92 protein-coding genes are annotated in these 91,551 nt (G+C 59.0%); 51 read left to right on the top strand and 41 right to left on the bottom strand.

Going from position 1 to position 91,551, the window contains the following annotated elements:
- Window positions 1-252: 252 nt before the first annotated feature.
- A complete protein-coding gene (locus tag KGB21_RS20220; protein ID WP_034149503.1) occupies window positions 253-1,473 on the bottom strand; it encodes a CaiB/BaiF CoA transferase family protein in 1,221 nt (406 codons plus the stop codon).
- 13 nt (window positions 1,474-1,486) lie between these two features.
- The gene (locus tag KGB21_RS20225; RefSeq protein WP_034149502.1) at window positions 1,487-2,668 is read right to left on the bottom strand and encodes an acyl-CoA dehydrogenase; all 1,182 of its coding nucleotides are present in this window, start codon (window positions 2,666-2,668) and stop codon (window positions 1,487-1,489) included.
- A 157-nt stretch (window positions 2,669-2,825) separates the two neighbouring features.
- On the opposite strand from KGB21_RS20225, the gene KGB21_RS20230 reads away from it, so the two are divergent.
- The 10 genes from KGB21_RS20230 to KGB21_RS20275 all read left to right on the top strand — a co-directional run bounded on the left by KGB21_RS20230 (window position 2,826) and on the right by KGB21_RS20275 (window position 12,709).
- Window positions 2,826-3,725, top strand: coding sequence for a LysR family transcriptional regulator (locus KGB21_RS20230; RefSeq protein WP_223506518.1), 900 nt, complete (start codon window positions 2,826-2,828; stop codon window positions 3,723-3,725).
- 435 nt (window positions 3,726-4,160) lie between these two features.
- Entirely contained in the window at window positions 4,161-5,282 is a 1,122-nt protein-coding gene (locus KGB21_RS20235) for a Re/Si-specific NAD(P)(+) transhydrogenase subunit alpha (RefSeq protein WP_223506519.1), read from the top strand.
- 11 nt (window positions 5,283-5,293) lie between these two features.
- Window positions 5,294-5,650 carry an NAD(P) transhydrogenase subunit alpha gene (locus tag KGB21_RS20240; RefSeq protein ID WP_034149499.1) on the top strand — a complete coding sequence of 119 codons (357 nt, stop codon included), beginning with the start codon at window positions 5,294-5,296 and terminating at the stop codon, window positions 5,648-5,650.
- Window positions 5,647-7,080, top strand: coding sequence for an NAD(P)(+) transhydrogenase (Re/Si-specific) subunit beta (locus tag KGB21_RS20245; RefSeq protein WP_034149498.1), 1,434 nt, complete (start codon window positions 5,647-5,649; stop codon window positions 7,078-7,080). Before KGB21_RS20240 ends, KGB21_RS20245 begins: the two co-directional genes overlap by 4 nt.
- A 213-nt stretch (window positions 7,081-7,293) precedes the next feature.
- Window positions 7,294-8,787 carry an acetyl-CoA hydrolase/transferase family protein gene (locus KGB21_RS20250; protein ID WP_034149497.1) on the top strand — a complete coding sequence of 498 codons (1,494 nt, stop codon included), beginning with the start codon at window positions 7,294-7,296 and terminating at the stop codon, window positions 8,785-8,787.
- Between the two features lie 319 nt (window positions 8,788-9,106).
- The gene (locus KGB21_RS20255; RefSeq protein WP_007947887.1) at window positions 9,107-9,322 is read left to right on the top strand and encodes a DUF1127 domain-containing protein; all 216 of its coding nucleotides are present in this window, start codon (window positions 9,107-9,109) and stop codon (window positions 9,320-9,322) included.
- A gap of 337 nt (window positions 9,323-9,659) precedes the next feature.
- Entirely contained in the window at window positions 9,660-9,977 is a 318-nt protein-coding gene (locus KGB21_RS20260) for a DUF2388 domain-containing protein (RefSeq protein WP_034149496.1), read from the top strand.
- Window positions 9,978-10,084: 107 nt separating this feature from the next.
- A complete protein-coding gene (locus tag KGB21_RS20265; RefSeq protein WP_034149495.1) occupies window positions 10,085-10,402 on the top strand; it encodes a DUF2388 domain-containing protein in 318 nt (105 codons plus the stop codon).
- Window positions 10,403-10,430: 28 nt separating this feature from the next.
- On the top strand, window positions 10,431-10,751 hold the full coding sequence (locus KGB21_RS20270) for a DUF2388 domain-containing protein (protein WP_034149494.1): 321 nt from the start codon (window positions 10,431-10,433) through the stop codon (window positions 10,749-10,751).
- Window positions 10,748-12,709: a DUF4105 domain-containing protein gene (locus KGB21_RS20275; protein ID WP_223506520.1), complete on the top strand. Its 1,962-nt coding sequence runs from the start codon at window positions 10,748-10,750 to the stop codon at window positions 12,707-12,709. Before KGB21_RS20270 ends, KGB21_RS20275 begins: the two co-directional genes overlap by 4 nt.
- 92 nt (window positions 12,710-12,801) lie before the next feature.
- Here KGB21_RS20275 and KGB21_RS20280 read toward each other — a convergent pair whose 3' ends face one another.
- The 3 genes from KGB21_RS20280 to trpB all read right to left on the bottom strand — a co-directional run bounded on the left by KGB21_RS20280 (window position 12,802) and on the right by trpB (window position 15,397).
- Window positions 12,802-13,245, bottom strand: a complete 444-nt coding sequence (locus tag KGB21_RS20280) for an anti-virulence regulator CigR family protein (RefSeq protein WP_223506521.1) — start codon at window positions 13,243-13,245, stop codon at window positions 12,802-12,804.
- A gap of 119 nt (window positions 13,246-13,364) precedes the next feature.
- On the bottom strand, window positions 13,365-14,177 hold the full coding sequence (gene trpA / locus KGB21_RS20285) for a tryptophan synthase subunit alpha (protein ID WP_034149491.1): 813 nt from the start codon (window positions 14,175-14,177) through the stop codon (window positions 13,365-13,367).
- Entirely contained in the window at window positions 14,177-15,397 is a 1,221-nt protein-coding gene (gene trpB, locus KGB21_RS20290) for a tryptophan synthase subunit beta (protein WP_223506522.1), read from the bottom strand. Before trpB ends, trpA begins: the two co-directional genes overlap by 1 nt.
- A 112-nt stretch (window positions 15,398-15,509) precedes the next feature.
- On the opposite strand from trpB, the gene KGB21_RS20295 reads away from it, so the two are divergent.
- Window positions 15,510-16,403 carry a LysR family transcriptional regulator gene (locus tag KGB21_RS20295; RefSeq protein ID WP_034149489.1) on the top strand — a complete coding sequence of 298 codons (894 nt, stop codon included), beginning with the start codon at window positions 15,510-15,512 and terminating at the stop codon, window positions 16,401-16,403.
- Here the strand turns inward: KGB21_RS20295 and KGB21_RS20300 are convergent.
- Window positions 16,400-16,726: a YqjD family protein gene (locus KGB21_RS20300; RefSeq protein ID WP_034149488.1), complete on the bottom strand. Its 327-nt coding sequence runs from the start codon at window positions 16,724-16,726 to the stop codon at window positions 16,400-16,402. The two genes, KGB21_RS20295 and KGB21_RS20300, sit on opposite strands and share 4 nt — an antisense overlap.
- A gap of 156 nt (window positions 16,727-16,882) precedes the next feature.
- On the opposite strand from KGB21_RS20300, the gene KGB21_RS20305 reads away from it, so the two are divergent.
- Together KGB21_RS20305 and KGB21_RS20310 are read left to right on the top strand one after the other, a co-directional pair.
- Window positions 16,883-17,098, top strand: coding sequence for a dodecin (locus tag KGB21_RS20305; protein WP_008027736.1), 216 nt, complete (start codon window positions 16,883-16,885; stop codon window positions 17,096-17,098).
- Window positions 17,099-17,223: 125 nt separating this feature from the next.
- Window positions 17,224-17,445, top strand: a complete 222-nt coding sequence (locus tag KGB21_RS20310) for a DUF1161 domain-containing protein (protein ID WP_034149487.1) — start codon at window positions 17,224-17,226, stop codon at window positions 17,443-17,445.
- Window positions 17,446-17,511: 66 nt separating this feature from the next.
- Here KGB21_RS20310 and KGB21_RS20315 read toward each other — a convergent pair whose 3' ends face one another.
- Entirely contained in the window at window positions 17,512-18,513 is a 1,002-nt protein-coding gene (locus KGB21_RS20315) for an LLM class flavin-dependent oxidoreductase (RefSeq protein WP_034149486.1), read from the bottom strand.
- A gap of 239 nt (window positions 18,514-18,752) precedes the next feature.
- Between KGB21_RS20315 and KGB21_RS20320 the strand changes: the two genes are divergently transcribed.
- Both KGB21_RS20320 and KGB21_RS20325 read left to right on the top strand, forming a co-directional pair.
- On the top strand, window positions 18,753-19,139 hold the full coding sequence (locus KGB21_RS20320; protein WP_223506523.1) for an OsmC family protein: 387 nt from the start codon (window positions 18,753-18,755) through the stop codon (window positions 19,137-19,139).
- 93 nt (window positions 19,140-19,232) lie between these two features.
- Window positions 19,233-19,466, top strand: coding sequence for a DUF1161 domain-containing protein (locus KGB21_RS20325; RefSeq protein WP_034149484.1), 234 nt, complete (start codon window positions 19,233-19,235; stop codon window positions 19,464-19,466).
- Window positions 19,467-19,472: 6 nt separating this feature from the next.
- Here the strand turns inward: KGB21_RS20325 and KGB21_RS20330 are convergent, their stop codons facing one another.
- Window positions 19,473-19,892: a lipoprotein gene (locus tag KGB21_RS20330; RefSeq protein ID WP_034149483.1), complete on the bottom strand. Its 420-nt coding sequence runs from the start codon at window positions 19,890-19,892 to the stop codon at window positions 19,473-19,475.
- A gap of 40 nt (window positions 19,893-19,932) precedes the next feature.
- A complete protein-coding gene (locus KGB21_RS20335) occupies window positions 19,933-20,355 on the bottom strand; it encodes a hypothetical protein (protein ID WP_223506524.1) in 423 nt (140 codons plus the stop codon).
- 59 nt (window positions 20,356-20,414) lie between these two features.
- Here KGB21_RS20335 and KGB21_RS20340 point away from each other — a divergent pair, with 59 nt between their 5' ends.
- Complete coding sequence (locus KGB21_RS20340; protein ID WP_034149481.1) at window positions 20,415-21,506, top strand: aminopeptidase; 1,092 nt, start codon at window positions 20,415-20,417, stop codon at window positions 21,504-21,506.
- 110 nt (window positions 21,507-21,616) lie between these two features.
- On the opposite strand, the gene KGB21_RS20345 is transcribed toward KGB21_RS20340, so the two are convergent.
- Both KGB21_RS20345 and KGB21_RS20350 read right to left on the bottom strand, forming a co-directional pair.
- A complete protein-coding gene (locus KGB21_RS20345; RefSeq protein WP_034149480.1) occupies window positions 21,617-22,267 on the bottom strand; it encodes an HAD family hydrolase in 651 nt (216 codons plus the stop codon).
- 28 nt (window positions 22,268-22,295) lie between these two features.
- Window positions 22,296-22,841, bottom strand: coding sequence for a gamma carbonic anhydrase family protein (locus KGB21_RS20350; protein WP_223506525.1), 546 nt, complete (start codon window positions 22,839-22,841; stop codon window positions 22,296-22,298).
- A gap of 62 nt (window positions 22,842-22,903) precedes the next feature.
- On the opposite strand from KGB21_RS20350, the gene prlC reads away from it, so the two are divergent.
- Together prlC and KGB21_RS20360 are read left to right on the top strand one after the other, a co-directional pair.
- A complete protein-coding gene (gene prlC, locus KGB21_RS20355; protein ID WP_223506526.1) occupies window positions 22,904-24,982 on the top strand; it encodes an oligopeptidase A in 2,079 nt (692 codons plus the stop codon).
- Window positions 24,979-25,266 carry a YheV family putative zinc ribbon protein gene (locus tag KGB21_RS20360; protein ID WP_034149478.1) on the top strand — a complete coding sequence of 96 codons (288 nt, stop codon included), beginning with the start codon at window positions 24,979-24,981 and terminating at the stop codon, window positions 25,264-25,266. The genes prlC and KGB21_RS20360 overlap by 4 nt, the downstream gene beginning before the upstream one ends.
- A 45-nt stretch (window positions 25,267-25,311) precedes the next feature.
- Here the strand turns inward: KGB21_RS20360 and KGB21_RS20365 are convergent, their stop codons facing one another.
- The 3 genes from KGB21_RS20365 to KGB21_RS20375 all read right to left on the bottom strand — a co-directional run bounded on the left by KGB21_RS20365 (window position 25,312) and on the right by KGB21_RS20375 (window position 27,038).
- Entirely contained in the window at window positions 25,312-25,956 is a 645-nt protein-coding gene (locus KGB21_RS20365; protein WP_034149477.1) for a tyrosine-protein phosphatase, read from the bottom strand.
- Window positions 25,957-26,113: 157 nt separating this feature from the next.
- Window positions 26,114-26,701: a hypothetical protein gene (locus KGB21_RS20370; protein WP_223506527.1), complete on the bottom strand. Its 588-nt coding sequence runs from the start codon at window positions 26,699-26,701 to the stop codon at window positions 26,114-26,116.
- A 49-nt stretch (window positions 26,702-26,750) separates the two neighbouring features.
- Window positions 26,751-27,038, bottom strand: coding sequence for a hypothetical protein (locus tag KGB21_RS20375; RefSeq protein WP_034149476.1), 288 nt, complete (start codon window positions 27,036-27,038; stop codon window positions 26,751-26,753).
- A 198-nt stretch (window positions 27,039-27,236) separates the two neighbouring features.
- Here KGB21_RS20375 and KGB21_RS20380 point away from each other — a divergent pair, with 198 nt between their 5' ends.
- The 3 genes from KGB21_RS20380 (at window position 27,237) to KGB21_RS20390 (ending at window position 30,888) form a co-directional block, all read left to right on the top strand.
- A complete protein-coding gene (locus tag KGB21_RS20380) occupies window positions 27,237-28,295 on the top strand; it encodes a PA0069 family radical SAM protein (protein WP_034149475.1) in 1,059 nt (352 codons plus the stop codon).
- 242 nt (window positions 28,296-28,537) lie between these two features.
- The gene (locus tag KGB21_RS20385) at window positions 28,538-29,269 is read left to right on the top strand and encodes a carbonic anhydrase (protein WP_034149474.1); all 732 of its coding nucleotides are present in this window, start codon (window positions 28,538-28,540) and stop codon (window positions 29,267-29,269) included.
- A gap of 92 nt (window positions 29,270-29,361) precedes the next feature.
- Window positions 29,362-30,888, top strand: coding sequence for a SulP family inorganic anion transporter (locus KGB21_RS20390; RefSeq protein ID WP_034149473.1), 1,527 nt, complete (start codon window positions 29,362-29,364; stop codon window positions 30,886-30,888).
- Window positions 30,889-30,993: 105 nt separating this feature from the next.
- Here the strand turns inward: KGB21_RS20390 and KGB21_RS20395 are convergent, their stop codons facing one another.
- Complete coding sequence (locus KGB21_RS20395) at window positions 30,994-31,644, bottom strand: hypothetical protein (RefSeq protein WP_034149472.1); 651 nt, start codon at window positions 31,642-31,644, stop codon at window positions 30,994-30,996.
- A 370-nt stretch (window positions 31,645-32,014) separates the two neighbouring features.
- Between KGB21_RS20395 and coxB the strand changes: the two genes are divergently transcribed.
- The 4 genes from coxB (at window position 32,015) to KGB21_RS20415 (ending at window position 36,441) form a co-directional block, all read left to right on the top strand.
- On the top strand, window positions 32,015-33,142 hold the full coding sequence (gene coxB, locus KGB21_RS20400; RefSeq protein WP_223506528.1) for a cytochrome c oxidase subunit II: 1,128 nt from the start codon (window positions 32,015-32,017) through the stop codon (window positions 33,140-33,142).
- Between the two features lie 82 nt (window positions 33,143-33,224).
- Complete coding sequence (gene ctaD, locus KGB21_RS20405) at window positions 33,225-34,811, top strand: cytochrome c oxidase subunit I (RefSeq protein ID WP_034149470.1); 1,587 nt, start codon at window positions 33,225-33,227, stop codon at window positions 34,809-34,811.
- Between the two features lie 165 nt (window positions 34,812-34,976).
- Window positions 34,977-35,528 carry a cytochrome c oxidase assembly protein gene (locus tag KGB21_RS20410; RefSeq protein WP_034149469.1) on the top strand — a complete coding sequence of 184 codons (552 nt, stop codon included), beginning with the start codon at window positions 34,977-34,979 and terminating at the stop codon, window positions 35,526-35,528.
- A 25-nt stretch (window positions 35,529-35,553) separates the two neighbouring features.
- The gene (locus KGB21_RS20415; RefSeq protein ID WP_034149468.1) at window positions 35,554-36,441 is read left to right on the top strand and encodes a cytochrome c oxidase subunit 3; all 888 of its coding nucleotides are present in this window, start codon (window positions 35,554-35,556) and stop codon (window positions 36,439-36,441) included.
- Window positions 36,442-36,444: 3 nt separating this feature from the next.
- On the opposite strand, the gene KGB21_RS20420 is transcribed toward KGB21_RS20415, so the two are convergent.
- Window positions 36,445-36,648 carry a twin transmembrane helix small protein gene (locus tag KGB21_RS20420; protein WP_008064738.1) on the bottom strand — a complete coding sequence of 68 codons (204 nt, stop codon included), beginning with the start codon at window positions 36,646-36,648 and terminating at the stop codon, window positions 36,445-36,447.
- A gap of 70 nt (window positions 36,649-36,718) precedes the next feature.
- Here KGB21_RS20420 and KGB21_RS20425 point away from each other — a divergent pair, with 70 nt between their 5' ends.
- The 5 genes from KGB21_RS20425 to KGB21_RS20445 are packed head-to-tail and all read left to right on the top strand — an operon-like array spanning window position 36,719 to window position 40,618.
- Window positions 36,719-37,459, top strand: coding sequence for an SURF1 family protein (locus tag KGB21_RS20425; protein WP_223506529.1), 741 nt, complete (start codon window positions 36,719-36,721; stop codon window positions 37,457-37,459).
- Window positions 37,425-38,015, top strand: a complete 591-nt coding sequence (locus KGB21_RS20430) for a hypothetical protein (protein ID WP_223506530.1) — start codon at window positions 37,425-37,427, stop codon at window positions 38,013-38,015. Before KGB21_RS20425 ends, KGB21_RS20430 begins: the two co-directional genes overlap by 35 nt.
- 10 nt (window positions 38,016-38,025) lie before the next feature.
- The gene (locus KGB21_RS20435) at window positions 38,026-39,099 is read left to right on the top strand and encodes a COX15/CtaA family protein (RefSeq protein ID WP_223506531.1); all 1,074 of its coding nucleotides are present in this window, start codon (window positions 38,026-38,028) and stop codon (window positions 39,097-39,099) included.
- Window positions 39,087-39,986: a heme o synthase gene (cyoE, locus tag KGB21_RS20440; protein ID WP_223506532.1), complete on the top strand. Its 900-nt coding sequence runs from the start codon at window positions 39,087-39,089 to the stop codon at window positions 39,984-39,986. Before KGB21_RS20435 ends, cyoE begins: the two co-directional genes overlap by 13 nt.
- Window positions 39,983-40,618, top strand: coding sequence for an SCO family protein (locus KGB21_RS20445; protein ID WP_223506533.1), 636 nt, complete (start codon window positions 39,983-39,985; stop codon window positions 40,616-40,618). The genes cyoE and KGB21_RS20445 overlap by 4 nt, the downstream gene beginning before the upstream one ends.
- A gap of 204 nt (window positions 40,619-40,822) precedes the next feature.
- On the opposite strand, the gene KGB21_RS20450 is transcribed toward KGB21_RS20445, so the two are convergent.
- The 3 genes from KGB21_RS20450 to KGB21_RS20460 form a co-directional block, all read right to left on the bottom strand.
- A complete protein-coding gene (locus KGB21_RS20450; RefSeq protein ID WP_223506534.1) occupies window positions 40,823-41,593 on the bottom strand; it encodes a MetQ/NlpA family ABC transporter substrate-binding protein in 771 nt (256 codons plus the stop codon).
- Between the two features lie 72 nt (window positions 41,594-41,665).
- Window positions 41,666-42,340 carry a methionine ABC transporter permease gene (locus tag KGB21_RS20455; protein ID WP_034149461.1) on the bottom strand — a complete coding sequence of 225 codons (675 nt, stop codon included), beginning with the start codon at window positions 42,338-42,340 and terminating at the stop codon, window positions 41,666-41,668.
- On the bottom strand, window positions 42,340-43,347 hold the full coding sequence (locus tag KGB21_RS20460) for a methionine ABC transporter ATP-binding protein (RefSeq protein WP_034149460.1): 1,008 nt from the start codon (window positions 43,345-43,347) through the stop codon (window positions 42,340-42,342). The genes KGB21_RS20455 and KGB21_RS20460 overlap by 1 nt, the downstream gene beginning before the upstream one ends.
- 209 nt (window positions 43,348-43,556) lie before the next feature.
- Here KGB21_RS20460 and katE point away from each other — a divergent pair, with 209 nt between their 5' ends.
- A complete protein-coding gene (katE, locus tag KGB21_RS20465; RefSeq protein ID WP_223506535.1) occupies window positions 43,557-45,695 on the top strand; it encodes a catalase HPII in 2,139 nt (712 codons plus the stop codon).
- 86 nt (window positions 45,696-45,781) lie between these two features.
- Here katE and KGB21_RS20470 read toward each other — a convergent pair whose 3' ends face one another.
- Genes KGB21_RS20470 through zur form a run of 4 tightly spaced genes read right to left on the bottom strand, consistent with a single transcriptional unit; the run spans window position 45,782 to window position 48,581 of the window.
- The gene (locus KGB21_RS20470; RefSeq protein WP_034149458.1) at window positions 45,782-46,495 is read right to left on the bottom strand and encodes a PA5502 family lipoprotein; all 714 of its coding nucleotides are present in this window, start codon (window positions 46,493-46,495) and stop codon (window positions 45,782-45,784) included.
- A 37-nt stretch (window positions 46,496-46,532) separates the two neighbouring features.
- On the bottom strand, window positions 46,533-47,321 hold the full coding sequence (gene znuB / locus KGB21_RS20475; RefSeq protein WP_223506536.1) for a zinc ABC transporter permease subunit ZnuB: 789 nt from the start codon (window positions 47,319-47,321) through the stop codon (window positions 46,533-46,535).
- Complete coding sequence (gene znuC, locus KGB21_RS20480) at window positions 47,314-48,099, bottom strand: zinc ABC transporter ATP-binding protein ZnuC (RefSeq protein WP_034149456.1); 786 nt, start codon at window positions 48,097-48,099, stop codon at window positions 47,314-47,316. The genes znuB and znuC overlap by 8 nt, the downstream gene beginning before the upstream one ends.
- Entirely contained in the window at window positions 48,099-48,581 is a 483-nt protein-coding gene (gene zur, locus KGB21_RS20485) for a zinc uptake transcriptional repressor Zur (RefSeq protein ID WP_034149455.1), read from the bottom strand. The genes znuC and zur overlap by 1 nt, the downstream gene beginning before the upstream one ends.
- Window positions 48,582-48,647: 66 nt before the next feature.
- On the opposite strand from zur, the gene KGB21_RS20490 reads away from it, so the two are divergent.
- Window positions 48,648-49,568, top strand: coding sequence for a zinc ABC transporter substrate-binding protein (locus KGB21_RS20490; RefSeq protein ID WP_223506537.1), 921 nt, complete (start codon window positions 48,648-48,650; stop codon window positions 49,566-49,568).
- A gap of 174 nt (window positions 49,569-49,742) precedes the next feature.
- Here KGB21_RS20490 and KGB21_RS20495 read toward each other — a convergent pair whose 3' ends face one another.
- On the bottom strand, window positions 49,743-50,696 hold the full coding sequence (locus tag KGB21_RS20495; protein WP_223506538.1) for a homoserine kinase: 954 nt from the start codon (window positions 50,694-50,696) through the stop codon (window positions 49,743-49,745).
- A gap of 57 nt (window positions 50,697-50,753) precedes the next feature.
- Window positions 50,754-51,044, bottom strand: a complete 291-nt coding sequence (locus KGB21_RS20500) for a DUF2782 domain-containing protein (RefSeq protein ID WP_034149452.1) — start codon at window positions 51,042-51,044, stop codon at window positions 50,754-50,756.
- A gap of 74 nt (window positions 51,045-51,118) precedes the next feature.
- On the opposite strand from KGB21_RS20500, the gene polA reads away from it, so the two are divergent.
- Window positions 51,119-53,923, top strand: coding sequence for a DNA polymerase I (gene polA / locus KGB21_RS20505; protein ID WP_223506539.1), 2,805 nt, complete (start codon window positions 51,119-51,121; stop codon window positions 53,921-53,923).
- 288 nt (window positions 53,924-54,211) lie between these two features.
- Here the strand turns inward: polA and yihA are convergent, their stop codons facing one another.
- Window positions 54,212-54,853 (bottom strand): ribosome biogenesis GTP-binding protein YihA/YsxC, encoded by a 642-nt coding sequence (gene yihA, locus KGB21_RS20510; RefSeq protein WP_034149450.1) that lies wholly within the window; start codon window positions 54,851-54,853, stop codon window positions 54,212-54,214.
- A 191-nt stretch (window positions 54,854-55,044) separates the two neighbouring features.
- Between yihA and KGB21_RS20515 the strand changes: the two genes are divergently transcribed.
- The 7 genes from KGB21_RS20515 (at window position 55,045) to KGB21_RS20545 (ending at window position 62,328) form a co-directional block, all read left to right on the top strand.
- Window positions 55,045-55,335 carry a c-type cytochrome gene (locus KGB21_RS20515; RefSeq protein WP_034149449.1) on the top strand — a complete coding sequence of 97 codons (291 nt, stop codon included), beginning with the start codon at window positions 55,045-55,047 and terminating at the stop codon, window positions 55,333-55,335.
- Between the two features lie 46 nt (window positions 55,336-55,381).
- Entirely contained in the window at window positions 55,382-56,011 is a 630-nt protein-coding gene (locus KGB21_RS20520) for a c-type cytochrome (protein WP_020798036.1), read from the top strand.
- Window positions 56,012-56,211: 200 nt separating this feature from the next.
- Entirely contained in the window at window positions 56,212-56,853 is a 642-nt protein-coding gene (locus KGB21_RS20525) for a thiol:disulfide interchange protein DsbA/DsbL (protein ID WP_034149448.1), read from the top strand.
- 14 nt (window positions 56,854-56,867) lie between these two features.
- Window positions 56,868-57,743 (top strand): endonuclease/exonuclease/phosphatase family protein, encoded by an 876-nt coding sequence (locus KGB21_RS20530; protein WP_223506540.1) that lies wholly within the window; start codon window positions 56,868-56,870, stop codon window positions 57,741-57,743.
- On the top strand, window positions 57,744-59,756 hold the full coding sequence (locus tag KGB21_RS20535) for a GGDEF domain-containing protein (RefSeq protein WP_223506541.1): 2,013 nt from the start codon (window positions 57,744-57,746) through the stop codon (window positions 59,754-59,756).
- A gap of 103 nt (window positions 59,757-59,859) precedes the next feature.
- Window positions 59,860-60,639, top strand: a complete 780-nt coding sequence (locus tag KGB21_RS20540) for an N-acetylmuramoyl-L-alanine amidase (protein WP_034149445.1) — start codon at window positions 59,860-59,862, stop codon at window positions 60,637-60,639.
- Between the two features lie 75 nt (window positions 60,640-60,714).
- Window positions 60,715-62,328: an EAL domain-containing protein gene (locus KGB21_RS20545; protein WP_223506542.1), complete on the top strand. Its 1,614-nt coding sequence runs from the start codon at window positions 60,715-60,717 to the stop codon at window positions 62,326-62,328.
- Window positions 62,329-62,335: 7 nt separating this feature from the next.
- Here KGB21_RS20545 and KGB21_RS20550 read toward each other — a convergent pair whose 3' ends face one another.
- Together KGB21_RS20550 and algB are read right to left on the bottom strand one after the other, a co-directional pair.
- On the bottom strand, window positions 62,336-64,126 hold the full coding sequence (locus KGB21_RS20550) for a KinB sensor domain-containing domain (protein WP_034149443.1): 1,791 nt from the start codon (window positions 64,124-64,126) through the stop codon (window positions 62,336-62,338).
- A gap of 10 nt (window positions 64,127-64,136) precedes the next feature.
- Entirely contained in the window at window positions 64,137-65,483 is a 1,347-nt protein-coding gene (algB, locus tag KGB21_RS20555; RefSeq protein WP_034149442.1) for a sigma-54-dependent response regulator transcription factor AlgB, read from the bottom strand.
- A gap of 429 nt (window positions 65,484-65,912) precedes the next feature.
- Here algB and KGB21_RS20560 point away from each other — a divergent pair, with 429 nt between their 5' ends.
- From KGB21_RS20560 to KGB21_RS20580, 5 genes are all read left to right on the top strand, one after another.
- Entirely contained in the window at window positions 65,913-66,203 is a 291-nt protein-coding gene (locus KGB21_RS20560) for a hypothetical protein (protein ID WP_223506543.1), read from the top strand.
- A 72-nt stretch (window positions 66,204-66,275) separates the two neighbouring features.
- Complete coding sequence (locus tag KGB21_RS20565; protein WP_003170804.1) at window positions 66,276-66,440, top strand: DUF1328 domain-containing protein; 165 nt, start codon at window positions 66,276-66,278, stop codon at window positions 66,438-66,440.
- A 2-nt stretch (window positions 66,441-66,442) separates the two neighbouring features.
- Window positions 66,443-66,907, top strand: coding sequence for an inhibitor of vertebrate lysozyme family protein (locus tag KGB21_RS20570; RefSeq protein WP_223506544.1), 465 nt, complete (start codon window positions 66,443-66,445; stop codon window positions 66,905-66,907).
- Window positions 66,908-67,595: 688 nt separating this feature from the next.
- Window positions 67,596-68,927: a glutamate/aspartate:proton symporter GltP gene (gene gltP, locus KGB21_RS20575; protein ID WP_034149439.1), complete on the top strand. Its 1,332-nt coding sequence runs from the start codon at window positions 67,596-67,598 to the stop codon at window positions 68,925-68,927.
- Between the two features lie 189 nt (window positions 68,928-69,116).
- Entirely contained in the window at window positions 69,117-70,346 is a 1,230-nt protein-coding gene (locus KGB21_RS20580; protein ID WP_034149438.1) for a nucleoside recognition domain-containing protein, read from the top strand.
- Window positions 70,347-70,437: 91 nt separating this feature from the next.
- Here the strand turns inward: KGB21_RS20580 and KGB21_RS20585 are convergent, their stop codons facing one another.
- The 9 genes from KGB21_RS20585 to KGB21_RS20625 form a co-directional block, all read right to left on the bottom strand.
- Entirely contained in the window at window positions 70,438-71,064 is a 627-nt protein-coding gene (locus KGB21_RS20585) for an ABC-type transport auxiliary lipoprotein family protein (protein WP_034149437.1), read from the bottom strand.
- On the bottom strand, window positions 71,061-71,999 hold the full coding sequence (locus tag KGB21_RS20590; protein WP_223506545.1) for an MlaD family protein: 939 nt from the start codon (window positions 71,997-71,999) through the stop codon (window positions 71,061-71,063). The genes KGB21_RS20585 and KGB21_RS20590 overlap by 4 nt, the downstream gene beginning before the upstream one ends.
- Before the next feature lies 1 nt (window position 72,000).
- Window positions 72,001-72,804 (bottom strand): ABC transporter ATP-binding protein, encoded by an 804-nt coding sequence (locus KGB21_RS20595; RefSeq protein ID WP_034149435.1) that lies wholly within the window; start codon window positions 72,802-72,804, stop codon window positions 72,001-72,003.
- Complete coding sequence (locus KGB21_RS20600; protein ID WP_034149434.1) at window positions 72,801-73,949, bottom strand: ABC transporter permease; 1,149 nt, start codon at window positions 73,947-73,949, stop codon at window positions 72,801-72,803. The genes KGB21_RS20595 and KGB21_RS20600 overlap by 4 nt, the downstream gene beginning before the upstream one ends.
- 54 nt (window positions 73,950-74,003) lie before the next feature.
- A complete protein-coding gene (locus KGB21_RS20605; RefSeq protein ID WP_034149433.1) occupies window positions 74,004-75,032 on the bottom strand; it encodes a DUF5924 family protein in 1,029 nt (342 codons plus the stop codon).
- 247 nt (window positions 75,033-75,279) lie between these two features.
- Window positions 75,280-76,656, bottom strand: coding sequence for a M16 family metallopeptidase (locus KGB21_RS20610; RefSeq protein WP_223506546.1), 1,377 nt, complete (start codon window positions 76,654-76,656; stop codon window positions 75,280-75,282).
- A 190-nt stretch (window positions 76,657-76,846) separates the two neighbouring features.
- Window positions 76,847-78,505, bottom strand: coding sequence for a Na/Pi cotransporter family protein (locus KGB21_RS20615; RefSeq protein ID WP_223506547.1), 1,659 nt, complete (start codon window positions 78,503-78,505; stop codon window positions 76,847-76,849).
- 288 nt (window positions 78,506-78,793) lie between these two features.
- Window positions 78,794-79,561 carry a TerC family protein gene (locus tag KGB21_RS20620; RefSeq protein WP_223506548.1) on the bottom strand — a complete coding sequence of 256 codons (768 nt, stop codon included), beginning with the start codon at window positions 79,559-79,561 and terminating at the stop codon, window positions 78,794-78,796.
- An 85-nt stretch (window positions 79,562-79,646) separates the two neighbouring features.
- On the bottom strand, window positions 79,647-80,954 hold the full coding sequence (locus tag KGB21_RS20625) for a CitMHS family transporter (protein ID WP_223506549.1): 1,308 nt from the start codon (window positions 80,952-80,954) through the stop codon (window positions 79,647-79,649).
- 455 nt (window positions 80,955-81,409) lie between these two features.
- Here KGB21_RS20625 and KGB21_RS20630 point away from each other — a divergent pair, with 455 nt between their 5' ends.
- Entirely contained in the window at window positions 81,410-81,811 is a 402-nt protein-coding gene (locus tag KGB21_RS20630; protein WP_223506550.1) for a GFA family protein, read from the top strand.
- Here the strand turns inward: KGB21_RS20630 and KGB21_RS20635 are convergent, their stop codons facing one another.
- A complete protein-coding gene (locus KGB21_RS20635) occupies window positions 81,812-82,138 on the bottom strand; it encodes a DOPA 4,5-dioxygenase family protein (RefSeq protein ID WP_223506551.1) in 327 nt (108 codons plus the stop codon).
- Window positions 82,139-82,223: 85 nt separating this feature from the next.
- Between KGB21_RS20635 and KGB21_RS20640 the strand changes: the two genes are divergently transcribed.
- Window positions 82,224-82,883, top strand: a complete 660-nt coding sequence (locus KGB21_RS20640) for an NAD(P)-dependent oxidoreductase (RefSeq protein ID WP_034149428.1) — start codon at window positions 82,224-82,226, stop codon at window positions 82,881-82,883.
- A 70-nt stretch (window positions 82,884-82,953) separates the two neighbouring features.
- Here the strand turns inward: KGB21_RS20640 and KGB21_RS20645 are convergent, their stop codons facing one another.
- Window positions 82,954-83,904, bottom strand: a complete 951-nt coding sequence (locus KGB21_RS20645; protein WP_223506552.1) for a choline sulfate utilization transcriptional regulator — start codon at window positions 83,902-83,904, stop codon at window positions 82,954-82,956.
- A gap of 114 nt (window positions 83,905-84,018) precedes the next feature.
- Here KGB21_RS20645 and betC point away from each other — a divergent pair, with 114 nt between their 5' ends.
- The 3 genes from betC to KGB21_RS20660 all read left to right on the top strand — a co-directional run bounded on the left by betC (window position 84,019) and on the right by KGB21_RS20660 (window position 88,306).
- On the top strand, window positions 84,019-85,533 hold the full coding sequence (gene betC, locus KGB21_RS20650; RefSeq protein ID WP_223506553.1) for a choline-sulfatase: 1,515 nt from the start codon (window positions 84,019-84,021) through the stop codon (window positions 85,531-85,533).
- A gap of 16 nt (window positions 85,534-85,549) precedes the next feature.
- Window positions 85,550-86,470: a choline ABC transporter substrate-binding protein gene (gene choX / locus KGB21_RS20655; protein ID WP_223506554.1), complete on the top strand. Its 921-nt coding sequence runs from the start codon at window positions 85,550-85,552 to the stop codon at window positions 86,468-86,470.
- 267 nt (window positions 86,471-86,737) lie between these two features.
- Complete coding sequence (locus KGB21_RS20660; RefSeq protein ID WP_223506555.1) at window positions 86,738-88,306, top strand: SulP family inorganic anion transporter; 1,569 nt, start codon at window positions 86,738-86,740, stop codon at window positions 88,304-88,306.
- A gap of 128 nt (window positions 88,307-88,434) precedes the next feature.
- Here KGB21_RS20660 and aroE read toward each other — a convergent pair whose 3' ends face one another.
- The gene (aroE, locus tag KGB21_RS20665) at window positions 88,435-89,256 is read right to left on the bottom strand and encodes a shikimate dehydrogenase (RefSeq protein ID WP_034149423.1); all 822 of its coding nucleotides are present in this window, start codon (window positions 89,254-89,256) and stop codon (window positions 88,435-88,437) included.
- Window positions 89,257-89,321: 65 nt separating this feature from the next.
- Window positions 89,322-90,236, bottom strand: coding sequence for an oxygen-dependent coproporphyrinogen oxidase (hemF, locus tag KGB21_RS20670; RefSeq protein WP_034149506.1), 915 nt, complete (start codon window positions 90,234-90,236; stop codon window positions 89,322-89,324).
- A gap of 164 nt (window positions 90,237-90,400) precedes the next feature.
- On the opposite strand from hemF, the gene KGB21_RS20675 reads away from it, so the two are divergent.
- Window positions 90,401-91,378 (top strand): NADPH:quinone reductase, encoded by a 978-nt coding sequence (locus tag KGB21_RS20675; RefSeq protein ID WP_223506556.1) that lies wholly within the window; start codon window positions 90,401-90,403, stop codon window positions 91,376-91,378.
- Window positions 91,379-91,551 lie beyond the last annotated feature (173 nt).

Consider the following 91,551-nt stretch of genomic DNA (forward strand, 5'->3'; position numbering starts at 1 on the left):
AACACCTCTTTTTCAACTTCCTTTTGGCTTCGATGACCTGAAGCAACCTGCTGCCGAAAACTGCGTAACTCGTTGTTTACCAAGGAGTTTTCCGTTTCGACTGCGCCGGAAGTGGGGCGAATTATAGGCCTCCAGAATCTGCCGTCAAGCACTGATTTTGGTTTTCTATCAATTACTTACGAAACGCTGGAAAACAGCCCGCTCCCCCCTTAAAAGGAGGAACAAAACCATCTATCTATATAGAAGGATCCCTTAGAGCACTCCAGACTCTTTAAAGGCCGCCACCACACCAGCATTCAGACCCAACACCCGCTGGAGAACCTCCAACGTATGCTCACCCAGGAGCGGAGGCGCATAACGATACTCCACCGGAGTCTCGGACAGTCGAATCGGGCTCGCCACCTGCGGCACCATACCGGCCAGCGCATGCGGCAGCTCAATCGCCAATCCTCGCGCCTTGACCTGAGGATCGTTAAACATCTGGGCAAGATCATTGATAGGCCCGCAAGGCACTCCCGCCTGCTCCAGCAGTGCCACCCACTCAGCGGTGGTCTTGAACACTGTTGCCTGACGAATCAGCGGAATGAGTACCGCCCGGTTAGCCACCCGCAGCTTGTTGGTCACGAAGCGCGGATCATCTGCCCACTGCGGCTGCCCAGCCACTTCCGCAAACTTACGGAACTGTCCGTCATTACCCACAGTAAGGATGAAGTCGCCATCAGCCGTAGGAAAATCCTGATACGGCACGATGTTCGGATGAGCATTCCCCAAGCGCTTGGGCGCATTGCCTGTAGTCAGGTAGTTCATGGCCTGGTTGGCCAGGCACGCCACCTGAACATCCAGCAACGCCATATCGATATGCTGACCACCACCGTCATGATCCCTATGCGCAAGTGCCGCCAGAATCGCCACCGTCGAATAGAGTCCGGTCAAAATGTCCGTCAGCGCCACGCCAACCTTCACTGGTCCCGCACCCTCTTCGCCTTCAGGTCGCCCCGTCAGACTCATGAGACCGCCCAAGCCCTGGATCATGAAGTCATAACCCGCGCGCTTGGCATACGGACCGGTCTGGCCAAACCCGGTGATCGAGCAATAAATCAGATCGGGATTGATCGCCTTCAGCGATTCGTAGTCCAGCCCATAAGCGGCCAGACCACCGACCTTGAAGTTTTCGATCAAGATGTCCGACTTGGCCGCCAGCTCACGCACCAGCTTCTGCCCCTCCGGGCGCGTGAAGTCGATGGTCACCGATTGCTTGTTGCGATTGGCCGACAAGTAATAGGCGGCTTCGCTGGTGTTCTCGCCATAGGCGTCTTTAAGGAACGGCGGGCCCCAGGCGCGCGTGTCATCGCCATTGCCCGGGCGCTCGACCTTGATCACTTCAGCGCCAAGGTCGGCGAGGATCTGCCCGGCCCAAGGCCCGGCAAGCACCCGCGATAAATCCAGTACCCGTAGATGCGATAGCGCGCCCATGGCCGTTCTCCTATTAATAGAACGCCTGGATGCCGGTCTGCGCCCGACCGAGGATCAGCGCGTGGACGTCATGCGTACCTTCATAGGTATTCACCACTTCCAGATTGACCAAGTGACGAGCAACACCGAATTCATCGGAGATACCGTTGCCACCCAGCATGTCGCGGGCCATGCGCGCGATGTCCAGAGACTTGCCGCATGAATTGCGCTTCATCATCGAAGTAATTTCTACCGCCGCTGTACCTTCATCTTTCATACGACCCAGACGTAGGCAGCCTTGCAGCGCCATGGTGATTTCGGTCTGCATGTCAGCCAGTTTCTTCTGGATCAGTTGGGTGGCGGCCAATGGGCGACCGAACTGTTGACGATCCAGGGTGTACTGGCGAGCGGTGTGCCAGCAGAACTCGGCAGCACCCAGCGCACCCCAGGAAATGCCGTAGCGAGCGGAATTGAGGCAGGTGAAAGGACCTTTCAGGCCACGGACATCCGGGAAGATGTTCTCTTCCGGCACAAATACGCTGTCCATGACGATCTCGCCGGTGATCGAAGCACGCAGGCCGACCTTGCCGTGAATCGCCGGAGTACTCAGGCCTTTCCAGCCCTTCTCCAGGACGAAGCCACGAATGTCGCCGGCATCGTCCTTGGCCCAGACCACGAACACATCAGCGATCGGGCTGTTGGTGATCCACATCTTGTTGCCGGTCAGGCTGTAGCCGCCTTCGACTTTGCGCGCACGAGTAATCATCGCACCCGGGTCAGAACCGTGGTTTGGCTCGGTCAGACCGAAGCAACCGATCCACTCGCCCGAGGCCAGTTTCGGCAGATATTTCTGCTTCTGCGCTTCGGTACCGAATTCATTGATCGGCACCATCACCAGCGAGGACTGCACGCTCATCATCGAGCGATAGCCCGAATCAACACGCTCCACTTCACGAGCAATCAGGCCGTAGCTGACATAGTTCAGGCCGCTGCCACCGTACTGCTCCGGAATGGTCGCACCCAACAGACCCACTTCGCCCATCTCGCGGAAGATCGCCGGGTCGGTCTTTTCATGGCGGAAAGCTTCGAGAACGCGCGGCGCAAGCTTCTGTTGAGCGAATTGCGCAGCGGTGTCGCGGATCATGCGCTCTTCTTCAGTGAGCTGTTGATCCAGCAGCAGGGGATCGATCCAGTTGAAGCTAGCTTTACCGGCCATGAGTGTGTCCTCTCGAAACGGGTCAAATAACGTGGACTGATCCTAGGCCGGGTTGGGCGGCTCGGCAAACGAGGATTTCGCATACTGTTGTGCTAATTTCTCACTCCGAAACGTCGCAAAACGCTTTTAATGCGATGTATTAGTGAGGTTGACGTACATGCGCAGAAAGATACCCAGCACAACCGCCCTCATCAGCTTCGAGGCGGCGGCACGCCACGAGAGCTTTACCAAGGCAGCGCAGGAGCTGTCGCTGACTCAAGGAGCAATTTGCCGACAGATCGCCAGCCTTGAAGAGTTCCTGAGCGTGGAACTTTTCCGACGCTCGCGACGCGGGGTCAAGTTGACGGAAGCGGGTCTTTCCTACAGTCGACGTGTAGCGACGCAACTTGACGCAGTCGAACGGGACACCTTGTCCGTAATGGGCCAACAGGGCGCCAATGTGATTGAACTGGCCGTGGTTCCGACCTTCGGCACCCAGTGGCTCCTGCCTCGACTCAAGGACTTCCAGCAAAAACACCCGGAAGTGACGGTCAACCTGACTAACCGCACGCGCCCGTTTCTTTTTGCCGATACGGACTTCGATGCCGCGATCTACTTCGGCGACGCGGACTGGTCGGGTACAGAATCCCACCGACTGATGGGCGAACATCCGCTGCCCGTATGCAGCCCTAACCTACTCGGAATGAAGACCATTCTGACACCCGGTGAGATTGCTGATTTGCCGCTTTTGCAACAGACCACCCGCCCCTACGCCTGGCGACAGTGGTTCGACTCACAACATCTGAATGTCCCACGCGACATGACAGGGCCACGCTACGAGCTATTCTCAATGCTGGCCCAGGCGGCGATGCATGACATGGGTATCGCCTTGATTCCGCCATTCCTGATCCAGCGTGAATTGGCCGAGAAACGCCTGGTCATCGCCAATCCTCAGGCACTCTCCAGCATCAAGGCCTATTACCTGATGATTCCTGAGCGAAAGGTCGAATCTGCGTCTTTAAGGGCTTTTCGAGACTGGCTGGTAAATCAGGCACACAGCTACAGCCTAGAAGGATAAAGGCTACGAGCCATTAGCTGACCTCGTAGTCAATATATTAGAAACCCTACAGATATAAGTATTTGTCGCATTTTCACAGACTGTACCCCGAAGGAGTACAAACGTCCCACAAGCGCCTGAAGACGTGGCTTTGAGCCTCTATTTCAGAGCAATGCCGCATCATTCATATGGCCGATGTGTAAAAACTTGAATTTCAGCCAGAATCGTTGAAAGGCACGGCCTAGAAGGGATTGACCCAGCTGGTTGCGACATTCGGTCACGGGGTGACTTGTAGTTAATTTTCCGTCACCCGTCATAATCCCTTGAAGGGCACAAAGTTCGCCTGCAAAATGCCGCGCCCCGCCTGATTTTGGCGGGGTCGTGCTGATCGGCCGCCCCAGCCGCACCATCCGTAGTGCATGGGTTTACTCAATAAGATCACGCAGGAGATTTGACGTGCACATTGGTGTTCCTCTCGAAACCCAGACCGGTGAAACACGGGTTGCTGCAACCCCCGAAACCATCAAGAAGCTAATCGGCCAGGGTCATAAGGTCACTGTACAAAGCGGCGCCGGCGTCAATGCCAGCGTTGTCGACAGTGCCTATGAAGCCGCAGGTGCAGCCATCGGCAGCGCCAGTGAGGCGTTTGGTGCAGAGCTGATTTTGAAGGTCGTCGCCCCCAGCGACAGCGAGCTTGCGCTGATTAAGAGCGGCACCGTTGTGGTGGGTATGCTCAATCCGTTCAACAACGAAACCATCGCCAAGATGGCCGAGTGCGGCATTACTGCCTTTGCCTTGGAGGCCGCGCCACGCACCTCCCGCGCCCAGAGCCTGGACGTGCTGTCGTCGCAAGCCAACATTGCCGGCTATAAAGCCGTGCTGCTGGCCGCTCATTACTATCCGCGCTTCATGCCGATGCTGATGACCGCTGCGGGCACCGTGAAAGCGGCGCGCGTACTGATTCTCGGCGCTGGCGTGGCCGGTTTGCAGGCGATTGCTACGGCCAAGCGCCTGGGTGCCGTGATCGAAGCGTCTGATGTGCGCCCTGCGGTAAAGGAGCAGATCGAGTCCCTCGGCGCCAAGTTCGTCGACGTGCCTTACGAGACCGATGAAGAGCGTGAATGCGCCGTCGGTGTCGGTGGTTATGCGCGCCCTATGCCAGCGAGCTGGATGCAGCGTCAGGCCGTGGCCGTGCACGAACGCGCCAAGCAGGCTGACATCGTCATCACCACGGCACTGATTCCGGGTCGCAAGGCGCCGACGCTGCTCAGCGCGGAAACCGTGGCACAGATGAAACCTGGCTCAGTGGTCATCGACCTGGCGGCTGCCCAAGGCGGCAACTGCCCGCTGACCGTGGCCGATCAAGTGGTCGTCGAAAACGGCGTGACCATCGTTGGCCCGACCAACCCGGCCGCCGCGGTTGGCGCCGATGCCTCGGCACTGTATGCCCGCAACCTGCTGGACTTCATGAAACTGTTGTTCGATAAAGAAGGACAACTGGTGATCAACCTTGAAGACGATATCGTCGCCGCGTGCCTGATGTGCCGCGATGGCCAGATCGTGCGCAAGAACGGCTGAGGATAAAAACAATGGAAGACATGCTGATCTCTCACGGTATCTACAACCTGATCATCTTCGTGCTGGCTATCTATGTCGGCTACCACGTGGTCTGGAACGTGACACCTGCACTGCACACACCGCTGATGGCCGTGACCAACGCCATCTCAGCCATCGTCATCGTCGGCGCCATGCTCGCTGCCGCCCTCACCGTAACCCCGCTGGGCAAGACCATGGGCACCCTGGCCGTGGCACTGGCCGCGGTCAACGTGTTTGGTGGTTTCCTGGTCACCCGTCGCATGCTGGAAATGTTCAAGAAGAAAGCGGCTTCAGCAAAAGCTCCGGCAGCCAAGGCCGAAGCAGTCAAGGCTGAGGTGCAGCAAGCATGAGCATGAATCTGGTTACTTCCCTGTATTTGATCGCTTCGGTCTGCTTCATCCAGGCGCTCAAGGGACTCTCGCACCCAACCACGTCGCGTCGCGGCAACCTGTTCGGCATGCTCGGCATGGGCCTGGCAATCCTCACCACCGTCGGCCTGATCTACAAGCTCGGCTCCGAGCTGGCCCATGATGGGATCGTCTACGTGATCGTCGGCCTGCTGATCGGCGGCACCGCCGGTTCGATCATGGCCAAACGCGTTGAAATGACCAAGATGCCCGAGCTGGTGGCCTTCATGCACAGCATGATCGGCCTGGCAGCGGTGTTCATCGCCGTGGCCGCTGTGGTCGAGCCGCAGTCCCTGGGCATCGTTGCGCAACTCGGCGACGCAATCCCGGCCGGTAACCGCCTGGAACTGTTCCTCGGTGCAGCCATCGGTGCAATTACGTTCTCCGGTTCGGTCATTGCCTTCGGCAAACTGGCTGGCAAGTACAAGTTCCGCCTGTTCCAGGGTGCACCAGTACAGTTTGGCGGTCAGCACAAGCTGAACCTGCTGCTGGGCCTGGCCACACTGGCCTTGGGCGTGACCTTCATGCTCACCGGCGACTACACCGCGTTCGGCGTGATGCTGGCCTTGGCTTTCGTACTTGGCGTGCTGATCATCATCCCGATTGGCGGCGCGGACATGCCGGTTGTGGTGTCGATGCTCAACAGCTACTCCGGCTGGGCGGCAGCGGGTATCGGCTTCTCGCTGAACAACTCGATGCTGATCATTGCCGGTTCGCTGGTAGGTTCGTCCGGTGCGATCCTCTCGTATATCATGTGCAAGGCGATGAACCGTTCCTTCTTTAATGTACTGCTCGGCGGTTTCGGCAATACAGCCGAAGCAGGTCCGGCGGGTGCCAAAGAAGCTCGTCCGGTGAAATCCGGTTCGGCTGACGACGCGACCTTCCTGCTGACCAACGCCGACACCGTGATCATCGTTCCGGGCTACGGCCTGGCGGTAGCACGGGCACAGCATGCGCTGAAGGAACTGACCGAGAAGCTGACCCATCGCGGCGTGACCGTGAAGTATGCGATCCACCCGGTTGCCGGTCGCATGCCTGGGCACATGAACGTCCTGCTGGCCGAGGCCGAAGTGCCTTACGACCAGGTGTTCGAGATGGATGACATCAACTCCGAGTTCGGTCAGGCCGACGTGGTGCTGGTGTTGGGCGCCAACGACGTGGTCAACCCGGCCGCCAAGAACGATCCGAAATCGCCGATTGCCGGCATGCCGATCCTCGAAGCGTTCAAGGCCAAGACCATCATCGTCAACAAGCGCTCCATGGCCAGCGGTTATGCCGGCCTGGACAACGAACTGTTCTACCTGGACAAAACCATGATGGTGTTCGGCGACGCTAAAAAGGTCATCGAAGACATGGTCAAAGCGGTCGACTAACCCTCGCCTGCAACGCAAACGCCCCGACTTGTCGGGGCGTTTTTGTTTGCGCAAATCGTCGGAGAAACTATTCTTTTGTTACCGATCCGGTAACGGTGTTTTGCTTTAAAGGCCCGGAATAGACGCCTCTATTGCGACCTTGGTAGCGGGACAGAAGTCGGCGCAATTCACTAGACTGCACGTCCTGCTACCTGTTACCCGAGATAACAATTCATGTACCGTGACCGTATTCGCCTGCCTTCGTTGTTGGACAAAGTGATGAGCGCTGCCGACGCTGCCGCTCTGATTGAGGACGGCATGACCGTCGGCATGAGCGGCTTCACCCGCGCCGGCGAAGCCAAGGCCGTCCCTCAGGCGCTGGCCGAACGTGCCAAGGTCACGCCGCTGAAGATCAGCCTGATGACCGGCGCAAGCCTGGGCAACGACCTCGACAAGCAGCTGACCGAAGCGGGCGTGCTGTCGCGACGCATGCCGTTCCAGGTGGACAGCACCCTGCGCAAGGCGATCAATGCCGGCGAAGTCATGTTCATCGACCAACACTTGTCGGAAACGGTAGAGCAGTTGCGCAACCAGCAACTGAAACTGCCAGACATTGCCGTGATTGAAGCCGTAGCAATTACCGAGCAAGGGCATATCGTGCCGACCACGTCCGTGGGCAACTCGGCCAGTTTCGCGATTTTCGCCAAGCACGTGATCGTCGAGATCAACATGGCGCACAACCCGAATCTCGAAGGCCTGCACGACATCTATATCCCGACTTACCGCCCGACCCGCACGCCGATTCCGCTGGTCAAGGTCGACGATCGCATTGGCAGCACCGCCATCCCGATTCCACCGGAAAAAATCGTCGCCATCGTAGTCACCAACCAGGCTGACTCGCCCTCCACCGTGCTGGCACCGGACGCCGAGACCCAAGCCATTGCCGACCACCTGATCGACTTCTTCAAACAGGAAGTGGCGGCCGGGCGCATGACCAACAAGCTAGGCCCATTGCAAGCCGGCATCGGCACCATCGCCAACTCGGTGATGTGTGGCCTGATCGACTCGCCGTTCGAAGATCTGACGATGTACTCCGAGGTGTTGCAGGACTCGACCTTCGACCTGATCGACGCAGGCAAACTGAGCTTTGCCTCGGGCAGTTCGATCACCTTGTCGAGCCGGCGCAATGCCGACGTGTTCGGCAATCTTGAGCGCTACAAGGACAAACTGGTCCTGCGCCCGCAGGAGATTTCCAACCACCCTGAAGTCGTGCGTCGCCTCGGTATCATCGGCATCAACACGGCGCTGGAGTTCGACATCTACGGCAATGTCAATTCAACTCACGTCTGCGGAACGCGGATGATGAATGGCATCGGCGGCTCGGGCGACTTCGCGCGCAACGCGCACCTCTCCGTTTTCGTGACCAAGTCGATCGCCAAGGGTGGCGCGATCTCCAGCGTGGTGCCGATGGTCAGCCATGTTGACCACACCGAACATGACGTCGACATTCTCGTGACCGAAGTGGGCCTGGCAGACTTGCGTGGTCTCGCACCCCGGGAGCGTGCCCGGGTCATTATCGATAAGTGTGTACACCCGGATTACCGCCAAGCGCTGAATGACTACTTCACAGCCGCGTGTGCCATCGGCGGTCACACACCACACATCCTGCGTGATGCCCTCAGTTGGCACATCAACCTGGAAGAAACCGGGCGAATGCTGAAGAAGTAATTGGTACAGATAGCAGCTGACGTAAACACAGTTTCGTCAGCTTGCTGCTGCCAAGCGAAATCTCACCAAAAACTGTACTGCTGTACCGGTCATTTCCTACCGAAATCTCCTACACCTTCATCTCAAATCGGCAAAATTGCACCTTAATGGAGCGGATAGGTACAGTTGCCTCAATTTAGACCAGTACACCCCCTATAAACAGTTAACTGAGCCCTCACAATACAGATGAACTGTATCTACAGAGTCTAGGCAAACAAGAGGATCATGGGCACCAGTTAAACCACTACCTAATCCCGCCACAAGCGGAAGGATGAAAACCATGGAACGTACACTCAGTTCCGATCTGTTCTTCGAAGACACCGCTGCAAAAACCCAGGCTTCCATGCCTCTGCGCGTTATCGCCAACCTGATGCTGTGGCAGCGCCGCATCTCCAGCCGCCATCAACTGGCTCGCCTGGATTCGCGTCTGCTGGCTGACGCCGGGATTAGCGAAGCACAACGCTACGAAGAGCTGAGCAAGCCGTTCTGGCGCTAAGTTAGCGTCGCTGGCCCTGACCTGAAGGGTCCACCGCCAGCAACCCGAATTGAACAAACAAAACCCGTCGTGGGAAACCGCGACGGGTTTTGTCGTTATAAAGGCCAGAATAAACACAAGCAGTACAGTTTTATTAAGTTAATATTTTACCTGAACAGTTTTGCCGCCAGATTTCTCCTGACTGAAACCAGCGAAATCGTTTTTCACTGTCAGGGCTGTCGAAGTGTCGCGCACAGGCCTACTATCAATTCAGAACGTGGCGCGCCCAAAGTGTCTGGCGTCTGACTCTCCAGACACTACGCCACTTTTCAATCGATTCACTCAAAGGAGTTACACCATGTCCCGTCTTCGTCTGCTCAGCGCCGCAGCCCTGCTTGCCGTGGCTGCCAATTCCCACGCCACCAGTTTCATCGTGACCACCGATGCGGTCGTTGGAGCACTCAAATCCAGTTCCGACGCCACTTCGGATGTCACCTCCTCATTTCATGATGACAAAATTGTGCTCGCGGCTCGTGATGACGCTGCCAGCTTTGTCGCCAGCGAAGGCTCCATCCGCGGCGTGAAACTAGAAAGCGCACTGGACCACATTCGTCATCAGGCGCCCCAGCTGAATGCAACCGACGCACAACTGGCCCAGGCCATCCTGACCATCTAAGCGACGGCTCCGAAGCGGGACACGTCAAAGGTGTCCCCATATTTCGGCGCTGGCTCTAGACCGGGCCTTACGCTAGCCTTGGGACTCACATTCAACTGTCGAGTCCCATGGGTTTTCTTACACGCCTGCTCACCACTTCGATTGTTCTTGCGGCCAGCTACTCCGGTTTCGTCCAGGCTTTCGACGCCTTTAACCTGTCCACGCAAGGCACCGTCGCCAGCGGTTACGCCACAAGCATGGTGACCTCTGCACCCTTCGACCATAAACTGCTCCTCGCCGCCCGGGATGACGCTGCAGCGTTCATCGCCACTGACGGCCAACTGAGAGGCGCACGACTGGAATCGGCACTGAATTATCTACGCCGGACCCAGCCAAAACTTCATGCCAGCGACCTTGAACTGGCACAGGCAATTCTCGTCCAATAGTTATCCCAAGTTTCTCCGGAGTCGTTCCATGCGTAACCCGCTGATTGCCGCCACCCTTGGCCTGCTTTTGTTGGCCGATGTGGCCCAGGCCCATACCCTGGTCGCCACCAGTAACATCCTCATTCGCGCCACCCAGCGCACACTGGATTTCACTTCCGATACCACCACGTCGATCCGCGATTCGAAAATCGTCCGCGAAGCTCAGGACGATGCGGCCAGTTTTGTGGCCAGCGATGGCGACATTCGTGGCGCGCATCTGGAATCGGCTTTTAATCTGCTGCGCACCCGAGTGCCGGAAGCTCGCGATGCCAGTGATCAGGATCTCGCCGAAGCCATCCTCGCACTGTGAGGTCTCCATCTGCCTGGCTATTGGCCGGGGCGTTGTTGCTGCTTGGCAATAGCGCCCACGCCGGCCTTGAACTACATCTCAAAACCGAAGGCCTGAGCCCCGCTCAACAACAGGCCAGCCAGGCGCTGCTCGATGAAGCCATGCAGGCGTTACCGCCGCGCTTCGTCGAGCAACTCGACCGGCGCATCGACGTCGGTTGGACCGACAACATGCCGAGCAACGCCTACGGCCAGGCGTCGCTGGTGTCCGAACTCGATCTGAATCGCAACCTGCTGGCCAGCCTCACGGACGGCAGCGCTGCGACCCGGAAAACCTATCGCCCCCACGGCACTGTGCGCCGGGAAATGCTGGCGACGGTGCTGCACGAACTGACCCACATTTATGATCGTTCGCGCCTGTGGCCGGATGCCGAGCGCAGGCTGATTCAACGTTGCACACAGCGCAATGCCAGCTCTGGACTGATCGGTATTCCTGACGAATGCCGCAGCCAGTCTGACCGACGCTTTACCCTCAGCGACGATCCGCGTCTGCTCGACCTTGCCGGCTGGCAGCAATACGTGGGCCGTCGTGGCGAGCGCGAACAGCACAACCGCCAGATCGCCCGCAGCCCGGACATTTACGAGACGAGCAGCCCGAAGGAATTCGTCGCGGTCAACATGGAGTATTTCCTCCTCGACCCAAGTTACGCCTGCCGCCGCCCGGCGCTGTACCGTTATTACAAGGAACACTTTGGCTGGGCGCCCGCCGCCAAGGACGCTTGCGGCAAAACCTTCGCGTTCCTCAATGCCGGCAATGACTTTGCCAAAACGCCACTAGGCCAGGTCGATCCGGAACGGGTTTACGCCGTCGACTATCTACTGGCCGAGGCCAACCAGAATTGGGTCAGCCGCTGGGGTCACAGCATGTTGCGGCTGGTGATCTGCGCGCCGGGCCGACCACGCGGACCGGATTGTCGGCTGGATCTCGATCAGCATTTGGTGCTGTCCTACCGCGCCTTCGTTGGCGACGTACAGTTGTCGAGTTGGGATGGCTTGGTGGGAAAATACCCGTCACGCCTGTTCGTGTTGCCACTGGCGCAGGTGATCGACGAATACACCAAGACCGAGCTGCGCAGCCTCGCCTCGGTGCCGCTGAACCTGTCACGCGACGAGATCGAAAACGTCGTGGAACGTGCCGCCGAGATGCACTGGAGTTACGACGGCAACTACTTCTTCCTGTCGAACAACTGCGCGGTGGAAGAGCTGAAGTTGCTGCGTAGCGGAACCAACAATTCCAAGCTGGTTGCGCTCGACAACATCATGCCCAATGGTTTGCTGGAAGTACTGAAGGGGCGGGGGCTGGCGGATACCAGCGTGCTGAATGATCCTCGTGAAGCACTGCGCCTGGGCTATCGCTTTGACTCTTTCCGTGACCGCTATCAAGCGATGTTCGAAGTATTGAGAAAGCGCCTGCCGATCAAGCAGGAAAAGGTCGAAGACTGGTTGTCCCTGACCGCAGCCGAACGCCGCCCATGGTTCGATCAGGCAGATTTGCGCGCCAGCGCGGCATTGCTCCTGCTGGAACAGGCGAGCTTTCGCCAGCAGATGCTCTTGGCTCAGGATGAGGTGAAGCAGCGTTATCTGGGGGCCCGCGAGTTGAAAAACGGCGGGATGGACAAAGCCAACGCGACACTCAGGCAAATTCTCGATAACAGCGGCTTTCTCAGTCGCCCGGCGGAATTGCTCGGCAGCGGCGGGTATGGCTTGCCGCAACCGGCTGAATGGCAACGTCTGGAATCGGAAAGCAGCCTGCGGCAGAAACAGCTTCAGGCATTGACCGGGGATCTGGACAAGGAAGTGAGAGCGCTGCTCGAACCGAGCCGTGCGGCTGAAATGGCGGCCAATGAGGCCAACGTGAAACAGATTGGCGAACATCTGCGCAAGTTACATAAGGCAGCGGGTGGGTTGGAGTTGCCATGAGGTTATAAAAGCAAAGATCGCAGCCTTCGGCAGCGCCTACATGAAAAAGCGTTCCCTGTAGGAGCTGCCGAAGGTTGCGATCTTTTTAAGCGCTACAGAACCCCCTGCAACACCTCATAAACAATCCCTGTTCCCACCGCAATTAACACAACATCCGCGCCCGCGCGGCGCCATTCGTAACCCGGGTAATACGGCAGACGCCCCAACGCCCGGTTATCCAGGCGTTCGCCGTAATAGCCATGAGGCAAAGGCTGGCCACGCACCAGATGGACACCCGGAGGTGGCGGCGCACCACGGACGAAATAGTCGTGGTTGTCGTGAATAGTCTGGCGCACCGGGCCGAAGTCTCGGGGCGGTGGCCCGCCACGGCGATTGTCCTGCCCGCCACGGTGATCATCGCCGTGGTTTTCGTAATGGCCCTGCTGCGGGCCGCCGTGGTCGTGATCGTCGCGTTGGTCGGCGCTGGCGTGCAGCAACGGGGTCGCACTGAGCATCAGCACACCGAGGCTGGCAATCAGACGTTTCGGCATTTTCATTGGGTCTTTCCTCACTACACACAACAAAAAGGGCTTCAGAACGTAGTCCTGAAACCCTCGGTCTTGCTGATTAGTCTGTGTCGGAAGGCTCTAATTCCTCTGTATCAGGAACTTTACCTTTAGCTGACGCGGGCCTTACGCACGCCTTCGGACAACGCCGAGCATAGGCTCAGCACACCATCGATGGCCTGGTCCGGCGTGGTGGCATTGGCGATGTGATCGATCAACGCCGAACCCACCACCACACCATCGGCCAGACGCGCAATGGCGGCTGCTTGCTCTGGTGTACGAATGCCGAAACCGATGCTGATCGGCAGATCGGTATGACGACGCAGACGCGCAACCGCCTCTTCGACGTGTTCCAGAGTGGCCGCGCCGGCACCGGTCACACCGGCCACCGACACGTAATACACAAACCCGGAGCTGCCGTTTAAAACGGTTGGCAGGCGCACGTCATCGGTGGTCGGGGTGGTCAGGCGGATGAAGTCCAGACCGGCAGCCTGGGCCGGGTCGCACAGTTCGCCGTTATGCTCTGGCGGCAGGTCCACCACGATCAGTCCGTCAACACCCGCCTCTTTGGCTTCGGCAATGAAGCGCGGCACGCCGTACTTGTGGATCGGGTTGAAGTAGCCCATCAGTACCAGCGGTGTTTCGTTGTTGTCCTTGCGGAACTCGCGAACCATTTGGAGGGTTTTCGCCAGGTTCTGCTTGGCCTCCAACGCACGAATATTGGCCAGTTGGATCGCCGGGCCGTCCGCCATCGGATCGGTGAAGGGCATGCCCAGTTCGATCACGTCGGCACCCGCCGCCGGCAAGCCTTTGAGGATTGCCAAGGACGTGTCATAACCCGGATCGCCAGCAGTGACGAAGGTCACCAGGGCGGCGCGATTCTGTTCCTTGAGTTCGGCAAAACGTGTTTGCAGGCGGCTCATCAGTGTTTCTCCTGCTTAGATTGTTCCATGTGGTGCATCACGGTTTGCATGTCTTTGTCGCCACGGCCGGACAGGTTGACCACCATCAGGTGATCTTTCGGCAGGGTCGGCGCGCGTTTGAACACTTCGGCCAGGGCATGGGCGCTTTCCAGTGCAGGAATGATCCCTTCCAGTCGGCAGCATTGGTGGAACGCCGCGAGGGCTTCGTCGTCGGTCACCGAGGTGTACTGAACGCGGCCGATGTCATGCAACCAGGCGTGTTCCGGGCCGATGCCCGGGTAGTCCAGGCCAGCGGAAATCGAATGGGCGTCGATGATCTGGCCATCGTCGTCCTGCAACAGGAAGGTACGGTTGCCGTGCAGCACACCGGGTACGCCGCCGTTCAGGCTGGCCGCGTGCTTGCCGGTTTCGATGCCGTAGCCGGCCGCTTCAACGCCGATGATCTCGACGCTCTTGTCGTCGAGGAATGGATGGAACATGCCCATGGCGTTGGAGCCGCCGCCGATGCACGCCACCAGGCTGTCCGGCAGGCGGCCTTCCTGGGCTTGCAGCTGGTCACGGGTTTCCTTGCCGATCACGGCCTGGAAGTCGCGAACCATCGCCGGATAAGGGTGCGGGCCGGCCACGGTGCCGATCAGGTAGAAGGTGCTGTCGACGTTGGTCACCCAGTCGCGCAGGGCTTCGTTCATCGCATCTTTCAAAGTGCCGGTGCCAGCCACGACCGGGATCACTTCGGCGCCCAGCAACTTCATGCGGAACACGTTGGCCTGCTGACGTTCGATGTCAGTGGTGCCCATGTAGATCACGCAGTCCAGACCGAAACGCGCTGCAACGGTGGCGGTTGCCACGCCGTGCATGCCGGCGCCGGTCTCGGCAATGATGCGCTTCTTGCCCATGCGCCGCGCCAGCAGGATCTGACCGATACAGTTGTTGATCTTGTGCGCGCCGGTGTGGTTCAGCTCTTCACGCTTGAGGTAAATCTTCGCGCCGCCGCAGAACTCGGTCAGACGCTCAGCGAAATAGAGCGGGCTCGGACGGCCGACATAGTCGCGCTGGAAGTAGGCCAATTCTTCTTTGAATGCAGGATCTTCCTTGGCCGCTTCGTACTCACGGGCCAGATCGAGGATCAACGGCATCAGGGTTTCGGCGACATAACGGCCGCCGAACGCGCCAAACAGGCCGTTGGCGTCAGGGCCGTTACGCAGATTAGTCTGGGTCATTTGGCGCTCCAGTTGAGTGCGTGAAGTGATATTGGGGTCCACTCTACCCCTGACGCCCCGGACTGAAAACCGATAAGATCGCTGCAACCTGTCAGGAAAACTCACAGATATCATGAGCCACGACCTCCCACCGCTGAACGCCCTCCGTGCCTTTGAAGCCACGGCTCGCTTGAACAGCGTCAGTCAGGCTGCCGAACAGCTGCACGTTACTCACGGTGCGGTCAGCCGGCAATTGAAGGTGCTTGAGGAGCATCTTGGCGTGAGCCTGTTCGTCAAAGAGGGTCGCGGCCTGAAACTCACAGATGCCGGTATACGCTTGCGCGATGCCAGCGCTGAAGCCTTCGAGCGCTTGCGTACGGTCTGCGCAGAACTCACACAAAGCACCGCCGATGCGCCATTCGTCCTCGGCTGCTCGGGCAGTCTGCTGGCACGCTGGTTCATTCCGCGCCTGGGGCGGCTGAATGCCGATTTGCCTGATCTGCGCCTGCATCTATCGGCGGGCGAAGGCGATCTCGATCCGCGCCGTCCAGGTCTGGATGCCTTGCTGGTATTCGCCGAGCCACCGTGGCCGGCGGACATGCAGGTGTTCGAATTGGCGAGCGAGCGTATCGGCCCGGTGATGAGTCCACGATTCGCCGGCTATGAAAGATTAAAAGCCGCACCCGCCGGGGCCCTTTTGAATGAGTCGGTGCTGCACACCACCTCCCGTCCGCAAGCCTGGCCTGTTTGGGCACAGCAAAGCGGCCTAAATGCCGGGGCGCTGAAGTTCGGTCAAGGTTTCGAACATTTGTATTATTTGCTGGAAGCGGCCGTGGCCGGGCTGGGCGTGGCGATTGCCCCGGAGCCGCTGGTGATCGAGGACTTGAAGGCGGGTCGCCTGGTTGCGCCGTGGGGCTTCAGTGAAACCCCGGCGCAACTGGCGTTATGGCTACCCAAGCGCGCCGCAGACGGGCGCGCACGGCAACTGGCGCATTGGCTTAAAAACGAGCTGCGCCAGACGGATTAATCACCGCGTTTGCACAGTAAATAGGCTGCCAGCAAACCCAACGCCCCCACGGCGACACCCGCTGTAGTCCAAGGGTGCTCCTGGGCGTAGTCCCGCGTGGCAATCCCGGTTTCACGGGTTTTGACCTTGACCTCTTCATAGGCATCGCTGAGCAGATGACGCGAATGTTTCAACGCGTTCTCGGCATTGCCTTTCAACACCTTGAGGGTTTTACGCGACTCGTCCGAGGCGTCGTCCTTCAGGTTTTCCAAGGATTTGAGCAGACTCTCGATTTCCGCTTCCATGCTTTGCAATGAGGCTTTACGTAACGAGCTGTTGGCCATGGTGGCTCTCCTGCATTGTTGATGAGTGGCGTGTGTTGGTTGGGACTTCAGGGGTTCGAGAAAGTGCAGAAAATGTGAACTTCCATGTCGGACCGACCGACAGAAGTAAGAAGGAAAATCACTGCTAGTCTGTATTTCACACCCTAGGAGAAAGCCATGACTGACCACCACACCTACAAGAAAGTCGAATTGGTTGGCTCGTCCACCAGCAGTATCGAAGACGCGATCAACAACGCGCTGGCCGAAGCCAGCAAAAGTCTAAAGTACATGGAATGGTTTGAAGTGACCGAAACCCGCGGGCACATCAAGGACGGCAAGGCTGCGCATTTCCAGGTGACGCTCAAGGTAGGGTTCCGGATTGCCAGCAGCTGAGTTCAAGATCATCTTCTGAACTTGCGCGCTGGCCGAGTGCCATAGGGAATGGCAAAGCGCTACCTGAGTGCATCCGGTCGATTGCTGGATGCCCACCCTATTGATCCGACCAGAGAATGCGACCGATGAAGAAGTTTATTTTGGCGGTAGGTTTGTTGAGCCTTGCGGGCGCCGCCTTAGCGGATGGCAAATCGTGTGAAGAGCTGAAAGCCGAGATCGCAGCGAAGCTTGATGCCAAGGGCGTTGCAGGCTATTCGCTGGAAATTGTCGACAAAGGCACCGCTGCCGGCGGGAAAGTCGTCGGCACCTGTGAGAAGGGCTCCAAGGAAATCGTCTACAAGCGCTAGGCTGATTCCAGTTTTCATAAAAAAGCCGACACCCGTTGTCGGCTTTTTATGGGTCAGGTTTCGACGTCAGCCTTTCATGACCTGCGCCAGCAACTCGTAGGAATGCACACGATCCGAATGTTCGTACAGGTCGCAAGTAAAAATCAGCTCATCAGCCTGGGTCTGTTCGATCAGCACTTCCAGTCGGGCGCGGATTTTCTGCGGGCTGCCGATCATCGCCAAACCAAGGAAATCACTGACAGCTTCCTTCTCATGGGGCAGCCATAGTCCGTCCATGGTTTTCACCGGTGGGCGTTGCACCAGACTCTGTCCTCGCATCAAGGCGAGAATTCGCTGGAATACCGAGGTCGCCAGATAGTCGGCCTGTTCGTCAGTATCGGCCGCCACCAGCGGTACGCCGAGCATGACGTAAGGCTTGTCCAGCACGGCTGAAGGCTTGAAGTGATTGCGGTAGACGCGAATCGCCTCATGCATGAAGCGTGGTGCGAAATGTGATGCAAAGGCGTAGGGCAAACCACGCTCACCGGCCAATTGCGCACTGAACAGGCTTGAGCCCAGCAGCCAGATTGGAACATTGGTCCCCGTACCCGGCATCGCAATAACGCGCTGATCAGGAGTGCGCGGGCCTAGATAACGCACGAGTTCCGCCACATCTTCCGGGAAATCATCGGCGCTGCCGGAGCGTTCGCGACGCAACGCACGGGCGGTCATCTGGTCGGAACCGGGCGCACGTCCCAGGCCCAGGTCGATGCGCCCGGGATAAAGGCTTTCAAGGGTGCCGAACTGCTCGGCGATCACCAGGGGCGCGTGGTTGGGCAACATCACCCCGCCAGAACCGACACGAATGGTCGACGTGCCGCCAGCCAGGTAGCCGAGCAGCACTGAAGTCGCGGAACTGGCAATGCCATCCATGTTGTGGTGTTCAGCGACCCAAAAGCGGTTGTAGCCGAATTTCTCGACATGCTGCGCCAGGTCCAGCGAGTTGCGCAGCGACTGGGCCGGGCTGCCGTTTTCCCGCACAGGGACAAGATCGAGGGTCGAAAACTTGATATCGGACAGTCGTTTCATAAACCTGCTTCTCCAATTGAGGGCGCAGGTTTTTCTCGCGAACGAAAACCTGCCGAATCTAAAAGCGTGTTTCATGCAATGAGGGCATATACCCGAGTTTCAATAGCACAGGGAAAATTCCTACGAAATTACCGGACCGATCAGATCAGGTGAACTTTGCGCCACCGTCTATCCTCAGAACCCTAGCAAGCGAAAACCACACAGGCGCGACGCTCGCGCCGGATTTTGAGGAGACAGGCATGGCTATCATCAAGAAAGCATCGGCTCATTGGGAAGGTGACCTGAAAACCGGCATCGGCTCGATTTCCACGGAAACCGGCGTACTCAGAGAAGCACCCTACGGCTTCAAGGCGCGTTTCGAAGGCGGCAAAGGCACCAATCCGGAAGAGCTGATCGGCGCGGCCCATGCCGGTTGTTTTTCCATGGCGTTTTCCATGATTCTCGGCGATGCCGGCCTTAAAGCTGACAGCATCGATACCAATGCCGAAGTGACCCTCGACCAGGTCGAAGGGGGTTTTGCGATCACGGCGGTGAAATTGATTCTCAAGGCGAAAATTCCCGGCGCCAGCCAGGCGCAATTCGAGGAGCTGAGCAACAAGGCCAAAGAAGGCTGCGATCTTTTTTGATATACGACAGATTTGCCCAATCAATTTGTGGTCGAATAAATGACAGCAGCCGAAATGCAGAATCCTGCACGCTGCCTCAAGGGAGCTTCAACCATGAAACGTTTTGCCTTGGCGGTTATCTGTTGCGCACTGGCCACTTCGGCCCTGGCGGCACCGAAACCCTGTGAAGAACTCAAGGCCGAAATCGAAGCGAAGATCCAGGCGCGCGGGGTTACGTCCTACACCCTGGAAATCGTCACTAATGACGAAGTGCACGATCAGAATATGGTCGTGGGCTCTTGCGAAAACGGCACCAAGAAAATCATTTACCAGAAGAACGACCGCTGATGGGCCTTACGGCACACAGTTGATCTGGCTTTCTTCGGCAACGATTTGACGTTTGGCGTTGTAAAGGCGCGCTTCGGGGGTGAACGCCATGGAACGGGCTTGCAGCAGATAACGCTGACCGGCTTCGAAATGATCGTACTTGATGATCATGTAGCACAGCCGTTCAGTAGTCCCGCCGAACAAGTCCGAGCCCCCGCCCGGCACTTCAAAATCGAAGCGCACGGTCAGTTCGTGTCTACCCGGAGTCACCTGGAAATAACGCCCGTCGCGCAATCGCTGGTTGTCCAGCCTCTCGGCCATCAACATTTTGTCATTGGGGAAGGGTGTCGAAAAGTCTACCCAGGCCATCTGCGGATTGACCGCCGGCAATGGACTCGCACAGCCAGTCACCACGCTTGCAGCGAGCAACAGCATCAACTTGCGCATGATGAATGTCCTGACTATTGAACATTCAGGATAGCGCCAATCAGGTGCGTTGACAGCCCGCCGGGGTTCCTTGGCCAATTACTTTTCGCTGCTGGTTGTAAAGCTTGGCCCACGGGCGAAAGCCGATATTGCCTGCTTGAAGTTGATAGCGCTCACCGGCGTTGAAGTCACTGAATTTCACATTCATCTGGCAATCACGCCATAGCGGTTCGGCATCAGGGCCAATGTTGGTGGGCTGGACCGGGAATTGGTAGCGAACCGTCAGTTCATGACTGCCCGGCTGAACCTCGAAATAGCGCTTATCGGTGGCAGCCTTATTATCCACCTCCAAGGCTTGCAGGGCCGAGTCTTCCTGCTTCGAATCCAGATCGATCCAGGCTTGCGACGGATCATGGTGGGGGATTCCGAATCCAGCACAACCGGCCAGCATCAGCAGGCCTCCCGTCAGCATCAACTTGCGCATAGCGGAGCTCCAGTCAAGCGGGATAGTCTTGCGAGCAGACTCCCCAGGAATTTTTTATTTTGATCAGGCCGCGTCCAAGCCTTGGGTTACTTGATCGCGTTTTGCGCGTTTTGTTTCCGGGTGTGTTGTTTTTGTTGCTCAACGGTTGTTCCAGCGTCAGCTATTACAGTCAGCTGGCCAGTGGTCAGCTGCAATTGCTGCGGGCTCGGGAGCCGGTATCCAGCGTTATCGCCGACCCTCAACGCGATCAAAAGCTGCGAGCGCACCTGGCCCAATCGCAAAAAGCCCGGACATTCGCCAGCCAACAACTGCACCTGCCGGACAATCAAAGCTACCGCTTGTACGCCGACATCGGCCGGCCTTTCGTCGTCTGGAACGTGTTCGTCACGCCGGAATTTTCCCTGAAGCCACAGAACCATTGCTTCCCCATCGCCGGTTGCGTGGCCTATCGCGGTTATTACAGCCAGAGCGCGGCCCGCGGTGAGGCGGCGCTGCAACGTCTGCAAGGCATGGACGTGTCGATCGGCGGTGTCGAGGCGTATTCAACGCTGGGCTGGTTCAATGACCCGATCATGAATTCGATGATGGGTTGGGGCGATGAGCGGCTGGCCACGCTGATCTTTCACGAACTGGCGCATCAGCGTGTGTATGTGAAGGACGACACCGAGTTCAACGAGTCATTCGCCACCTTCGTTGAGCAGGAAGGCACCCGTCAGTGGCGTGCGTTCCGCAGCTTGCCTCCGGACAACGGTGCCGAAGCGCAACGACGGGATCAGTTCATTCAGCTGGTTCTCGACAGCCGAACCCGCCTTGAAAAACTCTACGCCCAGCCATTGCCGGCTGAGCAAATGCGTCAACGCAAAGCTGCTGAGTTCGAGCGATTGCGCGGTGAATACCGACTGTTGCGCGACAGCCAATGGGCGGGGGACAAACGTTATGACGCTTGGATCAATGCGCCGATGAACAATGCGCGGTTGCTGCCGTTTGGGCTGTACGACCAGTGGGTGCCGGCGTTTGCGGCGCTGTTCCAGAAGGAGGGTCGCGATTGGGTGAAGTTTTATGCGGCTGCGCAGAAGCTGGGGGTATTGCCCGTAGATGAGCGCAAGGTGGCGCTAAAAGTGTTGTCAGAATCAAAGAACATCAGTGGCTGATAGGTCCTCATCGCGGGCAAGCCCGCTCCCACAGGAGTTGGGTATTTATCCAAAAAGGTCTGGCTGACACGGACTCTGTGGGAGCGGGCTTGCCCGCGATGGCGTACTGATCAGCCCTGCAAAAACGCCTGATGCATCTCATCCAGCGTTTCAAAGTGATACGCCGGCGCTTCAGCGCTCAACTCTTCCCGGCTGCCAAAACCGTAGCCGACTGCCGCCGCATCCAGCCCATTGCTGCGCGCACCGATCAGGTCGTGCTTGCGGTCGCCGATCATCAGGGTGTTGGTCGGATCCAGTCCTTCCTCGGCGATCAAATGAGCGATCAGTTCGACTTTATTGGTCCGTGTGCCGTCGAGTTCGCTGCCGTAAATCACTTTGAAGTGCTTGGCAAAGTCGAAATGACGGGCGATCTCCCGAGCGAAGACCCAGGGCTTGGAAGTCGCGATGTACAGCTGTCGTCCTTGTCCGCCAAGTGTTTCCAATAGCGGTGTAACGCCGTCGAATACGCGGTTTTCGTACAACCCGGTGACTTTGAAGCGTTCGCGATAGAAATTCACCGCCTCCCAGGCCTTCGGCTCGTCAAAGTCGTAGAACTGCATGAATGCCTGCAACAACGGTGGACCGATGAAATGCTCGAGTTTGGTCAGGTCGGGCTCATCGATGCCCAGTTTGCTCAAGGCAAACTGAATCGAACGCGTAATGCCTTCGCGCGGGTCGGTCAGGGTGCCATCAAGGTCGAACAAAACGGTTTGGTAATGCATGAAAAATCCTGGGCAATAGTGGGACGCTTCAGATCTGGTCGTAGCCTTCGGCCAAATGCAGATCCTTGAGCTTCACGTAGTTCGCCGCGCTGTAGGTGTAGAAGGCTTGTTCCTTGTCCGTCAGCGGCCGAATCTGTTTCACCGGGCTGCCCACATAAAGAAAGCCGCTTTCCAGGCGTTTACCGGGAGGCACCAGACTACCGGCACCGATAATCACATCATCCGCAACCACGGCGCCGTCCATGACGATACTGCCCATGCCGATCAGCACCCGGCTACCCACGGAACAGCCGTGCAGCATGACTTTGTGAGCGATGGTTACGTCATCGCCGATCAGCAACGGGAAACCCTCGGGGTTGAACGGCCCGGCATGGGTGATGTGCAAAACACAGCCATCCTGCACGCTGGTGCGCGCACCAATGCGGATACGGTGCATGTCGCCGCGGATCACCGTCAGCGGCCACACTGAGCTGTCCTCGCCGATCTCGACGTCACCGATCACCACCGCCGAACGGTCGACAAAAGCGCCTTTGCCGAGCAGCGGCGTGTGGTTCTGATACTTGCGAAGGTTCACGATAGGGTTTCTCTCTGTTGCTGATAGCTGCGGTGAACGTCGATTGTAATTAAGATGGCCGCATGTTTCTTCCAGCCAAGGTGCCAACCGTGAGCGTGAACAACCCTCTTTTGCAGTCCTACGACCTGCCGCCGTTCTCCGCGATCCGTGCCGAGCATGTGCAACCGGCCATTGAACAGATCCTGACTGACAACCGCGCCGCCATTATCGAGATCCTCAAGACCCAGGGCAAACAGCCGACGTGGGCCGGTCTGGTGTTGGCGATGGACGAACTCAACGACCGCCTCGGCGCTGCCTGGAGTCCGGTCAGCCATTTGAACGCCGTATGCAACAGCGCTCAACTGCGTGAAGCCTACGAGTCGTGCCTGCCAGCCTTGAGCGCCTATTCCACCGAAATGGGCCAGAACCGCGAACTGTTCCAGGCCTTCGAAGCGCTGGCCAACAGCCCGGAAGCCGCCGGTTTCGACGTGGCGCAAAAAACTATCCTGGAACACTCCCTGCGTGACTTCCGTCTGTCGGGTATCGACCTGCCGGAAGCCGAGCAAAAGCGCTACGCCGAAGTGCAGAGCAAACTGTCCGAGCTCGGCAGCCGCTTCTCCAATCAATTGCTCGACGCCACTCAAGCCTGGACCAAGCACATTACCGATGAAGCAGCCCTCGCCGGCCTGACCGATTCGGCCAAGGCGCAAATGGCCGCCGCTGCGCAGGCAAAAGACCTCGAAGGCTGGTTGATCACTCTGGAATTCCCGAGCTACTACGCGGTGATGACCTACGCCCACGACCGCGCCCTGCGCGAAGAAGTCTACGCCGCCTACTGCACCCGTGCGTCGGACCAAGGCCCGAATGCCGGTCAGAACGATAACGGCCCGGTCATGGAAGAAATCCTCGACCTGCGTCAGGAGCTGGCAAAACTGCTGGGCTTCGCCAGTTTCTCGGAGCTGAGCCTGGCCACAAAAATGGCCGAATCCAGTGATCAGGTGCTGAGTTTCCTGCGCGATCTGGCCAAGCGCAGCAAGCCGTTCGCAGCCCAGGATCTGCAACAGCTCAAGGCTTACGCCGCCGAACAAGGCTGCCCGGACCTGCAAAGCTGGGACAGCGGTTTCTATGGCGAGAAACTTCGCGAGCAGCGTTACAGCGTTGCCCAAGAAGCCCTTCGCGCCTACTTCCCTATCGATAAAGTGCTGAGCGGCCTGTTTGCCATCGTGCAACGCCTGTACGGCATCGAGATCACCGAGCAGAAAGGTTTCGACACCTGGCACCCGGATGTCCGCCTGTTCGAGATCAAGGAAAACGGCCAGCACGTCGGACGCTTCTTCTTCGACCTTTATGCCCGCGCCAACAAGCGTGGCGGTGCCTGGATGGACGGCGCTCGCGACCGTCGCCGCACCGCCGATGGCGTGCTGCAAAGCCCGGTGGCCAACCTGGTCTGCAACTTCACCCCGGCCGACAGCGGCAAGCCTGCGCTGCTGACCCACGATGAAGTCACCACGTTGTTCCACGAGTTCGGTCATGGCCTGCATCACCTGCTGACCCGCGTCGAACATGCTGGCGTATCCGGTATCAACGGCGTGGCCTGGGATGCGGTCGAGCTGCCGAGTCAGTTCATGGAAAACTGGTGCTGGGAGCCGGAAGGCCTGGCGCTGATTTCCGGTCACTATGAAACCGGCGAGCCTCTGCCTCAGGACCTGCTGGGCAAAATGCTCGCGGCGAAAAACTTCCAGTCCGGCCTGATGATGGTCCGCCAACTGGAGTTCTCGCTGTTCGACTTCGAACTGCACGCCACCCACGGCGACGGTCGCAGTGTGCTGCAGGTGCTTGAAGGTGTGCGTGACGAGGTTTCGGTCATGCGTCCACCGGCCTACAACCGTTTCCCTAACAGCTTCGCCCACATCTTCGCCGGCGGTTACGCGGCTGGTTACTACAGCTACAAGTGGGCAGAAGTATTGTCGGCGGACGCCTTCTCGAAATTCGAAGAAGAAGGCGTGCTCAATGCCGACACCGGTCGCGCGTTCCGCGAAGCGATCCTGGCACGCGGCGGTTCCCAGGAGCCAATGGTGCTGTTCGTCGACTTCCGTGGCCGTGAGCCGTCGATTGACGCACTCTTGCGCCACAGCGGCCTGAGTGAGGACGCAGCAGCATGAGTGAGGGTCCCGTGATTACCAAACGACGCTTTATTGCCGGCGCGGTTTGCCCGGCATGCAGCGAGCCGGACAAGTTGATGATGTGGAGCGAAGACGACGTGCCGCACCGCGAGTGTGTGGCCTGCGGTTATTCCGACACATTGAATGAACAAGGTCTGTCAGTGCCTAAGGAATTGGGCACCCGGGTCAACACTGCCGCACTGAAGGTGCCAGACGCCAAGGTTCAGGCCGTGCAGTTTTTCCCCAACCCGAAGCTGAAGAAAAAGCCTGACGAGCAGCACTGAGTAGCGAAAATTGCCTCCCACCGCGCAATGCGGTGGGAGGCTTTGCTAATCCACATGCGCCGATTTGAACCAATTCTTCATTGAACACGCCGCGAACGGGCTCGTGCTGCAATCGCCGTTAGCCAATGCAGTACGCAGCTTGTCGATGTCAGCCTGCATCATGTAACGGACACCGTCCCGGAAATGCGTGCTGTCACCAAAGCCACCCTCAGTCATTTCACTCAGCGCATCTTCCTTGCTCCAACCCTGCACAATCACCCGGTACATCGCCGCGATCAGACCGGTTCGGTCGGACCCGTGTTTGCAATGCATCAGCACCGGGCCGTTGGCTTCGGCGGATTGAATGGCACGCAGGGCTTTGAGTATGTCGGCGTCATCCACATGGTTGGTGCGATAGGGCAGTTGCACCAGAGCGATTCCGGGTATCGACAGCCAGCTTGAGTCTGATTCCGGCAGAAAGCTGATCACGGTGCCGACCTTGAGTTTTTCCAGTAGCGATACTGCTCCACTGTCAGGCAGTGCACTGCGATATAGCGTCGGCGTCATTTGAAACAGGTTGTATTGCACCTCGACCGGTTGCGCCCACTCTGCCGGACGGGACGGCGCAGTGTCGTCGGCAAAGGCAGGTGTCAGGGTGATCAATGCGACCAGCGACAGGCACATCGTAGTGATAAAGCGCGGTAGGGACATGCTCGGTTGACCATTGGGGAAGGAGCTGGATGTTGGCGCCAGCTTCAGCCCTGAACGGTCAAAGGCCTGTCAGGCAGGCGTGAATGAAATGTGAAACGCTGCCGGGCTCACGGGACAGAATCGTCAGGGAACCCGGCAGACTTCAGGCGACGCGGGCTTACAATTTCAGCTTGAAGAAGGCTTTGACCAGGTCTACCAGACCGGGCGTTTCTTCGAAATTGTAGGTATAAGAATAATTTTTACTGACTGAAAAACTCGCCCCTTCATCAAAAGATTCAGCGTTAAAGGAAGAGTCAAGTTCTGGCTTCTCACTATCCGCCAGATCAAGCACTTCAATTCGAACCACGTGTCTCAAAGGCCCGACAGGTTGAACAGGTTTTGCAGGATCAAATACCTCTACAAGATCGAGGTAATTTCGAGAAAGAAAAACTCCATACTCCGGGTTTATGACTGACTGACGGTAAAATGCAAAGCCCAGCTCAGTGATTGCACTGATATCTTTTTCATCAATGCTTCCGTCCGGAATGACATTTATGTTCGACCACGGGTCGAAATCGAGCCTGTACTCTTCGGCACCACCGGTGTTTATGCGCAAGACCATGACTGTAACTTTGTCAAAGCGATCAGACCATTTCAGATCATCCGCATCTTCAGTTTGTGCTCTTACCAATTTAATAATTATTTTATTACTTTCATTGGTTTCTACTCGCTGAAGATAAACGCCTTTTCTACGGGGCTCCCACATGATAATTATCCCTGGCTACCATCCCTGCTGCGTTTAACCGGAAAATCCGTTATGGATTGACGATACTCGCATAGGCCTTGGCCAGCGCCAGCATTCTGGCCTTGTCTTCATTATCGATGTCGCCATCACCATCTACATCTTTCGCCTTGCTAATACTGAAAGTTTTTCCACCATCGTAAGACGACGCAATGTAGATACTGGAGTCCAACAACTTGTCACCTTCATCCTGACCTGACTCTTTCAGAGCGAATTGCATCGAAACCAATACTTCATTGGGATCAACGACGGTAGGGCCAAGCTTTTGAAGAAAGATGCCACGACGATTAAAATACGACATTGTAAAATCCTTTTCATTGATATTCGCGATTATGTTAACTACGAGAAAACAATACCTATATTCCTAACATGTAAACCAGCCCTTATATGTTTCTGTTAATTGCCTGTTGAACATATAAAAGTAAAAAGGTGCCGAACGGCAGTGGCATGCCGACAGATCCCGCGATACTGTATGCACATACAGCATAAGGACTCTTCCATGCAAACGCCCTTACCCCCTCGTGGTCGCGGCACCGCGACCAACCCGCACAACCGCTTCGCCCCCAATCGCTCGGTGACCGAGGATGACGGCTGGTATCAGGAAGTGCCGATGACTCAAGGCACCGAGGTGCGCATCGAGACGGCGAAAACCATCATTACCCGCAACACCTCGCCGGACCTGCCCTTTGATCGCTCGATCAATCCCTATCGAGGTTGCGAGCACGGTTGCATCTACTGCTACGCGCGACCCAGCCACGCCTATTGGGACATGTCACCGGGGCTGGATTTCGAAACCCGATTGATCGCCAAGACCAACGCCACGGATGTGCTGGAGCAACAGCTTTCCAAACGCGGCTATCAATGCGCGCCGATCAATCTCGGTTCCAACACCGATCCTTATCAGCCGATCGAACGCGAGTACAAGATCACCCGCCAAACCCTTGAAGTGCTGCTGCGCTACCGTCATCCGGTGACCATCGTCACCAAGGGCTCGCTGATACTTCGAGACCTGGATCTGTTGACCGAGCTTGCCAGCCAAAGACTGGTGGCGGTGATGATCAGCCTGACCACCCTTGACGACGAACTCAAACGCATCCTCGAACCTCGCGCCGCAGCACCGAAGGCTCGGCTGCGGGCGATCAGGGTCATGCGTGAGGCAGGGATTCCGGTGGGGGTACTGTGTTCACCGATGATTCCGATGATCAACGACAGCGAACTCGAAAACCTTCTCACCGAGGCCCAGGCGGCCGGGGCGCAGAGCGCTGCTTATATGATGCTGCGCTTGCCGCTGGAAGTGGCGCCGCTGTTCGAGGAATGGCTGGCCGCTCACTATCCGCAACGTGCTGCTCATGTCCTGAGCCTGATTCGCCAGAGCCGTGGTGGTGAGCTCTACGACAGTCGATTTGGCGCACGGATGCGCGGCGAAGGCCCTTTTGCAGACCTGTTGGCGCAGCGCTTTGCCAAAACCATCAAGCGTCTGGGGCTCAATCATCGGGAAAGTTTCAACCTGGACTGCGAAGCCTTCTGTCCGCCGGGTCGCCAAATGTCGTTGATTTAAGGACAATTGGCCTATGGTTTAGTATTGGGCAACGCGCCCAGGATTTAGGCTGGTCACTTTTTTTGTGACCTGGAACACACGTTTTAGAGCATTGATTCAGTTTGAGTTAAGATTCGGCCGCTACCTTGTTCATCGAGTGACTGATGGGTCGGGATCGTTGACCTGGATGTTTTTTAACCAGCCACTGGCTTCACACCGGACAAACGGGAAAGCTTCCCTGAATCCGCCAAAGAGGATGAATCATGAGTGACAAGGATAAACAGCCGTTGGCTGCGTCGGCTTCAGCCCAACCCGAGGCGGAAACCGCCGATGCAGCGCTGCAGCATATCGTTGACGGCTTTTTGCATTTTCATCACGAGATCTTTCCGCAACAGGAAGAACTCTTCAAAAAACTCGCCACCGCCCAGCGGCCGCGAGCCATGTTCATCGCCTGCGCCGATTCGCGCATCGTTCCTGAGTTAATCACCCAAAGCGCCCCCGGCGACTTGTTCGTCACCCGCAACGTCGGCAACGTCGTGCCGCCGTACGGGCAAATGAACGGTGGTGTGTCCACCGCCATCGAGTACGCCGTGCTGGCTCTCGGTGTGCATCACATCATCATTTGCGGGCATTCCGACTGTGGCGCGATGCGCGCAGTGCTCAACCCGCAAAGCCTGGAAAAAATGCCCACGGTCAAAGCCTGGCTTCGGCATGCCGAAGTGGCGAAAACCATGGTTCAGGACAACTGCAACTGCGCGAACGAAAGCGAAAGCATGCACATCCTCACCGAAGAGAATGTGATCGCCCAATTGCAGCATTTGCGCACGCACCCGTCGGTGGCCTCGCGCATGGCCAATGGTCAGTTGTTTATCCACGGTTGGGTCTACAACATCGAAACCAGCGAAATCAAAGCCTACGACGCTGACCAAGGTTGTTTCCTGCCGCTCAATGGCAGCCTGCCGATGCCGGTGGCGACGCCCAAAGCGCGCTTCTAAATACTCCTAAAAATCCCCGTGTGGTTTAGCCGTGGCTGCCGATCAGGCAGCCTGGCTTTGCCATGCCTGAAGAAAACTTCGGGAGAATCATTATGCGTGCTGCGCAACTCAAAGCTGTTCTGCCACGGGAGTTATTGGCTTCCGTGGTTGTGTTTCTGGTCGCCCTGCCCTTGTGCATGGGCATCGCGATCGCTTCAGGGCTTCCCCCGGCAAAAGGCCTGATCACCGGGATCATCGGTGGTTTGGTAGTGGGCTGGTTGGCGGGTTCGCCGCTGCAGGTCAGCGGCCCCGCAGCGGGACTGGCTGTGCTGGTGTTCGAACTGGTGCGCGTACATGGTGTGGCCATGCTCGGGCCGATCCTGCTGCTGGCGGGGTTTCTGCAACTGGTGGCCGGCCGGTTGAAACTGGGCTGCTGGTTTCGGGTGACGGCGCCAGCCGTCGTTTACGGCATGCTCGCCGGCATTGGCGTGCTGATCATCCTGTCCCAGGTGCACGTGATGCTCGACGCCGCGCCGAAACCCTCAGGGCTGGATAACCTCGCAGCGTTCCCAAGCGCCGTGGCTCAAGCCTTGCCTTCTTTAGGCTGGCAGGCCGGTTTGCTTGGGCTGGGGACGATCGCCGTGATGTGGCTGTGGGAAAAATTCCGCCCCCATGCCCTGCGTTTCGTTCCCGGCGCACTGCTTGGCGTCGGCCTCGCCACTGTTGCCAGCCTGGCCTTGGCGTTGCAAGTTAAACGGGTGGAAGTCCCGGCTAACCTGGCTGAAGCCATCGACTGGCTGAAACCGGCGGATTTGCTGAACCTGGCTGATCCCACGTTGTTGATTGCAGCGTTCGCAGTGGCGTTTATTGCCAGTGCAGAAACCCTGCTATCCGCCGCCGCAGTAGACCGCATGCACAGTGGCCAGCGTTCGGACTTCGATCGCGAACTGTCTGCCCAAGGTGTCGGCAATATGCTCTGCGGACTGCTCGGCGCGTTGCCAATGACCGGCGTAATCGTGCGCAGTTCGGCCAACGTGCAGGCCGGTGCTACCACCCGGTACTCGACGATTTTCCACGGATTGTGGCTGCTCGCGTTCGTGTTGTTGCTGTCGAGCGTGCTGCAAAGCATTCCGGTGGCGAGCCTGGCCGGCGTGTTGGTGTACACGGGATTCAAACTGGTCGACCTCAAGGTCTTTCGCGGTTTGGGTCGTTACGGCCGGATGCCAATGTTCACCTACGCCGCGACGGCGCTGGCAATCATATTCACTGACTTGCTGACCGGTGTGCTGATCGGCTTCGGCCTGACCCTGGCCAAACTGGCGTGGAAAGCTTCGCGCTTGAAGATCAGCCTGATCGATCTGCCGCAGGACGGCGAAATGGAGTTGCGTCTGGTAGGTGCAGCGACGTTCCTTAAAGTGCCGGCGTTGACGCAGGTACTGGGCAGCATTCCTGCCGGCGCGACGGTGCATGTGCCGCTCAATAATCTGAGCTACATCGATCACGCGTGTCTCGAATTGCTGGAGGAATGGGGTCGGGCCAATGCAGCGAAGGGTTCGAAGCTGTTGATTGAAGCGCGGGGGTTGAAGCGTCGGCTTGAAGGGCGGGTGAGGACCACCGCCGGAGTAGGTTCCACAGGATAAGCCTTGTAGGAGCCTGGCTTGCCGGCGATGAACGATAACGCGGTTGATCTGACAGACCGCGTCATCGTTCATCGCCGGCAAGCCAGCTCCTACAGAAATCTGGACTTATGCCACCGGCTGATCCAGCTCCAGGCCTACGCCCAGGCGGCGGGACATGCACGGCCAGCGTTTCCACGCGGCGCCGGTGTCCGGGCTGCTCAGCTTCTCGCGGTAGGCTTCGACCGACTCCAGCGCAAAGCTTTCTTCGTTGAGCATCTCGTCGATGGCGTGATGCACCGCCTCGTCCAGTTGGTTGGCAAATTCCTCACCGATCAATTGGTGAGCGATCAGGTTGGCGACAGTCATGTCCAAGGGGATCAGTGGCTGGCCGAAATGCTTGATGTACAGGTCGTTGACCTCTTCGACAAACCGGTGCGCCAGATAGGCCTCGTCCAGCAGGCTGTCGAGCCCGACGTGGCCGGCCATGATGGCAGGCGGCTGGAGGAAGTATTGCTCGGCGATTTTCAGTACCGGTTTGATCTGTGACTCAATGCCCGCTTCCCTGGCGACTTCATTGGCTGCATCCAGCAGATCAGGAACTTCGTCGATGTAGGCGGCGACAAAACGCGTCAATACGCCGTTGGCATCCGCTTCCGGCAGTTGGATCGCCGGGTGTAAATTAGGCAGTTTGGTTTCCAGCTGACGCGTCAGCAGGCCGGTCTCGGCTTCGTGTTGTTGGGCTTTTTGGATCTGCTCGCGCAATGCGGCGGTGTTCATGAAAACTCCAGGAAACAAGGCAATGAAATAGGAAAGACATAACTTAGCTGGCTTACGAAAAACGCTAAGACGCATTTGTCATAATTATTTCATCCTTGAGACATCGACGTTATATCGATTCGCCACCACTCGTCTGCATCCTTCTCCATTCGTGACCTGCAATGCAAGTTAATGCTGTTTCAGTAGATTTACGCCTTCACATTGCGAGGTGGGAGTCGCTGTCTATACTCGGGTTGGAATGGAGTTAGCTGATGACGCCCGACTGCATATGCAGCAAGGCCCGGCGATTCAAGTTCGTAGTCTGAAACAGCCGCTCCCTTGCCGCAGGTGAAAGCCGGCGGGATAACAAGAACGATAAGGGGAACCCGCAATGATGCGACATCCACATGTCTGGATGGGCCTCCTGTTGTGGTCGATTTTCAGTCAGGCGCAAGCGGCCTGGACTGTGAATATGGCGCCTGGAGCGACTGAAATCAGTCACGCTGTTTTTGACCTGCACATGACCATTTTCTGGATCTGTGTAGTGATCGGCATCATCGTCTTCGGCGCCATGTTCTGGTCGATGATTCTGCACCGCCGCTCGACCGGGCAGGTGGCGGCAAAATTTCATGAAAGCACCACCGTCGAAATCCTCTGGACCATCGTGCCCTTCATCATCCTGGTGGCCATGGCGGTTCCCGCGACGGCGACCCTGATCAAGATGTACGACGCCAGTGAGCCGGATATCGATATCCAGGTCACCGGCTATCAGTGGAAATGGCACTACAAATACCTGGGCCAGGACGTCGAGTTCTTCAGCAACCTGGCCACGCCCGCCGATCAGATCCACAACAAAGAAGCCAAGAGCGAGCACTACTTGCTCGAGGTCGACAAGCCTTTGGTGCTGCCGATCGGCGCCAAGGTGCGCTTCCTGGTGACATCCGCCGATGTGATCCACTCCTGGTGGGTACCGGCCTTCGCGGTCAAGCGCGATGCGATCCCGGGGTTCGTCAACGAAGCCTGGACGCGCATCGAAAAGCCCGGCATCTTCCGCGGCCAGTGCGCCGAGCTGTGCGGCAAGGATCACGGCTTCATGCCGATCGTGGTCGAGGTCAAGGAGAAGGCCGATTACGAAAAATGGCTGGGCGAGCGCAAGGCCGAAGCCGCGCAACTCAAGGAGCTGACCAGCAAGGAATGGACCCTCGACGAGCTCAAGGAGCGCGGCGACAAGGTTTATCACACCACGTGCGTAGCCTGTCACCAGGCCGAAGGTCAGGGCTTGCCGCCGATGTTCCCGGCGCTCAAGGGCTCGAAAATCGCCACCGGACCGATCAAGGATCACCTGAGCATCGTCTTCCACGGCAAGCCTGGCACCGCGATGGCGGCGTTCGGCAAGCAGCTCTCGGAAGTCGATATTGCGGCGGTCGTGACCTACGAACGTAACGCCTGGGGCAACAACAAGGGCGACATGGTCACTCCGAAAGAAGTGCTGGAGCTGAAACAGGCGGAAAGCAAATGACCCGGTCCATTGCGCACGTAAGCAACCGGTCGGGGCAGCGCGCCCCGGCCCGCCCAGCCCATTCGTTGACAGGAGAAAGGCCATGAGCGCCGTCATCGATGACCATGGTCATGCCGACCACGCCCACGGCCCCGCCAAAGGCCTGATGCGCTGGGTGCTGACCACCAACCACAAGGACATCGGCACGCTGTACCTGTGGTTTGCGTTTTCCATGTTCCTGCTCGGCGGCTCGTTCGCGATGGTGATTCGTGCCGAGCTGTTCCAGCCCGGGCTGCAAATCGTCCAGCCGGAATTCTTCAACCAGATGACCACCATGCACGGTCTGGTGATGGTGTTCGGTGCGGTGATGCCGGCCTTCGTCGGCCTCGCCAACTGGATGATCCCGCTGATGATCGGCGCGCCGGACATGGCCCTGCCACGGATGAACAACTTCAGCTTCTGGTTGTTGCCGGCGGCGTTCATCCTGTTGGTGTCGACCCTGTTCACTCCCGGCGGCGGACCTAACTTCGGCTGGACGTTCTACGCCCCGCTGTCGACGACCTACGCACCGGAAAGCGTGACGTTCTTCATCTTCGCCATCCACCTCATGGGGATCAGTTCGATCATGGGCGCGATCAACGTGATCGCCACCATCCTCAACCTGCGCGCCCCCGGCATGACGCTGATGAAGATGCCGCTGTTCGTCTGGACCTGGCTGATTACCGCATTCCTGCTGATCGCGGTGATGCCGGTGCTGGCCGGGTGCGTGACGATGATGCTGATGGACATCCACTTCGGCACCAGCTTCTTCAGTGCTGCCGGCGGCGGTGACCCGGTGCTGTTCCAGCATGTGTTCTGGTTCTTCGGTCACCCCGAGGTGTACATCATGATCCTGCCGGCCTTCGGTGCCGTCAGCTCGATCATCCCGACCTTCTCGCGCAAGCCGCTGTTCGGCTACACCTCGATGGTCTACGCCACGGCGAGTATTGCGTTCCTGTCGTTCATCGTCTGGGCGCACCATATGTTCGTGGTCGGCATTCCGCTGGTGGGCGAGCTGTTTTTCATGTACGCCACGCTGCTGATTGCGGTGCCGACGGGCGTGAAGGTGTTCAACTGGGCCAGCACCATGTGGCAAGGCTCGCTGACCTTCGAGACACCGATGCTGTTTGCCGTGGCGTTCGTGATCCTGTTCTCCATCGGCGGTTTCTCCGGGTTGATGCTGGCCATCGCCCCGGCGGACTTCCAGTACCAGGACACTTACTTCGTGGTTGCGCACTTCCACTATGTACTGGTGCCGGGGGCGATCTTCGGGATCTTCGCCTCGGCCTACTACTGGCTGCCGAAATGGACCGGCCACATGTACGACGAAACCCTCGGCAAGCTGCACTTCTGGCTGTCGTTCATCGGCATGAACATGGCGTTCTTCCCGATGCACTTCGTGGGCCTGGCGGGGATGCCACGGCGGATTCCGGACTACAACCTGCAATTCGCCGACTTCAACATGGTGTCGTCGATTGGCGCGTTCATGTTCGGCACCACGCAGCTGTTCTTCCTGTTCATCGTGATCAAGACCATTCGCGGCGGCCCGCCGGCACCGGCCAAACCATGGGATGGGGCGGAAGGGCTGGAGTGGAGCATTCCGTCACCCGCGCCGTATCACACCTTCACCACGCCGCCGGAAGTGAAATGAACACTGCAAGCCTTATGGGCGCGGGCTCTTGTGGCGAGGGAGCTTGCTCCCGCTCGGCTGCGAAGCAGACGAAAAGCTTTTGGGGCCGCTCCGCGACCCAGCGGGAGCAAGCTCCCTCGCCACAGTTTCGCGTTCCCACAGGGTTTTGTGTGGAGGGCGTGAATCATGGCTGATTCGATTTCGATGAAGAAGCTGGTCACTCGGCTATTGCTGGTGGTGGTCGCGATGTTTGTCTTCGGCTTTGCCCTGGTGCCGATCTACGACGTGATGTGCAAGGCGTTCGGCATCAATGGCAAGACTGCCGGGCAGTACGAAGGCGAGCAAACGGTCGATACCTCGCGGCAGGTTCGCGTGCAGTTTCTGTCGACCAATTCCGCCGACATGTCCTGGGATTTTTATCCCAAGCACGATGAACTGACGGCCAACCCCGGGGCGGTGAACGAGATGATCTTCATTGCACACAACCCCACCGACAAGCCGATGAGCGCCCAGGCCGTTCCAAGCATCGCGCCCAGCGCAGCGGCGGCGTACTTCCACAAGACCGAATGTTTCTGCTTTACCCAGCAAGTGCTGCAACCCGGGCAGCGGATCGAGATGCCGGTACGTTTCATCGTTGACCGCGACATGCCCAAGGATGTGAAGCACCTGACGCTGTCCTACACGCTGTTCGATATCACCGCCCGACATCCACCGGTCGCAGTAAACACTGGCGGTTGAGCGTGCCCGATAAGGAGAACAATAAATGGCAACTCATGAGCATTATTACGTTCCGGCCCAGAGCAAATGGCCGATCATCGCCACAGTCGGGATGTTCGTCACGGTGCTCGGCCTGGCCACCTGGTTCAACGATCTGAAAGCAGCGCGGCCGGAATCCCATGGCCCGCTGATCTTTTTCGTCGGTGGCCTGCTGCTGGCTTACATGCTGTTCGGCTGGTTCGGCACGGTGATCAAGGAAAGTCGCGGCGGCTTGTACAGCGCCCAGATGGATCGCTCGTTCCGCTGGGGCATGAGCTGGTTCATTTTCTCGGAGGTGATGTTCTTCATCGCCTTCTTCGGCGCGCTGTTTTATGTGCGCCACGTCTCCGGGCCGGCCCTCGGCGGTGAAGGCGCCAAAGGCATTGCGCACATGCTATGGCCGAACTTCGAGTTTGTCTGGCCACTGCTGAACAACCCGGATTCCAAACTGTTTCCGCCACCCAAAGACGTCATCAGCCCTTGGGGCTTGCCGCTGCTCAACACCGTACTGCTCGTGAGTTCCAGCGTCACCGTGACCATCGCCCACCACGCGCTGAAAAAAGGCCATCGCGGCGCGCTGAAACTCTGGCTGGCGATCACCGTGTTGCTGGGCTGCGCGTTCCTCGGCTTTCAGGCCGAAGAATACATCCACGCCTACCACGAACTGGGCCTGACCCTGGGTTCGGGCATCTACGGCGCCACGTTCTTCATGCTCACCGGGTTCCACGGCGCCCACGTGACCATCGGCACCATCATCCTGTTCGTGATGCTGATGCGGGTCATGCGCGGGCACTTCGACAACGAGCACCAATTCGGTTTCGAGGCCGCGAGCTGGTACTGGCACTTCGTGGACGTGGTGTGGATCGGGCTGTTCGTTTTCGTCTACGTACTCTGAGTGCTACCACGGCGCATGTGACACCAACTGGCCGCTGAAAAAACCCCAGGCAATCAAGCCGACGGTAATGGCGGCCAGCGCGACACGGACACTCAAGGCAATGACGAGGCGGTTCGAGCTGCTGTCGTCCTTGACCAGAAAAAACAGGCCGCTGAACAGGCTGACAACCGTGGCAATCAGCATCAGGACGATGGCTGCTTTGAGCATGGTGAGACTCCGGGGGACAAGCGATGCACTTGAGTATAGCTATCGCGATGACCGACTTTCTGGCGATGCCATGAAGCGCTTTCGGCCGGGCATTGTGCCGACGCTGGTGGTGGCGCTGTTGCTGCCGCTGCTGGTGTCGCTCGGGTTCTGGCAATTGAGCCGGGGCGCGGAGAAAAGCGCGCTGCTGCAAAGCTACGCCGAGCGCCGGGCCGCCGAACCGATGGCCAGTACCGAGCTGCAACACACCGCAGACCCAGCCTTTCGCCGGGTGCGCCTGCACGGCCAGTTCGACGCCGCCCACAGTCTGCTGCTGGATAACCGCCAGCGCGACGGCAAGGTCGGGGTCGAGTTGCTGCAACCGTTCCAGGATCAAGCCACCGGGCTGTGGCTGCTGGTCAATCGTGGCTGGCTGCCATGGCCGGACCGTCGCACTCCGCCGCAATTCACGACACCGACCAATGCCTTGAGCGTCGACGCCTGGGTCTACGTATCTCCCGGTGCGACGTTTCAATTACACGCGGACCCGAGCACCACCGCTTGGCCACAACTGATTACGGCGGTCGAGCCGGCGAAGCTCTGGACAGCCCTCGACCGGGACGGCTTCGCCTACGAATTACGCGCAGAAACCGGACCCGCTACTTACCAGGCCGATTGGCCCGTGGTTGCCATGGGCCCAGAAAAACATATCGCTTATGCCGTGCAGTGGTTCGCCATGTCGATCGCCCTGCTCGGTCTTTATCTCTACCTCGGCTGGCACAACGCAAAGGAGAAACACCATGGGAGCGGCCATGAATCCACCCAGCATGTCTGAGGCGAAAACGCCGAACCGGCGCAAGGGCCGTTTGCAGCTGCTGCTGATTCTGCTCGGGGTGATCGGTCCGATGATCCTCGCCACCGGCATGTACAAATTACAGTTCTGGGTGCCGGAAGGTCGCAGCTATCACGGCGAACTGATCGGCAATGGCCAGACCCGCGCCGACCTTGGGGTGCAGGCCGATGATCAGCGCTGGCAATTACTGGTGACGGCGCCGAAGGATTGTTCGGTGGATTGCCAGCAACTGGTGTACCTGGCGCGGCAGGTCCAGATCGGCCTCGGTCGCGATGCCGGGCGTGCCAGTCACGCATTGGCGGCGGCACAACCACTGAGCAGTGATTACGACGCCAAGCTCACCCGTGAGTATCCGCAATTGCAACGCTATCCCATGGATCTGACCACCTTCAGCAAGACCACGGGTGACCAGGCCGTGCCGCAGCTGTGGATCATCGACCCTCACGGCAATCTGGTGCTGCGCTACGACCCGTCGGTCAAGGGCAAAGACCTGCTCAACGACCTGCGTCACCTGCTGAAACTGTCGAACATCGGATAAGGGCATCGTCATGGCCAAACCTGGATTTCGCCTCGCGCTGTTTGCCACCTTGCTGGCACTGATTGTGGTGTTGCTCGGCGCCTACACCCGCCTGACCCACGCCGGCCTCGGTTGCCCGGATTGGCCGGGCTGTTATGGCTTCATCAGCGTGCCGAAAAGCGAAGCGCAACTGGCCCATGCCGAATTGCATTTTCCTGATACGCCCGTCGAAGCCCACAAGGGCTGGAACGAGATGATCCACCGCTACTTCGCCGGCACGCTCGGGTTGCTGATCTCGGTGTTGGCCGGGCGCGCCTGGGTTCATCGTCGGCATCCGGGGCAACCGGTGAAATTGCCGTTGTTCCTGTTGGCGGTGGTATTCGCCCAAGCGGCGTTCGGCATGTGGACGGTGACGCTCAAGCTCTGGCCGCAAGTGGTGACCGGGCATTTGCTCGGCGGCTTTGCCACATTGAGTCTGCTGTTTTTGCTCACACTGCGGCTGTCCGGCGTGCTGCCAGCGCTGACCGTCCCACGGCGTTTGCAGTATTGGGCGACTGCCGGGCTGCTGCTGGTGATCGGGCAAATCGCCCTCGGCGGCTGGGTCAGTTCCAATTACGCCGCCGTGGCCTGTATCGACTTTCCGACCTGCCACGGCCAATGGCTGCCCCCTGCAGACTTCGCCAATGGCTTTCACCTGACCCAACACATCGGCCCGAACTACCTCGGCGGACAACTGGACAGCGATGCCCGCACGGCGATTCACCTCACACACCGTATCGGCGCGTTGCTGGTGACGCTGGTGCTGCTCGGCCTGGCCTGGCAACTGAAGGTGGTTGGCATGACACGTCTGGCGGGCCTTGTATTGGTCGCCCTCGCAGCGCAAATCACGCTGGGCATCAGCAACGTGGTGTTTCATCTGCCACTGCCGGTGGCTGTCGCGCACAACGCCGGGGGCGCCGCGCTGCTACTGACGATGGTGCTGGTCAATTATCACGCGCGAACCAGTCTGGTTCGGGTCAAGCAGCCGACACGCTGGCGCTTCAGCCCGCGTAAACATTCAGCCGGGCCCATAACAATAAAAGGAGAGATGCCATGGCGATTCTGATCGGCGAACGTCACAGTCAGGCGATCTGGCGTGATTACCTGGAGCTGACCAAGCCGAAAGTGGTGGTGCTGATGCTCATCACCTCGCTGGTGGGGATGTTCCTCGCGACCCGCGCCGGGGTGCCGTGGACGGTGCTGGTGTTCGGCAATCTGGGAATCGCCTTGTGTGCCGGTGGCGCGGCAGCGGTCAATCATGTGGTGGATCGGCGGATCGATGCCGTCATGGCGCGCACCCACAAACGCCCTTTGGCTGAAGGCCGGGTGTCACCGGCCGCGGCGCTGACCTTTGCCTTGGTGCTGGCGCTGCTCGGCCAGGCCTTGTTGCTGGCCTTCACCAATCCGCTGACCGCGTGGCTGACCCTCGCCTCCCTGCTCGGCTACGCGGTGGTCTACACCGGTTTTCTCAAGCGTGCGACGCCGCAGAACATCGTCATCGGCGGCCTGGCCGGTGCCGCTCCACCACTGCTCGGCTGGACCGCTGCCACCGGCCATGTCAGTGCCGAACCGCTCCTGCTGGTGCTGATCATCTTCGCCTGGACCCCACCGCACTTCTGGGCGCTGGCGATCCACCGCAAAGAGGAATACGCCAAGGCCGACATTCCGATGCTGCCGGTCACCCACGGCGAGCATTACACCAAGGTCCACATCCTGCTTTATACCGGCGCGTTGCTGGCCGTCAGCCTGATGCCATACGTGATCCACATGAGCGGCCTGCTCTACCTGATTTGCGCCATCGTCCTCGGCGCGAGGTTTCTGCAATGGGCCGTGGTGCTGTACCGTGGCACTCGGCCGCACGCGGCGATCAACACCTTCAAGTACTCTATTTACTACTTGTTCCTGCTGTTCATCGCCCTGCTCGTAGACCACTACTTATTGTTGAACCTATGACCCGAACCCAGAAAACCGTCTTCATTCTCGTCGCCCTGATCGCGCTGGTCCTGGGCCTGACCATCAACAAAGTGCTCTCCGGCAAAGGCCAGGGCGACCCGACGGCACTGATCGACGCTGGCATTATTTTGTTGCCACAAAGCCGCAACCTACCGGACGTGACGATGACCGATCAGGACGGCAAACCTGTGGCTATCAACGAACTGAAAGGTAAGTGGAGCCTGCTGTTTTTCGGCTACACCTTCTGCCCGGACATCTGCCCAACCACCCTCGCCCAACTGCGCCAGATCAAAAGCGAGTTGCCGCCGGAGGCTGTGGACAAGTTGCAGATCGTGCTGGTCAGCGTCGACCCGAATCGTGATACGCCGAAACAACTCAAGCAGTACCTGGGTTACTTCGACCCGCAGTTCATCGGCCTGACGCCGACGTCTATTGAAGAACTGCAAAAAGTCGCCAACGCGGTGAGCATTCCGTTCATCCCGGCGGATACCAGCAAGCCGAACTACACCGTCGATCACAGCGGCAATCTGGCCGTGATCGGGCCGGACGGGACGCAGCGCGGGTTCATTCGGGCGCCGTTGAATAATGTGAAGCTGGTGGCGCAATTGCCGGTGATGCTCAAGCGTCAGTAATCACTACGCGTTGCGCCTAGGGAAAATGCATAACCCTGTAGGAGCCGGCTTGCTGGCGATGGTCGTTAGCGATAATGCGTGTGGTCTGGATAAACGCGGCGCACTTGGCTCCATCGCCAGCAAGCCGGCTCCAACAGGGGCTGTATTTCAGGCATAAAAAAATGGGGCGCATTCAATGCGCCCCATTTTTGTTACCGCTTCAGATCAGAACGCCGGCACGACCGCGCCTTTGTACTTCTCGAGAATGAAGGCTTTCACTTCAGGGCTGTGCAGTGCAGCAACCAGTTTCTGCATCGCGGCGCTGTCCTTGTCTTCCGGACGAGCGACCAGGATGTTCACGTAAGGCGAGTCGCTGCCTTCGATGACCAGCGCATCCTTGGCCGGATCAAGCTTGGCTTCCAGCGCGTAGTTGGTGTTGATCAGGGCCAGGTCAACCTGGGTCAGCACGCGCGGGATGGTCGCGGCTTCCAGTTCGCGGAACTTCAGGTCTTTACTGTTCGCGGTGATGTCTTTGACGGTCGACAGGATGTTGGTCGGATCCTTCAAAGTAATCAGGCCGGCCTTGGCCAGCAGCAACAGCGCACGGCCGCCGTTGGTGGCATCGTTCGGGATCACCACGTTGGCGCCGCCCGGCAATTCGGTCAGCGCTTTGTACTTGCTGGAGTAAGCGCCCAGCGGTTCCAGGTGCACGCCGGCCACGGAAACCAGGTTAGTGCCCTTGGCCTTGTTGAACTCATCGAGGTACGGCTGGTGCTGGAAGAAGTTGGCGTCCAGGCGTTTTTCGGCAACCTGTACGTTCGGCTGGATGTAGTCGGTGAAGACTTTAACCTTCAGGTCCACGCCTTCTTTGGCCAGGGCCGGTTTAACGAACTCGAGGATTTCCGCGTGTGGGACCGGGGTCGCCGCGACAGTCAGGGTGTCGGCGTGGGCGGAAAAGGCTGCAACGGCAGCGAATGCGACGAGTAGTTTTTTCATACAGCTAACTCCTTGTGGGTGCCCGCTTGCGGCGCCCGTTTGGCGCCTGCCAGCGAATGGCCGGCTCATTGATCATTTACGAGAGAAGTGGACAACCAGTTTGTCGCCGACGGTTTGCAGGACCTGTACCAGCACCAGCAGCAACACCACCGTGACCACCATCACGTCAGTCTGGAAACGCTGGTAACCGAACCGGATCGCCAGGTCACCCAGCCCACCCGCGCCGACTACACCGGCCATTGCCGTGTAGGACACCAGTGTAATGGCTGTCACCGTAATCGCCGCAAAGATGCCGGGACGGGCTTCAGGCAGCAAGGCATTGGTGATGATCTGCCGCGTCGTTGCGCCCATGGACTGAGTCGCTTCGATAATGCCGCGATCCACTTCACGCAACGCGGTCTCAACCAATCGTGCGAAGAACGGCGTGGCGCCCACCACCAATGGCGGGATCGCACCCGCGACACCGAGGGACGTACCGGTGATCAACACCGTGAACGGAATCATCACGATCAGGAGAATGATGAACGGCAGCGAACGCAGGATGTTCACCACCAGTGACAGCATCGCGTACACGCCTTTGGCCTCGAGCAACTGACGCGGGCTGCAAAGGAACAGCAACACGCCCAGCGGCAGGCCCAGCAATACCGTGAACAACAGCGAACCGCCGAGCATCAGCAAGGTGTCGCCGGTGGCCAGCCAGATTTCGAACCAGTCGATGTTGGCGAAGAAAGTGGTCAGGGCTTCCATTAGCGCAGCACCTCCATGTGGACGTCGGCTGCGGTGAAGCGGGCGAAGGCCGCTTCCATGTCACCACCGGTCACGGCCAGGGTCAGTTGCCCGTAAGGGATGTCTTTGATGCGATCGATGCGACCGGCCAGGATGCTGTAGTCCACACCCGTTTCGCGAGCGACGGTTCCGAGCAGCGGCGCGTAGGTCGCTTCGCCCTGGAAGGTCAGACGTACGATGCGACCCGGCACGTGAGCGAAGTCATCGCGCTGTTCGCCTTCGTCGATCTGTTCGTCTTCTTGCACGAAGCGCTTGGTGGTCGGGTGTTTCGGATGCAGGAACACATCGGCCACCGTGCCTTGCTCAACGATCACGCCAGCGTCCATCACGCCGACCTGGTCGCAGACCCGGCGGATCACATCCATTTCATGGGTGATCAGTACGATGGTCAGCTTCAGCTCGCGATTGATCTCGGCCAGCAATTGCAGGACCGACGCCGTGGTTTGCGGGTCGAGGGCGCTGGTGGCTTCATCGCACAGCAGAATTTTCGGCTTGGTCGCCAGGGCGCGGGCAATGCCGACGCGCTGCTTTTGCCCGCCGGACAATTGTGCCGGGTACTTGTTGGCGTGGTCGGACAAACCCACCCGCGCCAGCAATTCGGCGACGCGCTGGTCGATTTCAGCGCGGGACATTTCACCGGCCAGCGTCAGCGGCAGCGCGACGTTGTCGGCAACCGTCTTGGATGCCAGCAGGTTGAAGTGCTGGAAGATCATCCCGACCTGTTGACGGAAACGGCGCAGGCCATTGGCGTCGAGCGCGGTGACTTCTTCGCCGTCGACGAAGATCTTGCCGCCACTGGAGTTCTCCAGGCGATTGATCAGACGCAGCAGAGTACTTTTTCCCGCACCGGAGTGGCCGATGAGGCCGAAGACCTGGCCGTTCTCAATCGTCAGACTGGTCGGGTGCAGGGCGGGGATATCCTTACCGGCGACGCGGTAGGTTTTATGGACGTTTTGAAACTCGATCACGTAGCGAACCTTGTGGGGCGCGTTGGAAAAGGATCAGCGGTTAGCCGGGCGCGCATTTTAGCCTGTCCGTATAGAGGTTCTTAGCATTTATTTCGCATTCATCCAGTCATTTGGCAATAACGCGATCAAAGGTCAGATAAAAGGAACGGCTAAAACCCTCATCAGTCACTACTTAAGCATCTCGAAAATACCCCGAGGAGTTACGCCTGATGAGTACGAAAAAGCCTGCCGCCCCCAAGAGCGCACTGGCCGGGACCGATACCCCGGACCGCAGCAACACCAACACCAAACTCGATAGCCTGGAAAACTTCCGCTCCGACGCCACCGGCCAGGCCTTGCGCACCAATCAAGGCGTGAAGGTGGCGGACAATCAGAACACCCTGAAGGTCGGCGCCCGTGGGCCATCGCTGCTGGAAGATTTCATCATGCGTGAAAAGATCACGCACTTTGACCACGAACGCATTCCCGAGCGCATCGTGCATGCGCGGGGTACGGGGGCCCATGGTTTCTTCCAGTCCTACGAGAACCACTCCGTCCTTACCAAAGCCGGTTTCCTACAAGATCCTGGGAAGCAGACACCCGTATTCGTTCGGTTTTCTACCGTGCAGGGCCCCCGTGGTTCCGGCGATACCGTGCGCGATGTACGTGGGTTTGCCGTGAAGTTCTTCACCGACGAAGGTAACTTCGACCTGGTGGGCAACAACATGCCGGTGTTTTTCATTCAGGACGCCATTAAGTTTCCGGATTTCGTCCACGCGGTAAAACCCGAACCGCACAACGAGATTCCTACCGGCGGCTCGGCCCACGATACGTTCTGGGACTTTGTTTCGTTGGTCCCGGAGTCGGCGCACATGGTGATTTGGGCCATGTCCGACCGGGCCATCCCGAAAAGCCTGCGCAGCATGCAGGGCTTCGGTGTGCACACCTTCCGGCTGATCAACGCCGAAGGTAAATCGCGCTTTGTGAAATTCCACTGGCGTCCTACAGCCGGCACTTGCTCCCTCGTGTGGGACGAAGCGCAGAAACTGGCGGGCAAAGACACCGATTACCACCGTCGCGATCTCTGGGAAGCCATCGAGATGGGGGACTATCCGGAGTGGGAGCTGGGCGTCCAGGTCATCGAGGAGGAAAACGAACACGCCTTCGATTTCGACATCCTCGACCCCACCAAGCTGATTCCCGAAGAGCTCGTTCCCATTACACCGCTGGGGAAAATGACCCTCAACCGCAATCCGGACAACTTCTTCGCTGAAACCGAGCAGGTCGCTTTTTGCCCAGGGCATATCGTGCCGGGGATCGACTTCTCCAACGATCCGCTGCTGCAAGGTCGGCTGTTTTCCTACACCGACACGCAGATCAGCCGACTCGGTGGACCGAATTTTCACGAAATCCCGATCAACCGTCCGGTAGCACCGTTCCACAACGGTCAGCGCGATGCGCTGCACCGCACCACCATCGATAAGGGTCGCGCCTCCTACGAGCCGAATTCCATCGACGGCGGCTGGCCGAAAGAAACCCCGCCCGCCGCTCAGGACGGCGGCTTCGAGAGTTATCCGGAACGTATCGACGCCAACAAAATCCGCCAGCGCAGCGAGTCGTTCAGCGACCACTTCTCCCAGGCGCGCCTGTTCTTCCACAGCATGAGCAAGCACGAGCAAGAGCACATCATCTCGGCCTATAGCTTTGAACTGGGCAAGGTTGAACGAGAGTTCATCCGTGCGCGTGAGGTCAACGAGATCCTCGCCAACATCGATCTGGAGCTGGCCAAGCGCGTGGCGCAGAACCTCGGCCTGCCTGCGCCAAAAGCCGGAACTGTCGACGTGCCAAAAATCTCTTTGGAGCGTTCGCCAGCCCTGAGCCAGGCCAACCTGCTGCCGGGCGATATCAAAACCCGCAAAGTGGCGATTCTGGCGGCCAATGGCGTTGATGGCGCCGCGATTGATGCAATGAAAAAAGCGCTGGAAGCCGAAGGTGCGCACGCTAAATTGCTCGGCCCTACCTCGGCTCCGGTCACCACCGCCGACGGCAAAATGCTGCCGGTGGATGCATCGATGGAAGGCATGCCGTCCATTGCCTTCGACGCGGTGTTCGTACCCGGAGGTGCAGCGTCAATCAAGGCGCTGAGCGCGGACGGCGTTGCGTTGCACTACCTGCTTGAGGCCTACAAACACTTGAAAGCGATCGCGTTGCATGGCGAGGCGAAGCAGTTGCTGGATGTGTTGAAGCTGGAGGTGGATGCGGGATTGATCGTGGGCGCTGATGCCAAATTGACCAAGCCGTTTTTTGCGGCGATTGGGCAGCATCGGGTTTGGGATCGGGAGCCGAAGGCGAAGGCGATTCCGGCTTAATAAAGCAAAAGATCGCAGCCTTCGGCAGCTCCTACAGGGTAATCACCCATCTCTGTAGGAGCTGCCGCAGGCTGCGATCTTTTCTTTTAAGGCTTACGCGGACTCAACACCATCTGCGCCGGAACGCTGCGAATAATCTGCCGCTCCAGGTTGAGGTCAAATTGCGGATCGAGTTTCTTCACTCGCTTGGTCAGCAAATTCGCCAACCACGGATAGTCATCCGTGCGCGGCGCCTGAATGCTCACATCACACTGAAAATTCACTACATCGGCGGCGATAGCGTCCAGTTGACGACGCAACTTGGCCATATCGTTGATGTTCAACGCAACGGTGGTGCTTTCAGCCGTCGGGTCGATGACCTTGGCTTTGGGCTGGGCTTCGGCAGCCTTGAGGGCGGCTTCGGCTTTTTCCAGTTCAGCTTTGCGGGCTTGAGCGATGGAGCCGTTGACGCCACCGGTCAGCGCCGGAGCCTTGGGCATCAACGCGCGGGCACGGGCCAAAGCAGTGGCCGCGGCATTCACGTCGCCTTTTTGCAACACAATCTGACTGCGCATCAGATAGGCCTCGGCCAATTGCCGCTGATATTGCTCAAGGGATTGATCGTTGGGCGATTCGGCCTGCAAAGCCGCCAGCTGATCTTCGGCCGTGGCCAACTCGCTGCTGGCGAGGCTTTGCTCAAGCTGTGCAATGGCCGTGGCCCGCGCATCGGTGGCCTCAGTGGCCGCCGGTGGCGTGCTTTGGCAAGCGCCCAGCAGCAAAGAAAATGCGACAAGGAGCAGATAACGGGAGGCGAACTTCATTCCTGCGACTCTCTATTTGCGCAAAAAACGAGCAAGTCTACACCCCTCGACGGGGCAGAACAAAACTCAGCAGAAACAGCGCGGCGGCCGTTACCACGATCGATGGGCCGGCGGGGGTGTCCTTGAACCAGGACAGCGCCAGCCCGCCGCATACGGCGAGTATGCCCAACAGGCTCGCGCCCAGTGCCATCTGCTCCGGTGAGCGAGCGTGACGTTGCGCCGCAGCCGCCGGGATGATCAGCAACGAAGTAATCAGCAATACACCGACGATTTTCATCGCCACTGCAATTACCACGGCGATTAGCAGCATCAGCGCCATGCGCAACCCCGCCACGGGCAGGCCTTCGACCCGCGCCAGTTCCTCGTGCACGGTAATTGCCAGCAATGGCCGCCACAACGCCACCAGCAACCCCAGCACCGCCGCGCTGCCGCCGAGAATCCAGGCCAGATCGGTCGGGCTGATCGCCAGCAGGTCGCCGAACAGATACGCCATCAGGTCGATCCGCACTTCGTGCATGAAGCTTAGTACCACCAGCCCCAAAGAGAGGGTGCTCGGTGCGAGAATTCCCAAAAGCGTGTCAGACGCCAGCGGTTGGCGCTGTTGAAGGGTCACCAGCAACACCGCCAAGAGCAAACAGCCTACGGTCACTGCAACGGTCGGGCTGACATCCAGCAGGAAGCCCAATGCCACACCCAGCAAAGCCGCGTGGGACAGGGTGTCGCCAAAATAGGCCATGCGCCGCCAGACCACGAATGAACCCAGCGGTCCCGCGACCACTGCCAGAGCCAGACCTGCGAGCAGGGCGTAAAGCAGAAAATCAGCCATGCTTGCAGCTATCTCCGTGGACATGGTTATGGCCCGACGCGGGCGCCTTGACCACCGAACCGTGCAGGTCGTGGGCGTGGTCGTGATGGTGGTGATAAATCGCCAGACTCTGTGCGTTTTTTCCGAACAGCTCGACGAAGGCCGGATCTCCACTGACCTGCTCGGGGTGGCCGGAGCAGCAGACATGGCGATTCAGGCAAACCACCTGATCGGTTGTGCTCATCACCAGATGCAAATCATGGGAAACCATCAACACCCCGCAACCGTGACGGTCACGCAGGCGGGTGATCAGGCTGTAGAGTTCGGCCTGGCCGGCCACGTCGACGCCTTGTACAGGCTCGTCGAGCACCAGCAATTCCGGTTCGCGCAACAAGGCCCGGGCCAGCAAGACACGCTGCATTTCACCGCCGGAAACACTTTGCACCGGGCTGTCGATCACCTGCTCGGCGCCGACTTCCTTGAGTGCCGCCAATGCCATCGCACGGTCGACACCGGGAACCAGGCGCAAGAAGCGCAGCACCGAGAGCGGCAGGGTCGGATCGACGTGAAGTTTTTGCGGCATGTAGCCAACGCGCAGTTTCGGCTTGCGCCAGACAGTGCCACTGTCCGGTTTCAACAGGCCGAGCACGGCGCGCACCAGCGTAGTCTTGCCGGCGCCATTGGGGCCGATCAGGGTGACAATCTGCCCCGGCTCGACGCTCAGCTCGATGTTATCCAGCACACTTTGCCCGGCAAATGTGACGGCAACCTGCTCGAGGCGGATCAGCGCGTTGCTCATCAAGCCCCCTGGCAACCCGAGCACAGCCCGATCACTTCGACGGTCTGAGCTTCGACGACAAACCCCACATCCTTGGCGCTGTCGACGATCGCGTCGCTGATGGATTTCTGTTCGAGCTCAATGGCGGCGTGGCAGTCGCGGCAAATCAGGAACTGGCCCTGGTGCGCGTGCTCCGGGTGATTGCAGCCGATGAAGGCGTTGAGCGAGGAAATGCGATGAACGAGGCCGTTTTCCAAGAGGAAATCCAGCGCGCGGTACACGGTCGGCGGCGCAGCGCGGCGGCCGTCCTGCTCGCTGAGCACGGCGAGGATGTCGTAGGCACCCAACGGCTTGTGGCTTTGCCACACCAATTCCAGCACCCGCCGGCGCAATGCGGTCAGCCGCAGCCCCTGGCGTGCGCACAGGGCATCGGCCTCCGACAGAGCGCTGTGAACGCAATGAGAGTGGTCGTGTGGACGGCTGGCAATCGGTGTTTTAGGCATGAGCGGCGACGAGTTTTGTGAGAGACGTTATTATGTTACCCGTTCTCGCCTCTTCGAGTAGTCATCGTGCCCCGACTTTTTTCTATCTTTGTCGTATTTATCGCAAGTTTTCTGCTGATCGGTTCAGCGCAAGCCGAGGTCAAAGTCCTCACCAGCATCAAGCCGCTTCAACTGATCGCCGCAGCCGTGCAGGACGGCGTGGCGATTCCGGAAGTGTTGCTTCCTCCCGGCGCTTCGCCACACAACTATGCTTTGCGCCCTTCCGACGTACGGAAGGTGCAATCGGTGGATCTGTTGTACTGGATCGGGCCGGACATGGAAGGTTTCCTGCCCCGCGTGCTGAATGGTCGTACGCTGCCGAGCGTTGCCGTGCAGGATTTGCCGGGGCTGAAGCTTCGTCATTTCGCTGAAGACAACCATTCCCACGCCGAAGAAGCCGACGAGCATGATCATGATCACCGTCCCGGCAGCCTCGACGCGCATTTGTGGTTGTCGCCGATCAATGCCCGGGTGATCGCCACGAAAATGGCGGCCGACCTGAGTGCTGCCGATCCGGAGAATGCCGCGCGCTATCAGAGCAACCTCAAGGCCTTCGACGAACGTCTCGATGCGCTCGATCTGCGCCTGAAGAAACGTCTGACAGGAATTGAGGGCAAACCCTATTTCGTGTTCCACGAAGCCTTCGACTACTTCGAAGACGCCTACGGTCTCAAGCATGCGGGCGTGTTCAGTGTCGCGGCCGAAGTGCAACCGGGCGCCCAACACGTCGCGGCCATGCGCGCGCGGTTGCAGGAAGTCGGCAAGACCTGCGTGTTCAGCGAACCTCCGTTGCGCCCGCGCTTGGCGGAAACCCTGGTGGCGGGCCTGCCGGTGAAACTGGCGGAGCTGGATGCGCTAGGCGGGTACACGCCTGCGACTGCACAGGGGTATGAGCAGGTATTGGAAAAGTTGGGGAATGATCTGGCGGGGTGTCTGGAGTCGTTGTAACCATCGAAAAAGATCGCAGCCCTTGTCGGAGCCGGCTTGCTGGCGATGGACTCAAGCACGCCGCGTTTAGCCAGGCCATACGCGTTATCGTTAACGACCATCGCCAGCAAGCCGGCTCCTACAGGGTTTCGCATTTCTCTGTAGGAGCTGCCGCAGGCTGCGATCTTTTGCTTGTTAGAGGGCAAACGGCAACGGCGTGCTGACTTTCTGCCGCTGCGCCAAGCGCAATTGAAACTCCATCGGATCATGAATCAACACGTCCTGCCCGGCAAAAGACTCCGCCGCGATCAAGCGTGACAGCCAGAACCGCACACACGCCACTCGCAGCATGGTGGGCCACAATTCGGCCTCGGCAGCCGTAAACGGCCGCAGCGCCGCATAAGCTCCCAGCAATGCCCGCGCCCGCGGTCCGTCAATCAAACCATCGTCGTCCGAACACCAGTCATTCAAGGCAATCGCCACGTCGTAGAGCATCGGCCCCGAACAGGCGTTGTAGAAATCGATCAGCCCGGTCAGGTGCGTGCCTTCGAACATCGCGTTATCGCGAAACAAGTCCGCGTGGATATTTGCCCGAGGCAGCGCCAGGATTTTCTCTTTCTGCTGAGTGATTTCGTCCAGCGCCCGTTGCAGCAGCGCTCGCGGCTCATCATTCAGGTGCGACAGAAACTCCGTGCCCTCTTCCAGCATCCAGTCCAGGCCACGATCGGTTTTGCGCTTGATCATGTTTCCCGCCTGGGTGGCCAAGTGCAGATGCGCCAGCAACCCGCCCACCTGCGCGCAATGTTGCGCGTTGGCCTGCTTGATGTGCTTGCCGGCCAGGCGCGGTTGCAACAAAGCAGGCTTGCCGGCCAGTTCGCGCAACGCCACGCCGTCAGTGGTACGCAGGGCGTAAGGCACCGGCAGGTCGGCCTCGTGCAACACGTCGAGCAGTTCGATGAAGAACGGCATCTCCTGAACCGGACCACGCTCGACCAGCGTCAGGACGAATTCGCCCTGCTCCAGGCTGATAAAGTAATTGGTGTTTTCGCTACCGGCGGCAATCCCCTGGAAATCAAGCAGGCGGCCGAGGCCATAAGGGGCGAGAAAAGCTTCCAGCTCGGGCCGAGCCAGGGGGGTGAACACAGACATGTTTAAACTGCCAGTACGGGCGCCGCTCTAGGACCAGCGCCGATTGAAATTAAGAAACTATTTCCACTCAAAGATTTTCCACGACGGAATCAGCATATCCGGCTGATCCGAGCGGATAAAGTTTGCATCTGTACCGTCCGCGCGCACCAGGAAATACGGTGGTGCCCCCTTCGGCGTGACCTTGATCGCGTACAGGAAACCATTTTGGCGGTATTCCTGAATGACCTTGTCCCCTTCCGTGCGAATCGTGACTTCAGGCTCCGGAGTCGGCGCATCGTCCGCCGCCATGACGGCCAGTGGAACGGTTGCAAACAAGCCAGCCAGCAACAGGCGATTTAGTGTGCGCATGATAACCTTGTCCCTTTGTCGTCAACGGTCCCGCTATTCTAGCGCCGGACCCGCCGAAAAGGTTGATCCTGCTCATGAGCCAAGCCCCCCTCGTCCTGGTGGACGGTTCTTCTTACCTGTACCGCGCCTTTCACGCGTTGCCACCGCTGACCACATCCAAAGGCCTGCCGACCGGTGCGGTCAAGGGCGTGTTGAACATGCTCAAGAGTCTGCGCAAGCAGTACCCGGACAGTCCGTTCGCCGTGGTGTTCGACGCCAAGGGTGGGACTTTTCGCGATGACTTGTACGCCGAATACAAGGCCAACCGTCCGAGCATGCCCGATGACATGCGCGTGCAGATCGAGCCACTGCACCAGAGCGTGATCGCCCTGGGCTTCCCGCTGTTGTGCGTCGAAGGCGTCGAGGCCGATGACGTGATCGGCACCCTGGCCCGCAGCAGCGCGGCCGCCGATCGTCCAGTGGTCATTTCCACCGGCGACAAGGACATGGCACAGCTGGTCGACGGCCACATTACCTTGGTCAATACCATGACCGGTAGCAGCATGGACGTGGAGGGCGTGAAGGAGAAATTCGGCGTCGCTCCCGAGCAGATCATCGATTATCTGGCGCTCATGGGCGACTCGTCCGACAACATCCCGGGCGTACCGGGTATTGGTCCGAAGACGGCTTCCGGTCTGCTGGTGGGCGTCAACGGCGGCCTGACCGAACTCTACGCGCAGCTCGATATCGTGCCGACCCTACCGATTCGCGGCGCCAAAACCCTGCCGGCCAAGCTCGAAGAGCACAAGGAAATGGCGTTCCTGTCCTATCAACTGGCGACCATCAAGGTCGACGTTCCGTTGGACATCGGCCTCGATGACTTGAAGATGGGCGCGGAAGATCCGGACAAACTCTACGAGCTGTACACCCTGCTGGAATTCAAGAGCTGGATAAACGATCTGCAACGGGATGCCAAACGAATTGAACTGAGCGCTGCCGCCGCGCCAGAGCCGGCCGGCGATCTGTTCAGCGCCGCCGAGGCCGCAGCACCGGCGGCCGTCGTCGAAGCCGCGTATGAAACCATCCTCGACCAGGCACGTTTCGATGTCTGGCTGGAGAAACTGAACAACGCCAAACTGTTCGCTTTCGACACGGAAACCACCGGCATCGACGCCCAGCAGGCGCAACTGGTGGGTCTTTCGTTCGCCGTGAAGGCCAACGAAGCAGCCTACATCCCGCTGACCCATTCCTACATCGGTGTACCCGAGCAACTGGATCGCGACACCGTCCTGCGTGCCCTCAAGCCGATTCTGGAAGACCCGAACAAACTCAAGGTCGGCCAGCACGCCAAGTTCGACATGAACATCCTGGCCAACTGCGCCATCGGTGGCGATCAGGCCAACGGCATCACCGTGCGTGGCATCGCTTTCGACACCATGCTCGAATCCTACGCGCTCAATTCCACGGCCACTCGCCATGACATGGACAGCCTGGCGCTGAAATACCTGGACCACACCACGGTGAGCTTCCAGGACATCGCTGGCAAAGGCGCGAAGCAGCTGACTTTCGACCAGATTGCTCTTGAGCAGGCCGGGCCGTACGCCGCCGAGGATGCGGATATCACCCTGCGTCTGCATCAGGCGCTATTCGAGAAGCTCAATGCTATTCCAAGCCTGGCCAGCGTCCTGACCGACATTGAAATCCCGCTGGTGCCGGTGCTGGCGCGTATCGAACGTCAGGGCGCGTTCGTTGATGCTGCCCTGCTGGGCGTGCAAAGCATCGAACTGGGCGACAAGATGGTCGCGCTGGAGCGTGAAGCCTTCGAAATTGCCGGTGAAGAATTCAACCTGGGTTCGCCCAAGCAGCTCGGCGTCATCCTTTACGAAAAACTCGGCCTGCCGGTGCTGAAGAAGACCGCCAAGGGTCAACCGTCCACCGCCGAAGAAGTGCTGGCCAAACTGGCCGAGGACGACTACCGGTTGCCTAAAGTGCTGATGGAATACCGTTCCATGAGCAAGCTGAAAAGCACTTACACCGATCGCTTGCCGGAACAGATCAACCCGCGCACCGGGCGGATTCACACCTCGTATCACCAAGCGGTAGCGTCCACCGGGCGCCTGTCGTCCAGCGATCCGAACCTGCAGAACATCCCGGTGCGCACTGCCGAAGGGCGTCGCATCCGTCAGGCCTTCGTCGCGCCGACCGGTTACAAACTGCTGGCGGCGGACTATTCGCAGATCGAGCTACGAATCATGGCGCACCTGTCCCGGGACGAAGGGTTGATGAACGCCTTCCGCCACAACCTGGACGTGCACACCGCAACTGCCGCCGAGGTGTTCAAGGTCGAACTCACTGACGTGACCTCCGACCAGCGCCGCAGCGCCAAGGCGATCAACTTCGGTCTGATCTACGGCATGGGCGCGCAGAAGCTGGGCAAGGACATTGGCGTCGATACCAAGACCGCCAAGGCCTACATCGATACTTACTTCGCCCGTTATCCCGGCGTTCGCGAGTACATGGACCGCACCCGTGCGCAGGCGGCGGATCAAGGCTTCGTGGAAACCTTCTTCGGCCGCCGGTTGTACCTGCCGGAGATCAACTCCAACAAACCGCAAGAGCGCGCCGCCGCCGAGCGCACGGCAATCAACGCCCCGATGCAAGGCACCGCGGCAGATATCATCAAGAAAGCCATGGTCGCTGTGGATAACTGGCTATCCACGTCAGGCATTGATGCCAAAGTCATCCTGCAAGTGCACGATGAACTGGTGCTTGAGGTGCGTGAAGACCTGGTCGAGCAGGTCAGCGAAGAAATTCGCCTGCACATGAGCGGCGCGGCGAAACTGGATGTTCCGCTGCTGGTTGAGGTTGGCGTGGGCAATAACTGGGATGAGGCTCACTGAGCCTCTGAAACAGGCGCTTTCTGCTGCGGCATAGTGCCGCGGCAGAAGGGGTATAGGGCGTTTTATCCGGAAACTGCGTCGGCTTATTCCAAACACATTAGAAAATATTCTGAACTAATCGGAGGTTTCGCCACTCAGAGTTACTGAATGGCTGGTGAAGCCCTTCGATGCTCCTATGTTGTGTTAAGTGTTGGCAGATATCTGGACCCCGCCCTAGCGGTCTAGAACTTGGACCCCGAACTTCCCCCTCCCCATAAGAAGTCCGGGGTTTTTTTTGCCTGCGATTTCTTACTCCGCCGCCTCAACGCCCTTGTCCGCCAGCTCCATCCAGCCTGCCAATACAGTGTAGGCGTCTTCCAGACCCATGCGTTTTGGCGCGGAAAAAAGCTGAATCGTCACGGCGTCACCCCAACCCTTGCGGATTTCAGACTGAACCTTGAGCAATGTGTTCTTGGCCGCGCCGTAAGTCAGCTTGTCCGCTTTGGTCAGCAGAATGTGCATCGGCATGCCGCTGGCGACTGCCCAATCGAGCATCAGCAAGTCGAAGTCTGTCATTGGATGACGGATGTCCATCATCAAAATAAGACCTTTCAAACTCTCGCGACTGCCCAGGTACGCTTCCAGGTGACGCTGCCAGTGTTGCTTGAGCGGGATCGGCACTTTTGCATAACCGTAGCCCGGCAGGTCGACCAGACGACGTTCATCGTCTAGCTTGAAGAAGTTCAACAGCTGTGTGCGACCCGGAGTTTTCGAGGTACGCGCCAGGCTGGCATGGGTCAGGGTGTTAAGCGCACTGGACTTGCCGGCGTTGGAACGCCCGGCGAAGGCGACTTCAAAGCCTTCGTCATCCGGACATTGGTCGACTTTGGCGGCGCTGAGCATGAAGGTGGACTGTTGGCACAGACCGAGGATGGGATTCTTGAGTTGCATGGGATTTCCGATGTGGGAGGCGCCGGGAATGGGCGCGGCAAGCAGTGTCGCTTCCGTTTCAGTGACGCCAGTATATAATGCCGCAGATTTTGTGTGCGCTTTGTCCCAGCGTAGGATGAAGTTCACGAGAGCGACAGACCTTGATTGCGCATTAGAACGCAACACGCTCTCAACCCTGAAAAGGTCGTTTTATGACGAAATGGCTGCTAGCTGCCGGTGTCTTGATGCCGCTTTACAGCGCTCAGGCTACACAGGATCCGGAAGCTGTGTACAACCGTGTTTGTGGTGCCTGTCATTCCGGCCAACTACCCATGGCGCCCCGCAAGGGCGATCAGGAAGCTTGGACGCCGAGGTTGGCGAAAGGTATGGAGACGCTGGTGCAACACGTGACCCAGGGTTTCAAGGCGATGCCGCCGCGTGGTTTGTGCATGGACTGCAGTGCCGAGGATTACCAGGCCATCATCCACTGGATGAGCGAGTGATCCCGGTCCATAACTCTTTAACCCTTAGCCGTAGTTGGATTAGCTGATGAACAAATTGATCGTGAGTCTGCTGTTGACCGTGGGAATCTCCGGCATTGCCCATGCTGCAGGTGAGCCAGTAAAACCTGGTGACGCCGCCGCAGGCCAGGCAAAAGCCGCCGTATGTGGTGCCTGCCATGGCCCGGATGGCAACAGCATGGCGCCAAACTTTCCAAAACTGGCGGGGCAAGGTGAACGTTACCTGACCAAGCAGCTGCACGACATCAAGTCGGGCAAGCGCACCGTTCTGGAAATGACCGGCCTGCTGACCAACCTGAGCGACCAGGATCTCGCGGACATCGCCGCCTACTTCGCCAGCCAGAAAGGCAGCGTCGGCGCCGCCGACCCGAAAGTCGTGGCTCGCGGTGAAGCACTGTTCCGCGGCGGTGACCTGGCCAAGGGCTTACCATCCTGCACCGGTTGCCACTCGCCAAACGGCGCAGGCAACGCGGCTGCCGGCTTCCCGCACCTGGGTGGCCAACACGCTCAATACGTCGCCAAGCAACTCACCGATTTCCGCAAGGAAGAAGGTGGGCGCAACAACGACGGCGATACCAAGCCAATGCAAAGCATTGCCAAAAAGCTGAGCGACGAAGACATCGCCGCAGTGTCCAGCTACATTCAGGGCCTGCACTAAGACCGGCGAATCGGGCGTTGATCAGGGCATACATCTCCTGCAACGTTAACGCTCGATTAATCCGTCGCAGCAAGTATAAAAAGGGTGGCTTTGGCCGCCCTTTTTTGTGGCCGCTGCCGTTACACTACAGAACTCAAGCCCGCCCCGGCCTGTCTGAAAACAGGTCGCGCGAGGCGATAAAATTTGTCCAGGAGTAAAGCATGCGTAATCTGATCATCAGCGCCGCACTTGTCGCTGCCAGCCTGTTCGGCATGACTGCCCAGGCCGCCGAAGCCCCAGCCGCCCCTTATGTCGAATTGAGCAACCCGGTTCAGGTTGCCGTACCTGGCAAGATCGAAGTGGTGGAGTTGTTCTGGTATGGCTGCCCACACTGTTATGCATTCGAGCCTGTGATCAATCCATGGGTCGAAAAACTGCCTTCCGACGTCAACTTCGTTCGCATCCCTGCCATGTTCGGCGGTCCTTGGGACGCACACGGCCAAATGTTCCTGACCCTCGAAGCCATGGGCGTTGAGCACAAGGTTCACGCTGCGGTTTTCGAGGCCATTCAGAAAGAACACAAGAAGTTGACCGACAAGAATGACATGGCGGACTTCCTGGCTACCCAAGGCGTAGACAAAGACAAGTTCCTGGCCACTTTCGACTCCTTCGCCATCAAGGGCCAGATCAACAAGGCCAAAGAACTGGCCAAGAAATATGAAATCACCGGCGTACCCACCATGATCGTCAACGGTAAATACCGTTTTGACATCGGCTCTGCCGGCGGTGCCGAACAAGCCCTGCAACTGGCCGATAAACTGGTTGCTCAAGAGCGAGCGGCTAACAAGGCTGCTGCCAACTAAGCGAGACGCCTGCCATGCGCCGCTGGGGAACTGAACGCGTCGTTGGCCTGCATGATCCGCGGGTCAACGAACATCACCTGGAATCCACGGGCTTGCCCGCAGACAGCCGTCTGCGCTTGCTCAGTTTCAATATCCAGGTCGGCATCAGTACCGAGCGTTATCGGCATTACCTGACCCGAGGCTGGCAGCACCTGTTGCCGCATACCGGGCGCGCCGACAATCTGCAAAAAATCGGCAGTCTGCTGGGTGACTTCGATCTGGTCGCCTTGCAGGAGGCCGATGGCGGCAGCCTGCGTTCGGGCTACGTCAATCAAGTCGAACACCTGGCGCAGCTCGGCGCCTTTCCCTATTGGTATCAACAACTCAATCGAAATCTCGGTCGCCTCGGCCAGCACAGCAATGGCGTGCTCAGCCGCCTGCGCCCGTGGGCGATTGAAGATCACCCGCTGCCGGGCCCCAAGGGTCGCGGAGCGATTCTGGTGCGTTTCGGCGAAGGCTCGGAAGCGTTGGTGGTGGTGATGATGCATCTGGCGCTGGGCGCTCGCGCCCGGAGCCTGCAACTGTCCTACATCCGCGAGTTGATCGGTGGCTACAAACACCAGGTGTTGATGGGTGACATGAACACCCATGCCAGTGACCTGCTGCAAAACTCTCCGTTGCGCGACCTCGGCCTGTTGGCCCCGCAACTGGAAGCGACATTCCCCAGCTGGCGTCCGCAGCGCTGCCTGGACCACATTCTACTGAGCCCGAGCCTGACCCTTGAAAAGGTCGAGGTGCTGGCCCAACCCATTTCCGATCACCTGCCGGTCGCGGTAGAGATTCGTCTGCCGGGTTCGCTCACGGCTGATGCATTCCCCGCGTTGAGTCCTGCCCCCTCGCGGATCCCTTGAATGAGCGACGAAACACAGCGCTGGAAAGAGAAATACCTCAAAAGCATCGAACAACAGGAAAAACTCGAACGTCGCTGGGATGCCAGGCTCGACTTGCTACGCCGCGGGCTGGTGCGCAGCACCCTGGCCGCCGAAGGCACTGACCGCGCGGTTGACCAATGCATGAAGGAAATGCGCGAAGTCGTGCGCACCGATGACATGGACGCCGGCCTGGCCGCCCTGCTCCCGCGCCTGGAAAAGGCCGTGCTGGACTCCGAGCAGCGCCGTGAAACCCGCGTTAACCAGACCAGCGCTGCGCTGAATGCGCTGGTCACGCAGCTGCAAAAATTGCCGCTGCCTCGGGAAGTGAGCCGCCCCCTCAAGAGTTTCGCTAAACAGCTGGATAACCGCGTCAGCCAGGCTCGCGAGATCCCATTGCTGCTCAGTGAACTGAGCGGGTTGCAAGGCAAAGCCCTGAGTCAACTGGAGAGCCCGGCGGAACCCGGTCGACCAGGCTTGTTGCAGCGGTTGTTCGGGCACCGTGACGCCGAGGAAGAGGCAACTCCTGCCGCCGTCCCGGCAGAGCAACCCACCATCGCCCAGCCTGCCGAAGGCCTTATGGCTAGTGAGACAGCCCTCGTCGATCCTCAACCCACCGCCGATGCGCGTCACGCGGAGCTTGCGGCCGAACGCCCTGCCACTGTCGAACCTCACTCGTTGCAGCAATCGCCAGAGGCACCAGAACCTCCCGTCACTGGGGTATTTGCTCCACCCATTGCGGCACCGCAGCAAGAATTCGCCCCGACGCTTGAGATACAGGCTCAACCCGAGGACGCGCCAGTCACGCCAGCGACTCCGGCTGAAAGCATCAACCCCGACGAACTGATCCCAACGGTCGCTTCGGACGACTCGCCAATTCCCCCGGCCATCGATCCGGATCAACCCGAGCACGATGTACTTTACGCCCTGCCGGACTCGCCCGAGCCGTCCTACAGCTCGGTGGCCAAGCACATCGAAGAAACACTGCTGGGTTTACTCGACGACCTGACGCTACCCGAGCGCCATCGTCCACAAGCCGAATCGATGCGGCTTCGCCTGAAAAACGGTTTGAACTGGTACGAGCTTCTGCCGATTCTCGACGATCTTGCCACGTTGATGCTGGCGATCTCGGACAGCGGCCAGCACGAGTTCGAGGCCTATTTGCAGAGGCTCAACGAACGCCTCGAGTCGTTCCAGAGCAACCTGCAGGCCGCCAGCGCCGGTCACGCCGACAACCGTTCTGCGGCACAAGCCATGGACACACAGATCCGCGAGCAGGTCGATGGTTTGCAGAGCAGCATGCACGAAGCCGCTGACCTGGAAGACCTCAAGCATGTGCTGGAAAACCACCTCGAAGGCTTGCTTGGCACCATGGATCAACACCGCCAGCAGCGCGATGAGCGTGAGCAAGAAGTGGCGGCCCGTCTGCAAAGCCTGGCGGAACGGGTGGCGCACATGGAGCAGGAAGCCTCGGGCTTTCGCGAGCACCTCGAAGAGCAGCGCCAGAAAGCCTTGATTGATCCGCTGACCGGCCTGCCCAACCGGGCAGCCTGGAGCGAACGCCTGGACCACGAAATCAGCCAGTGGCAACAACACGGCAACACGCTGATGCTGGCGATGCTCGACCTCGATCACTTCAAGCGTATCAACGATAACTACGGTCACCTGGCAGGCGACAAAGTGCTGAAACTCATTGCCACCGTTCTGCGCAAGCGTTTACGCGGGACGGATTTCATTGCCCGGTTTGGCGGTGAGGAGTTTGTGTTGTTGATGCCTTCCACGGTGCCGGCGGCAGGGATGAAATTGCTGGAAAGCCTGCGAGCCGCCATCGAAGCGTGTCCTTTCCACTTCAAGGGTGAGCGCGTGACGATTACGGTTTCCATGGGGCTGACAGCATTCAAGGCTGGAGAACATAGCGATCTGGCCCTGAAAAGAGCCGATCTCGCGCTATATCGGGCAAAAAATGCCGGACGGAACCGGGTCGAGTTGGGTTAATCGGCAATTGTTCCATTTTGTTTAAATCATCGCGATTGGCCTCCGCACGCGGGGCAGTACGTTACACTGTTGCATTATTGTCTTGCGTGTATTGCCTTCCGCCATGAAATATTTCGCTCTCATCGTGTCCCTGATGCTGCTGGCCGGTTGCGCCAGCGGCCCTCGTATCGACACCAGTCACGTTTCAGCCAATCACGACAGCCGCATACAGTTCGTGGTGATGCATTACACCAATGCATCGCTTGAGCGCTCATTGCAGTTGTTGACCCATGGCGAAGTCAGCAGCCATTACCTGATCGGCGACGACAAGAACGCGACCATCTACAAGTTGATGGACGAAAACCTGCGCGCCTGGCACGCCGGTGAAAGCCAATGGCAAGGCCGGACATGGCTGAATTCCAGCTCCATCGGCATCGAAATCGTCAATCCCGGTTTCAAGGACACCCCGACCGGGCGACTCTGGTATCCCTACAGCGATGCGCAGGTCGAGTCCATGATCTTCTTGCTCAAGGACATCAGCGCACGCTACGCCATCAACCCGCGCAGCATCATCGGCCACAGCGACATCGCACCGCTGCGCAAACTGGACCCGGGGCCGCTGTTCCCCTGGAAGCGCCTCGCGGCGGAGGGCATCGGCATCTGGCCCAACGAGCAAGCCGTTGCACGACAACAGGCACAGTTCGAAGCGCAACTGCCCAGCATCAGCTGGTTTCAGGCGCAGTTGGCCCGCTTTGGTTATGACACGCCGCAAACCGGCGAGCTGGACGTCGCCACCCGCCATGTGATTTCAGCCTTTCAGATGCATTTCCGCCCTTCCCGCTTCGACGGCACGCCGGACGCTCAAACTGCAGCACTGTTACAGGTGTTGAATCAGACAAAATAATGACGGCCGCCCGACGGTTCGGGCGTTTTCCCAACCAGCAGCTATAACTCATTGGTAATTCGCCGGATATTCCCTATGACTGCTGCTCGAGTAAAGATTCGTAGTTGGTTCTATCGCCCTTGGTTTTTGGCGATGCTGGCTGCTGCCTTGAGCGCATCACTGCTGTTGGCCGGCAGCCTGTTCGTCGCGATACACCAGGTCGAGCAGAACGAAAGCCAGGAAATGAACGCCCAGGGTGAACGCTTTCTCGCCCGTTTGGAGCAGCTTTTCGGACAGCTACGCGAAAGCCTCGATGATCTGGAGGCTCAGCCGCTGCGAGGCTGCGACGACGAAATGATCGCGACCTTGCAGCAGGTCAGCTTCAATTACCGCTTTGTTTACGAAGCGGCTTATATGGACGCCTCGCGAATCTGCTCCAATCGTCCCCGCCAGGAAGGGTTGTCGCTGGCGCGCCCACCGGACATCAAAGGTCCCACCTACAGCTACTGGCTGAACACCACCACTGAACCCGATGAAAATCGCGCCGCCCTGATGCTCGGGCGCGGCAATTTCCGCGTGGCGACTTCGCGTGGACATTTGACCGATATGGTCGACCTGTCACCGGGAAGCAGCCTGCTGGTGGTACTCGATCACGGCACCCGGGCGATTCCGGTTCTGGGCGTCTCGCAAGCCTGGCCGCCTACCGAGGCCTGGCCACCGAAAAGCCGCGATGCGTTGCAAGTCACCCATCGACGTTTGATTTACCGCATGCCCACTGACAACCCGGAGTACCAACTGGTGCTCATCACTCCGCGCAGCGGAGCGCATATTCCGCCGATGTGGTGGTGGTTGCTGCCGGCCAGCCTTGTGCTGGCTGCGTGCGTGGGCTTCCTGGTGTTTCTGCTGGTGCGCCAGCGCCAGTCACTGGATGCCGAACTGACAGGCGCCATACGCCGTGGCGAGTTGCAGGTGTTGTATCAACCGATCTTCGATCTCGACAGCCGTAACTGCGTGGGGGCCGAGGCGTTGCTGCGCTGGCGAAGGCCCGACGGCACCCTGACCAGCCCCGACCTGTTCATTCCGATGGCGGAGAACACCGGACAAATCCGCCAGATGACCGACTTCGTCCTGCAACGCCTGCTTGAGCAATTGGGCCAATTGCTTCGGGCAAATCCGCAGCTGTACATCTCGGTCAACCTGGCGGCGTGTGATGTCATGGTCCCGCGCATCGGCCAGGTGATGGCGCGCCTGCTGACCTTGCACCGGGTCGCGGCGAAGCAAATTGCCTTTGAGGTCACCGAAAGGGGCTTGATCGATGTGGTGGTGGCGCGGGAAAACCTGCAAGCCTTGCGCGATGTGGGGCACCAGGTATTGATCGATGACTTTGGCACCGGCTATTGCAGCCTCGCCTACTTGCAAACCCTGCCGGTGGATTGCCTGAAAATCGACAAAGCCTTTATCGACGCCCTGGGCCACGACGCGGCGAGCAGTGGCGTGGCTCCGCACATCATTCACATGGCCCAGTCACTGCATCTCAAGGTGATTGCCGAGGGCATCGAACATGAATCCCAGGCAGCACTGCTGAGCAGTGAAGGCGTGAAGTTTGGTCAGGGCTGGTTGTTCGCTCATGCGCTGAGCGCGGTGCAGTTCATCGAACTGATTACCCGCGGGCGCCGATTGGCCAAGCGACGCCTGGATGACGAAGCATAAACGTGCGCTATACCGTCAACGCCATGTAGAACTGAGTGCCCTGCCCCGGCCGTGAATAGACGCCCATCCGCCCGCCGTGCAATTGCACGATTTCCTTGCACAACGCCAGGCCAAGCCCGGCACCGCCTTTCTTGCGACCGACCTGCACGAACGGCTCGAAAATCCGTCCTTGCTGCCCATAGGCGATGCCTTCGCCGTTGTCCTCGACGCTGATGATCACTCGGTCGCCATGGCGTCGGGCCTGCAAGCGTATCAGCCCCCCTGGCGAGGTGTGACGCAGCGCGTTGTCGATCAGGTTGTCGAGCACCCGATCCAATTGCGGTTGATCGGCCTGTAAACGCGGCAAAGGCCCCTGCGCTTCCACCAACAGATCGATACCCTGCTTTGCTGCTGCGTCGGTAAAGCGTAGTTGTGCCTGCTCCAGCAAATCCTCAATGGAGCACGGCGCCAGCGTCAGTTTTTGCAGGCCATTCTGATAACGAGAGAAATTCAGCAGGTCGTTGATCAACTGCATCAGGCGCTGCATTTCTTCATTGACCGTGTCCAGCAGATCGGCTTCACGAGAGTCCTGGGGAAAATGCGCGCGCTCGCGGAACAGGCCGAACGCCATGTGCATGCCAGTGACCGGCGTGCGCAGTTCATGGGAAGCGCGCAGCACGAACTCGCTGCGCACCCGTTCGAAGGCGCGCTGTTCAGTGACGTCGTGCAGCACCATTACCGCGCCGAGAATATGGCCCTGGGTATGGCTGACCGGCGTCAGGCTATAGGTCAACAAGCGCGACTCGCCATCGACTTCGATACTCAGGTCCTCCGGCGCCCGCTCCAGCGTGCCGCCACGCAGCACTAGTTGCAGCTGTTCATCGAGCTCCGGACGTTCCAGTGCCGAACCCAGTCCTTGTCCGAGTCGATCGCTGTCCCAACCCAACTGGCGCTGCGCCACCGGGTTGAGGTGCTCCAGATGACCTTCGCGATCGATCATCAGCAATCCGTCATCGATGCTGTCGAGCACCGCTTGCAGACGCTGCTGACCTGCGAGCAGCTCATCGACATTGGTCGCCTGATGTTCCCGCAGAGCCTCGGCCATGATCCCGAAGCGCCGGGTCAGTTGATTCAACTCCACTGCGGAGGAGATCGGCAGCGTGACGTCAAATTTGCCCTGGCCGATATGGTCCGCCGCCTGCGCCAAGGCCTCAATGGGCTCCCCAAAGCGCCGGGCGATGGCATGAGCGGTGACGAAACCGATGATCAATACCGCCAACCCGACCAGGCCGAGCAACCCGGCAATCAGCAACGCGCGTTCACGGGCGCGCCGTTCGATGTCGTTGATGTTGTCCAGTGCGCGCTTGTGTTCGGCGATTAAACCACTGCGCAGCGCATTGAATTTATCGGTGAGCTCGTCGTTGCCACTCAGCACATGTTTGGGGTCAGGCGACACCTCATACGCCTGGATAAAGCTCAGGTAATCCACCTTGGCTTTCCTGAAACCGTATTCGCTGCCGATGCCCTCTGGCTCTTGGGCAATGCCCTCCTCCAGCAGTTCGAAGTAACGCTTTTTGGAGGCGTCGAAGGCAGCGGAATCCGGTTGCTCGCTGAGCATGAGGATCAGCTGATCACCCAGTGTCTGGCGCAGTTTTAGACCCACGTCCAAGGTAACGAAGTTGTTGCGCACCAGCGCTTCTTGAGTCCCGGCCATTTGCATGACACTGACCAGCCCGAGCAGAAGCCCGAGCAGTGCGACGGTGATCAGCGCGGAAATGCTCAGAAACAGCCGGGTCCGCAACTTCATCGCCAGTTTCATCGCTGGCAACTCACAAGTTGTACTGTTTGCGTTTGCGGTACAGCGTCGATGCGTCGATGCCCAAAGTCTTGGCCGCCTGATCCAGCGTGCCGGCGGTGGCAAGCACTGCGCCGATGTGGGCTTTTTCCAGCTCATCCAGGCTCAGCGCAGCGCCGATGCGTGGCGCGTTATTGACCGGGGCTTCGGACATACCCAAGTGGCTGATTTCAACCCGTTCCTGCGGACAGATGATGCTCGCCCGCTCGACCACGTTGCGCAGCTCGCGAATATTCCCCGGCCAACGATAGCCAAGCAGCGCTTCGCGGGCTTCATCGCTGAAACCCCGAGCCGGACGGGCGTATTCCTTGACGAACCGGGCCAGAAACCGGTCGGCGAGGTTGAGAATGTCTTCCCGGCGTTCGCGCAGCGGCGGCAGGTGCAAGGTGATGACGTTGAGGCGATACAGCAGGTCTTCGCGGAAACGACCATCACGGACCATGTCTTCCAGGTTCTGGTTGGTAGCCGCGAGGATGCGCACGTCGGCGCGGCGGGTGACGGGATCACCTACCCGCTCGTATTCTTTATCCTGGATGAAACGCAGCAACTTGGGTTGCAAAATCAGCGGAAAATCGCCGATCTCGTCGAGAAACAGCGTTCCGCCATCGGCCTGATTGACGCGACCCAAGGTACTTTCGCTGGCCCCGGTAAATGCGCCCCGACTGTGGCCGAACAGCTCACTTTCCATCAGTTCGGCAGTGAGCGAAGGACAGTTGATGGTGATGCAGGATTTCTTCGCCCGTTTGCTCCAGCCGTGAATGGCCTGCGACAACTCGCCTTTACCGGTACCGGATTCACCGAGAATCAAGATGTTGGCATCGGTCGTGGCCACTTGGCGGGCGGTTTCCAGCACCACTTTCATCGCCGGGCTGTGAGAGTCCAGGCCATCCTTGGGTTTGCGAACCTCGCCTTCCAGGGCTTCCAGACGCGCCGACAGTTGCCGCACTTCCAACTGCTTGGCGGTGGCCAGGCGCAGTTGATCAGGGCTGCATGGCTTGACCAGGTAATCGGCAGCACCGGCCTGGATCGCGTCCACAGCAGTGTCTACAGCCGAATGAGCGGTGACGATCACCACCCGCATCCACGGTGCCTGAATACGCATCTGCGCCAGCACGTCGAGGCCGTTGTCTTCGCCAAGGCGCAAGTCGAGGAAACACAGGTCGAAAACCTGGCGTTGCAGCAACGCATCGGCTTGCGCAGCGCTGTTGGCGGTTGCCACAGCGTAGCCCTCGTCTTCGAGGCAGTAACGGAAGGTTCGCAGGATGGCGGACTCATCATCCACCAAGAGAATACGGCCTTGGTGCTCAGTGGCAGATTCCATTTTCCTACGCTCCTTAATGAATGATCTTGGTTAGTCCCGGAAAAATCGGGCAAGTTGCATGGTTTATTCTGATGCATTCCCGCCATGGCAGGGTAGCTATCTCCTGCCCTTTAGAAATCGCCTGATTTTGTGAGCTTTTTAAAAAAAGCCTCTCAACAGGCGACGTCTTACGTTCATCTCTGACACCTGCGCCCTCTTCTCAATTCAAAAATAATGCGATGACCGATGATTCGATCGTGCAGATCGCACGACCGCATCGGGGTCCATCGTGCAGGATGCGTGCGAAGCCTTTCGCAGCACCTCTGTAACATATTGATTTAAAAGGATTTTTTATTAGAAAAAATCTGGCATGACGGCTGCAATAGCTTGAATAACGCAGGGCAATCACAAGCCCTCAACCAGATTACCCCGCGTGGGAGGAGCTTCAGGATGATTCGCCAACGTGCCGCCCAATTGCATTTCTCGTCACTGCACTTGCAGCAAGGGCTTTTTGCCGTTTTTGCCCTGCTGGTCACTTTGCTTGGCGGTCAGCAATTTATGCGCTGGGAGCAGAGTCAACAGCAACAAGAAGCCCCCCGTATTTCGTTTGAGCGCCCTGTCCAGAGCCACTTCAGCGCCGCCAAAAGCGGCATGGCCGACAGTGCCGCCATGCGGATGATGGATGTCGACCAGGCTCAGCCTGCGGATCAGATGCCTCGTCAGGAACGCTGGGTTTTCTAAATTCACACACTTGGCGCGCTCGATGCGCCGGGATATGCAACACCTCTAAATAGAAGCGTAAGGAGAATCACCATGTTGAGCTGGGCAATCACATTCTTGATCATTGCCATTGTCGCTGCCGTACTGGGCTTCGGTGGTATCGCGGGCACCGCCACGGGTATCGCCAAGATTCTCTTTGTCGTGTTCCTGGTGATGTTCATTGCTTCGTTCTTCTTTGGCCGTCGCGGTCGAGGTTAGGCATGAGCGGTTTGTTGAAGACAATGGCAGCCGCCCTGCTACTGGGCGGTAGTGCCATGGCAGTCGCTGCCAATGATGGGCAGGCGCGGGTCAACGAGTTACTGAACGCGGACCCGCAATACAGGGAAACCTGGCAAGGCGTTGTGCAGAAAGAAGAACGCTTGCCGGAATGGGTGATGAATTTGTCCGGTGATGCCGAACAAATGAATGCCGTTGAAGAGGATGGCGACAAGTATCTGGTGGGGCCACTCTGCGAGTCTCAAGTGAGTTGTCTCAATGAACGCTTGATCGTCGCCGTCAGTTTCGACAAAAAGGACGCCTACGCCATGCTGGTCGAAGTACCAACAGGGTTACCGGCCGACAAGTCGCCGACCCGGCACGCCAACTATCGCTTTATCGGCAAACCGGATCAGGGCATGCAGGATTTGCTGATGGAACAGCTGAAAAAAGATCCAAACTGGTACTGAATTGAACTACGAGAGAAGCACCGCTTCTTTCACAGTGCGCCACCCGAGGAAGGCAGGCGCATGACCAAGGGGTCGGGACGTTCTACCTGTTTCAGGGGTGGAGTGACCTACGGGTACAGGGAGTGCCTGCGCAAGGGCCGGGTCAGGAAAAAGCTGCGACGCAAGTTCGCCGGTCATCATGACTTGACGGACTTGCGAAGAGCTTGTGCGTGCAAAGCGTCAAGCTAGAGCGAGTCACTGATTCGTTCCTACCCCGCCAAACCTTCTCCCGATAGCGTTTTTCCACGACCGTATATCGAGAAATCTGTACTTTCTCCGGCCGTAACTGCTCTTCGTCCGTTGTAGGATTTTCCCGAAATATCTCGTCTATTCTCTTGATCAAAAAACAATCAACCTGCTCTGTGATGGCCGGTTCACGGCACTTATGCCTGCCGAAATGTCATATTCGAACCGTTTGCGACGTTGCTTTTAGCAAAATAGCCTCATGCCGATTCGGCATGGGGTAGTCGTTTACGGCATTAGACGTCGCTCTCTTGCATCGGAATAGTTGCGCCTTTTTTCGCCTGCCAGAGAGCCACTAACAAGCGCTCCGGGGCTCCTTATACGGGGGCAAATGCACTGGGCTTTATCGCCACAAGCGATGCAGTTCGTGCCTCTGCTCGAGTCAAACTGAAGTAAGGGTAAAGATATGAAGAAGGCAAAGCTTAGCCTCGCCTGGCAGATCCTCATCGGTCTGGTATTGGGGATTGCAATCGGTGCGCTGCTCAACCATTTCAGTGCCGAAAAAGCCTGGTGGATCAGCAACGTCCTGCAACCGGCGGGCGATATCTTTATCCGTCTGATCAAGATGATTGTGATCCCGATCGTGATCTCGTCGTTGATCGTCGGCATCGCTGGCGTCGGCGATGCAAAAAAACTCGGGCGCATCGGCCTGAAAACCATCATCTACTTCGAAATCGTCACCACTATCGCCATTCTGGTCGGTCTGGTGCTGGCCAACGTGTTCCACCCGGGCTCGGGCATCGACATGAGCACCCTGGGTACTGTGGACATTTCCAAGTACCAGGCAACCGCCGCCGAGGTTCAGCATGAACACGCGTTCATCGAGACCATCCTCAACCTGATCCCATCGAACATCTTCGCGGCCATGGCCCGCGGCGAGATGCTGCCGATCATCTTCTTCTCCGTGCTGTTCGGCCTCGGTCTGTCGAGCCTGCAAGCGGACCTGCGTGAACCGCTGGTGAAGATGTTCCAGGGCGTGTCGGAAAGCATGTTCAAAGTCACCCACATGATCATGAACTACGCCCCGATCGGCGTTTTCGCACTGATCGCGGTGACTGTGGCCAACTTCGGTTTCGCTTCGCTGCTGCCGCTGGCGAAACTGGTGATCCTGGTTTACGTCGCCATCGCCTTCTTCGCCTTCGTGGTGCTGGGCCTGATCGCCCGCCTGTTCGGCTTCTCGGTGATCAAGCTGATGCGCATCTTCAAGGATGAGCTGGTGCTGGCCTACTCCACCGCCTCCTCCGAAACCGTGCTGCCGCGCGTGATCGAGAAGATGGAAGCCTACGGCGCACCGAAGGCCATTTGCAGCTTCGTGGTACCGACCGGTTACTCGTTCAACCTCGACGGTTCGACCCTGTACCAGAGCATCGCGGCAATCTTCATTGCCCAGCTGTACGGCATCGACCTGTCGATCAGCCAGCAATTGCTGCTGGTCCTGACCCTGATGGTGACCTCCAAAGGCATCGCCGGCGTGCCGGGCGTGTCCTTCGTGGTGCTGCTGGCCACCCTGGGCAGCGTCGGTATTCCGCTGGAAGGCCTGGCGTTCATTGCCGGTGTCGACCGCATCATGGACATGGCGCGCACCGCACTGAACGTGATCGGCAACGCCCTGGCCGTATTGGTTATCGCACGTTGGGAAGGCATGTACGACGACGCCAAGGGCCAGCGCTACTGGAACTCCCTGCCGCACTGGCGCAGCAAGGAAAAGCTGCCGGCTGGCGAGATTTCCAAGAACTGATAACGCTGTAGGAGCCGGCTTGCTGGCGATGAACGATAACGCGGTGTGACAGATACAACGCGGTGCGGCGATCGCCAGCAAGCCGGCTCCTACAGATGTGTAGTGCCTATATGAACCCCGGAGAAATCCGGGGTTTGTCGTTTCTGGCCACCCCGCTATCATTCGCGCATCTTTTGGGGGATTTGACTGATGCTTAATGGCCTGTGGCTTGGCTTCTTCATCGTGGCCGCCGTATCGGCGCTGGCGCAATGGCTGATCGGCGGCAACGCCGGGATCTTCGCGGCGATGGTGGAAAGCATTTTCGCCATGGCGAAGTTGTCTGTCGAAGTCATGGTCCTGCTGTTCGGTACCCTCACCCTCTGGCTGGGTTTTCTGCGGATCGCCGAGAAAGCCGGGATCGTCGAATGGCTGGCCCGGGCGCTGGGCCCGCTGTTTTTGCGCCTGATGCCGGAAGTTCCGGCCGGTCACCCCGCCATCGGCCTGATCACCCTGAACTTCGCCGCCAACGGCCTGGGCCTGGACAACGCCGCCACTCCGATCGGCCTCAAGGCCATGAAGGCCCTGCAAGAGCTCAATCCCAGCGCCACCATCGCCAGCAACGCGCAGATCCTGTTCCTGGTGCTCAACGCCTCCTCCCTGACCCTGCTGCCGGTGACGATCTTCATGTACCGCGCCCAGCAAGGCGCGCCCGACCCGACGCTGGTGTTCCTGCCGATCCTGCTCGCCACCAGTTGCTCGACCATCGTTGGCTTTCTGTCGGTGGCGTTTATGCAGCGCCTGCGGGTCTGGGACCCGGTGGTGCTGGCGTATCTGATTCCCGGTGCCTTGCTCCTTGGCGGCTTCATGGCGTTGCTGGGGACCATGTCGGCTGCCGCGCTGGCCGGTTTGTCGTCGATCCTCGGCAATCTGACGTTATTCGGTCTGATCATGCTGTTTTTGATCATCGGAGCGATGCGCAAAGTGAAGGTCTACGAAGCGTTCGTCGAGGGTGCCAAAGAAGGCTTCGATGTGGCCAAGAACCTGCTCCCGTACCTGGTGGCGATGCTCTGCGCAGTGGGCGTGTTGCGGGCGTCGGGAGCGCTGGATTTCGGCCTGGACGGTATTCGGCACTTGGTGGAGTGGGCCGGTTGGGACACGCGTTTCGTTGATGCGCTGCCGACCGCGATGGTCAAACCGTTCTCCGGCAGCGCCGCCCGGGCGATGCTGATCGAAACCATGAAAACCTCCGGCGTGGACAGCTTCCCGGCATTGGTCGCGGCGACGGTGCAGGGCAGTACCGAAACCACGTTCTATGTGTTGGCGGTGTACTTCGGTGCTGTCGGTATTCAGCGGGCGCGGCACGCGGTGGGATGTGCGTTGTTGGCGGAGCTGGCCGGGGTGCTGGGCGCCATAGGCGTTTGTTATTGGTTCTTCGGGTGAATCCAACATTTATCGCTGGCAAGCCAGCTCCTACAGGTATTGCGGGGTCTCTGTGGGAGCTGGCTTGCCAGCGATAAGGTCCGCAGGACCTTCAAGGTCTGGGTGGCGGCGCGACTTTCTGACCTTGCTCAACCGCCCATCCCACCACCTGCGCCGTCAACTGATCGCTGGCCTGGCCAAACCCCGTCACCACCGCCGGCACCTTCACATCACTCAGCGGCTGGCGCACTTCAAAGCGTTTGCTGGCGAGGATTCGCTGGTCATAACCGCGCACCAGTAGTGCATCCAGACGCACGACCACACTCGCACTGGTGCCCTGATACTCGGTCTGAAACGCCTGCAAACCGCCGCCCAGTTCCAGGTCCGCCTGGAAGTTGCTGTCGTCGGTGCTGAGCAAAGTCACTCGACCATCACGCTGGAATCCATCGAGCAGCCGATTACGCATCAATACCGGCGCCGGGTCGCTCCAGCGCGAGGCCTTGTAACTGATGATCACGTCGCCCTGGGGGATGACGGCAATGTTCGGGCTGTTCAACGCTTCGCTGGCCTGGAGTTTGTTCAACCGCAACGACCAACGCTGCGGCGTGCCATGACTGCTTGCCGCAGTGCTTTGAGCCGAGGGCAATCGATAGACATCGAACGGCTCGGGCTTGGGCAGGATCGAGCAGGCACTGAGCAGCGTGAAGCTGGCGAGGAGGGCGAAGTGATTCAGCTTCATGGGGTAAATTCCTTGTTCTTGTCACTGCCCAGCAAGTAACCGCTGGGGTTGGCCTCCAATCGTTCGGAAATGGCGCGCAACGAGCTCAAGGTCTCGCGAAATTCGCGCACCGCCGGCGCCAGGCCATTGAGGCCCTGCATGCCGTTGTTAAGCGAGTCCTGATTGGCAGCGAGCAGCTTGTTGATGGTCGCGCTGCTTTGTTCCAACGATTTCATGGCCTGCTCGGCGCTGCCGAACATCTGTCTGCCCTGGTCATTGAGCAGGCCGTTGGCGTTGCGCATCAACGTCGACGTTTGTTCCATCATGTTGCTGGCCTGCTTACCCACCGACGCCAGCTGCTTCATCGCCTGACTCAGGTCGTCGCGCTGATCGGCGATGGTGCCGGTGGTGACCTCCAGATGCTCCAGGGTTTTGCTGACGCGCTCGATGTTTTCCGTGGAAAACATCAGGTTGACGTTGTGCATCAACGAGTTCACACCGGCCATCAAATCGTTGCTGTCGTTAAGCAAACGGGCGATGGGCGAGGGCGATGCGACGATCAGCGGCAGTTTGCCATCCTTGCCCTTGAGTGGCGGACTTTGCGGCGTACCGCCGCTGAGCTGGATGATCGACGTCCCGGTCACTCCGGTCAGCGCCAGTTTGGCCTGGGTGTCTTCCTTGACCGGCGTGTCGCCGCCCAAGCGGATCCGCGCCAGCACCCGGCGCGGGTCTTTCGGGTCCAGGCGCAGCAACACCACGTCGCCAACCTTGATCCCGCTGTACTGCACGGAGCTGCCCTTGGACAGACCGCTGACCGCTTCATTGAAGACGACTTCGTAGTCCTTGAACTCGGTGTCGACGCTGGACTTGGCCAGCCACAGGCCGAAGAGCAGGGCGCCCGTCACCACAATCACGGTGAACAGGCCGATCAATACATGATGGGCTCGGGTTTCCATGTCAGACCTCGTTGAGCTGTTGAGCGGCACTCAGCGCCGCGCGGCCGCGAGGGCCGTGGAAGTATTCGTGAATCCACGCGTCGTCGGTTTCCGAGACGACATCAATGGCATCCGCCACCAGCACTTTCTTCTGCGCCAGCACCGCCACCCGGTCGGTGATGGTGTAGAGCGTGTCGAGGTCGTGGGTGACCAGGAAAACGCTCAGGCCCAGGGCATCGCGCAGGGTCAGGATCAGTTGATCGAACGCCGCCGCGCCAATCGGATCGAGACCGGCGGTGGGTTCGTCGAGAAACAGGATGTCCGGGTCCAGCGCCAAGGCCCGCGCCAGCGCCGCACGCTTGATCATGCCGCCGGACAGGGACGCGGGGTATTTGTCCGCCGCCGACAGCGGCAATCCGGCCAGGGCCAGCTTCACCGCCGCCAGGTGCTCGGCATCGTCGCGACTCAGGCCGGCATGTTCGATCAGGGGCAGGGCGACGTTCTCGGTCACGGTCAGCGAAGAGAACAGGGCGCCTTTCTGGAACAGCACGCCGAAGCGCCGTTCGATCAGCGAGCGTTCGTGTTCGGGCAGTGTAGGCAGGTTTTTGCCGAAGACCTTTACCTCACCGTCGCTGGGCTGGCGCAAGCCGACAATGCTGCGCAGCAACACCGACTTGCCGCTGCCCGAGCCGCCGACCACGGCGAGGATTTCACCTTTGTACAAATCCAGATCAAGGTTTTCGTGCACGCTTTGACTGCCAAAGCGATTGCACAGCCCACGGACTTCGATCACCGCCTCGGCGGGCGCTCGGGGTAAACGACTCACCAACCCATCTCCATGAAAAACAGCGCGGCCACTGCATCGAGCACGATTACCACGAAAATTGACTGCACCACGCTCGATGTTGTGTGCGCGCCGACGGATTCGGCACTGCCGCTGACCTTGAAGCCTTCCAGGCAACCGATCGCGGCAATCAGGAACGCGAATATCGGCGCTTTGACGATCCCCACCAGAAAATGCTGAACGCCGATGTCCGATTGCAGCAGCGACAAAAACATCGCCGGCGAAATATCCAGCGACACCGCGCAAACCACGCCGCCACCGATAATCCCCGAAAGCATCGCCATGAAGGTCAGCATCGGCAACGCAACCAGCAGGGCGAGGACGCGCGGTACCACCAGCAACTCCATCGGGTCGAGGCCCAAAGTGCGGATGGCGTCGATTTCTTCGTTGGCCTTCATCGAGCCGATCTGCGCGGTGAACGCACTGGCGGTGCGCCCGGCCATCAGGATCGCGGTGAGCAACACGGCGAATTCGCGCAGGAAGGAAAATGCCACCAGGTCCACGGTGAACACCGTAGCGCCGAAACTGGCCAGCACCGTCGCCCCGAGAAACGCCACCACCGCGCCCACCAGAAAGGTCAGCAGGGCCACGATGGGCGCGGCGTCGAGGCCGGTCTGTTCGATGTGCGCGACCATCGGCGTGATGCGCCAGCGCTTGGGCTGGAACAGGCCACGGACGATGGTTTCCAGAATAAGCCCGACAAAACCGAGCAGTTGCAGGGTGTCTTGCCAGACCGTATCCACCGCACGACCGATGCGGGTCAGCAGCAGAATGCCGACGCTGATTTCCGGCTCCTTGATCGGTACGCAGAAATCGGTCAGGGAGCGATAGACCGTTTGCAACAGTGCGCGGTCGGCGGAGGAGATGGTGCAATCGGGGTGTTCGGCGGACCGACCGAGACGCTCGGAGCCCAGCAGCTCCACCAACAGCGAGGCGCCCGCCGTGTCGAGGGCGCCGAGGCCGTTGAGGTCGATGCGGGTGCTGTCGTCGTATTGGCCTTCGAGCTTTTCGCTTAGAAGCTTGAGGTCGGCGTAATGGGCGAGCGTCCAGTCCCCGGTGACCCGGATCTGAGGCGGGGTGAGCGAGGTGTCCAATTGGGCATTGCCGGCCATTGTGCTGCTGGTCATAAGCTCCGTGCTTTTTCGGCTGTTACGCAGACCTACGTAATAGCACGAACTGCCTTACTTTTCTTTGACGGGTGTGCTGTCGGTAATCTTGAAACGCAGCACGCCGATCAACTGGCCATCTTCGGTCAGTACCCGGACCTGCCATTTGCCCGCCGGGTTGCCGGGGAAGTTCTGCTTGTGGGTCCAGGCGCGGTAGCCTTCCTTGCGCCCGCCGTGGATATCCAGCGGGATGCGGTCGACCTCTTTGCCGTTGAACTGCCAGACGTGATAAATCCGCTCATCCAGGCCTCGCGGGGCGTTGATCGCGGTGTAGGCGTACAGTCCGCCGCCACGAATCTGCTCGGCGCTGACTTCTTCGAGGCTGTCGCCGGGGGTGCGATCCTGCATTTGCGTGCTGATCGCCACATTGGTCATCCACAGGGTCGCCGGTGGCACCCACGAGCGCAGCACCCAGCCGACGCCGCCAATGCCGATGGTGATACTCAGGATCGCCACGGCGTTGCGCACGGTGCGGATCGGGAAGATCGACGCCAGGCTCGGGAACGACAGCAGCACGGCAATGCCCAGCGCCCATTTGAAACTTTGCGCGGTGGTCAGGTGCATGATCACCGGCAACGCGGTGAGCAGGGCGGCGAACAGGGTCAGGGTATGCAACGCGAGGAACGCCCAACGCCGTGGTGCCAGCCATTTGTAGTAAAGCGGGTCGATGATCGAGATCAGGGCCGCGATGGCCAACAGCCCGGTGAAGAACAACTGGCCGCTGTTCCAGGTGGTGGTGATGAAAAAGAATGGCAGGACGAAGAACAGGCTTTCCTGGTGGATCATCTGCGTCGCGTAACGCAGCAGCGGCTGGGGAATTTCCCGTTTGAAGATTCGGGTGAACAGCTTGGTCAAGCTGTTTTCCAGCATCAGCCAGATCCAGCTGATCAGCATGATCGTGGTGATCCAGCTCGCCAGGCCTTGTTGGCGATCAACCAGAATGAAACTGCCGATCCCGGAGATAAAACCACCGAGCGCAATGACCCCGGGGTAGCGCTTCATCAATTCAAGGATGCGCTGGACGAACAGGGTCAGGGTCGGCATTCGGCGGTTCACAGTAGTCGTAGGAAAAATCCTCGACAGGTTACCGCTGGCGCGGCGGCGTGGCGAGGGTGCCAGTCATTTGCGTCAAACACATCCCTTCAGAGAATAGTGTTTTTTTGTGGCGAGGGAGCTTGCTCCCGCTGGGGCGCGAAGCGACCCCCCGCATCCCTTCAATGCCAACTCGACTACAGGTTTACGACTGCTACGCAGCCGAGCGGGAGCAAGCTCCCTCGCCACAAGTGTTTGGTTATCGTCTGCGGTAAATCTGCCAACCCAATAGCGCTAGAACCAACACCCCCACCAATCCAGCAACCGCCCACATCAACTGGTCATAACTGAGCAGCGGCTTCTCGATCCGCACATACCCCGGTTGCAGCAGCAGTTCGCGCATGGCTTTGTTCGCTTCCGCCAGTGTCACCGCTTGCAGTTCTTTGACCGGGTTGGCGAAACGGCCATCCTCGTAGTCCCCGAGGGCGCTCCAGTAGTAATCGGCCAGCGCGCTATTGCCTTGCACGGCCCAGGACTGGCGCGCAATGGCGGCCTGTTTCAGGCGGTTGAAGGTTTCGGCGTTGAGACCGTCCTTGAGCAGCCCGGCCTTCAATTCATCCAGCACCTTTTGCGCTTCAGCGACATCGTCGCGGTCCAGGTCGGCATTCAGGCTCATGAAACCGACGCCGCCGAACACCTCGCGCTCGGCCCAAGGGCCATAGGACAAGCCATGCGCCAGACGCAACTGGCGATAGAGCGCCCAGTCCAGGTAGTCCTTGAGCAGGTCGAACGTTTCGTCGTGCTGGTCGTCCAGTACCGGTTCCGGCACCAGCCAATGCAGCTTGGCACTGCCGCCGACAAAACCATGAATCAGGCTGCGCTCGTGCGCGGCGCTGGCCTGGATTTGCGGCAGGGGTGGGTGCTCTGACGGGTTGATGGCGGTCAGTTCTCCATACGCCCGATCCAGATAAGCCGGCAGCAAACGGTCGAGGTCGCCGACCACGATCAGCGTCATGTTGTTGGGCGCGTACCAGTCTTTGCGCACGGTCTCCAGTTGTTCGCGGGTCAGGTGATGGACTTCAGCGCGCTCGGGGCATTTGAGGCCCAGCTCCACGGCCAGTTGTTTGCTGGCGGTGTTGCCCAGGTCCTGGCGATCCAGCCAGCGTTGCAGGTGCGTGTAGTGACCGCCGTCTTCACGCTCGACTACTTGCTTGGCGGCGTTAATGGAGTCGTCATCGAAATGGGTCTGGGTCAGCAGAGCCAGCAGCAAATCAAGCACCTTGCGCTGGTTTTTGGCCGGGGCTTCGATCACGAACGTGGTGTCGGCGTTGCTGGTGAAGGCGTTCCATTCGCCACCCAGCTCCTGCATGCGTTCTTCCAGGCCACCCTCACCGCTGGCGTCGATGCCGCTGAACAGCAAATGCTCGAGCAGGTGTGGCAGCTCTTTATCGGCGCAACTGAAATCATCCAGACCCACCCCGACCACCAGCCGGATCGCCACGTGGCCGCGTTCGGTACCGGGCTTGAGCAGCAATTGCAAACCGTTGCGCAGCGTGTAGCCCTCGACCTGGAAGCGGTCCAGGGCAAACGAAGGAAGTGAGCCAAGCAACAAACAGGCGAATAACAGACAACGCATAACGAGCTTCCCGGCAACCAATCGGAGATCCGTTTCGTCCTTACGTCCGCCATCGCGAGCAAGCTCGATCCCACAGAATCCAGGTTGATCCAACCATTGTGATCAACTCGAAACCTGTGGGAGCGAGCTTGCTAGCGATGACGGCCTTGAGGCTGAATCAAAGTTACTGACTGACCAGCGTGCCAGACGTTCAAGGCGAATGCGTGATGTCAGCCAAATCGTCCACAGCCAGCGCGCCGGTGTCGGACGTTTCCAATACCACGTAGGCACTGCTGCAAAACAGTGAATTCAGACGCTTCATGTCGGCGATCAGCTCCAGGTGCACAGAACTGGTCTCGATACTTTGCACGATCTTACGTTGCAAGCGGCTGACATGAGCGTGGGCCAGGCGGCGCTCCTGTGCACGAAAGCGACGTTTCTCACGCAGCAATTGGCGGGCACTTTCCCTGTCGGCGCTGAGGAACACCGACAAACCCAGTCGCAGGTTGGAGATCAACTGGCTGTGCAACCCGGCCAACTCTTCCAGGCCCACCTCGGAAAACGACCGGCGCTGCGAGGTTTTCTGCTGCTGCACCTTGCGCAGCATGCGTTCGATCAAGTCGCTGGCGAGTTTGAGGTTGATCGCCAGTTCGATGATTTCCGCCCAGCGTCGGCTGTCCTGGTCACTGAGGTCTTCCCGGGGCATTTGCGCCAGATACAGCTTGATCGCGCTGTAGAGCGCCTCGACATCGTCGGTCAGACGCCGCATTTCCTGCGTCACGGCGGTCTGCTTGCCGTGCAGCACGTCAAGCATGGCCTCCAGCATGTTGTCGATCAGATCGCCCATGCGCAGGGTTTCCCGGGCGGCGTTGGCCAGCGCCAGGCTTGGCGTGACCAACGCCGTCGGATCAAGGTGCCGGGGTTTGGCCATGCCATTGGTTTGCGGGCGCTCCGGCAGTATCCATGCGCAGAACCTGGCCATCGGCCCGACGCTGGGCAGCAGGATCAGGCAGCGTGCGGTGTTGTAGAGCAGGTGAAAGCCGATGACCATTTCCTGTGGACTGAAGTCGAGACTGTCGATCCAGTGCACCAACGGGTCGAGCACCGGAATGATCAGCAGCAGCCCGATCAGTTTGTACAACAGGCTGCCCAGCGCCACCTGGCGGCCGGCGGCGTTCTGCATGCTGGTGCTGAGGAACGCCAGAATGCCGCTGCCGATGTTGGCGCCGATCACCAGGCCGATGGCCACCGGCAGGCTGATCACGCTGGCGCCGGCCAGGGTCGCGGTCAGCAGGACCGCCGCCAGGCTGGAGTAGGAAATCATCGCGAACAGAGCGCCAACCAGGGCGTCGAGCAAAATATCGCCGGTCAGCGAGGCGAAAATCACCTTCACCCCTTGGGCGTGGGTGATCGGCGCAGCGGCTTCGACGATCAGTTGCAGCGCCAGAATGATCAACCCCAGACCGATGCTGACGCGACCCATTTGCCCGAGTCGCGTCTGTTTGCGCGACAGGAAGAAAATCACCCCGACAAAGATCAGCAGTGGCGACAGCCAGGACAGGTCGAAAGTCAGCACTCGCGCCATCAGCGCCGTACCGACATCGGCCCCGAGCATGGTTGCCAGGGCGGGGGTCAGCGCCATCAGGCCCTGACCGACAAACGAGGTGACGAGCATTGCCGTGGCATTACTGCTCTGGACCATCGCGGTCACGACGATCCCCGCGATAAACGCCAGCCAGCGCTTGGACATGTTCTGGCCGATGACGTGGCGCAGGTTGGAACCGTAGACCCGCAAGATGCCGGTTCGGACGATGTGCGTGCCCCAGATCAGCAAGGCTACGGCTGAGAGCAGATTGAGCAGGGTGAGCATACTGGCCCCCTGTGGTGGTAGCGCCCCAAAGGAGCAAGTTAACGGTGCCGCGCGACGATCTACGTTCTGTACTTAAGCTGTAGTTGGCTAACGGTCTGGGCGCCAGCATCGCATAGCTAAAGAAGTGATTGAAACAAAACTGTCATGAAAACCAGGTCTTCCAGCCACCTGAAACAACTGTGGGAGCGAGCTTGCTCGCGATGAGGCCCACACAGTCAACATTGATGTTGAATGATGGACCGCTATCGCGAGCAGGCTCGCTCCCACAGGGTATTGCGTACTACAGGGTTACTGCCCCGGAATATCCTTGCGCAGTTTCACCGGATCCTGCTGCTTCTTCTTTCTCGCCATCGCGGTGCGCATCTTGATGTTGATCGCTTCCACCGCCAGCGAGAACGCCATGGCGAAGTAGACGTAGCCTTTTGGCACATGCACGTCCAGGGATTCGGCAATCAGCACCATACCGACGATCAACAGGAACGACAGCGCCAGCATCTTCAGCGAAGGATGCTTGTCGATGAACGCGCTGATCGTGCCCGAGGCCAGCATCATCACCAGTACCGCAACAACGATCGCCGCGACCATGACCGGTACGTGGGAGACCATGCCGACGGCGGTGATCACCGAGTCCAGCGAGAACACGATGTCGATGATCGCGATCTGGATGATGGTGTAGAGGAAGTTGCCGCCCTTGAGGTTTGGCTCGTCGTCGGTTTCGTCTTCACCTTCCAGCGCGTGGTACATCTCTTGCGAGCTCTTCCACAACAGGAACAGGCCACCGAAGAACAGAATCAGGTCTCGCCCGGAAATGCCTTGGCCGAACACCACGAACAGGTCGGCGGTGAGGCGCATGACCCAAGTGATCGACAGCAGCAACAGAATCCGCGTGACCATGGCCAGCGCCAGGCCGAAAATCCGGGTGCGCTGTTGCATGTGCTTGGGCATGCGGCTGACCAGGATCGAAATCATGATGATGTTATCGATACCCAGGACGATTTCCAGGGCGGTCAGGGTAAAGAAGGCAACCCAGATTTCAGGGTTGGTCAGCCATTCCATGTGTATTCCTTTGAGCGAGTGTTAAACCACAACGGGTCCGGGCTTCAAACCGCGAAGCCGGGACCCGAAGTGGCGAGTCTTGGGCTTATAGAGTGCTGAACAGCGGAAAAATCCCCATCAGCAATGCAGCAATCAGTATGCACATGCAAACCAGCACTGCCCATTTCAGGGTGAAGCGCTGGTGATCACCAAAATCAATACCGGCCAGGGCCACCAACAGGTAAGTCGAGGGTACCAGCGGGCTCAACAAGTGGACGGGCTGACCGACGATCGAGGCACGTGCCATTTCCACCGCGGTTATACCGTAGTGGCTGGCGGCTTCGGCAAGTACCGGTAACACGCCGTAATAAAATGCATCGTTGGACATGAAGAAGGTGAACGGCATGCTCACCAACGCCGTGATCACGGCCAGGTACGGACCGAGGAAATCCGGGATCACTGACAACAGGCTTTTCGACATGGCATCGACCATCCCGGTGCCCGACAGGATACCGGTGAAGATGCCCGCGGCAAAGATTAGTCCGACAACCGCCAGCACGCTACCGGCGTGGGCCGCGACGCGATCTTTCTGCTGTTGCAGGCATGGGTAGTTGACGATCATCGCAATACTGAACGCCACCATGAACAGCACCGGCAGCGGCAGCAGGCCGGCGATCAGGGTGCACATCAGGCCCAGGGTCAGGGCGCCGTTGAACCAGATCAGTTTCGGACGACGAGCGTCCGGGAACTGCGACACGCTGATTTCACTGTGATCGATCTCGTCGCCCACCAGGTGCAGTTCACCGAGGCGCGCACGTTCACGTTTGCCGTAGAAGTAAGCGATGGCCAGGATTGCCACGACACCGGCCGCCATCGCCGGAATCATCGGCACGAAAATGTGCGACGGGTCCACATGCAGCGCACTGGCGGCACGGGCGGTCGGGCCACCCCATGGGGTCATGTTCATCACGCCACCGGCGAGGATGATCAGGCCGGCCATGATCCGCGGGCTCATGCCGATGCGGCTGTAGAGCGGCAGCATGGCGGCCACGCAGATCATGTAAGTGGTGGCGCCGTCACCATCGAGGGAAACGACAAGCGCCAGTACGGCGGTGCCGACCGAGACTTTCAGCGGGTCGCCCTTGACCATTTTGAGGATCTTGCGCACAGCCGGGTCGAACAGGCCGGAGTCAATCATCAGGGCAAAGTACAGAATGGCGAACATCAGCATCACGCCGGTCGGCGCAAGCTTGGTGATGCCTTCGAGCATCATCGGGCCGATTTTCGGGCCGAAACCGCCGAACAGGGCGAAGACGATTGGAATGATGATCAGGGCGATCAGCGCGGACAGGCGCTTGGTCATGATCAGGAACATGAACGTGATGACCATGGCGAAGCCAAGGAAAGTCAGCATGGGAATACTCCAGGCGTAGCGCGGCTAGGGAATGGGCGGATCGGGCGGGATCAGCGCAGAACGGGAAGCACGAGGCGTACGGGCGGAGTTGCAGCGTAGCGGCGGGTAGTAGAGGACATCAGAATCACCATTGTTGTTGTTAAATGGGCTGTGCGAGCGATAAAACGCTGGCATTGGCCAACCGGTCTGTTGCCGGCAGTGAGGGCGATCCTAATCGGGGAAGCTTTCAGCCAGCTTTCGCTGGTGAAAGCATTGACCGGATGTGCGACCGGTCGTCGGAGCGAGTTGAGGTCTTCGCGCACAAGCTAGCGCACATCGGATTGGCGTCGCGGCACGGATCCCTGTAGGAGCTGCCGAAGGCTGCGATCTTTTGATCTTGCTTCTAAAAATCAAAGTCAAAAGATCGCAGCCTTCGGCAGCTCCTACAGGGGGCAAACGCATCAGGAGGAATGGGCATGGTCAAATTTCATACAGGCGGCTGTCACTGCGGCCAACTGCGCTATCAATTCAGCGGACCCTTGCACGACATTGCCCACTGCCATTGCTCGATTTGCCGGCGAGTCAGCGGCGGGATCGTGACCACCTGGATCACCGTCCCGGCAATCGCCTTTCAATGGCTGGCCGGGACACCGGCGCGGTACGACTCTTCGTCAACCTGCGCACGATATTTCTGCGGTCACTGTGGGGCGCAACTGGCGCTGGTGACAGATCTGAGCCCTGAAAGCATCGACATCACCATCGCCACCCTCGATCACCCCGAACAGGCACCCGCCGAGCGCCACATCTGGACCGACAGCCGCTTGCCGTGGCTGCACCTGGACGAGCACTTGCCCGGCGAGGCCGAAGAAACCATCTGATCAAAAAATAGACAGGTTCAACGGTCGAACCGCGCCCATCCAGATCGCGTGCTCGCTGTGGTCGAGCAAATCGTCGCCGGTATCCGGGTGCAGGAACACCACCAAACCCTTGCGGTTGAGCGCCAGCCACGGCAGCACGTCGCCGATCAGCTCCGGGCCGAAGGCCAGTTGGCAGCTCCAGTCCGGGTGTGGCCCGACCGGTCGCTCATGAACGCGGCCCATCTTCAGCGGGAACAACTGCGCCGCTTGCTCACACAGCGCCCGCGCCTGATCAATCGTCCTGGCATCGAAATAGACATGAGCGTGATAGCCCTTGATCCGGTGCATGTGAATCCCTCTAAAACTCAGTCGAACCCTTATCGTTCCGTGCATGTCACACGACATATACGCATGAAAACAAGGGAGTTCAGCCATGAAAAACGCCGAAACGCCGGTGGTGAAAGTGGTGCTTTATGGTGCCATGAGTAGCCTGGGCAGTGCGCTGATGGCTGAAATGCTTCGGCGCCAACATGAAGTAATCGCCATTCTCGATGACTTGACGGCATTGGCGCCGCGTCCGGGTTTGCGCACCAAGACCGGCGACCTGTTCGAGGCTGAGCGGGTGAAGCAAAGCGTAGCCGGCAGCTCGGCGGTCATTTGTTTGCTGGACGCACCAGGGTTGCCATTCAACAGTGAGTACGTGGAAAAAACCATCATCCCCGGCCCGGTCGAGCAGGTGCTGGCGGTGGACGCGTTGATTGAAGGCATGCAAGCGGCGGGTATCGCACGGTTGTTTCTGGTGGGGGATTTCGAGGTCCTGGACGATCCAGAGATTGAGGACGGGTTGCAACGTCACGCTGCCGAAGAAATTCGCGAAGCGCTGCAAAGCAGTGCCTTGCACTGGACGATGGTGAACGCTCCGCGTGGAGTGCCGGGATTGACCATTGAGCATTTCAGTCAGATCGGCGGCAACCTTGAGCCGGGTCTCGCCGAGCCCCTCGCGCGTCTGGCTCGCACGGCGGTTGGGATCGCTGATGAGCTGCATCTCAACCTGCATGTCGGTGAGCATGTGAATTTTGTTGCGACTTCATAACCAGTAAAAGATCGCATCCCTGTAGGAGCTGCCGAAGGCTCGGGCCGCGTTCGGACGATCTTTTGACCTTTCAAACCGCAATCGAAGGAAACGACAACCCCGTCACCGATTGCGCACTGCTGGCCTGCTCCGCCATCAACCAATCAACAAATTGCTGAATCAACGCGCCACGCCGTTTGCGCTGGGGCAAAACTACGTAATAACCGAGCCGGGAAATCACCGTTTCGGCAATCGGTCGACACAACAAACCTTGCGCCAGCAAGTTATCCACAAGGTGCCGCCAACCGATGGCCACGCCCTGACCACCAATCGCGGCCTGAATCAACAAGGTGTAATTATCGAAGCGCAACTGGCCCGGAGCCGGGGGCGACGTGATTCCCAACTCGCGAAACACGCCACTCCAGTCGAACCAGTTACTGCTGTTCTCCCCGCGCAGGTGCAGCAGTGGCAGCTCCAGTAAAGCTTTGGCAGGCAAGGGCAGGGGACGCTCGCTCAATAACTGTGGGCTGCAAACCGGGAACACTTCTTCGCTGAACAACCAATGACTTTCCCCCTGCTTGAAGCGGCCATCACCGAACAATACGGCCACGTCGATATCGGTCCGCAGCATGTTGTGGCTGCGTTCGCTGGTGACCAGGCTGACATCCACTTGCGGATTGGCCGCATGAAAGCGATGCAGGCGCGGCATCAGCCAATAGGCGGCGAAGGCGAAGTCGGTAGCGACTTGCAGCACTTCATGCTGTTGCTGTGCACTGATTGCGCTCAAACCAGCATCGATGTTCTGCAAACCGAGCTGAACCTGCTCGAAAAGAATCATTCCGGCCTCGGTCAATTCGATGCCGCGATAGATTCGGTCGAACAACCTCGTTGCCAACTGTTCTTCCAGCCGTTTGATCTGCTGGCTGATGGCCGGTTGTGTCGTACCCAGCTCTACGGCCGCCGCAGTGAAGCTGCGTTGCCGGGCGGCTGCTTCAAAGGTGCGAAGCAAATCCAGGGACAGGTCACCGAGGGCGTCATACATAAGCTGTGCTTATCCTAGTCATTGCCGCGCATGGGCTTTACCGCAAACTGTGCGAAATCCATGCTCAATCGCAGCACTCTCGCATAAATATTCACTATGGAATGCCGCGATCACATGAAGCGCAAGAATATTCTTTTCATCATGGCCGATCAGATGGCCGCGCCAATGTTGCCGTTCTACGGTTCTTCGCCGATCAAACTCCCGAATCTCAGTCGCCTCGCCGCCGAAGGCGTGGTGTTCGACGCCGCTTATTGCAACAGTCCACTGTGCGCGCCGTCGCGCTTTACCCTGGTCAGCGGCCAGTTGCCGAGCAAGATCGGCGCCTACGACAACGCAGCCGATTTCCCGGCCGACGTGCCGACTTATGCCCATTACCTGCGACGCCTCGGTTACCGCACCGCGCTCTCGGGCAAAATGCACTTCTGCGGCCCAGACCAGTTGCACGGTTATGAAGAACGCCTGACTAGCGACATCTACCCCGCCGACTATGGCTGGGCGGTGAACTGGGATGAGCCGGACGTGCGCCCGACCTGGTACCACAACATGTCCTCGGTGCTGCAAGCCGGATCGTGCGTGCGCACCAATCAACTGGATTTCGACGAAGAGGTGGTGTTCAAGGCCCAGCAATACCTGTTCGATCACATTCGCGAGGATGGCGACCAGCCGTTCTGCCTGACCGTTTCGATGACTCACCCACACGACCCGTACACCATTCCCAAGGCTTTCTGGGACATGTACGACGATGCCGATATCCCTTTGCCTACAACGCCAAACCAGCACGAACTGGATCCGCATTCCCAGCGCCTGCTCAAGGTTTATGACCTTTGGGATAAACCGCTGCCTGTGGATAAGATTCGTGATGCGCGCCGCGCTTATTTCGGAGCTTGCAGCTATATCGATAGCAACGTCGGCAAACTTCTGCAAACACTTGAAGATACCGGGCTGATCGATGACACCATCATCGTATTCTCCGGCGACCACGGCGACATGCTCGGCGAACGTGGGCTCTGGTACAAAATGCATTGGTATGAGATGGCAGCACGCGTGCCCTTGTTGATAAGTGCGCCAGGACAATTTGGCGCCGGCCGGGTCAGCGCTTCGGTCTCCACCGCGGACCTGTTGCCGACCTTTGTGGAACTGGCGGGCGGCTCCCTTGAGCCGGGCCTGCCACTCGACGGCCGTTCGCTGGTGCCGCATCTGCAAGGGCAGGGCGGCCACGACGAAGTGTTCGGCGAATATATGGCTGAAGGCACTATCAGCCCGTTGATGATGATTCGCCGTGGCGCTTACAAATTCATCTACAGCGAAGACGACCCTTGCCTACTCTTCGATGTACAAAATGACCCGCGCGAACTGGAAGAACTCAGCCAGTCGCCGCAACATCGTCGGCTATTCGACGATTTTCTAGCCGAGGCGCGGGCCAAATGGGACATTCCGGCAATCCACCAACAGGTGCTCGCGAGCCAGCGGCGCCGGCGCTTCGTCGCCGATGCCCTGACCATCGGCAAGCTGAAGAGCTGGGATCACCAGCCGCTGGTGGACGCCAGTCAGCAATACATGCGCAACCACATCGACCTCGATGACTTGGAGCGTAAAGCACGTTATCCACAACCCTGCCAAAACCAATAATGTTAAGGGGAAGTTCATGCAAAGGTTATCCACAGTACTGACGGTCGGGCTATTGGCTCTGGGCAGCACGTCGGCGTATGCCGATCAGAACTGCGAAACGGTGAAAATGGCCGAGCCGGGCTGGAGCGACATCGCCGCGACCAATGCGATCACCGGGTTTCTGCTGGACGGCATGGGCTACAAGGCCAAGGTCGACACCCTCGCGGTGCCGATCACCTTTGGCGGGTTGAAGGATGGCCAGGTCGATGTGTTCCTGGGTAACTGGATGCCGGCGCAACAGGGTTTCTATGACAAATTCGTGGCCACGGGCGACGTTACGCAACTGGCGAAGAACCTCGATGGCACCGAGTTCACCCTTGCGGTTCCGGACTACGTGTGGGACGCGGGTGTGCATAACTTTGCCGACCTGAACAAGTTCGCCGACAAGTTCGACCACAAGATCTACGGCATCGGCTCCGGTGCACCGGCGAACATCTCGCTGCAAGAGATCATCAAGAAAAACGATTTCGACATGGGGCAGTGGAAACTGGTGGAATCCAGCGAGCAGGCGATGCTGGCGGAAGTGTCCCGCGCGGTGAAAAAGCAGAAATTCGTCACCTTCCTCGGCTGGACCCCGCACCCAATGAACGTACAGCTGAAAATGCATTATCTGAAGGGCGGCGAGAAATACTTCGGCGACACCGGCAGCGTTTACACCCTGACCCGCAAAGGTTATGCACAGGCCTGCCCGAACGTTGGCAAGCTGCTGACCAACCTGAGCTTCACCCAGGACATGGAGAACAGCATCATGTCCGAGGTGGTGAACAAGAAAGTCAGCAATGCCGATGCGGCCAAGGCGTGGATCAAGGCCAACCCGGCGGTGCTGGATAAATGGCTGGACGGCGTGAAGACCGTGGATGGCAAGGATGCGTTGCCAGCAGTAAAAGCCAAGTTGTAACGATTATTTGGCGGACTGTAATGATTACCTGTGGCGAGGGAGCTTGCTCCCACTCGACTGCGTAGCAGACGTAAATCCGGATAACTCGGTAAGGCTGACAAACCGCGTTGAACGGATTGGGAGTGCTACGCACTCCAGCGGGAGCAAGCTCCCTCGCCACACAAAGCCTCCTCAACACACCAGGCTCGCTCATTACAGGAAGCTCCCTGGACACAATGCTGGCTTCGTCCTGCTACCCTTGCGCCAAAATCCTACCCGAGAGGACCCATGGCCTTTCCCAGCCGCCATTCACTCTTCCCGTTCCTTACATGGTTACCCCGGCAAACCCGCGCCAGTGTCGGGCGGGACCTGATCGTCGGCCTCAGTGGCGCGATTCTCGCGTTGCCGCAATCCATTGCCTACGCGCTGATTGCCGGTCTGCCACCCGAGTACGGCTTATACGCGGCGATCATTCCGGTGTTGATCGCTTGTCTGTGGGGCTCGTCGTGGCATTTGATCTGCGGTCCTACAGCCGCGATTTCGATTGTCCTGTACGCCAGCGTCAGTCCTCTGGCCGTTCCGGCGACACAGGACTACGTCACCTTGATCCTGCTGCTGACGTTGCTGGCCGGGATTTTCCAGTGGCTGCTGGGTCTGCTGCGCTTTGGCGCGCTGGTGAATTTCGTTTCTCATTCAGTGGTGCTCGGCTTCACCCTCGGTGCGGCGGTGGTGATTGCCATCGGCCAACTGCCGAACCTGCTGGGTCTGGATTTGCCCAGCCAGGCCACCGCGCTGGACAGCTTCATTACCCTGTTCCAACACCTTGGCGAGGTGGACAAACCTTCACTGATATTGGGCCTCGCCACCGTCGTGGTCGGCGTGATCCTGAAGCTGATGTTGCCCCGTTGGCCCACGCTGTTGATGACTTTGGTGCTGGGCGCATTGCTGGTCTGGTTCTGGCCGTCGATGTTCGGGCATGTGCAATTGGTCAGCGCATTTGCCGGCAAGTTGCCGCCTTTCAGCCCGCTGCCGCTGGAGCTGGACACGATCCTGCGCCTGCTGCCCAGCGCCGTGGCGGTCGGCATGCTCGGGCTGGTGACCAGCCTGTCGATTGCCCGTTCCTTGTCGGCGCGGTCACAACAGTTGCTCGATGCCAATCAGGAAGTCCGCGCCCAGGGCTTGTCCAACATTGTCGGTGCGTTTTTTTCCGGGTCGCTGTCAGCCGGGTCCTTCACCCGTTCGGGCCTGAGTTACGACGCGGGCGCCTGCTCGCCATTGGCGGGGATTTTTTCGGCGTTGTGGGTGGCGCTGTTTGCGATTTTCGGTGCGCAGTTGATCGCACACATTCCGATCCCGGCCATGGCTGGCAGCATTTTGTTGATCGCCTGGGGCTTGGTGGATCATCGCGCAATTCGCGCGTTGCTGCGGGTCAGCCGCGCCGAATTCCTGGTCATGGCCCTGACGTGTGTAGCCACGCTGCTGCTGGAGTTGCAGACCGCTATCTACGCCGGCGTGCTGGCCTCGCTGTTCTTCTACCTCAAGCGCACCTCGCAACCGCGGGTTCAGCATGTGCGCGACGGCGATGACGACATCCTGCGGGTCGGCGGGTCGATCTTTTTCGGCGCCAGCCATTACCTGCAAGTGCGCCTGCAACGGATGCACGGTGCGCGGGTGGTGATCGAGGCGCAGCAGATCAACTTCATCGACTATTCAGGGGTTGAAATGCTGCATCAGGAAGCGCGGCGGTTGTTGCGCCAGAATCGCAGTTTGACCCTGCGCCGGGCGAGGCCGCAGGTGGTAGAGGAATTGCGCAAGCTCGAAGGGGCGGAGAAATGCCCGATTCGGTTTGAGGACTGAAACACCACACTGCGGGATATATGCCTAACCCTGTGGCGAGCTCGCTCCCGCTGGGCTGCGCAGCAGCCCTAAAAATCTGCGGGCGCTGCGCACCCGAGCGGGAGCAAGCTCCCTCGCCACAAAAAAGCCTACAGCGCCAACTGCCGACGCAGTTCGGCCAGTACCGGTGCCGTATCCGGGCGCACACCGCGCCACAGGAAAAACGCCTCTGCCGCTTGTTCGGCAAGCATTCCCAAGCCGTCCATCGCCACTGCTGCACCATTCTCGCTGGCCCAGCGGCAGAATGAAGTCGGCTCCTTGCCGTACATCATGTCGTAGCACACCGTTTTGCCCGGTTCGATCAGGCTGGTGGCAATCGGCGGCACATCGCCCGACAAACTGGCGGACGTCGCATTGATGATCAGGTCCACCGACTCCTGCAACCAGTCGTAACCGCTGGCCGATACCGGTCCCAGATCGCAGAACAATTCCGCCAGCAACTCGGCCTTGTCCACCGTGCGGTTGGCGATGACCACCGACGCCGGTTGCTCGGCCAGCAACGGTTCGAGCGCACCGCGCACCGCGCCGCCAGCACCGAGCAGCAGTATGCGTTTGCCCTTGAGGCTGAAACCGGCGTTAACCGTCAGGTCCCGCACCAGACCGGCACCGTCGGTGTTATCACCCAACAACGTGCCGTCTTCGAGCTTGCTCAGGGTGTTCACCGCGCCAGCCCGTTGCGCCCTTGCAGTCAGGGTGTCGGCCAGGCGATAGGCCTCTTCCTTGAACGGCACTGTCACATTCGCCCCGCGACCTTCGAGGAAAAATGCCCGGGCGCAGCCGGAAAAGTCGTCAAGAGGTGCCAGTGAAGTGCTGTAGTCGAGTTTCTGCGCGGTCTGCTCGGCAAACAGGCGATGAATCAACGGCGATTTGCTGTGGCCAATCGGGTTACCGAATACGACGTAACGGTCCATCTAAACCTCACCTGTAGGAGCTGCCGGAGGCCGCGATATTGGCGCCATCCCCGGCAAAACAATTCTCAACCCTTGGCCAACCAATCGCGGTCTTGCAGGAAATACTCGGTCAGGCGTGCTTCTTCGCTGCCAGGCTCGGCTTTCCAGTCGTAACCCCAGCGCACTTGTGGCGGCAGTGACATCAGAATCGACTCGGTACGCCCGCCCGATTGCAGGCCGAACAAGGTGCCACGGTCGTAAACCAGGTTGAACTCGACGTAACGCCCACGGCGGAATTCCTGAAACTCGCGCTGCTTGGCAGTGAACGCATCGTTCTTGCGCCGCTGCACGATCGGCAGATACGCCTCGATGTACGCGTCGCCGATGGCGCGCATGAAGGCGAAACTGGTGTCGAAGTCCCACTCGTTCAGATCATCGAAAAACAGGCCGCCGATGCCCCGTGGCTCGTGGCGATGCTTGATGTGGAAATAGCTGTCGCACCAAGCCTTGTACCGCGAGTAGACGTCCGGGCCAAACGGCGCGCAGGCCTGCTCGGCGACGCGGTGCCAGTGCACGCAGTCTTCTTCATTGCCGTAATAAGGGGTCAGGTCGAAACCGCCGCCGAACCACCAGACCGGTTCTTCACCTTCTTTCTCGGCGATGAAAAAACGCACGTTGGCGTGGGAGGTCGGTACGTGCGGGTTGTGCGGGTGGATCACCAGCGACACGCCGAGGGCTTCGAAGCCGCGCCCGGCCAGTTCCGGCCGATGGGCGCTGGCGGACGGTGGCAGACCGCTGCCGAAGACGTGGGAAAAGTTGACGCCGCCCTTTTCGATGACCGTGCCGTTTTCAATCACCCGCGTACGGCCGCCACCGCCGGCAGGCCGGGTCCAGGCGTCTTCGACGAAGCGCGTACCACCGTCTTCGGCTTCCAGGGCAGCACAAATGCGGTCTTGCAGGTCGAGCAGATAGGCTTTTACGGCCTCGGTGCGGGTCGTCATGTCATCACCTTGAATCGGGCAAAACAACGCGGCGCTCCATCGGAGCTCAGCCTGCGCAAATGGGCGCGTAGCATACCACCGCCGATGCACTCGTCGCAGTTGACGAAGGTCAAGGTTAGGAGTTCGATAGGGCGCTTCGTATCGACGAATCAAGGAGAAGGCAGATGGCAAAGCGTATTCAGTTCCGCGCCCATGGCGGCCCCGAAGTACTCGAGTATGTGGATTACCAACCCGCCGAGCCCGGCCCGCAGCAGGTGCGCGTGAGCAACAAGGCGATCGGCCTGAACTTCATCGACACGTACTACCGAAGCGGTCTTTATCCGCCACCGTCCCTGCCATCGGGCGTGGGATCGGAAGGAGCAGGCGTGGTCGAGGCGGTCGGCAGCGAAGTCACGCGGTTCAAAGTTGGTGATCGCGTAGCTTATGGCAGCGGTCCGTTGGGTGCCTACAGCGACGTTCACGTGTTGCCCGAGGCTAACCTGGTGCATCTGCCGGACGCCATCAGCTTCGAAACGGCCGCTGGCGTGATGCTCAAGGGTCTCACCGTGCAGTACTTGCTGCGTCAGACCTATGAACTCAAGGGTGGCGAAACCATCCTGTTCCACGCTGCGGCCGGTGGCGTCGGTTCCCTCGCTTGCCAATGGGCCAAGGCCCTGGGCGTCAAGCTGATCGGTACGGTGAGTTCAGCGGAGAAAGCCGCGCTGGCCAAGGCCAACGGCGCATGGGCGACCATCGACTACAGCCATGAAAACGTCGCACAACGTGTACTGGAATTGACTGACGGCAAAAAAGTCCCGGTGGTGTACGACGGCGTCGGCAAGGACACTTGGTTGACCTCACTCGATAGCGCGGCACCGCGTGGGTTGGTGGTGAGTTTCGGCAATGCGTCGGGTGCGGTGGACGGGGTGAATTTGGGGATTCTGGCGGGGAAAGGTTCGTTGTACGTCACCCGGCCGACACTGGGGACCTATGCCAACAACGCTGAGAATCTGCAACGGATGGCGGACGAGCTATTTGAAATGATCATCAGCGGCAAGCTGACTGTGGACATCAGCCAGCGTTATCCATTGGCTGAAGCGGCGAAGGCTCAGACCGAGTTGTCGGCGCGGCGTACGACAGGCTCGGTCATTTTGTTGCCTTAGGATTTTCAGCGTTTTCCGGGGCCTCATCGCTGGCAAGCCAGCTCCCACAGTGATTTCTGGTGTTCACAATATTTGTATTCACCGCCGAAACCTGTGGGAGCTGGCAAGCCAGCGATGGGGACGACCAGGTCTCAATCCGGGCGCACAACATGCCCCGTCGCCAGATCCCGGAT

It is taken from the genome of Pseudomonas sp. GL-RE-29, from assembly GCF_019947275.1.
Taxonomy (GTDB): domain Bacteria; phylum Pseudomonadota; class Gammaproteobacteria; order Pseudomonadales; family Pseudomonadaceae; genus Aquipseudomonas; species Aquipseudomonas fluorescens_A.

Coding starts and splice junctions, on each gene's coding strand:
- KGB21_RS20220 (WP_034149503.1), bottom strand. CDS start 1,473: ATGGGCGCGCTATCGCATCTACGGGTACTGGATTTATCGCGGGTGCTT.
- KGB21_RS20225 (WP_034149502.1), bottom strand. CDS start 2,668: ATGGCCGGTAAAGCTAGCTTCAACTGGATCGATCCCCTGCTGCTGGAT.
- KGB21_RS20230 (WP_223506518.1), top strand. CDS start 2,826: ATGCGCAGAAAGATACCCAGCACAACCGCCCTCATCAGCTTCGAGGCG.
- KGB21_RS20240 (WP_034149499.1), top strand. CDS start 5,294: ATGGAAGACATGCTGATCTCTCACGGTATCTACAACCTGATCATCTTC.
- KGB21_RS20245 (WP_034149498.1), top strand. CDS start 5,647: ATGAGCATGAATCTGGTTACTTCCCTGTATTTGATCGCTTCGGTCTGC.
- KGB21_RS20250 (WP_034149497.1), top strand. CDS start 7,294: ATGTACCGTGACCGTATTCGCCTGCCTTCGTTGTTGGACAAAGTGATG.
- KGB21_RS20255 (WP_007947887.1), top strand. CDS start 9,107: ATGGAACGTACACTCAGTTCCGATCTGTTCTTCGAAGACACCGCTGCA.
- KGB21_RS20260 (WP_034149496.1), top strand. CDS start 9,660: ATGTCCCGTCTTCGTCTGCTCAGCGCCGCAGCCCTGCTTGCCGTGGCT.
- KGB21_RS20265 (WP_034149495.1), top strand. CDS start 10,085: ATGGGTTTTCTTACACGCCTGCTCACCACTTCGATTGTTCTTGCGGCC.
- KGB21_RS20270 (WP_034149494.1), top strand. CDS start 10,431: ATGCGTAACCCGCTGATTGCCGCCACCCTTGGCCTGCTTTTGTTGGCC.
- KGB21_RS20280 (WP_223506521.1), bottom strand. CDS start 13,245: ATGAAAATGCCGAAACGTCTGATTGCCAGCCTCGGTGTGCTGATGCTC.
- trpA (WP_034149491.1), bottom strand. CDS start 14,177: ATGAGCCGCCTGCAAACACGTTTTGCCGAACTCAAGGAACAGAATCGC.
- trpB (WP_223506522.1), bottom strand. CDS start 15,397: ATGACCCAGACTAATCTGCGTAACGGCCCTGACGCCAACGGCCTGTTT.
- KGB21_RS20295 (WP_034149489.1), top strand. CDS start 15,510: ATGAGCCACGACCTCCCACCGCTGAACGCCCTCCGTGCCTTTGAAGCC.
- KGB21_RS20300 (WP_034149488.1), bottom strand. CDS start 16,726: ATGGCCAACAGCTCGTTACGTAAAGCCTCATTGCAAAGCATGGAAGCG.
- KGB21_RS20305 (WP_008027736.1), top strand. CDS start 16,883: ATGACTGACCACCACACCTACAAGAAAGTCGAATTGGTTGGCTCGTCC.
- KGB21_RS20310 (WP_034149487.1), top strand. CDS start 17,224: ATGAAGAAGTTTATTTTGGCGGTAGGTTTGTTGAGCCTTGCGGGCGCC.
- KGB21_RS20315 (WP_034149486.1), bottom strand. CDS start 18,513: ATGAAACGACTGTCCGATATCAAGTTTTCGACCCTCGATCTTGTCCCT.
- KGB21_RS20320 (WP_223506523.1), top strand. CDS start 18,753: ATGGCTATCATCAAGAAAGCATCGGCTCATTGGGAAGGTGACCTGAAA.
- KGB21_RS20325 (WP_034149484.1), top strand. CDS start 19,233: ATGAAACGTTTTGCCTTGGCGGTTATCTGTTGCGCACTGGCCACTTCG.
- KGB21_RS20330 (WP_034149483.1), bottom strand. CDS start 19,892: ATGCGCAAGTTGATGCTGTTGCTCGCTGCAAGCGTGGTGACTGGCTGT.
- KGB21_RS20335 (WP_223506524.1), bottom strand. CDS start 20,355: ATGCGCAAGTTGATGCTGACGGGAGGCCTGCTGATGCTGGCCGGTTGT.
- KGB21_RS20345 (WP_034149480.1), bottom strand. CDS start 22,267: ATGCATTACCAAACCGTTTTGTTCGACCTTGATGGCACCCTGACCGAC.
- prlC (WP_223506526.1), top strand. CDS start 22,904: ATGTTTCTTCCAGCCAAGGTGCCAACCGTGAGCGTGAACAACCCTCTT.
- KGB21_RS20360 (WP_034149478.1), top strand. CDS start 24,979: ATGAGTGAGGGTCCCGTGATTACCAAACGACGCTTTATTGCCGGCGCG.
- KGB21_RS20365 (WP_034149477.1), bottom strand. CDS start 25,956: ATGTCCCTACCGCGCTTTATCACTACGATGTGCCTGTCGCTGGTCGCA.
- KGB21_RS20370 (WP_223506527.1), bottom strand. CDS start 26,701: ATGTGGGAGCCCCGTAGAAAAGGCGTTTATCTTCAGCGAGTAGAAACC.
- KGB21_RS20375 (WP_034149476.1), bottom strand. CDS start 27,038: ATGTCGTATTTTAATCGTCGTGGCATCTTTCTTCAAAAGCTTGGCCCT.
- KGB21_RS20380 (WP_034149475.1), top strand. CDS start 27,237: ATGCAAACGCCCTTACCCCCTCGTGGTCGCGGCACCGCGACCAACCCG.
- KGB21_RS20385 (WP_034149474.1), top strand. CDS start 28,538: ATGAGTGACAAGGATAAACAGCCGTTGGCTGCGTCGGCTTCAGCCCAA.
- KGB21_RS20390 (WP_034149473.1), top strand. CDS start 29,362: ATGCGTGCTGCGCAACTCAAAGCTGTTCTGCCACGGGAGTTATTGGCT.
- KGB21_RS20395 (WP_034149472.1), bottom strand. CDS start 31,644: ATGAACACCGCCGCATTGCGCGAGCAGATCCAAAAAGCCCAACAACAC.
- coxB (WP_223506528.1), top strand. CDS start 32,015: ATGATGCGACATCCACATGTCTGGATGGGCCTCCTGTTGTGGTCGATT.
- ctaD (WP_034149470.1), top strand. CDS start 33,225: ATGAGCGCCGTCATCGATGACCATGGTCATGCCGACCACGCCCACGGC.
- KGB21_RS20410 (WP_034149469.1), top strand. CDS start 34,977: ATGGCTGATTCGATTTCGATGAAGAAGCTGGTCACTCGGCTATTGCTG.
- KGB21_RS20415 (WP_034149468.1), top strand. CDS start 35,554: ATGGCAACTCATGAGCATTATTACGTTCCGGCCCAGAGCAAATGGCCG.
- KGB21_RS20420 (WP_008064738.1), bottom strand. CDS start 36,648: ATGCTCAAAGCAGCCATCGTCCTGATGCTGATTGCCACGGTTGTCAGC.
- KGB21_RS20425 (WP_223506529.1), top strand. CDS start 36,719: ATGAAGCGCTTTCGGCCGGGCATTGTGCCGACGCTGGTGGTGGCGCTG.
- KGB21_RS20430 (WP_223506530.1), top strand. CDS start 37,425: ATGGGAGCGGCCATGAATCCACCCAGCATGTCTGAGGCGAAAACGCCG.
- KGB21_RS20435 (WP_223506531.1), top strand. CDS start 38,026: ATGGCCAAACCTGGATTTCGCCTCGCGCTGTTTGCCACCTTGCTGGCA.
- cyoE (WP_223506532.1), top strand. CDS start 39,087: ATGGCGATTCTGATCGGCGAACGTCACAGTCAGGCGATCTGGCGTGAT.
- KGB21_RS20445 (WP_223506533.1), top strand. CDS start 39,983: ATGACCCGAACCCAGAAAACCGTCTTCATTCTCGTCGCCCTGATCGCG.
- KGB21_RS20450 (WP_223506534.1), bottom strand. CDS start 41,593: ATGAAAAAACTACTCGTCGCATTCGCTGCCGTTGCAGCCTTTTCCGCC.
- KGB21_RS20455 (WP_034149461.1), bottom strand. CDS start 42,340: ATGGAAGCCCTGACCACTTTCTTCGCCAACATCGACTGGTTCGAAATC.
- katE (WP_223506535.1), top strand. CDS start 43,557: ATGAGTACGAAAAAGCCTGCCGCCCCCAAGAGCGCACTGGCCGGGACC.
- KGB21_RS20470 (WP_034149458.1), bottom strand. CDS start 46,495: ATGAAGTTCGCCTCCCGTTATCTGCTCCTTGTCGCATTTTCTTTGCTG.
- znuB (WP_223506536.1), bottom strand. CDS start 47,321: ATGGCTGATTTTCTGCTTTACGCCCTGCTCGCAGGTCTGGCTCTGGCA.
- znuC (WP_034149456.1), bottom strand. CDS start 48,099: ATGAGCAACGCGCTGATCCGCCTCGAGCAGGTTGCCGTCACATTTGCC.
- zur (WP_034149455.1), bottom strand. CDS start 48,581: ATGCCTAAAACACCGATTGCCAGCCGTCCACACGACCACTCTCATTGC.
- KGB21_RS20495 (WP_223506538.1), bottom strand. CDS start 50,696: ATGTCTGTGTTCACCCCCCTGGCTCGGCCCGAGCTGGAAGCTTTTCTC.
- KGB21_RS20500 (WP_034149452.1), bottom strand. CDS start 51,044: ATGCGCACACTAAATCGCCTGTTGCTGGCTGGCTTGTTTGCAACCGTT.
- polA (WP_223506539.1), top strand. CDS start 51,119: ATGAGCCAAGCCCCCCTCGTCCTGGTGGACGGTTCTTCTTACCTGTAC.
- yihA (WP_034149450.1), bottom strand. CDS start 54,853: ATGCAACTCAAGAATCCCATCCTCGGTCTGTGCCAACAGTCCACCTTC.
- KGB21_RS20515 (WP_034149449.1), top strand. CDS start 55,045: ATGACGAAATGGCTGCTAGCTGCCGGTGTCTTGATGCCGCTTTACAGC.
- KGB21_RS20520 (WP_020798036.1), top strand. CDS start 55,382: ATGAACAAATTGATCGTGAGTCTGCTGTTGACCGTGGGAATCTCCGGC.
- KGB21_RS20525 (WP_034149448.1), top strand. CDS start 56,212: ATGCGTAATCTGATCATCAGCGCCGCACTTGTCGCTGCCAGCCTGTTC.
- KGB21_RS20530 (WP_223506540.1), top strand. CDS start 56,868: ATGCGCCGCTGGGGAACTGAACGCGTCGTTGGCCTGCATGATCCGCGG.
- KGB21_RS20535 (WP_223506541.1), top strand. CDS start 57,744: ATGAGCGACGAAACACAGCGCTGGAAAGAGAAATACCTCAAAAGCATC.
- KGB21_RS20540 (WP_034149445.1), top strand. CDS start 59,860: ATGAAATATTTCGCTCTCATCGTGTCCCTGATGCTGCTGGCCGGTTGC.
- KGB21_RS20545 (WP_223506542.1), top strand. CDS start 60,715: ATGACTGCTGCTCGAGTAAAGATTCGTAGTTGGTTCTATCGCCCTTGG.
- KGB21_RS20550 (WP_034149443.1), bottom strand. CDS start 64,126: ATGAAACTGGCGATGAAGTTGCGGACCCGGCTGTTTCTGAGCATTTCC.
- algB (WP_034149442.1), bottom strand. CDS start 65,483: ATGGAATCTGCCACTGAGCACCAAGGCCGTATTCTCTTGGTGGATGAT.
- KGB21_RS20560 (WP_223506543.1), top strand. CDS start 65,913: ATGATTCGCCAACGTGCCGCCCAATTGCATTTCTCGTCACTGCACTTG.
- KGB21_RS20565 (WP_003170804.1), top strand. CDS start 66,276: ATGTTGAGCTGGGCAATCACATTCTTGATCATTGCCATTGTCGCTGCC.
- KGB21_RS20570 (WP_223506544.1), top strand. CDS start 66,443: ATGAGCGGTTTGTTGAAGACAATGGCAGCCGCCCTGCTACTGGGCGGT.
- gltP (WP_034149439.1), top strand. CDS start 67,596: ATGAAGAAGGCAAAGCTTAGCCTCGCCTGGCAGATCCTCATCGGTCTG.
- KGB21_RS20580 (WP_034149438.1), top strand. CDS start 69,117: ATGCTTAATGGCCTGTGGCTTGGCTTCTTCATCGTGGCCGCCGTATCG.
- KGB21_RS20585 (WP_034149437.1), bottom strand. CDS start 71,064: ATGAAGCTGAATCACTTCGCCCTCCTCGCCAGCTTCACGCTGCTCAGT.
- KGB21_RS20590 (WP_223506545.1), bottom strand. CDS start 71,999: ATGGAAACCCGAGCCCATCATGTATTGATCGGCCTGTTCACCGTGATT.
- KGB21_RS20600 (WP_034149434.1), bottom strand. CDS start 73,949: ATGACCAGCAGCACAATGGCCGGCAATGCCCAATTGGACACCTCGCTC.
- KGB21_RS20605 (WP_034149433.1), bottom strand. CDS start 75,032: ATGCCGACCCTGACCCTGTTCGTCCAGCGCATCCTTGAATTGATGAAG.
- KGB21_RS20610 (WP_223506546.1), bottom strand. CDS start 76,656: ATGCGTTGTCTGTTATTCGCCTGTTTGTTGCTTGGCTCACTTCCTTCG.
- KGB21_RS20615 (WP_223506547.1), bottom strand. CDS start 78,505: ATGCTCACCCTGCTCAATCTGCTCTCAGCCGTAGCCTTGCTGATCTGG.
- KGB21_RS20620 (WP_223506548.1), bottom strand. CDS start 79,561: ATGGAATGGCTGACCAACCCTGAAATCTGGGTTGCCTTCTTTACCCTG.
- KGB21_RS20625 (WP_223506549.1), bottom strand. CDS start 80,954: ATGCTGACTTTCCTTGGCTTCGCCATGGTCATCACGTTCATGTTCCTG.
- KGB21_RS20630 (WP_223506550.1), top strand. CDS start 81,410: ATGGTCAAATTTCATACAGGCGGCTGTCACTGCGGCCAACTGCGCTAT.
- KGB21_RS20635 (WP_223506551.1), bottom strand. CDS start 82,138: ATGCACCGGATCAAGGGCTATCACGCTCATGTCTATTTCGATGCCAGG.
- KGB21_RS20640 (WP_034149428.1), top strand. CDS start 82,224: ATGAAAAACGCCGAAACGCCGGTGGTGAAAGTGGTGCTTTATGGTGCC.
- KGB21_RS20645 (WP_223506552.1), bottom strand. CDS start 83,904: ATGTATGACGCCCTCGGTGACCTGTCCCTGGATTTGCTTCGCACCTTT.
- betC (WP_223506553.1), top strand. CDS start 84,019: ATGAAGCGCAAGAATATTCTTTTCATCATGGCCGATCAGATGGCCGCG.
- choX (WP_223506554.1), top strand. CDS start 85,550: ATGCAAAGGTTATCCACAGTACTGACGGTCGGGCTATTGGCTCTGGGC.
- KGB21_RS20660 (WP_223506555.1), top strand. CDS start 86,738: ATGGCCTTTCCCAGCCGCCATTCACTCTTCCCGTTCCTTACATGGTTA.
- aroE (WP_034149423.1), bottom strand. CDS start 89,256: ATGGACCGTTACGTCGTATTCGGTAACCCGATTGGCCACAGCAAATCG.
- hemF (WP_034149506.1), bottom strand. CDS start 90,236: ATGACGACCCGCACCGAGGCCGTAAAAGCCTATCTGCTCGACCTGCAA.
- KGB21_RS20675 (WP_223506556.1), top strand. CDS start 90,401: ATGGCAAAGCGTATTCAGTTCCGCGCCCATGGCGGCCCCGAAGTACTC.